We start from the raw sequence: 115,343 nt of genomic DNA, 5'->3' as shown, positions 1-115,343 counted from the left end.
GACGCCGACGTGCTGTTGCGCTGGGGCGATCCGCTGTTTGCTGATTCGCCGGAATTCGATCCGACAAAACAGTCGGCGCAGGCCCAGGAAAGACAGTTTGGCTACAATAACGACTATGTCGGCTATATCCCGATCGACGGCTCGGCCGAGCATGGCCTGCTGGTGGTCAACCACGAGTATACCAACCCGCATCTGATGTTCCCGGGCCTTGTCACTATCGTCGATGGCGAGGCCAAGCAGGCGCCGCTGAGCAAGGAACAGGTCGATATCGAGATGGCCGCGCATGGCGGCACCATCGTCGAAATCCGCAAGGTATCAGGCAAATGGCAGGTGGTGCGCGACGGCAAGCTCAATCGCCGCATCACCGCCAACACCGAGATGGCACTGTCCGGCCCCGTCGCCGGCCACGACCGGGTCAAGACCAGTGCCGATCCGACCGGCACGAAGGTCTTCGGCACCGTCAACAATTGTGCCGGGGGCGTCACGCCCTGGGGCACCTACGTCATGGCCGAGGAAAACATACACGGCTATTTCTCGGGCGAGTTGCCGGAAGGCCACAAGGAAGCCGCCAACTACAAGCGCCTGGGTATTCCCGAAGGCGCCTATGAATGGGCGGCGCACTACGACCGCTTCGACATCGGCAAGGAGCCGAACGAGCCGAATCGCTTCGGCTGGATCGTCGAGGTCGACGTCAGCGATCCGACCTCGGTGCCAAGGAAGCGCACTGCCATGGGCCGCTTCAAGCATGAGGGCGCTGAATCGATCGTCGCCAAGGATGGCCGTGTCGTCTTCTATCTCGGCGACGACGAGCGTTTCGACTATGTCTATAAATTCGTCACGGCCGGTAAGTTCAACGCCGAGCACCGCACCGCCAACATGGATCTTCTCGACGACGGCACGCTCTATGTCGCCAAATTCGCCGAGGACGGTTCGATCGAATGGCTTCCCATCGTCTTCGGCCAGGGCCCGCTGACGGCGGAGAACGGCTTTGCCAGCCAAGCCGACGTGCTCATCGAGACGCGCCGTGCCGCCGATCTGCTTGGCGCCACCAAGATGGACCGCCCCGAGGATATCCAGCCCAATCCGACGACAGGCAAAGTCTACGTCATGTTGACCAACAATTCTAAACGCAAGACGGACCAGGTCGATGCCGCCAACCCGCGCGCCGAAAACGCCTTCGGCCACATCATCGAGATCGTCGTGGACGGTGGTGATTTCACTGCCACCAAGGGCAAGTGGGAAGTGCTGCTGAAATGCGGTGATCCCGCTGTGGCCGAAGTCGGCGCCACCTTCTCGACCGCGACCACCGCCAATGGCTGGTTCGGCATGCCGGACAATTGCGCCATCGATGCGGCCGGCCGGCTTTGGGTCTCGACCGACGGCCAGGGCCCGAAGGCCACCGGTCGCACCGATGGCCTGTGGGCGGTCGACACCGAAGGCGAGGCACGGGCGACATCAAAGCTGTTCTTCCGCGTGCCGATCGGCGCTGAACTGTGCGGCCCGCTATTCACGCCCGACGACCAGACCGCCTTCGTCGCGGTTCAGCATCCGGCCGACGGCGGCGAAGACTGGGAGGCTTTTGGCCGTCCCTCTTACTATGAGGACCCGTCGACCCGCTGGCCCGACTTCAAGCCCGATATGCCGGTGCGGCCGTCGGTCGTCGCCATCACCAAACAGGGCGGTGGCAAGATCGCGGTCTAGAGATCATCGCGCTCCCAGGTCCACGCTGGTAAATCGTGAAAGAGGGGTTTTGGCTCGACCGAAGTCCCTCCTTTTTTATGCCCAATTGCCAATTTATGCCCAATTGCCAGGGGCTTCCGTTCAATTCTCGCTGCCACCAATGATTCGAAGCCCGCGGGCTTGCGGGCATCCCAATTCCGAAGCGCTGCACGCGGAATCTCGACCACGCCCTCCTTGCGCAATCATTTCGACCGCCTGATCGAGGGCGCCGCGCCCAAGGTCATCCGGCAGGAGCGGGCCCATGTCGAGCGCCTGGCTGGTCCGCCGGCATGGCGATTTCTCGCTCGCCTATTCGACCGCCGTCCAGGGGAATCTTTCAGGGGATGCCGGCCTAGCCCACGGCTCAGCGTGCTGTAAGCCGGTCAGTTCCGCAGCCGGTAGCCGGTCCTGAATATCCACGCGACGATCGCTATGCAGATAAGCAGGAAAACGACGGTCATGCCGAGGCTGATGCCGATCGAGACGTCGGACTTGCCGTAGAAACTCCAGCGAAAGCCGCTGACCAGATAGAGGACAGGGTTGAACAGCGTCACCGTGCGCCAGATGCCGGGCAGCATGTCGATCGAATAGAAGCTGCCGCCAAGGAAGGTCAGCGGCGTGATGATCAGCAGCGGCACCAGCTGCAGCTGCTCGAAGCTTCTCGCCCAGATGCCGATGATGAACCCGAACAGGCTGAAGGTCACCGCCGTCAGCACCAGGAAGGAGAGCATCCAGAACGGATGCTCGATAGTTAGCGGCACGAACAGCGACGCGGTCGCCAGGATGATCAGGCCGAGTATGATCGACTTGGTCGCCGCACCGCCGACATAGGCAATGATGATCTCCAGATAGGACACCGGCGCCGACAGTAATTCGTAGATCGAGCCGACGAATTTCGGGAAATAGATGGCGAAGGAGGCGTTGGAGATCGACTGTGTCAGCAGCGACAGCATGATCAGCCCCGGCACGATGAAGGCGCCGTAGCTGATGCCGTCGATCTCGGTGATGCGCGAGCCGATGGCCGAGCCGAAGACGACGAAATAGAGCGATGTCGAGATGACTGGCGAGACGATGCTCTGCAGCACGGTCCGAAAGGCGCGCGCCATCTCCATCTTGTAGATCGCCCAGACTGCTCGCAGGTTCATGCGTCCTTCCTCACCAGGTTGACGAAGATCTCCTCGAGCGAGCTGTTTTGCGTGTCGATATCGCGGAACTGGATGCCGGCCGTCTCGAGGTCGCGGAGCAGCGAGGCGACGCCCGGCCGTTCGCTCTGGTTGTCATAGGTGTACGTCAGTTGATTGCCGTCCGGCGAAAGCTCCAGCGCGTAGCGCGAAAACGTCTCGGGTATGGTGGCGAGCGGACTGCGCAGTTCCAGCAACAGCCTTTTGCGGCCGAGCGTGCGCATCAGTTGCACCTTGTCCTCAACCAGCACGATCTCACCGCGATTGATGACGCCGACGCGGTCGGCCATCGCCTCGGCCTCCTCGATATAGTGCGTGGTCAGGATGATGGTAACGCCATCCTCGCGCAACCGGCGCACCATAGCCCACATATCCTGACGCAGCTCGACGTCAACGCCGGCTGTCGGCTCGTCGAGGAACAGCACCCTCGGTTCGTGCGACAGCGCCTTGGCGATCATCAGCCGCCGCTTCATGCCGCCGGACAAGGTGATCGCCTTGGCGTCCTTCTTGTCCCACAACGACAGGTCGCGCAGCACTTTCTCGACGAAGGCGTGGTTGGCCGGCTTGCCGAACAGGCCGCGGCTGTAGTTGACCGTCGCCCACACGCTCTCGAACGCGTCGATGGTCAGTTCCTGCGGCACCAGCCCGATGAGGCTGCGTGCGGCGCGATAATCCCGGCTGATGTCGTGGCCGTCCACCGTGACCGTGCCCGACGAGCGGTTGACGATACCGCAGACGATCGAGATCAGCGTCGTCTTGCCGGCGCCGTTCGGCCCGAGCAGCGCAAAAATCTCGCCGCGTTCGATATCGAGATTGATCTCCTTCAGCGCCTTGAAACCGGTGGCGTAGGTCTTTGTGACCCCGGCAATGGAAATGATGGATGGCATGGCTGAAAAACGGCTGCTTGAAAGGAGAACTGTTAATTTTAGTCCGCTGAATGTCGGTGCGCGCAGCCGGAAGTCAATGGCACTCCTGACAGTTCTGGACATCGGCATGCGAAAGATGCATCCACCGCTGCCGCAGTCCTGCGGCGTTCCGCCTCGCGTGACGCCACGCCGCTTTGACCGCTTGGCGCATCCGGCCTATCTTCCCTGACATAGCAGCAGCCGGAGCCCACCATGGACCCGCTCATCCTTTCGCGCATCCAATTCGGCGCGAACATCTCGTTCCATATCTTGTTTCCGGCTATCACCATCGCGCTTGGCTGGGTGCTGCTGTTCTTCAAGCTTCGCTACAACGCCACAGGCGATTCCGCCTGGATGCGCGCCTATTTCACCTGGGTGAAGGTGTTCGCGCTGTCCTTTGCCATGGGCGTGGTTTCGGGCGTCACGATGAGCTTCCAGTTTGGCACCAACTGGCCGGGTTACATGGAGACCGTCGGCAACATCGCCGGCCCGCTGCTCGCCTATGAGATCCTCACCGCCTTCTTCCTTGAGGCGGCGTTCCTCGGCATCATGCTGTTCGGCTTCCGCCGCGTCTCCAATCGCATCCACACGCTGGCAACCGTGCTGGTGGCCGGCGGCACCACCCTGTCGGCCTTCTGGATCATCGCGCTCAATTCCTGGATGCAGACGCCGGTCGGCTTTGAGATGCGCAACGGCGTAGCGCACGCTACCGACTGGTGGGCGATCGTCTTCAACCCGTCGATGCCCTACCGGCTCGTCCACATGCTGCTTGCCTCCGGCCTGACGGTTTCGTTCCTGATCGCCGGCCTGTCGGCGCTGCGCTACCTCTATGGCGACCGCTCGGAATCGATGTGGAAGGCATTGCGCACCGGTGTTTTCACCGCGGCGATCCTGATCCCCATTCAGATCTTCGCAGGCGACCAGCATGGCCTCAACACGCTCGAGCATCAGCCGCAGAAGATCGCCGCCATGGAGGCCAACTGGAACACCGGCCCCAATGTCCCGCTCGTCCTTTTCGCGCTTCCCGACGAAGCGGCAAGGGAGAACAAATTCGAAGTCGCCATCCCCGACGGCGCCAGCCTCATCCTCAGGCACAGCGCCAGCGGCGTCGTGCCGGGGCTGAACGACTATGCCGGCAACCACCCGCCGGTCTTCCCGGTGTTCTGGGCTTTTCGCATCATGGTCGGCACCGGCGCCCTGATGCTCGTCGTCTCCTGGTCGGCCGCCTTTTTCCTCAAGCGACGCCACAGCCTGCCGAGACCGCTGGCGCTGGTGATGGTGCCGATGGCGCTGTCCGGCTGGCTGGCGACGCTGGCCGGCTGGTACACCACCGAGATCGGCCGCCAGCCCTGGCTGGTCACCGGCGTGCTCAAGACCGTCGATGCCGTCGGCCCGGTCGCCGGCGGCCAGGTCGCGCTGTCGCTTGCGGTCTATCTCATCCTCTACGCGCTGCTTCTGATCGCCTATCTCGGCGTGCTGGTCTATCTGGCGCTGAAGGCGGCGAAGGACGGCGATACCTCGCCGTTGCCGGGCGTTCTCGATGCGCCGCTGTCGCAACCGGCGGCGAAATAGGAGGATGGTGATGACCCTCGACTGGCCGACATTGCTCCCCCTCATCTTCGCCGGCCTGATGGGCCTTGCCATCCTGATCTACGTCATCCTCGACGGCTTCGATCTCGGCATCGGCATCCTGTTCGCGGCGGCCGAGGACGCCGAGCAGGACACGATGATCGCAGCAATAGGCCCGTTCTGGGACGCCAACGAGACCTGGCTGGTGCTGGCCGTCGGCCTGCTGCTGGTCGCCTTCCCGCTGGCGCACGGCACCATCCTCACCGCGCTCTACATTCCGGTCTTCCTGCTCCTTGTCGGCCTGATCCTGCGCGGCGTTGCCTTCGATTTCCGTGCCAAGGTGCCGGCCGGCCGGAAGCATCGCTGGAACCGCATCTTCTTCCTGGGCTCGGTCATCGCCTCGCTGGCGCAGGGCTACATGCTGGGAATCTATGTGCTGGGCCTGGATGTCGGCCTCGGCGGCATGGCCTTCGGCGCGCTGGTGGCGCTCTGCCTTGCCGCCGCCTATGCGGCGATGGGCGCGGCCTGGGTCATCTACAAGACGGAAGGTGAATTGCAGAAGAAGGCGGTGCTCTGGCTGCGCCGGGCGCTGGTGCTGACCGCGCTCGGCATGGTCGCCGTCTCGCTGGCCACGCCGCTCGCCAGTCCGCGCATCTTCGACAAATGGTTCGTCTGGCCCGCCATGCTCTATTTGTCGCCGCTGCCGATCCTGTCGGCGGTGCTGTTCGCCTGGCTGTGGCGGCAGACCTTCCATTTGCCTAAGGCGGACGACCGCCATGCGCTGACGCCATTCTTGACGCTGGCCGCCATCTTCACGCTGGGCTTTGCCGGGCTCGCCTGGTCGTTCTATCCCTTCGTCGTGCCTGACAGGCTGACCATCTGGCAGGCGGCGTCCGCGCCTGAAAGCCTCGCCATCATCCTGGCCGGCACGGTGGTCGTGCTGCCGATCATCATTTTCTATTCGTTTTATGCCTACCGCGTCTTCGGCGGCAAGGCGACGGATCTGACCTACGACTGACAGCAAATCTCCGCACTGCACAATATTTAGGCAGCCTGCTGGTCGGGCGGCATTGGGTCGTGAAGAATGCCGTCCCTATCCTATGAGAAAGCCCCATTCGCGCCGATTTCGATGGTTGGCATGTCTGTTGCTTTGCCCCGGCGACCAATCGGTTTTGTTCAGTCAAAGGGAAAAATAATGAACCGTCGCAATGTGTGCATGCTGGCCTTCGCCGCCGTGGCTGGAATCGCCATGGCTCCGTTTCCGCAGGCGCGGGCTGACGCCTTGAGCGACATCGGGGCGCGGGGCACCATCCGCATCGCCGTGCCACAGGATTTCCCGCCCTTCGGCAGTGTCGGCGCCGACATGACGCCGCAAGGCTACGACATCGATATCGCCAATCTGATTGGCGAAAAACTCGGCGCCAAGGTCGAGATCGTCCCGGTCACCAGCGCCAACCGCATTCCCTATCTTCAGACCAACAAGGTCGATCTGGTCATCTCCAGCCTCGGCAAGAATCCCGATCGCGAGAAGGTCATCGACTTCTCCGAAGCCTACGCCCCCTTCTACAATGGCGTGTTCGCCCCGGCGGATGTCGCGGTCGCAAAGGCGGAAGACCTCGCCGGCAAGACCATTGGCGTCACCCGCGGCGCGATCGAAGACCTCGAACTGACCAAAGTCGTGCCCGCGAGCGTCGAGATCAAGCGCTACGAGGACAACAACGGCACTATTTCCGCTTTCCTTTCGGGCCAGGTCGAGGTGATCGCGACCGGGAATGTCGTCGCCGCCGCCATCCTTGAAAAGAACCCGCCCAAGCGGCCGGAGCTCAAGTTCCTGATCAAGAACTCGCCTTGCTACATCGGCATGAGAAAGGAGGAGCCGGCGTTGATGGCCAAGGTCAACGGGATCATCGCCGCCGCCAGGTCCGACGGCGCCCTCAACGCGATTTCGCAAAAATGGCTGAAGGTGGACCTGCCGGCTGACTTGTGATCGCCGCCCGCCGCGTGTGGTTTAGGTAGCAAGCCATGACCTATCAGTTCGATTTTGGCTGGCTGATCGGTTCTCTGCCGGTGCTGCTCAAGGGCATCCGGATCACCGTGCAGCTCATCCTGATCGGCGCGGTGTTCGGTGTCGCATTAGGCATTGCCTGCGCCTGGGTGCGGGCGCTGGGGCCGAAATGGCTAAGACCCGTCGTCGCGACCTATGTCGAGCTGATCCGCAACACGCCCTTTCTCATCCAGCTGTTCTTCATCTTCTTCGGCCTGCCGTCGCTTGGCATCAGGATGTCGGAACTGAGCGCGGCCAACCTCGCCATGATCGTCAACCTCGGCGCCTACAGCTGCGAAATCATCCGCGCCGGCATCCAGGCCACGCCACGTGGCCAGTTCGAAGCCGGCGCGAGCCTCGCCATGACGCCGTTCCAGAGCTTCTGGTATGTGGTTCTGGTCCCGGCGCTGCAGCGCATCTGGCCTGCGCTGTCGTCCCAGATCGTCATCGTCATGCTGGGTTCGGCCGTCGTTTCGCAGATTGCCGCCGAGGACCTGACCTTCGCCGCCAACTTTATCCAGTCGCGCAATTTCAGGGCCTTCGAAACCTACATCGTCTCCACTTTGATCTACCTGGCCCTCGCCATCCTGCTGCGCCAGCTGCTGGCTGGCCTGGGCTGGATGCTGTTCCCGAGGAAGGCGTCGCGATGAGACAGGCGCCATGACCGAGTTCAGCTTCTGGGACATCCTGCGTAACCTGCTTCTGGCTGCCCGCTGGACCGTTGTCCTCTCGCTGGTTTCCTTCATAGGTGGCGGCATCGTCGGTGCGGCCCTGCTTTTCCTGCGCATCGGCGGCCGGCAGGGGCTGCGGCTTCTGTCACGCGGCTACATCCAGCTGTTCCAGGGCACGCCGCTCCTGATGCAGCTCTTTCTCGCTTTCTTCGGGCTTGGCCTGTTCGGCATCGACGTTCCCGCCTGGCTTGCCGCTTGTGTCGCGCTCATCCTATGGACCGCCGCGTTCCTCGCCGAGATCTGGCGCGGCTGCGTCGAGAGCATCGCCAAAGGCCAATGGGAGGCGTCCGCCAGCCTCGGCATGGGTTGTCTCCAGCAGATGCGCTACGTCATCCTGCCGCAGGCGCTGAAAGTGGCGGTGCCGCCGACCGTCGGCTTCTCGGTGCAGGTGGTGAAAGGCACCGCGCTCACCTCCATCATCGGCTTCGTCGAATTGTCGAAGGCCGGTTCGATCGTCACCAACGCGACGTTCCAGCCGTTTACCGTCTATGGCCTGGTCGCGCTCATCTACTTTGCTTTGTGCTGGCCGCTGTCGAAATCCAGCCAGCTCTTGGAAAGGAAGCTCAATGTCGCTCATCGCAATCACTGAGGTGAAGAAGCGCTTCGGCGACAACGAGGTGCTGAAGGGGATTTCCATCGACATTGCGCCGGGCGAGGTCGTCGCCATCATCGGCAAAAGCGGTTCGGGCAAGTCGACGCTGCTGCGTTGCATCAACGGGCTGGAGACCATCGATGAAGGCTCGATCGTCGTCGCCGGCGCCCAGTTCCTGCCCGACGAGGTTCATCTCAAGGCGCTGCGCCTGAAGGTCGGCATGATTTTTCAGCAGTTCAACCTGTTTCCGCATCTCACGACCGGCGGCAATGTCATGCTGTCGCAAATGGTGGTGAAGAAGACGCCGAAAAAGGACGCCGAGGCGGTCGCGCGAAAAATGCTCGAACGCGTCGGTCTCACCCACAAGTTCGACGCCTTGCCGGACGAATTGTCCGGCGGCCAGCAGCAGCGCGTGGCCATCGCCCGGGCGCTCGCCATGCAGCCGATCGCGCTGCTGTGCGACGAGATTACTTCGGCGCTCGACCCCGAACTCGTCGCCGAGGTGCTGGCCGTGGTCAGGGAATTGGCCGCGGAAGGGATGACGCTGGTGATGGTTACCCACGAGATGCGCTTCGCCCGCGACGTCTGCTCGCGCGTCGTCTTCATGCATCAGGGCCGCGTCCACGAGATCGGCGCCCCCGAGGACGTCTTCACCAACCCCAGGACGCCGGAGCTCAGGCAGTTTCTGGGCGTACAATAATCCATGTCGCCCAAAAGTGCGCAGCGGTTTTGGGATAACGACATGGATAAAACAAAAAACGCGTCGCATGAATCCCATCACGCGCGACGCGCTTTAAGCGGGGCATTGCTGCCCGCTCGCTGCCCTAAACGCGTCGCAAAAGATCAGCTCTTGTTGGCGGCCAGCACCAGCACCGGCTTGTCGCTGTAAAGATTGGGGAATAGCGTCTTCAAATTCTCGACCTTGGGCAGGTCGTTGTAGACGATGTAGGGGTAGGTCGGGTTCAGCGTCAAAAAGTCCTGGTGATAGTCTTCGGCCGGGTAGAACGTCTTTCCGGTCTCCAGCGTGGTCACGATCGGCTCTGGAAACACCTTGGCCTTGTCGAGCTGGGCGATGTAGTTCTCGGCGATCTTCTTCTGGGCGTCGTTTTCGGCAAAGATCGTCGAACGGTATTGCGGGCCGCGGTCCGGGCCCTGATAGTTCAGCTGCGTCGGGTTGTGTGCGACCGAGAAATACACCTGTAGCAACTGGCCGTAAGTGACTTTGGATGGCTCGTAGGTGATCTCGACGGCTTCGGCATGCCCGGTCCGTCCGGTGCCGACCGTCTCGTAGTCGGCGGTGTCCTCGGTCCCGCCGGCATAGCCGGAGACGGCGCTGGTCACGCCCTTGACGTGCTGGAACACGCCTTGCACGCCCCAGAAGCAGCCGCCGGCGAAGACCGCCTTGGCGGTGCCGGCGGCGGGTTTCTCGTCCACCGCCGGCGGCGGGATCACCACCGCCGCCTCGGCCGAGATCGCCGGCGTCTGCCACAAGGCGGCGCCGGCCGCCGCGAGCATCAGCGCCGCAAGCGCGCCCCTGGCGAAGTTCATCGACCACCTCGAAACGGGTTTTCGAATACCGGTCATGTCTGATCTCCCTTGATGGTGTTTTTACAATAGAACATATAGATCCGCCGGCGTTTCACATTGCCGTGCGTAGGCGCCGACCGCATCGGCATCGTCGCCGAAAACAGCGCCGCCGCGCCTGCGCGCGTCGCGCCCCTGCTGCGTTTGGCTTTTTGATCCAGTCATCGGCTGTCCTCCGCTGCGACGGACGTGGAGCGCCGGTCATGTCCACACTTCGCCGCCGCGGTGCGGTTCGTTACAGCCATCACCGCTTCGTGATCGTTCACCTAGTCACGTTGGCCTGCAGCAAAACGGTGGCTGACTGCGCTCAGCCCTGGCGCCACGTTTCCATGTAATGCCATAGGCCGGCCGCGGCGGCACCGACCACAATGCAAACGGCAATCCAGATCCCGGTGTTGCCGCCCAAATTGCCGAACGCGGCGCCTAGCACCACCCCACCGAGAATGCCCCAAACCAGCTTGCTCGCCATTGGTTTGTCCCTTCGTGAGTTTGGAAGGATTCGAGCCTTGCATAGCTGTGTGGTCATTTATCGACAGCGGACCGAGATCAGAAAATGGCCGGCCATGCACTGCCGATCAGCAAGCGATCTCGCACCGCAGTCTGACCGCTGTCGGATCAACCAGCACAAATAGCAACGCCGCCCTTCGGCGGCGCTGGGATGCATTCCTTCGTCGCAGATCGGCCCTTGCCGAGGCGCCCGCCGCAGCTGGCCAGCCTATTGCGTAAGCACTGTTTGCGAAGGCCGCTGATTGAAGTCGCACTTGCCGGTCACGGTGTAGAAAAAGTCGGCGTTGGACACCGGGGCCGGTACAGTCGTTCCGCCATCCTCCCAGGCCTGCTTGCTGGGTTGGCCGCACGGCACGGCGGTGAAGATGTCCACCAGTTTGCCGTTCGCGACTTCAACGCCGTCGATATACAACCGGTTCGATGTGTTCGCGTCGTTTGACTTGAGCTTGGGTGTTTGGGCCGACGGCACATCCATCTGCAGATACAGCACATCCATCAGGCTGACGTCGATCACCGCGCCGGCGCCGTTCGCGGGGGTCATGGTGTTGGTGCAGGTGGTCAGATATTTCTTGTTGCCGCTCGTCTGGGTAATCGCCCCGGTAGGCAGGCCGTTAAAGTTCTGCACCGTCTTGGTCGTGCATTTTTGCTCCTGGACCTTCGTGCTCGTCGCTCCATTGACCGTATACACTGTCGACGTGCCGTAGCCTTTCGGATCACCAAAGTTGTTGTAGACATAGGTGATCTTCATCAACGGATTGATCGCCGTCTCGCCGAATTTCGTGCCATAGAGCGTCATCGTCTTGTTCCAATGGCCCGAAACCAGGTCGACCTTGAACGTGGTCTGCACCAGCGCCGGCCGCTTGCGCACCGCCGACGCGACGCCGATCTGCACCGTGTCGACATGGGCGATCTGCATGAAGTTCGTCGGCATGGCAAACTTGGCCGAAGCATTGATGCTGGCGGTGCCGTCGGCGGCGACGACGAAGCTGTCGAGCTTGGCGGTGCCTTGCCCGCTATTGGCCGTAAACGACTCCTGCAGTTTCACCTGACGGTCCGCCAGTGACGTGCTGGTCGGCAGCGTCGTGATCGACAGCGTCGCGGCATCGAGCGCATTCTGCATCGATCCCTTGGTCGCAACGGCTGAGTTGTAGTCGATTGAAAAGCCCAGAGCGGCACACATCGGGATTAGCATGATGGCGAGTATCGGCGCGAGGGAGCCGCTCTCGGAATTGAGAAAATGACGTCCATATTGTAGCATTGCTTGGCCCCCCAAACGGTGACAGGTCGTGGGCCTGTCACGCAGGGCGCGGACTATGCCCTAATCTAATGGATCAAAGTTTAACGGCTTTGCGCCCGCCGGCGGCTTATGCGCCGCGCCCGCCGCCGCTTGCCCGGGCAAGCTGCCCCTGCTAAAGCGCGCGACATGACCACGCCGATCAAGAACATCCGCAATTTCTCCATCGTCGCCCATATCGACCATGGCAAATCCACGCTTGCCGACCGGCTGATCCAGTCCACCGGCGGGCTGGAGCTGCGCGACATGAAGGAGCAGGTGCTGGACTCGATGGACATCGAGCGCGAGCGCGGCATCACCATCAAGGCGCAGACCGTGCGGCTGAAATACCGCGCCAACAATGGCGAGGACTATATCCTCAACCTGATCGACACGCCCGGCCATGTCGACTTCGCCTACGAGGTGTCGCGGTCGCTGGCCGCCTGCGAGGGCTCGCTGCTGGTCGTCGATGCCAGCCAGGGCGTCGAGGCGCAGACGCTGGCCAATGTCTACCAGGCCATCGACAACAACCACGAGATCGTCGTGGTGCTGAACAAGGTCGACCTGCCTGCCGCCGAGCCAGAGCGCATCCGCGAGCAGGTCGAGGAGGTGATCGGCATTGATGCCTCCAACGCCGTGCTGATCTCGGCCAAGACCGGGCTCGGCATTCCCGACGTGCTGGAAGCGATCGTCAACGACTTGCCGCCGCCGCGCGAGGGCGACATCGCAGCCCCGCTGAAGGCGATGCTGGTCGACAGCTGGTACGACGCCTATCTCGGCGTCATCGTGCTGGTCCGCATCATCGACGGCGTGCTGAAGAAGGGCCAGACCATCCGCATGATGGGCACCGGCGCCAAATACCTCGTCGAGCGCACCGGCGTCTTCACGCCGGCCCGCATCAATGTCGACGAGCTTGGCCCCGGCGAGTTCGGCTTCTTCACCGGCTCGATCAAGGAAGTGGCCGACACCCGCGTCGGCGACACCATCACCGAGGACAAGCGCCAGACGGCAAAAGCCCTGCCCGGCTTCAAGCCGGCGCAGCCGGTGGTGTTCTGCGGGCTGTTCCCGGTCGACGCGGCCGATTTCGAGGATCTGCGCGCCGCGGTCGGCAAATTGCGCCTCAACGACGCTTCCTTCTCATACGAAATGGAAACCAGCGCCGCACTCGGCTTCGGCTATCGCTGCGGCTTCCTTGGCCTTTTGCATCTGGAAATCATCCAGGAGCGGCTGGAGCGCGAGTTCAACCTCGACCTCATCGCCACGGCGCCCTCGGTCGTCTATCGCTTGGCTCTGAACGACGGCACGACGAAGGAACTGCACAACCCGGCCGACATGCCCGACGTGGTCAAGATCCAGGCCATCGAGGAGCCGTGGATCCGGGCCACCATCCTGACGCCGGACGAATATCTCGGCGGCATCCTGAAACTCTGCCAGGATCGGCGCGGCATTCAGGCCGATCTGTCCTATGTCGGCAAGCGTGCCATGCTGACCTATGATCTGCCGCTCAACGAGGTCGTCTTCGATTTTTATGACCGGCTGAAGTCGATCTCCAAGGGCTACGCCTCCTTCGACTATCACCTGACCGACTATCGCGAGGGCGACCTGGTGAAGATGTCGATCCTGGTCAATGAGGAGCCGGTCGACGCGCTGTCGATGCTGGTCCACCGCACGGCGGCGGAAAAGCGCGGCCGCCAGATGTGCGAGAAGCTGAAGGAGCTGATCCCGCACCATCTGTTCAAGATCCCGATCCAGGCCGCGATCGGCGGCAAGGTCATCGCCCGCGAAACCATCTCGGCCTTGCGCAAGGACGTCACCGCCAAATGCTATGGCGGCGACGTCTCGCGCAAGCGCAAGCTGCTCGACAAGCAGAAAGAGGGCAAGAAGCGGATGCGGCAGTTCGGCAAAGTGGACATCCCGCAGGAGGCGTTTATCCAGGCGCTGAAGATGGGGGATTGAGAAGCCGTTTGGCGCGCGCAGCGTGCCAAGTCATCGATCCGGTTGATCGATGGCAGGCTTCTTCGAAAGCGGGGGAGCTGCCGGAGGCGGCAGGCCCCCGCCAGCGCGGCGCTGAAGCTGCACGGTGGAGATTATTGTCCGAGAGGTGATGCAGAAGATTCTTTGAGCGGCATATTGAACGCAAACGTCGTCGGAAAAGTGAGTCCGCTCAACGGGTTATGTAAAATGTCACTAAACGTTTGATTTGGCTTGATTTTTTAACATTTTGGCCTGATATTTATTTCGGCGGGGTACGCCGGAGTACCCTCGGGCGGTATCATAGATGCCGCAGTCGGACGGACGGTCGCCCACTGGATGGTGGCCTACAAGCCCCCGATGGCAACGAGGCCGGGACCCGCCGCTTTCATATGAAATAGCCGTAAAATCGAAACACTTTCTTTTGGGCGTCTGTGAGATTCAGTGTCCAGTTTCGCCATGGCAGAAGTGTCACGCCAAAGTTTGAGTAGCCGAATTTGTTAGAGGCAATTCGGGGCTTCAGGGCCTCGGCATATTCCGTGTTCCAACGTTTGTTACCAGCATTTGCTGCCTGAAAGAAAGAACTGGCCACCACGTCCGCGATTTGACAACCAGCGCTTTTGTTATGGTCTATCACTTCAATAAGCCGGTGATCGAGAACGCGGAAATCTGGCACCCTTGCAGTCTGATAAATGCGTCCTTGTGCAGACTGCTTCGCCAACAAATCAGTATAGGTGTCGACATGACGATATGAACGTCCGCCGCGACGGGAGAACACCAATTTGACGTGCTTCGGTTCCCCGGTCTCTAAGATGGATCTCGCAGCACACCACTCGCTCACACGCTCAAGCGCCACGCGAATGCAGTAGTTGTAGAACCAATTGTTCGGGTGCAGCGATACCGCCTCCGCCTGAGGGTTGCGGTATTTTCGCATGTTCTTTTTGTTTGAGACGACGACAAACAATCGAAGCTCCGAATCCGCTAGAGCCTCGCAGACGGTCTTCTTCTTGTGCTCAACGATGTTACGAAAATGAAGGTCAGGACTTTGCGTAGAATAGATTGAAGTCTTGATCGATCTGATGAGATCGACCAAGTTTGGCTCATTCGTTGCTCGAACCACTGCGCAGCCCACGGAAAACCATTCACTGGCCCCGCCCGGGTCGATAGGCGCAACTGTCTTTATGCCTGGATCCCCAGCCTCATCGAAATATGCAATAAAGTAGGGCTCCGTAGAACGTCCCCCGAAGTCATAGAACAATGCAATCTGCCAAAGCTGAAAAGAGTCAACGCTAAAATTTGAAGAGGCCGCCCGCGAACTAGAAATCGACCAGCCAGAGGGGGGGCGCTGTCCCGCCGGCATATCGATCAACGGCGCTGCGACCTTCGGTAATTATCGGTTGATCGACCCTGACACGTTGGCGATCCTTCACGCCCCCTCTGTCCTGCCGGACATCTCCCCCACGAGGGGGGAGATCGCTACTTGACGCCCTTCGCGCAGCAGCCTTAGCCTGCCTGCAACCCAGGAGACCTCACCCATGGCAAGCACGGTGGAAGGCGAGAAAATCGATGTCGGCTTTTCCAGCCGGCGCTGCATCCATTCGCGCAACTGCGTGCTTGGCGATCCACGTGTCTTCGTGCCCAACGCGCCCGGCCAGTGGATCCATCCCGAGGCGGCCAGCGTCGAGAAGATCGTGGCGATCGCCGAAAGCTGCCCGTCGGGCGCCATCACCTATGTCAGGAACCATGGCGGCCCGCAGGAACAGCCGCCAGTGGTCAACACCGTGCGCATTCGGGAAAACGGCCCGCTGGCGCTGCATGCCGAGATCGTGCTGGGCGACGAGACGTTTTTTCGCGCCACGTTGTGCCGCTGCGGCGCTTCGGAAAACAAGCCGTTCTGCGACGGCAGCCACAGCAAGTCAGGCTTCGCCGCCACGGGCGAGCCGGCGCTGAAGGACACGCCGGCGCTGGACGCGCGGAATGGCCTGCTGACGGTGACGCCGACCACCAACGGCCCGCTCAAGCTCGAGGGCAATCTCGAAATCGTCACCGGCACCGGCCACACGGTCGACCGCACGCAACGCACCTTCCTCTGCCGCTGCGGCCATTCCGCCAACAAGCCGTTCTGTGATGGGACGCATAAGAAGGTGGGGTTTGTGGGTTAGCTGGCGCTGGAATCTCCCCCCTTGAGGGGGAGATGGCCGCAGGCCAGAGGGGGTCGTCTCGCATCAAGCGCCGACTTCTTCTTTCGCCCTATAAGAGCTTGGCGCTCCACGCAAGGCGACCCCCTCTGTCGCCTTCGGCGACATCTCCCCCTCGAGGGTGGAGATTAGGCGCCGTGGCCCAGCGCTCGCGGCTTTATCGGCCGGCCGGTATCGGCTAAGGGCGGGGAAGCAAAACTCCGGACCCGCCAATGACCGCCAAGACCAAATCCCTGTTCCTCGGCATCGACACCGGCGGCACCTATACCGACGCAGTGCTGTGGTCCGAAGCCGGCGGGCCAAGCGGCAAAGTGCACGCCAAGGCCAAGGCGCTGACGACGCGCCACGATCTGGCGGTCGGCATATCGGGCGCGGTCGATGCGGTGCTGCAGAAAGCCGGCACCGACCCTGCAGCGATAAAACTGGTGTCGATGTCGACGACGCTCGCCACCAATGCACTGGTCGAAGGGCAGGGTGGCCGCGTCGCGTTGGTGATGATCGGCTTTTCCGAAGGCGACCTCGCCCGCGACGGGCTGAAGGCGGCGCTCGGCAGCGACCCTGTGGTGTTCTGCCCCGGCGGCCATGACGTCCACGGCAATGCGGCAAAACTCGACCTGTCCGGGCTGGAGGCCGCGCTGCCGGAACTCGGCGCCTCGGTGTCGGGCTTTGCCGTCTGCGCCTATTTCGCCACCCGCAACCCGGCGCATGAGCTCGCCGCCCGCGACCTGATCCGCGAAAAGACCGGCCTGCCGGTCACCGCCAGTCACGAGCTCTCGGCCAAACTCGGCGGTCCGCGCCGGGCGCTGACGACGCTGCTCAACGCCAGGCTGATCTCGATGATCGACCGGCTGGTGGCGGCGACCGAAGGGTTTTTGGCCGCCCGCAAGATTGCCGCCCCGTTGATGGTGGTGCGCGGCGACGGCGCGCTGGTCTCGGCGGCGTTCGCCCGCCAGCGGCCGATCGAGACGATTCTTTCAGGCCCGGCCGCCAGCCTGGTTGGCGCCCGCCACATGACCGGCCTCGACAACGCTGTCGTCTCCGACATCGGCGGCACCACCACCGACGTTGCCGTGCTCGACGGGGGCCGTCCCAGGCTCGATCCGGAAGGCGCCACCGTCGGCGGCTTCCGTACCATGGTCGAGGCGGTGGCCATGCGCACTTTTGGGCTCGGCGGCGATTCTGAAGTGACGCTGGAGGACGGCGCGCTCAACCCAAAGATTCTGCTCGGACCGCGCCGCCTGGTGCCGCTGGCGCTGGCGGGCATGGTGCATGGCGAGGCCGTGACTGTCGAACTGGAACGCCAGCTGCGGGCGCCTAACCCCGGCCGCATGGATGGCCGCCTGGCGGTCAGGACCGGCGTGCCGGAGCGGCTGGCGGCCGGCCTCACTGCTCCGGAAGCGAGGCTATATGAGGCGATTGGCAGCGTGCCGCTCGCCCTCGACAGGCTGCTCACCTCGAACGCCCAGAACGCCACCTTGAACCGGCTGGTGTCGCGCGGCCTGGTGCATATTTCGGGTTTTACGCCCTCGGATGCCGCCCATGTTCTGGGCAAGCAGGCCAATTGGGATGCGGCAACGGCAAGGCTCGGCGCCGAGTTGTTCACGCGCAAGCGCGACGGCCGCGGCCAGTTCATCGCCGCCTCGCCGGAAGCGCTCTCGGAGCGGGTGCTGCTGACGCTGACGCGCTGGTCGGCGGAAGTCATCCTCGAAACCGCCTTTGCCGAGGACGGGTTGGATGGCGCGGCGACCGTGGCGCACGCGCTGGTGCAGCGCGCCGTCGATTCCCATCCGGGCATCGCCCGGCTCAGCGTCGCGCTCGACCGTCCGGTCATCGGCCTCGGCGCCTCGGCGCCGCTGCATTATGCCGGCTTGCCTCCGCTCATCGGCAACGACTGCGTTGTACCGGAGGATACCGATGTCGCCAACGCGCTCGGCGCCGTCGTCGGCCAGGTCAGGGTCTCGGCGGAGGCGCGCGTCAGCCAGCCCCAGGAAGGGCTGTTTCGCGTCGCTTCAGGCGAAAGCGTGCGCGATTTCAAAGACGAGGCGGCGGCGATCGCCGCGGCGGAAACCGATGTCCGCGCCATTGCCGCCGGACGGGCCAGGGAAGCCGGCACCGACAGCGCCGAGATCGAGGTCGCCACCGAATTCCGCGTCTCGACCGTCGAAGCCCAGCGCATGTTCATCGAGGCGCATGTCGTGGCGGTGGCGTCGGGCAGGCCAAGGATTGCGGTGTAATTCCCTGCGCCTTCGTCATCCTAGGGAGGAGCGAACGCGAAGCGGAGCGCAGACCCTAGGATCCATGCCGTTACCTCAGCCGAAGAATGCAGCGGCTCGGAACGGCGCTGGTATCCGCAACAGAGCTGGGGACACTGCGCTGCCCGCCGGTGCGAAGAAGCACTCGATTCTGGTCCCCCGGAGCACTGCCGCCAGAATAACGGCATGGATCCCAGGGTCTCCACGACGTCGCTTCGCTCCTGCTCCGCCCTGGGATGACGAAGGGAAATGCCCTACGTTCACCTTAAGCGGAATTGACCCTGCAACCATGGCATGTCAAACGCCCCGGGCCGGCAACCCAGCCAAAGCCTTGGAGAAGCCCTGATGACCGATCGCGTCGAAATCGCCGGATTGCGGATTGCCCGCGAGCTTTATGATTTCGTCGTGAACGAGGCGCTGCGGGGCACCGGCGTTGCAGCCAACGCGTTCTGGACCGGCTTTGCGGCCATCGTGCACGATCTTTCGCCGAAGAACCGGGCGCTGCTCGCAAAGCGCGACGCGCTGCAGGACCAGATCGACCGCTGGTACCGCGACAACGGCGCGCCCAGCGACATGGAAGCCTACAAGGGGTTCCTCGAGGAGATCGGCTATCTCGTGCCGGATGGGCCGGCCTTTTCGGTGACGACCGAAAATGTTGACCCGGAGATTTCCGTGGTCGCCGGGCCTCAGCTGGTGGTGCCGGTGATGAACGCGCGCTATGCGCTGAATGCCGCCAACGCGCGCTGGGGCTCGCTCTATGACGCGCTCTACGGCACCGACGCCATTCCAGAGACAGACAGCGCCGAGAAGGGCGAGAGGTTCAATCCCGTGCGCGGCGCCAAGGTGATTGCCTGGGCGAAGGATTTTCTCGACGAGTCGGTGCCGGTCACGACGGGCAAATGGGCAGGGGTGAACGGGCTTTCGGTTGCCAACGGCATGTTGCGGCTGGGCGAGGGCGCCGGCGCTACCACGCTTGCCGACCCAAAACAGTTTGCCGGCTATCGTGGTGATGCCACCAACCCCGAGGCCGTCCTGCTCACCAGGAATGGTCTGCACATCGAGATCGTCATCGACCGCAGCAACCAGATCGGCAAGACCGATCCGGCCGGCATCGCCGACGTCGTGCTGGAATCGGCGCTGACCACCATCCAGGACTGCGAGGATTCGGTCGCGGCGGTCGATGCGCAGGATAAGGTCGTGGTCTACCGCAACTGGCTCGGCCTGATGAAGGGCGACCTTGCCGAGGAGATCACCAAGGGCGGCAAGACGTTTACGCGGAAACTCAATCCCGACCGCGCCTACACCGCGCCTGATGGCGGCGCGCTGACGCTGCCCGGCCGCTCGCTGATGCTGGTCAGGAATGTCGGCCACCTGATGACCAATCCGGCGATAACGGACCGCGACGGCAACGAGGTGCCCGAAGGCATCTTGGATGCCGCGATGACGGCGCTGATCGCGCTGCACGATGTCGGGCCGAACGGGCGACGCGCCAATTCCCGGGCCGGCTCGATGTATATCGTAAAGCCCAAGATGCACGGGCCGGAAGAGGTCGCCTTCGCCGTCGAGATCTTCGACCGCGTCGAAGCGTTGCTCGGTATGGCGAAAAACACCATCAAGATGGGCATCATGGACGAGGAGCGGCGCACCACCGTCAACCTCAAGGAGGCGATCCGCGCCGCCAAAGACCGCGTCGTCTTCATAAACACCGGCTTCCTCGACCGCACCGGCGACGAGATCCACACCTCGATGGAAGCCGGCCCGATGATCCGCAAGGGCGACATGAAGCAGGCTGTCTGGATTGCCGCCTACGAAGCCTGGAACGTCGACACCGGGCTGGAATGCGGGCTGGCCGGCCGCGCCCAGATCGGCAAGGGCATGTGGGCAATGCCCGATCTGATGGCGGCGATGCTGGCCGAAAAGATCGCCCACCCCAAGGCCGGCGCCAACACCGCCTGGGTGCCGTCGCCGACGGCGGCGACGCTGCACGCCACCCATTATCACAAGGTCGACGTCCATGCCGTCCAGGCGGCGCTGAAGAGCCGGCCGAAGGCCAAGCTCGACGACATCTTGTCGGTGCCGGTAGCGGTGCGGCCGAACTGGTCTCAAGAGGAAATCCAGAAGGAGCTCGACAACAATGCGCAAGGCATGCTCGGCTATGTCGTGCGCTGGATCGATCAGGGCGTCGGCTGCTCGAAAGTGCCCGACATCAACGATGTCGGCCTGATGGAGGACCGCGCCACGCTGCGTATCTCCTCGCAGCACATCGCTAACTGGCTGCATCATGGCGTCTGCACCTCAGACCAGGTGATGGAGACGATGAAGCGCATGGCCGGCGTCGTCGACCGCCAGAACGCAGGCGATCCGCTCTACCGGCCGATGGCGCCCGACTTCGACAAGTCGATCGCCTTCCTCGCTGCTTGCGATTTGGTCTTCAAAGGCCGCGTTCAGCCCAACGGCTACACCGAGCCGGTGCTGCACGCGCGGCGGCTGGAGCTCAAGGCGAAGGAAAGCGCTGGATAGCAGGCCGCCGTTGCCAAGGCGCAGTCTCACCATACGACGCGGCGAAATAGAGAATAGTCCGATGCCGCATGTTTGAGATGCCCGGTGTGAATCACCCGACGGATATTAGCCATCGCTAAACAGCATTGTCCCGGTGCATGCCATCTGCTAGAATTTTGACCACCGACAAACGGCTCTGGGAGGCCGTGCGTCCGACATCATGCACAAGATCAACTCAAAAAAACCGGAGAACGGCCATGAAACGGCTTCTGACGGTCGCTGCCCTTTCGGCGGCGGGCAGTTTGTCTGCAATGCAAGGTGCAGCCGCCGACGACGCTGCGATGATCAAGAGCGCTGAATCCGCCGCACCCCCGGCTGTAGCAAGCGGCGCCACGATCCACGCCATGGATGAGAAGGGATCGATGCGCACGCTGCGCGAGGGCACAAACGGCTTCTGGTGCATGCCGGACAATCCGGCCACGCCTGGCCCGGATCCAATGTGTGGCGATGCCAACTCGATGGAATGGGCGGTGGCGTGGATGGGAAAAAAGGAACCGCCCAAGGGCAAGGTCGGCTTCATGTATATGCTGGCCGGCGGCACCGACGGCAGCAACACCGATCCTTATGCGACGAAGCCCGAGGAAGGCAACAATTGGGTGGAGACCGGACCGCACGTGATGATCGTCAACGCAATGGATATGATGCACGGCTATCCGGCAGACCCTAAGCCGGACACGTCCAGGCCATATGTGATGTGGGCGGGCACGCCCTACGCGCATCTGATGATCCCGGTTAAGTAGCTGCCGCGGAATGATTGGCATAGTGATCGGGGCTGCGTAGCATCAGACTGTCGAGTTCCTGCGGGCCGGACCGCTTCCGGCCCGCAGGCTGACCGGACGCCAATCTGCGCGCATTGTGGGTCAACCGGTTCCAGGCCCGCTTCGAACGGCACCGCGCAACCGATGGCGACATGCGCCACGCAATCGTCAGGCTGGCTGCCGACGGCATCTGGTTGGCCGAGTTGGCGACGATGGCTCTTCCCGACAGGCAGCAACTGCGCGCCGAGCTCATCGAGATGACCCGGCGGCCCAGCTGAACCGGTGCAAAGGCTTGGCGACTGGCTCGGCGGTCAAGCCTTCCGGCGCCCGAACGTTACACTCTACGCCGCTTGCGCCATCCGCTCCGAGCTCATGCGGTAGGAAATCGCCTCGGCCAGATGGATACGGCCGACTGTCTCGCTGGCCTCGAGATCGGCCAGCGTTCGCGCCACTTTCAAAACGCGGTGGTAGGCCCTCGCGGAAAAGCCGAGTTTCTCGCTGGCATCCCTGAGCAGCGACAGGCCTGATGCATCCGGCATGGCGATCTCCTCGATGACCGAAGGCGAGCAATGCGCGTTGGTGGTGGCGGAGGTTGCGCCGAGCCGTTCGAAACGCTCGCGCTGGATCGTCCGCGCGCGGGCCACGCGCAGCGCCACCGCGGCACTCTTCTCCGCCCGGTCCGGCCGGATCAGATCGCTGGCCGAGACCGCCGGCACCTCGATCCTGAGATCGATGCGGTCGAGCAGCGGGCCAGAAATGCGCGCCTGGTAATCGGTGCGGCAACGGTCGCCGCGCAGGCAGCGATAGCCCGGCTCGCCAGCCATGCCGCAGCGGCACGGGTTCATCGCCGCGACCAGCTGGATGCGCGCCGGATAGGTGACGCGATGATTGGCGCGGGCGATCATGCAATCGCCGGTTTCCAGCGGCTGGCGCAGCGCATCGAGCGCCTGCGGCGAGAATTCGGGAAACTCGTCGAGGAACAGCACGCCGTGATGGGCAAGCGACGCCTCGCCCGGTCGCACGCGCAGGCCACCGCCGACCATCGCCGCCATCGAAGCCGAATGGTGCGGTGCGCGAAACGGCCGCCGGTCGGTCAGTTTTCCTTCGCCGAGTTCGCCGGCCACCGACGCTATCATCGAGACTTCGAGCAATTCCCTGGGCGCCAGCGGCGGCAGGATCGACGGCAACCGCTGCGCCAGCATTGATTTTCCCGACCCCGGGGGTCCGATCATCAGGAGATTGTGCCCGCTGCCGCCACCACCAGCTCCCGCTTGCCGCTTTCCTGGCCCTTGATGTCGGCAAGGTCGGGCAGGTCGCGCGCCGCGAGCTGGACGCCGGCCTCGGGCCTGGACAGCACCTGGGTGCCACGTAAATGGTTGGCGATCGCGATCAGGCTGCGCGGCGCCAGAATGTCGAAATCCTTGCCGGCCCATGCCGACCTTGCCTGAAGGAGCTTTTGATTAAATCTCCAAGGCCGAAGCGTATGTCGGCCGGATTTATTTGAGGCTTTGAGCTGGCTAGCACTGGACGCCGCCAACCTCCTGCAGTTATTGTTCAACTTTGAGGGGGACTCTTTTCTATCAGGGATCAATGGAGACGACACACTATGTCGATACTCAAGCGTGACCCATACAAGAGCATCTCAACAACAATCGTCACATCGCTTTTTACGGGAGCGCTGATGGCCATGGGTACAATCGCGCCCCATGCTTATGCAATGAGCGTTGACGATGCCCTAAAGCTATGCAATGCCGGGGTTAGTTCAGAGGTTTCAGCAAGCGTTTCCGCCGACGTAGCAAATATACTGAAGGGAACCGGAGCCCTTACCGCTGAGGCCAAGAAGAAAATTGAAGGTATATTTCTCAATGGCGACAAAGTAAATCCGGAAAACGCGCAACAAATTTATACAGTATACATAACATGCCTCGAAAAATTCGCCCCTAGTAATTAGGCGGACAAATGAAAGCGTTTAGCAAGCGTCTTGCGGTGCTTGTTGCAATGGCGCCATTCCTGGCGCTAAACACACTGGCGATACCGGCCGTCTCACAAGCCCTTGCCACGGAAATAAGCGAGGCGATGTCAGTCTGCAATGCGGGAATGAGCGACATTAGCTCACAAAGTCTTTCGGATGTCGAAGATGCCCTTTCAGGGGCGAAGACATTAACTTCTGAGGCGAGAAACGAGATACGTGGCCTGTTTCTGAATGGGGCGAAAGTTAGTGAGTCTCAAGCGTTGGAACTGTATCGTGAATATGTGAGGTGTCTAAGTAAGTATGTCCCAACTACCGAGCAATGCCTTTCCCGTTGTGAAGGTCGTTTCGTCGCTGGCGGCGCCGCCATAGATAGAAGAATGAAAGCATGCATGGCGGATGCGCGTCGCCATTGCATGGATGAATGTATCGATAGATGGAACCACGACCCGACCCAATGCGTGCGGTCTTATTGCCACCCCAAAAATCCAGTTAACGCTGCGCTGTGGGTCCCAAAATGCAATGATCGATTAGAAGGAACACGGGCTAGGCTTGAAGATCAAAATGCCTCATGTTTAAGGTCGTGCGAATAGCCTAATAGCATAGGTCATTGGTAACCGCTGCCTTCTCGCCCGTTGGAGTAGCCCGTCTTTGCATCACCAAGATTGACTAAGAAGGCGTTGGACAAGAGAATTTGTGGGATTTGGATTGGAGGGGCGTATGTTTCCGGTAGACGGCAATTTCATTCTGCGCGTCGCGCCACAGTTTACTGGAAAGAAGTTGGAGGCACAATCTGCTATTGTGGGGGCTATTTCGCCGTTTTTCGCAGCGATATTAGATTCCTACGAAATAAACACTCGGCTGCGGATCGCTCATTTCATGGGCCAAGTCGCACACGAATGCGCGGGTTTCCGCACTACAGAAGAATTCGCATCCGGAGCAGCCTATGAGAACCGTTCAGACCTCGGCAACAACAAGCCAGGAGATGGGAGACGCTATAAGGGCCGTGGCCTGCTGCAACTTACCGGCCGCGACAACTATCGGAGAATGGGTGAAAGCCTGCATCTCGAACTTGAGGATAACCCCAAGCTAGCAGCCGACCCGGTGGTGTCATTGAAAATTGCTTGCGAGTATTGGAAAGTCCGCATGATCAACGCGCCTGCGGACAACGACAATTTGGTCAAGGTTACAATGCTCGTGAATGGCGGTCTTAATGGACTAAAAGATCGCGGCAATTATCTGCGCAAGGCGAAAACGCTGCTCGCTGAAATGCAGGGAATCCTTCGGTCAGCTGCGGAAGGGGGTTCCACCATCGTGTTGCGCCGGGGCAACAACAACAACGCGGTTGGCGAACTCCAAGAACTTTTGCGAAAAATGGGGTTCCTTGTCGCGGTAGATAATGATTTCGGACCCGCCACCGAGACGGCAGTTCTGAGTTTCCAAGCTCGCGCCAAAATTGAAACCGACGGCATTGTAGGTGCCAAGACCTGGGAGGCTTTACGGGCCTAAATAGCAACAATGGGACGCCCAGGGTTGGTCCGACACCTTTCGTCATTGGGGTCGGCCTTCCGATACGTCATAAGGTAATCATCTCCCACATCGCGGCAGATCGTCCCCACGATGCTTGTAGGCATCGGAATCGCCCTTAGGGGCTCCCGGATTCGCGCCGCTGTGCATCCCACGTCGCCGGGCCCTTCCGACGCTCCGTTTAATTAGCCACAATGTTAGCAGATTGTGGCCGCCGGCCGCCACTTCGAGCGCCCGCTTGGCGGTCTCCTGGCCCTTGATGTCGGCCAGATCAGGCAGGTCGCGCGCCGAGGCATGGATGCCGGCTTCCGGCCGCGACAGAACCTGCGTGCCGCGAAAATGATTGGCGATGGCGATCAGGCTGCGCGGTGCCAGGATGTCGAAATCCTTGCCGGCCCACGCCGCTTCCGGGCCGCAGGCGAAAGGGCAGATCAGGCCCTTGCCTTCGGCATTGGCGCCGATCGCCGCCGGCAGCGCGCCGGCCACCGCTGCGATGGTGCCGTCGAGCGACAGCTCGCCAAGCACGACATAGCCGGCCAGCATGTCGCCCGGAATGGCCCCCAATGCCGCCATCAGGCCGAGCGCGATCGGCAAATCGTAGTGGCTGCCTTCCTTGGGCAGGTCGGCGGGCGCCAGATTTACCGTGACCTTCTTCGACGGCATCGACAGGCCCGACGCATGCAGGGCCGCCTGCACCCGCTCACGGCTTTCGGCCACCGCCTTGTCGCCGAGGCCGACGATGTGCATGTTGACCTTGCCGGGCGCGATCATCACCTGCACGTCGACCGGCACGGCCTCGATGCCCTGGAAAGCGACCGTGCGGACCCGCGCAACCATTTTTTCTGCCCCCAGATACGGGCTCGCCCGAAGCCCATGCGATCATACCGCGAACGGCTTCACCGGAGACAACCACAGATTTCGGGCGAAGGCAAGAACATTACGGGAACAATTGGACGTTGCGCTCTGATCGCGTTGCGTCGCCAAACGGATCGGAAAAACGCTGTTCCGCCAAGTAAGGGCGCTACTTGCGTTTGTCCTCGACCGCGTCCCAGAACAGGCTGGCGATGTCGGCGCCGCCGAAGCGCTGCACCTCGCGCACGCCGGTCGGCGACGTCACGTTGATCTCGGTCATGTAGTCGCCGATCACGTCGATGCCGACGAGGATAAAACCGCGCTCTTTCAGCGACGGGCCGATTCGGGCGCAGATCTCGCGTTCGCGCTCCGTCAATTCGGTTTTTTCGGCGCGGCCGCCGACATGCATGTTGGAGCGCGAATCATGCTCGGCCGGCACCCGGTTGATGGCCCCGACCGGCTCGCCGTCGATCAGGATGATGCGCTTGTCGCCGGCGCGCACCTCCTTCAGATAGCGCTGCACGATGTAAGGCTCGCGGAACAATTGGCCGAACATTTCGAGCAGCGAGGCAAGGTTGCGATCGGCCTCGTGCAGGTGGAAGATGCCGGCGCCGCCATTGCCGTAGAGAGGTTTGACGATGATGTCGCCGAACTCCTTGCGGAAGGCGGCAACCTCCAGCGGGTCTTTGGTGATCAGCGTTTCCGGCATCAGGTCGGGAAATTCGGTGACGAAGATCTTTTCCGGGCTGTTGCGCACACAGGCCGGGTCGTTGATCACCAGCGTCTTCGGATGGATACGCTCGAGGACATGCGTGGAGGTGATGTAGTTCATGTCGAAGGGCGGATCCTGCCTGAGCAGGATGACGTCCATCTCCGACAGGTCGGTGCGGACTTCTTCGCCGAGCGAATAGTGATTGCCCTTTTCGTCGCGGACCTGCATTTCCTCGATGCGGGCAAACACCTTGCCGCCGCGCAGCGACAGCCGGTCGGGCGTATAATGGAACAGCTGGTGGCCGCGCCACTGCGCTTCCAGCGACAGCGCGAAAGACGTGTCGCCGACAATCGAGACGGTGGAGATGTGGTCCATCTGGACGGCGATTTTCAGAGGCATGGCGGATCTCCGGCGGATCGGATGGGCAGCTGTGCTTGCCTGTACAACCTCGCCGGTCATCTGCCAATCGCGACATTTTGAGGATTGCCTGCTGCAAGCGGTGCGTCTGTCGGTCAGCTGGAGACCAAGCGAGGCTGTGCGTGCGTTCGATGCTTCGTGGGGTTGGTCGCTGCGAGGACGCGTAGTGGGGCGTGATCGTCTTTTTGTCTGACATAAGCCTCGGGAATCGGTTTTTCTCCCTTGCTCCCCCGACCGGGCTGGCTAGGATGCGCGCCGACTGAGCCTACAGCGCCGCGCGTCCTTTTGGACGCGCAAAGGACGCTGTAGCATTTTGATTTTGCGCATGATCCTTTCCGAAAATCGAAACCGATTTTCGGGATCGTGCGCAGGGAGAAAAAAATGATGCCATCGGCGCGCTTTGCCGACCTTGAAGGTGCCTCGGTGCTGATCACCGGGGGCGGCTCCGGCATCGGCGCGGCGCTGACTGAGGGCTTTGCCCGCCAGGGAGCGAAGGTCGCCTTCATCGACATCGCCGATGGCCCGAGCCTGGCGCTGGCCGACCGCATCGAGAAGGATCTCGGCCGGCGACCCCTCTATCTCAAGACAGACATACGCGACATCGATGCGCTGCGGGCTTCAGCCGCCAAGGCGGCCGAAGCGCATGGCGACGTGACCGTGCTGGTCAATAATGCCGCGCAGGACGATCGCCACGCGGTGGAAGACGTCACGGTGGAATTCTGGGACAACAACCAAGCCATCAATCTGCGTCCGCATTTCTTCTCCGCCCAGGCGGTGGCGCCGGGCATGAAGAGGGCCGGCGGCGGCTCGGTCATTAACTTCACGTCGACGTCGTTTCTCATCAATCACCCCGACATGCCGGCCTATACCGCCGCCAAGGCCGGCATCCTCGGCCTGACCAAGGGCCTTGCCGGCAAGCTTGGCGTCGACGGCATTCGCGTCAATGCGATCGCACCCGGCTGGGTGATCACCCAGCGGCAGAAGGAGCTCTGGGTCACCGAACAGGCGCTCGCCGCCCACATTGCCAAGCAATGCATCAAGCGGGTGATGCAGCCGGAAGACATTGTCGGCACGGTGCTGTTCCTGGCGTCGGACGCTTCACGGATGCTGACCGCACAGATGCTGATCGTCGATGGGGGCTTCCTGTGAGCCTAGGATTTCCGAGCAAGGCGCCTTCCGTTGCCGCCGTCGACTGGGGCACCACCCGTCTCAGGATCTGGCTGATCGATGAGGCCGGAAACGTCCTTGCCGAGCGCCGCGGCGATGACGGGCTGATCACCGCGCAAGCCGCCGGGTTTTCGACCATTCTCGAAGGACATCTGGCGGCGATGGGCGCGCCGGAAGCGATGCCCGTCATCATCTGCGGCATGGCCGGCTCGCGCCAGGGCTGGCTCGAAGCGCCCTATGTCACCGTGCCGGCGCCCATAGGCGCCATCCTTGCCGGTGCTGCGCGCATCCCCGGCCAGCGCCGCGACATCCGCATCGTGCCGGGCCTTGCCCAGCGCCAGGCCGACGCGCCCGACGTCATGCGCGGCGAGGAAACGCAGCTTGCCGGCGCTGGTTTGCCGGCAAAGGGCCGTCATCTCGTCTGCATGCCCGGCACCCATTCGAAATGGGTTTTGGTCGAGGACGGCGCCGTTGCCGGTTTCGGCACGTGGCCGACCGGCGAGCTGTTTTCGGTGCTGGCGGCGCATTCGATCCTTCGCCATTCGCTGGGCGAGCAGCCCCAGCCGGTTGCACCAGGCAATCCGTTTTTCCGGCGCTGGTGCGAGACCGCGCTGGCCGAGGGCGGCGATGTCACGCCGAGACTGTTCTCGATCCGCGCCGCGGGCCTGCTGCACGATCTTAAACCCGACGATGCCGCTGCTTGCCTGTCAGGCCTGCTGATCGGCGGCGAGATCGCCTCGGCCAGCCGCCGCTATGGGAATGGCCCAGCGTCCGTCGTGCTGATTGCTTCCGGCGCGCTCGGCGCGCTCTACACTGAGGCGCTCGGCCTTGCTGAACTTGCGGTTCGGACTGTCAACGCCGACGAGGCGGTGCGTGCCGGCCTGATCGAGGCGGCGCGCGAAAATGGCATGATCGCCGGAAGCGGAGTTGTAGCATGACCGAGACCGCACCATTTCCGAAGCTCGAGCGCGGCCTTGTCGCCATCCTGCGCGGCCTCAAGCCGAACGAGGCGGTGGCCATTGGCCGGGCGATCTTCGAGGCCGGCATCGACGCGATCGAAGTGCCGCTCAATTCGCCGGACCCTTTTGCCTCGATCGCAAGGATCGTGGAGGCGCTTCCGGCGACGGCACTGGTCGGCGCCGGCACTGTGCTGACCGCGGCCGATGTCGACGGATTGCACAAGGCCGGCGGGCGGCTGCTCGTCAGCCCTAACATCGACGCCGAGGTCATGGGCCGCGCCATGAATTACGGCATGGTGACGATGCCCGGCGTGTTCACGCCGACCGAGGCATTTCAGGCCATCCGGCTCGGCGCCTCGGCGTTGAAATTCTTCCCGGCAAGCGTGCTCGGCGCGGCCGGCATCGCGGCGATGCGCGCGGTTTTGCCGGCCGAGACGCTGGTCGGCGCGGTCGGTGGTGTGTCGGAAAAGGACTTTGCCGGCTACAAGGCGGCCGGCGTCAGCGTCTTCGGTCTCGGCTCCAGCCTGTTCAAGCCTGGTATGAGAGCCGATGAGGTGGCGACGCGCGCGCAGGCCGCAGTCGCGGCCTGGGACGAGGCGTTTGGAGCAGTGCGATGAACGAAGCCATCGTTTCTGTTTTTTCCGACCATGTCTGCCAGCTCGGCGAAGGCCCGAGCTATGACCCCGCCACTGATACGCTCTACTGGTTCGACATCATCAACGGCCAGCTTCTGGAAAAGCGCTTTTCCGGCGGCGCGGTCAAAATCCACGAGCTTGGCCAGATGGCCAGCGCCATCGCCGTCATCGATGACAAAAGACAGCTGATCGCCACCGAAACCGGCCTGCATGTCCGCGACGTGGCGACCGGCAAGATGACGCTGCACACGGCGATCGAGGCCGACAATCCGGTCACACGATCGAACGATTCGCGCGTCCACCCCTGCGGCGCCTTTTGGATCGGCACGATGGGCAAGGGTGAGGAAAAGGCCGCAGGCTCGATCTACTGGTTCTCTAGGGGAGAGTTGCGCCGGCTTTATTCCGACATCACGGTGTCGAACTCGATCTGCTTTTCCGAAGATGGAACGGTCGCCTATTACACCGATACCAGCACCGGTCTGTTGATGCGGGTAGGCTGCGATCCGGCGACTGGCCTGCCGTCCGGCGAGCCGAAGATCTTCGTCGATCACCGCAAGGCCAAGGGCTATATCGACGGTTCTGTGCTCGATCGCGACGGTGTCCTGTGGAACGCCTGCTGGGGCGGCGGCGTCGTTGAGGCTTATGGGCCTGACGGCAAGCTCGTCCGTTCGGTCGCGATGCCGGTGACGCAACCCTCCTGCCCGGCCTTTGTCGGCAGGAATGCCGACCGGCTGGCGGTGACCTCCGCCTGGTCGGGCAAGGATGAGAAACAGCGCCTGCTGGACCCGCAAGCCGGGATGACGTTTCTGCTCGACATTCCGGTCAACGGCCGCCTCGAGCCGCGCGTGCTGATCGCCTAGACCATGGGTCCCGAACACTGGTTCGGAAAAGATCATGGTCAAACGCGAAGATAGCGCCAGCACTGTCGTGCAGGCGTCCGGCTGACGTCGATTCCGCGAAAGCCGAATACATTTGTCGTGCGATGGTAGGCAATCGCGCTGCCAGGACCCCATCCATCCCCGGGAATCGTTCATCTCATGTCGGGCCGCAAGCCGAAGCTGATCCTAGTCTACGAGCCGGAAGAGGCCTGCTTCGACCGGCTCGTCGCCGATGGTCACGTGCCGGCGCGCGCCACCGAAATCGCCTCCTATCTGGCGCAATCGACCGACATCGCCTCTGAGTTCGACGCGCTGGCCGCGGCATGCCTGACGCGCGGCCTGTCCTTCGCGCCGGTGGCGCTCGACGAAGCCGCAAACGTGTTCACCGGCGAGGACCCGGACACGACGCTGGTCTGGACGTCGACCGACGGCATCGCCTATTTCCGCGGTGGTGCGGCACCGGCTCTGGCAAGGCTGAACGGCCTGAAGACGATCGGCGCCGACGACGCGCTGTTTGCGCTCTGCCAGGACAAATTCCGCTCCGGCGCCGTGCTCGGCGCACTCGGCCTGCCGGTGCCGCAATCCGGTTTGGCCCGCGACGGTCACTGGCTGGTCGAGCCACCGGCTTCGCCAACCGGCTGGTTCGTCAAACCGAACCGGCTCGGCGCCAAAATCGGCATCTGGCCGGATTCGCGCAGCAGCGATCTCGGCCACGCGCTGGAGCTTAGCCGGCGCGTGTTCGCCGCCTATCGCGACGACGTCGTCGTGCAGCCCTATGTCGCCGGGCGCAACGCGCGCGCCAGTTTTCTGGGTCTGAAGCCGGACACCGGCGTCGAGGCGCTCGGCATCGCCTTTGTCGATTCGGGCGGTGATTTCCAGACCATGGCGGACAGCCTGGCGCTTTACGGCGACACCGGCGAGGCCGCCAGGGCGGCGGGGACATACATCGAGCCGGTGTTGCTGCCGGTCGGTGCGAGCCAGCCGCGAGCCGATTCAACCATCCGCCAAATCGCGCAAAGGCTGATGGTCGGGCTCGGCCTGCGGGACGTGTTTTCCATCGACTTCCGGGTCGAAGCTGACGACAGCATCCATCTCATCGAATTCGAGGTCTGCCCCGGCCTGCCCTGCTTCGATTTCCGCGCCTATTGCCGTACGCAATGGGAGATGGGTCTCGCCGATGCAATGGCCGAGATCGCCGCGAACCGTTTTTTTGCCTCGCCAAAGAGGTGAGCAGCGCCCGCGTACGCAGCTGCGCCGACGCCCCTGGGCCGTCCCCTCGACAAATGGCTTGCGTTCCGACATTCCACTTAATAAGGTGTTAAGTGAAGGAGGCACTCGGTGAAAGTCGACCCTGCGACACACCCGGAGATGACCGCGCTGGCGGCGACGGAAGCGGGCAAGGCAAAGCATGTCGGTGGGCGGATCAAGGCCATTCGCACGGCCCGGCGCATTTCGCTTCGCCAACTGGCCGACATGGTCGGAACGACGGCGAGCTTCATCAGCCAGCTCGAGCGCAATCTGAGCGGCGCCAGCGCCAGCACCCTGATGCGGATCGCGGCTGCGTTGGATCTCGGCATCAACGACCTGTTCGAGCAAACTGAGGGCGGGTTCCACAAGGTGCTCACCAGAGCCGAACGCCCCCTGCTGCCGATCAGCCACGGTTGTCGAAAGACGTTGCTGTCGCGGCGGCCGATCCATGAATTCGAGGTCTATTCGGGGGATTTCGACGTCGGCGGCTCGACCGGCAACGACGCTTACACACATGGCGGCAAGCACGAGATGTTCGTCGTCCTGAAGGGGACGGTCGAGCTGACGCTGGCAGGCGAGCGTTTCGTCATGAACGAGGGCGACAGCATCGAATACGCAACCTCGACGCCGCATCGCACGGCAAACATCGGCGAGACGCCGGCGCAGGTGCTCTGGATCATCGCGCCCCCGACCAGCGGCGCGGCGGAACTCAATCGATACACGCCCGGACAAGGCCCGCAGCCGGGCGAACCGAACTAATGCGGGTGCACATAAATGGGAGATAAAACTATGAAGACCAAGATCGGACAGGTGGCCGCACTCGGGCTGCTGATGATCACGACCGCAGCGCTTGCGCAGAGCAAGCCCGTGGCAGGCGAGGTGGCCGAAGGCTCGCTGAAGGGCAAGACGCTTACCTTCGTCTCGTATGGAGGCATTTACCAGGATGGTCAGATCGCCGCGCTAAAAGAGTTCGTCGACAAATCAGGCGTGACGCTGCTCAGCGACGGGCCAACTGAAATCTCGAAACTGAAGGCGCAGGTCGAGTCCGGCAATGTCACCTGGGACGTTGTCGATACCGGCGATTTCCCGCCCTACGTCTATTGCGGCAAGCTGTTCCAGAAGCTGGATTTCTCGAAGATCGACACGTCCAACATTCCGGAGGGCCAGATCAGCGAATGCAGTGTGCCGGCCATGAACTATGGCGTGGTGCTGATGTACAACACCGAAAAATACAAGGATAACCCGCCCAAGAGCTGGAGGGATTTCTTCGACATCGAGAAGTTCCCAGGCTCGCGCGCACTGGAGGGCAGCGGCGATCTGTCCGGCGGAATGATCGAGCAGGCGCTGCTCGCAGCCGGTGGGTCGGTCGAAAACATGACGGTTGCCGATATCGACAAGGCTATCGAGAAGGTGAAGTCGCTCGGTCCGGACACGATCTTCTGGAAGACCGGCGCCGATTCCCAGCAGCTCGCCGAATCCGGCGAAGCCGACATGATCGCGATGTGGACCGGACGTGCCATGACTGCGGTGAAGAACGGCGCGAAGTACACGCCGGCGTGGCAGGACTGGCTGGTCGTCATGGACCAGATGACCATTCCGATGGGCGTCAAAGACCCCGACGCGGCGCATGCGCTGATCAACGCCTATGTCGGGAAGAGCGCGCAGGAGACGCTTGCAAAAACCACCTCGTATACCCCGATCCACAAGGACGCGAAACCCGAAGTGGACGAGGTCACTGCGGCGTTCATGACCAACACGCCGGACAAGCTGAAGCTTGGCTACCAGCAGAACATCAAGTTCTGGGTGGAGAACTTCGAGGTGGCGAACGAAAAGTGGAACGCGTTGATGGCGGGCAACTAGGTCCGCCACCGTGGCAACGAGAGCAATCGACAGCCGGGACACTGTTCCGGCTGTCGCGGCAGATGACCGGCGGCGCTGGTTTCGTGGACAGGCTTTCTGGCTCGTCGCGCCGGCGCTGCTGCTGCTCGTCATCTGCCTGGGCCTGCCGCTCGCCATCGTGACCTTGCGCAGCTTTTCCGAGCCGCAATGGGGATGGCAGAACTATGCCTGGTTCTTCGGCACACCGGTCAACTTGACCGTACTTCAGCGGACCTTCGCGATCTCAGCCTGGGTGACGTTGGTATGTCTCATCGCCGGCTATCCCTATGCCTATGTGATGACCGCCGTCGGACCCAAGATACGGCTCATCCTCATCCTGTGCGTGCTGGTGCCGTTCTGGGTAAGCGGCGTGGTGCGCACGCTGGCATGGGTCATCCTGTTGCAGGATTCGGGCGTGATAAACTCCGTCATCCGGGCAGTCGGCTTGAGTCCGGTCAAGCTGATCCGCACGCAGACAGGCGTGGTGATCGGCATGGCGCAGGTGCTGTTGCCGTTCATGATCCTGCCGCTCTATTCGGTGATGAAGACGATCGACCTGCGGCTCATGCAGGCGGCACGGAGCCTCGGCGCGAGCCCGGCGCGTGCATTTGCCCAGGTCTATCTGCCGCTCTCGCTTCCCGGCGTCTACGCAGGCGCCATCATCGTGTTCATTCTTGCGCTCGGGTTCTACATCACGCCCGCGCTGCTCGGCGGTCCGCGTTCGACCATGCTCTCGACCCTGATCCAGAACCAGGTGCTCAGCCTGCTCAACTGGGGCCGCGGCGGCGCGATGGGTGTGGTGCTGTTGATTGCGACCTTCGTCTTGCTCGCGCTTGCAGCACCGCTGTCGCGCCAACCGTACAAGACGGGCTCGAGACGCTGATGAAACAGCCCGGTCGAATCCTGCTCGGTCTGTACTGCCTGCTCGTCGCGGTCTGGCTGGTCGCACCGACAATCGTCGTGGTGCCGATGTCCTTCAACGAAAAGAAGTCGCTGGCCTTTCCGCCATCCGGCTTTTCCTGGCAGTGGTACCAGAACTTTTTCACCAGCCCCGAATGGTCTGCGAGCCTGATCGGTTCGCTCAAGGTTGCCGTCGTCACAGCGGTGTTCGCCACCGTCATCGGCACGCTGGCGGCGTTCGGCCTCGATCGCATGAAAAGCCGCGTCAGCGGCGTGCTGCGTGCACTGCTGATCACGCCGATGGTCGTGCCGGGAGTGGTGCTCGCCGTCGGAATCTACGCGGTCTATCTCGATACGCGGCTGGTCGGCACCATGACCGGCTTCGTGTTGGCCCACACGATGCTCGCCGTCCCTTTCGTCATCATCGCCGTCTCCGCCAGTCTGGAAGTCTTCGACAAACGGCTGGAGACGGCTGCGGCCAGCCTTGGCGCGACCCGGCTGACGGCGTTCAGGACGGTGACGTTGCCGCTGATCGCGCCGGGCATCCTGTCGGGGCTGCTGTTTGCGTTCGTAACCTCGTTCGACGAGATCATCGTCGCGCTGTTCATCACCAGCCCTTACCTCAAAACACTGCCGGTCCAGATCTTCTCCAGCATTACCCGGGACGCCGACCCCACCGTTGCGGCGGTGGGCACGCTGCTCTTCATCACGACGTCGCTGGTGATCGGGGCGGGGCTGCTGATCGGTTCGAGACAGGGAAAACGTTGACATGGCTTCATCATCGACCCGCGGCGCAGCCATCGATCTCAGATCTGTCAGCAAACACTATGGCAGTTTCATCGCTCTCGATAAGGTCTCGCTGCACATCGAGCCAGGGGAGTTCATGACGCTGCTCGGGCCCAGCGGTTCGGGCAAGACCACCACGCTCAACGTCATCGCCGGCTTCACCGAAGTCAGCTCGGGTTCGCTTGATGTCGGCGGCAAGAGCGTCATCGGCGTACCGGCGCACAAACGCAACATCGGCGTGGTGTTTCAGCACTACGCGCTGTTTCCGCACATGACGGTGAGCAGGAACGTCGCATACCCGCTGACCTTGCGCGGCATCGCCAATCCCGATCGCGCGGCACGGATGCGCAAGGCGCTGGACATGGTGAAGATGGCGGATTTCGGCCACCGCTTCCCCAGCGAGCTCTCCGGCGGGCAGCAGCAGCGCGTCGCGCTGGCGCGCGCCATCGTGTTCGACCCGCCACTGCTCCTGATGGACGAGCCGCTCGGCGCGCTTGACAAGAAGTTGCGTGAATGGCTGCAGCTCGAGATCAAACGGATCCACCGGGAACTGGGCACTACCTTCGTTTACGTCACGCACGACCAGGAGGAGGCTCTGGTCCTCTCGGACCGCATCGCCGTGTTCAACCAGGGACGCATCGAGCAGATCGGCACCGGTCGCCAGCTCTACGACGAGCCCGAGACCTTGTTCGTCGGAAAATTCGTCGGCGACTCGACGATACTGCGTGGCGCAGCCTCCACCTCCGGGAACGAGACCGCCCTCGAGATAGAAGGACGGAAAGTGGCTGCCGCCAAACGCCTTCCCAATGGCGCCAAACCCGTGATGCTGCTGCGGCCGGAGAAGCTGAGCCTCGCCAGGCGGGGGAAGGGCGGACAGGATCGAAACACCCTGCCTGGGCGTATCGGCGAGGCCATCTATCTCGGATCGGGCTCCAAATACGAAGTCGTGCTGGCCGACACCTCCAAGGCGATCGTGCGCTCGACGCTGGACGCCGAGACCTTCGCCATCGGCGACGAGGTCGACCTCGTATTCGCGGGCAGCGACGTGAAGCTGTTGGCGGATGACGAAAACGCCGATTTCACGCTGACCTGAATCCTATCTGGGAAAATCTCGACAATGGACGTGAAGAAGAACGGCGACGTTTCATTCTGGTATGCCGACATCGGCGGCGTGCCCGACTATCGGCCGCCACTGCGGGGCGATATCGTGGCCGACGTCTGCATCGTCGGGGCTGGCTACACCGGCCTTTGGACCGCCTATTATCTGAAGCAGGCAGCGCCCCACCTCAACATTGTCATCGTCGAGAAGGAGTTCGCCGGCTTCGGTGCTTCGGGACGCAATGGCGGCTGGCTGTCCGGCGGGTTCTCGTGGTCGCGGGAAAAATATGAGAAGGCAACCTCGCGCGCTGGAGTCATCGCCATGCAGGCGGCAATGACGGGTACGGTGAACGAGATCATATCGGTTGCGGAAACCGAAGGCATCGACGCCGACATTCGCCGTACCGACGAACTGCTGGTCGCAACCAACGAGGCGCAGGAGCAGCGCGCCAAGGCGATGTATGCCGATGCCAGGTCCTGGGAGCTGACCGACGAACGCGTCGGGTATATCGATGCCGCGGAGATGCGCCGGCGCATAGCGGTGCACAACGCGCGCGGCGCCTTCGTCATCAAGAAAGTTGCGCGGGTTCAGCCCGCAAAGCTGGTGCAGGGGCTCGCCAAGGCAGTGGAGCGCCTCGGTGTCCCGATCTACGAACAGACCACCGCGCTGTCGATCGAAAAAGGCAAGGTCGTAACCAACCGGGGCGTGCTGCGCGCCGAAAAGATCGTGCGGGCGACCGAGGGTTTTACTGCGGGAATTGCCGGCCACGAGCGGCTGTGGTTGGCGCTCAACAGTGCCATCGTGGTCACCGAGCCGTTGTCCGAAAAGCTGTGGAGCGAAATTGGCTGGGATGGCTACGAGGTGCTCGGCGACGCCGCACATACATACTGCTACGCCCAGCGCACGAGGGAAGGCCGCATTGCCATGGGCGGGCGCGGGGTGCCATATCGGTTCGGCTCGAAGACCGACATTCGAGGCGTCACCCAGCAGGCGACGATCGATAAGCTGCACAAGATCCTGACGACGCTTCTGCCGCAGACCAAGGGACTAAAGCTCGACCATGCGTGGTGTGGTACGCTGGGCGTGCCGCGCGACTGGTGCACGACGGTGGGCTTTGACAGGCAGACCGGAATAGGATGGGCAGGCGGCTATGTAGGCCTCGGCGTGTCCACCTCGAACCTCTCGGGACGCACTCTGAGGGATCTTCTGCTGGACAACGACACCGAGCTGACGCGGCTTCCCTGGGTCAATCGGACCGTGCGCAAATGGGAGCCAGAGCCGCTGCGCTGGCTCGGCGTCCATTCGATGTATCAGCTCTATCGAATTGCCGACGAGCGGGAAGCAAAGGGGCTGCCGCGCACATCGCGGCTGGCGGCCCTGGCCGATCGCATTACCGGCCACTGAACCGCATTATCTCGAGGATTTAGGAATGATCGATTTCAAGACTTTCGCCCACCTTGCGCATATCAACCTCGGTGAGCCCCAGACGAAACCGACCTCGGTGGAGGGCGATCAGATGGAAGCAGCCAACACGCTCTGGACTTCGGATGATGGCAAGATCGAGGTCGGTGTATGGGAATGTTCGCAGGGCCGGTTCACCGCGCGCCGAGACACGAATTCCGAGATTTGCCACATCGTCTCCGGCCGCGTGACGCTGCACGGTCCTGGTGGCGCAGCCAAAGATGTCGGACCCGGCGAATTGCTTGTCCTGCCGCTTGGCTGGGAGGGCGAATGGACCATCCACGAGAAAACGCGCAAGCTTTACATCCTGCATTCGGTCTGACCGACGCAGCGGTTGCCGCTGAACTAAAGCCCTTCGACCAGCACGATCTCGCCGTCGGCTACTTTCTGGCGGATCGCGACCGCCCGCTGATACTCCGGCGAGTGATAGCAGTCATGCGCCGCAGCCAACGACGGAAATTCGATGATGACATTGCGGTCACGACCGGGCCCCTCGGCTTTTTCATGTGTGCCGCCGCGTGCCAGGAATTTTACATCGAAACGGTCGAAGGCAAGCTTGGCGGCGGCGACATAGTCCTTGTAGCCTTCCGCATCGCGCACATCGACGCGGGCAATCCAATATCCCTTGGGCATGCTTTTTCTCCGAAGTTGTTCCTGGGCAGCTATGCCGAGCGCATTTCATCAAGGATAGCTTCCGCGACCGCCCGCCTGTCTGCGGCGCTGACGATGGGCCGGCCGACGACGAGATGGCTGGAGCCGTTGCGGATCGCCTGCGCCGGCGTGACCACGCGTTTCTGGTCGCCATGGTCGCTGCCCTTGGGGCGTATTCCCGGCGTGACGACGGCCATGTTGGGGCCGACGATCCGGCGCACCGCTTCCGCTTCCTCGGCCGAGCAGACGATGCCGCCCATGCCGGCATGCAGCGCCTGTTCGGAGCGCCTCAGCACCAGCGTATGCGGGTCATACTCATAGCCGGCGTCGATCACGTCCTGTTCGTCCATCGAAGTCAGCACGGTGACCCCAAGCAGGCAGAGATTGCTGCCCCTGGCGGCCTCGACCGCTGCCTCCATCGTCTTCGGATAAGCGTGCAGCGTCAGCATGGTCATGCCCATCCTGGCAATGGCCTCGACACCCTTGGCCACCGTGTTGTCGATGTCGAGCAGCTTCATGTCGAGGAAGATCCTGGTGCCGCCGCTGGCGAGCTCGCGGGCGAAATCGAGGCCGCCGGCGAAGGCAAGCTGATAGCCGATCTTGTAGAAGGAGACGACCCCGTCGAGTTCGCGCACCGCCTTCTCGGCGTCCTTCAGCGTCGGCACGTCGAGGCCGACGATCAGCCTGTCTTGCATGGTTTCGGCGCGCTCCTGAATCACGCCTCGATCCGCGTCGACAGCATGCGCGAGGTTTCGATCAGCGTGCGGCATAGGTGCTCCATCGAACTGTGCAGTCTCTCGTCCCTGAAATTTCCGTCCTCGTCGAAGGCGATGCCGCCCTCCGGCACCGAGCATTCCGGCGTCACCACCTCCATCTTGCAGCGCACCAGCACGGCGCGCAGATGGTTGATGCAGCGTACCCCGGCAAAGTGTCCTTTGGAAGACGAACAAAGGCCGGCGGGCTTGCCGGCGAAGGGGCGGAACGACCGCCCCCCATCCGTGCGCACCCGGCTCACCCAGTCGATGGTGTTCTTGAGCAGCGGCGGGATGGAGCCATTATATTCGGGCGTCGCGATCAGCAGCCCATCATGGGCGGCGATCTGCCGGGCAAGCTTGATGGCGTTTTCGGGAATGCCTTTCTCCTTTTCCAGGTCCTCGTCGAGGATCGGCAGCGGATAGTCGGCAAGCGAGATGCGGGTCACCTCGGCGCCCTGCAGAGCAAGTTCCTTCTGCGCCACATCGGCGGTCCTGCCGCTAAAGGCGCCAGTGCGAATCGAGCCCGCGAAGACGAGAATTTTCGGGATCACTGCCATCGGCCACCTTTGTCAGCGGACAGATATAGGCCAGGCACGCCTCAAATCCCAAATACTGATCAATGCGCCCCGCGCCGGTAGATCCACAGCTGCGTTGGCGGGATGTTGCGGATGACGAAATGGAAATGCTCGACCGTGTAGTCGCCGCGGCCGGGCGGGATCGGCGACAGCGGGCCGTAGGTCAGCTGCACGATCGGGCGGCCTGTCGGGATGCGGTCGAGAAGGCTTTCGACATAGGCGATGCGCTGGGCGACTGGGAAATTGAGCAATGGCACGCCGGAGACGACCGAATCGAAGGTCAGGCCGCTCTTGTCGCCGAGTGTCGCATCGAGATTGAAGGCGTCGCCCTCAATGACGTTGACGCCGGGATAAAGCTGGCGGAGATGGCGCACGAAATCGGTGGAGTATTCGACCGCATAGAGGTTTTCAGGCTTTACGCCCTGGGCGAGGATGGCTCGGGTGATGACGCCGGTGCCGGGCCCGACTTCGAGCACCGGCAGGCCCGAGTTCGGGTTGACGACGGAGGCCATCTTGCGGGCTGTGGTGGAACTGGTCGGCACGATCGAACCGACCGCCTTCGGCTTGTCGATCCAGCCCTTGAAGAACTTCAGTTCGTCGTCGAACTTTTCCGCCAGCGCCTTTCGCAGTCCGGGACCATGTGCCATGCAAGTTCTCCTGAACGCTCCCCCGAGAGGCTACTTAGCAGCTGCGGGGTCCAAGGCAAGGCGGATGCCGGTATAAGATGTTGATGACGCTTGGGAACCTTCCGCTTAATTGCACTCTACACCCGATTGGCGAGAATAGGCATCAGCGCTCGCCGAAGGTTTCGAAAAAGTCCTTCATGCGGGCGAAAAAGCCGCTCGACTGCGGCGAATTATCCTTCGAGGAAAGCTGTTCGAACTCCTCCAGCAACTCGCGTTGGCGGCGGGAAAGGTTCTGCGGCGTCTCGACCGCGGTCTGGATATAGAGGTCGCCGACGTTGTGCTGGCGCAGCACCGGCATGCCCTTGCCCTTGAGGCGGAACTGGCGGCCGTTCTGGGTACCTTCCGGCACCTTCACTTTCGTCTGGGTGCCGTCCAGCGTCGCCACCTCGAAGGAGCCGCCAAGGGCAGCCGTCGTCATCGAGATCGGCACCTTGCAGTAGAGATCGGCGCCGTCGCGCTGGAAGAATTCGTGCGGCTTGACCGCAAGGAAAATATAGAGATCGCCCGACGGGCCGCCGCGCAGGCCGGCTTCGCCCTCATTGGCAAGGCGGATGCGGGTGCCGTCCTCGATGCCGGCCGGAATGTTGACCGACAGCGAGCGCTCCTCGGTGACGCGGCCCTGGCCGGCGCACTTCGGGCACGGCTCCTTGATGGTCTGGCCACGCCCCTGGCATTGCGGACAGGTGCGCTCGATCGAGAAGAACCCCTGCGTGGCGCGCACCTTGCCGTGGCCGTTGCACATCGAGCAGGTGACGGGCTGGGTGCCGGGCTTGGCGCCGCTGCCGGAGCATTCCGTGCAGGAGATCGACGCCGGCACGTGAATCTGCGCTGTCTTGCCGGTAAACGCCTCCTCCAGCGTGATTTCCATATTGTAGCGCAGGTCGGCGCCGCGCTCGCGCCCGCCTGAGGATCGGCGCTGGCGCCCGCCCATCATGTCGCCGAAAATATCCTCGAAGATGTCGGCGAAGCCGCCGGCGCCGAAGCCTTGTGCGCCGCCATTCATGCCGCCCTGTTCGAAGGCAGCGTGGCCGAAACGATCGTAGGCCGCGCGTTTCTGCGGGTCTTTCAGCGTCTCGTAGGCTTCGTTGATTTCCTTGAACTTGTGCTCGCAGGAATGGTCGCCGGGATTGCGATCGGGATGGAACTGCATGGCCAGCTTGCGGAAAGCGCTCTTGAGCTCCTTCTCGTCGGCCCCCTTTTGCACGCCCAGCGTTTCGTAGAAATCAGCTTTCATCTTTTCCCGCAGTCCGGATATTCAACGTCTTGAAGCATTTCGCGTCGTTCGCCGGCACGCTGTTCCGATTTAGGTGCGATGGCGCCGGGATGCCAGTGTCGATGCGGGCTTGCCTGCATTTTTTCGACCAGGCCCGCACTTTTTCGGCCAGAGTTGCAAAAAAGCCCGGCTTTGCGCGCCGGGCTTTTCCGCTTTTACCTGCCATCATGCGGTTCAGGCCGACTTCTTCTTGTCGTCGTCCTCGTTGATTTCCTCGAAGTCGGCATCGACCACGTCGCTGTCCTTGGCGGCGTCCGCCTTGGCGTCAGCTTCCGCGGCTTCCTTCTGCGAAGCCTCATACATGGCCTGGCCGAGCTTCATCGAGGTTTCGGCGAGCGCCTGGGTCTTGGCTTCGATCTCGGCCGCGTCGTCGCCTTCGGCAGCGGTCTTCAGCGCCGCGATCGCATCGGCGATCGCCGTGCGGTCGGCCTCGGAAACCTTCTCGCCATATTCCTTCAGCGACTTCTCCGAGGAATGCACCAGCGCCTCGGCCTGGTTGCGGGCCTCGACCAGCGCGCGCCGCTTCTTGTCGGCCTCGGCATTGGCTTCGGCGTCCTTCACCATCTTCTCGATGTCGGCGTCCGAAAGGCCGCCAGACGCCTGGATGCGGATCTGGTGCTCCTTGCCGGTGCCCTTGTCCTTGGCCGAGACATTGACGATGCCGTTGGCGTCGATGTCGAAAGTGACCTCGATCTGCGGCACGCCACGGGGCGCCGGCGGGATGCCGACCAGGTCGAACTGGCCGAGCGCCTTGTTGTCGGCGGCCATTTCACGCTCACCCTGGAAGACGCGGATGGTCACGGCCGACTGTGAATCCTCGGCCGTCGAGAACACCTGGCTCTTCTTGGTCGGGATCGTCGTGTTGCGCTCGATCAGCCGCGTGAACACACCACCCAGCGTCTCGATGCCAAGCGACAGCGGCGTCACGTCGAGCAGCAGCACGTCCTTGACGTCGCCCTGCAGCACGCCGGCCTGGATGGCGGCGCCCAATGCGACGACCTCATCCGGGTTGACGCCCTTGTGCGGCTCCTTGCCGAAGAATTGCTTCACGATCTCCTGGATCTTGGGCATGCGGGTCATGCCGCCGACCAGGACGACCTCGTCGATTTCGCCCGCCTTCAGGCCGGCATCCTTGAGCGCCGCCTTGCAGGGGTCGATCGTGCGCTGGACGAGATCCTCGACCAAGCTCTCGAACTTCGCCCGCGTCAGCTTCAGCGTCAGGTGCTTGGGACCGGTGGCATCGGCAGTGATGAAGGGCAGGTTGATCTCGGTCTGCGTGGTGGACGACAGCTCGATCTTGGCCTTTTCAGCCGCTTCCTTGAGGCGCTGAAGGGCGAGCTTGTCGCTCCGCAGGTCGATGCCCTGTTCCTTCTTGAACTCGGCCGCCAGATATTCGACCAGACGCATGTCGAAATCCTCGCCGCCGAGGAAGGTGTCGCCATTGGTCGACTTCACCTCGAAGACGCCGTCGCCGATCTCGAGCACCGAAATGTCGAAGGTGCCGCCGCCAAGGTCATAGACGGCAATGGTCTTGCCTTCCTTCTTATCGAGGCCATAGGCAAGCGCGGCCGCGGTCGGCTCGTTGATGATGCGCAGCACTTCGAGGCCGGCGATCTTGCCGGCATCCTTAGTCGCCTGGCGCTGGGCGTCGTTGAAATAGGCGGGAACGGTGATGACCGCCTTCTCGACCTTCTCGCCGAGATAGGCTTCGGCCGTTTCCTTCATCTTCTGCAGGATCATCGCCGAGATCTGGCTGGGTGACTGCTTCTTGCCGCCGGCCTCGACCCAGGCGTCGCCATTGTCGCCCTTGACGATCTTGTAGGGGACAAGCTTCTTGTCCTTTTCCGTAACCGGATCGTCATAGCGGCGGCCGATCAGGCGCTTGACCGCGAAGATAGTGTTTTCAGGATTCGTGACCGCCTGGCGCTTGGCCGGCTGTCCGACGAGGCGCTCGCCGTCGCTGCTGATGGCGACGATGGAAGGGGTCGTGCGCGCGCCTTCCGCATTCTCGATGACCTTCGATTCCTTGCCGTCCATGATGGCGACGCAAGAGTTGGTGGTCCCCAGATCGATACCGATTACTTTTGCCATTTTTCTAATCTCTCCGCTAAGCAAGCTCTCAGGACCCGTACAGGCGTTCCGACGAAAGCCCCTGTTCACAAGAAATTCCGCTTCGGCAACCGGCATTCCGGCGTCGAACGGCTTGGCGGGTATATAAGAACAGGCTGCGCGGCGCGCAAGCATTCTGCGCAAGGCTTCCAACATCCTTTTCTCGGGCGGCCGGGTCCTCCGGCCATGGCTCCCATGAACCTTTCCGCCTCGGTTCGCGACTGACACCCAGATGCGCCGCGTGGTGCGGCCCTGGAAAGGAAAGGCTATGACTGGAAATCCAGAGGCTCCGTGGTCTCCGGGAACTCAGCGCGACCACCGCTTTCGGGGTGGAGCCGATATGCCAGGCTTTCCGCTGATTCCGTTGACCATGCGTAAGCGCCGGCATATCGTGACTACGAGGAAAGCAGACAATTCGATCAGGGAAAAACGTGCCGGAACGCCGCGCCTTGCCCTGATTTGCGCGGAAACGCCGGATGTTTCTCCCGTCGCCCGCGGGGGGGCAACTCTATGTCTTGCGACCACGGCGCGTTCGTGCGCTCTCGTGCTGGCCGTTTGCGCGGTGCGATGCAACTAACCAGCGGCTTTCGGGCGCTGGCGCTCGCCACCACCCTGTGGCTTGGCGGTGCCGTCCAGGCGCAGGAAACGCAGATCATCTATCCTGCTCGATGGCGGTGACTGGATTTTCCGGCACCGCCATTCCCAATTTCGGACAGGATCCCAATTTCGACGAGGCCCCCAATTTCGAAGAAGGCCTGCCGCCCGGCGTCGACCCTGTCGACGAAACCTTCATCGACACGACGCGCGCAACCTTGCGCGTTTTCGATGTTCAAGGCTGGGCGGGCCGGCTTCCGGCCAACTCGTCTTCACGCCGCCGCCCTTCGAAGTGGCGGCCGGGCAGATCGGCCAGGTGTTCGCGATCACCTACGACGACGGCGTCCGCGACGGCGCTCCCTCAGGCATTCCGAACCTCTATGCCGGCGCCACCTCGCTGCACGGCATCCACATCGTCACGTCAGACGAAGATGCGGATGGTCGTCCCGAGCGGCAGCGTCGCGGTGCTGCCGGCGCCACCTTCATGGATGGCCAATTCGGCACCGAGAACGGTGGCGGACCGGGCACCATCTGGAAGATCGACGGGATCACCGGCGCCGTTTCGAAATTCGCCGATATCGACACCAACAGCGGTCCCGGCATCGGCGACGTGACCTTCGACAATAACCACCGTCAGATCTTCGCCAGCGACCTCGACACCGGTCTTATCCATCGCATCGATGTCAACGGCGCCTGGTCGACACGTTCGACCACGGCGCTGCCGGGCGTCCGGCGCGCGGGCTGGCCCCGCTTGCCGACAATGGCTCGGTGATGGACATCGAGAGCGCTGCCTTCGACAGCGAAGACCCCGACAGCTGGGGCTACGCTCAGGACGAGCGCCGCGTCTGGTCCGTCGCCTATCATGGCGGCCGGCTCTATTATTCGGTCGGTGAAAAAGCCGAGATCTGGTCGGTGGGCGTTGCCCGCGACGGCAGCTTTGCCGTCGACCCGCGCTGGGAACTTACGGTCAAGGCCGACAGGGACCACGCGGTCACCGACATCGCTTTCGATATCAGCGGCTTCATGTACCTGGCCCAGCGCGACCCGATGGAAAACCGCTACGACTACAGCCAGTTCGCCGATTCCGGCAAAGGCGAGGTCATCCGCTATTGGCGCGAAAACCCGGACGATCCGGCGACGGAATCAATCTGGGTGGAAATGCCGCAGGAATATGCGGTCGGTTTCCCCGGGGACAGCCGGCAGTCGGCCGGCGGCCTCGACCTGCAGTATGGTTATGATTCCGACGGCAATCTCGACACATCAGTCTGCACCGACACGCTGGTCAAGTCAGGCGACAAATTGCGTGATAACCCGGCGCTTGCCGAACAGCTTGCCGGCGGCGGGCCGCTGGCCGTGCACGGCGTGCAGATCACGCCGGCGGCGCTGGTCAAGCCGGCCAACGTGCCGCCTTTCGGCTCGTGGTTTGTCGACTTCGACGGCTATTTCGAAGACTCCGAGGTTGAAGGTCATGTCGGCGACGTCGAGGTCTGGCGCCCCTGCGAAGGCCGTGCCGGCTATTACGAGCAGATACCGGGCGGCGGTTACATGCCACCTTTCTATCCGCCTGATTTTCCGCCCCCGGCGGCGTGCCTTCTTGCCTCGACGTCGAGGATGTCAGGTACTTCTGCACGCCCTCCGGATTGGAAGCCGAGCTCTATCTCCGCGACCCTGCCGGCTTTGGCGGCGATTCGATTAAGGCTCTGTCCAGGACATCAGGCGTTGGGATGACTTCACCCCTCTCGCATGCTCCCGGCGCGCCCTACACGATCGGCATCACCGGCCACTATCCTGGCGACACGGTCGACGTCGGGCTCTGCCTCTACCGGCAGTCCGACCGCGACAAGGGCGGCTACTTCCCTTGCTGCAAGATGACCGTGCCGCTCAGAACCCCAGCCGTCAGCTGCGAACATTGAGGAGGGGAAGATGAGCATTTCAGCATTTTCCCCGCTTGCGACGATCATGAAGCCGCTGTCACTCGCCAGGCGCGGCGCGCGCTGGCTGGTGGCGGCCGGGATCGCGGTCGCCATGCTGGCCCCGGTGCAAGGCTTCGCCCAGGACCTTGTTCCGGCCCAGACCAGCCAGACCAGCCAGACCGATATCGACAAGCCTGCCGATCCCGGTCCGCTCGAAACCGCCGATCCGGATTTCGGGCTCGACCTCGACAACCCGCGCATCGTCAATCCGCGGCCGGGCCGGGTCGTGCCTTTCTTCACAAAGAAAGGCAGGCAACGAGGCTGCGACTATGTCGTATATTCCCTGAGCTTCGGCCTGCGCGGCAACCCGCAAGCCTTTGCTAGCCCAGGCCTCGCGACTGCGCTGGAAAAGACCAGGATCGACTTCAAGGACCAGCTTCCGCATGGTCTGCGGATCGTCGACGTGCATGTGTCCGGCGACGGCACGGATGCGTCCGGCGGATCGCTGCCCGGAGCCTCGATCAGCACGTCGGCAGACCCGAACGACACGGCTGATGTTTCCGACTTCCGGATTTCCGCCAGCGATCTCGACGGCATTCGGCGCTCCAAACGAACGCGTCATCACCTTCCAGATCACCGCCAAGATCGACCATGCGGCGTTTGCCTCGCCGGCGATCATCGACAATCAGGGCCTGATCGAGATAACCGTCGGGCCCGGCACCGGGACCATCATCCCGTCGCAGGACCCAGGCAAGCCGGACGACGGCAACATCCTCACCGGCGAAAAGACCTCGATCAAGATCGACCTGACCAAGTGCAACCCGCCGCCTCCACCTCCCGGCAAGGAATGCTTCAAAGTGGAACGCGGCACGGTCGATTGCGTGCCCGGCGGCGGCGCCTTCATCTACCATATGCCGGTCGGCCCCGAGATGGCCGGCAAGTGGGTGCAGCTCTCGACGACGACACCCGGCATCACCATCATCCCCGACACGCAATTGGTGCCGGCGGGCGGCGGTGTGCTCAACTGGAAGATCGTCGGTGCGTCACCCGGAGACGTCATCCACCTCGTCGTCACCGGCATCGAAACCTATGCCGGCCCGGAGGAGGGCTGGGGCTTGTGCTGCACGCAGACGATCGAAATCGTCATTCCGCGCGACCAGAGGTGTCGCCCAAGGACAGGGAACCGGATCTGAAAGTCGAAAAACGCGCCGACGTTCCGCGTTGTACGATGGGCGGCGGCTGCGACTTCACCATCAAGGTCACCGTCGGCGACGGGCCGTATCACGGCAAGATCGTTCTCGACGAAGTGACCTTGCCGGCCGGCTCCACCCTCGATTCAGGACCGAATGCGCCCTGGGCCTGTGCGCCGGCGGCCGGCCCGATGACATGCACCCATCCGGTGACCACGCTCAACCCGGGTGCCTCTGTCGACCTCAAGCTCGGCTTCAAGCCTGCCGGCGGCTGGCAAGGTCGCGTCTTGCGCAACTGCGCCGCGTATGGCGCCAGCGGCAAGCCGCTGTTCGGCAGCCAGCAAAACGACCGCGGCTGCGCCTCGATCCCAATCTGCCGGCGTGGCGACCGTGACCGCGACTGCCGGCCGCCGGTGGAACAGAAGGTCGATCTGATCCTGAAGAAGCGTGCCCGCACCCCGGTCTGCACGGCCGATCGCGTCTGCACCTTCGTGATCGATATCATCAACAACGGCAGCGTCCTCTACGACGGGCCGCTGACGGTCACCGACACCTATCCGGGCGGCGCGCCGGCATCGTCGACCTTCGGCCCGACCCCGCCATGGACATGCGGACCGAACGGTCCCGGCCAGTTCCGCTGCGATAATGCCGGCATCGTGCTCTCGCCGGGCGCCTCGGCGCCGATCTTCGTCAAGGCGGTGATGCCGGCCGGTTACCGGCCGGACGCCGTCGAGAACTGCGCCGAGGTGAAGGCCATCCCCGGTGAGAGCGACCTCACCAACAACCGGGCCTGCGCCAAGCAACGCATCCGTCATCCCGACGGCGGCAAGCCGGCCCTGCGCATCACCAAGCTGTGCAGCGGCTCGCTGGCCGGTGCTGCGGCCGTCACCTGCCGCATCACCGTCATCAGCACCGGCACCACTGCCCCAACTGGTCCGGTGTGGGTCAACGATGCCGCCACGCTGGTGGCCGGCGGCGCGCCCGTGCAAATCCAGACCGTCACCCCTGACGGCGCGGAATGGGCGTGCGGACCGGTCCCGGCCAATACGCTGTTGTGCCAGATTCCCGGCGCCGTCATGACACCCGGAACCAGCCGCCACTTCGATGTGACGGTTGGCGCGAATGGCGTGTTTGAGAACTGCGCACGAGGCTCCTACGGCCCCGCGCCCGGAGATGACATCGTCTATCCCATCGGCAGGGCCTGCGCCAAAGGCGGCGGCCGTGCCACAATCCGTGTCGAGAAGATCGGCGATGCCGAGTGCCGGATCAGTCAGCCCTGCTCGTTCGAGCTCACCATCGCGAACGACGGGCAAAACGCCTTCTCGGGTCCGGTTCGCATCGGTGATGCGATCGGCGTCGAAGGCCTTGGCCGGCTGGAAGGCGTTGCGATCACCTCGATCGCCCCGCCCTTCGGCTGCGAACCGGAACCGGCGACCTTGCCTCTATCCTGCATCGCCAACTTGACGCTCGGCGCCGGGGAAAGCCACGTTCACCGTGTAACCGTGATCATCCCCGACGACGGCCGCCTGGCCAATCTGCAGGGCACCGTCAGCGGCCAGAACTGCGTCGGCGTGCTGTCCCCCGACACGCCGGTGCGAGGTGCGGGCGAAGTGCTCTCCCGCGACCCGGCCAATGTGCAGGGCGATCGCGGCAAGGCCTATGCCTGCCATCCCTTCACCATCAAGCGTGACGTGAAGAAGGAGTGCTCGGCAGATCTCGTCATGAACGACGCCGGCCGGTGTGTCTGCCCGGAAGGCACCACTTTCCGCAACGGCGAGTGCTCGTCGGGTGGCGGCACGGTCATCATACCGAAGCCGAAGGAGCGCTGCCTGCTGCTCAGGGGCCAGATACGGACCTCCGCCGGGCGTTGTATTTGCCCGCGCGGATCCAAGCTGGAGAACCGCAGGTGCGTGTCGACCGACGAGCCGCCGGCACGCCTGTGCAAGCTGCTGCCCGGTCAGATACGCGTCCAAGAACGGCGACTGCGTCTGCCCGAGACGGACGGAACTGAGGGGCCGGGCCTGTGTGCCGATCATCAAGAAGCCGACTGTTGAACAGTGCACCATCCGCGGCCAGGTTCACAACAAGCGCGGCGCCTGTGTCTGCCCGCGCGGGACCGAGGTGATCAGAGGCGCATGCCGCCGGGCGCAGGTGGAGTGCGCGCCTGGCTCACGGCTGATCAACGGCCGGTGCCAGCCGATCATCAACCGGCGCTGCCCGGTCGGGACGGTCGGACAGTATCCGGAATGCACCCCGATCCGCAGGGCGCCGACGCTGCAGACCAATCCGAACCTGTTGCTGAACCCGAACATCCTGCAGCAGCCAAGGGCGTAGGCCGCGGGCTCTCCAGTAGGGGATCCGGCGCGCAACAGTCCGTAATCGTCGACCGCAACACCAAAACTCTGCCGGAGCATCCGGCGGGGTTTTTCGTTGGGTCGATGGAAAAAGAACGCGCCACGGTCATGCTCGCTCACGCCGGAACACGCCTGCTGATCTCTACAAGTCACCCTTAGGACAAACCGGCTTCCACTTTTCGGGATCATGGTCTACGCAGTCGATGAAGAAAGAGTGCCCGGAAGCATTCTTGAAGGCCGCATCATGAGCAAAAAGACCTTGATCGCGCCATCGGTGCTGGCGTCGGATTTTTCGAAGCTGGGCAACGAGGTCGAGGCGGTGGCGGCGGCCGGCGCCGACTGGATCCATCTCGACGTCATGGACGGGCACTTTGTGCCCAACATCACTTTCGGCCCGCCGGTGATCAAGGCGATCCGCAACCGCACCAAGGCCTTCTTCGACTGCCATCTGATGATCGCGCCGGCCGACCCCTATCTGGAGGCCTTCGCTGAAGCCGGCTGCGACGGCATGACGGTGCATGCCGAAGCCGGGCCGCATCTCGACCGTTCGCTGCAGACGATCAGGAATCTCGGCAAGAAGGCGGGCGTATCGCTCAACCCGGCAACGCCGGAAACGGCGATCGAATATGTGCTCGACCGGCTCGATCTGATCCTGATCATGACCGTCAATCCGGGTTTTGGCGGCCAGGCGTTCATCCCGGGGATCGTCGACAAGGTGAAGCGTGTCAAGGCGCTGATCGGCAGCCGGCCGATCCGGATCGAGATCGACGGCGGCATCTCGCCCGAAACCGCGCCCCTGGTCACCGCCGCCGGCGCCAGCGTGTTGGTCGCTGGTGCAGCCATCTTCAAGGGCGGCAGCATCGAAGCCTATCGGGCGAACATCGAGGCAATCAGGACAGCGGCCGACCGGGTGGCCGGCTGACGCTGCGGCTGCCGGCGCGCCGTCACCAGCACGCGCCGTCTCTTCAGCCGGTCAGGAATTCGTTGGCCGACGCCGGTGCGCTTGTGCTCGTGACATGCGGTCCCATATTCTCTGTCTCACCCTCATGCCTCTCCCGCAGGCTCCTCTTCGACGGTCGGATCGATGAACCGCAGCCCTTTCTTCGCTGACCTGCTGAACACCATCGCCGATCGCGGCAGGATGATGCTGAACCTCGTTCGCGGTGACGAGCCGGTCTCGGCCGACAGTCTGGCGCGTCTGTGCGCCCGCCTGCTCTCCAGCCAAGGCGAGGCATCGGGCGTCGCCTATGCAAGGGAAATCCTGGAGCGCTGGCGCACCCTCGGCGCCGACGGAAGGCTGGCTTTCCTACATGTGCTGCGCGATCGTTTCGGCACTGATCATGCCAGGCTTGCCGCCGCAGTGGATGCCTATCGCGCCGCGCCCGACGATCGCTCGGCACTTGCCCTGCACGACGCCGCCGAGCCGGCCAGGCAGGAGCTTCTGCGCCGCCTGAACCTGGCGCCCGGCGGCATCGAGACGCTGGTGCGCATGCGCCAGGATCTGCTTGCCCGGCTGAGCACATCGCCTGATCTCGCCATCGTCGATGCCGACTTCACGCACCTCTTGTCGTCATGGTTCAACCGCGGCTTCCTGGTGCTGCGGCGAATCGACTGGTCGACGCCGGCCAACATCCTGGAAAAGATTATCCGCTACGAGGCGGTGCACGCCATCCACACCTGGGACGATCTGCGCCGCCGGATCGAACCCGACGACCGGCTCTGCTATGCGTTCTTTCATCCGCAGCTCGGTGACGAGCCGCTGATCTTCGTCGAGGTCGCGCTCACCCGGGCGATGCCGACGACAATCGCCGAGCTGCTTGCCGACGAGCGGCCGCTGGTGCAGCCACGGCAGGCCACGACGGCAGTGTTCTATTCCATCTCCAACTGCCAGGAGGGGTTGCGCGGCATCTCGTTCGGCAACTTTCTGATCAAGCAGGTGGTCGAGGATCTGCGCCGCGACCTTCCCGGCCTGACCGATTTCGTCACGCTGTCCCCGGTGCCGGGCTTTGCCCGCTGGCTGGCCGAGCAGACCGGTCCCTCCGCCGCCGAAGTGCTGGACCTCGTCGCCAACCAGGGCTGGCATGCGGACGCTGCCGTGCGCGACCGCGCGGGCCAGGCCCTGCTTCCTCTTGCAGCACAGTATTTCCTCGAAGCCCGCACCGCCTCCGGCAAGGTGATCGACCCGGTCGCCCGGTTCCATCTCGGCAATGGCGCGCGGCTGGAGCGGATCGACCTTTTCGGCGATCTGTCGCCCCGCGCCTTGCGTCAGGCGCATGGCCTGATGGTCAATTATCGTTACAAGCTCGACGACATCGAGAAGAACCACGAGCTGTTCGCCGCCAGGAACGATGTGGCGACCGCGCCCGCCGTGCGCCGCCTGCTGCCGAAACCGGCGAGACCGGCCGCGCCGCGGCTTCCGGCGCCTGCCCATACTCAGAGGGATGCATGAGCAACCATATGTTCGACGCTTTTCGCGCCGGGATGCCGACGCCCGAGCGTCTGTTGATGGAGGCGGATGACGGGCGCTCGATCACCTATGGCGATATGCTGGCGCGGTCGGCGCAACTGGCCCACGCGCTTCTGCAATTGGGCGTCAAGGCTGGCGACCGTGTCGCCGTCCAGGTCGAGAAGAGCCCGGAGGTGGTCCTGCTCTATCTCGCCTGCCTGCGCGCCGGTGCGGTCTTCCTGCCGCTCAACACCGCTTACACGATGACCGAGCTCGAATACTTCTTCGGTGATGCCGAGCCGCGGCTGGTCGTCTGCGATCCGGCACGGGCAGCCGACATCGGGGCCTTGGTGGAAAGATCGGGCGCTATCGCAGTCACGCTCGGTGGCAATGGCGAAGGCTCGTTGATGGATCAGGCCTCGCGGCAGTCTTCGGATTTCAGCGATGTGGTGCGCGGACCGGACGATCTTGCGGCGATCCTCTACACGTCGGGGACCACCGGCCGCTCGAAGGGCGCTATGCTCAGCCATGAGAACCTTGCCTCGAATGCGCGGGTGCTGGTCGACCACTGGCGCTTCACTGACGCAGACGTCTTGATCCACGCGCTGCCGATCTTCCACACGCATGGCCTTTTCGTCGCCACCAATGTCGTCCTGATGGCCGGCGCCTCGATGCTGTTCGAAACCAAATTCGACCCGGCCCGCGTCGTCTCGCTGCTGCCGCGCGCCACCGCGCTGATGGGCGTGCCGACCTTCTATGTGCGCCTGCTGCAGCAGGATGGCTTGAACCGCCAAGCGGCAAGAAACATCCGCCTGTTCGTTTCCGGCTCGGCACCGCTGCTGGCCGAGACGCACAAGGCCTGGCGCGAGCGCACCGGCCACGCGATCATCGAGCGCTACGGCATGACCGAGACCAACATGAACACGTCGAACCCCTATGATGGCGAGCGGCGCGCCGGTACGGTCGGCTTGCCCTTGCCCGGTGTCGCCCTGCGCATCGCCGACCCCGAGAACGGCGCGACACTTGCTCAGGGCGAGGTCGGCATGATCGAGGTGAAGGGTCCGAATGTGTTTTCCGGCTATTGGCGCATGCCGGAAAAGACCAAAGCTGAATTCCGTGCCGACGGTTTCTTCATCACCGGCGACCTCGGCCTGATCGACGCTGACGGCTATGTCCATATCGTCGGGCGCGGCAAGGATCTGATCATTTCCGGCGGCTACAACATCTATCCGAAGGAGGTCGAGAGCGAGATCGACACGCTGCCCGGTGTCGCCGAAAGTGCTGTGATCGGCGTTTCCCATCCGGATTTCGGCGAAGGCGTCACGGCGATCGTGGTGCGTGCGCCTGCCTCAACCATCACCGGTGCCGAGATCGTCGGTGCCATCGCCGGGCGGCTGGCGAAATACAAGCACCCGAAGCGGGTGATCTTCGTCGACGAACTGCCGCGCAACACGATGGGCAAGGTGCAGAAAAACCTGCTGCGCGAGACTTACAAGGATCTCTATGCGCCGGCCAAAGCCGGCTGACGCCCGGGATTTGCATTCAGCTGGTGCCGAAAACTCTTTCCCCGCCGATCCAGACGCTCTTGACGTCCAATTCGTCCGACAACGAAACAATATCGGCGGCGGTGCCGTTGGCGAACCGCCCGAGCCGGTGTGATTGGCCGATCGCTTGCGCCGGATAGAGCGAAGCCATGCGCAGCGCCTCCGACAGGTCCAGTCCGACGACACGGTGGACGAAGCGCACGGCGGCGATCATGTCGAGGTCGGCGCCGGCCAGCGTCCCGTCGGCAAGCCGCAGGCTGCCGTCCCTGCGGTAGATGGTGCGGCCGTTCAGCGTAAACGACGTCATGTCGGTGCCGATCGTCGCCATCGCGTCGGTGACCAGGAAAATTTTTGCCGGACCCTGCTTGGCGCGCAAAGCGATGGCCATGGTGGCGGGATCGACATGGATGCCGTCGGCGATGATGCCGGCAAACAATGTGCCGGTATCGATGGCGGCACCCGCCAACCCCGGCTCGCGGTTGCCGATCTGGCTCATGGCGTTGAGCAGATGGGTGACCATTGTTGCGCCGGCATCGGCGAACGCGCGCGCCTTGGCATAGCCGGTGTCGGAATGGCCGAGGCTGACGATAATGCCAGCCTCGACGAGCGCCGAAATGCGCACGGTGTCGACGGACTCCGGCGCTATAGTGGTCAGCAGCACCGGCAGGGTTTTCCGCGCCGCAATCAGCATCGCCTGGTCGGCATCCAGCATCGGCCGGATCAGCGCTGGGTCATGCGCGCCCTTGCGGGCGATCGACAGATGCGGGCCTTCGAGATGCAGGCCCGAAAAGCCCGGCATCTTCTGCTGCGCGGCCTTTGCACCGGCGGCAACCGCCGCCGAGGTGATCTCAGGCGTGTCGGTGATCAGCGTCGGCAGCAGCGCCGTCGTGCCGAACGGTGCGTGCGCCCGGCAGATGGTTTCGATCGAGGCGACATCGGGATGGTCGTTGAGCATGACACCGCCGCCGCCATTGACCTGCAGGTCGACGAAGCCCGGAGCCAGCATGCCGCCGCCGGTTTCGATACGCTCGACACCAGAGGGAACGGCGCCGGCGGCAACGATGGCCTCGACGAGGCCCTCACGCACGACAAGGGCGGCGTTGTCATGCCAGTCGCCGCCATCGAATATCCGGGCGCCAGTCAGGGCAAAACGGTCGCTCATAGGGTTTCCGTCACCTTGCGCAGATTGGGCGGCGTGTCGGGATCGAGGCCGCGATGGCGGGCAAAGGCCTCGACGAAGCCATAGAAGGACACGATCAGTGCCAACGGGTCGGTCAGCGGATGGCCGGTGGCGACATGCGGCAGGCGCGCAGCGCTCTTTGCCCTGTCCGAGGTCACAAAGACGGCGGCGCCCTTGGCTGCCAGGCTGTCGGCCGCCCCGGCAACCGAGGGTTCGGAAGCATCGCGGGCGGCGAGCGCCAGCACCGGAAAATCAGGCCCGACCAGCGCCAGCGGGCCATGCATGACTTCGGCAGCACTATAGGCTTCGGCGTGCATGGCGCAGGTTTCCTTGAATTTCAGCGCCGCCTCATTGGCGATCGCCGCGGACGGACCACGACCGAGGATGAACAGCGATTTCTGCGTCTCAAGGGCGCTGGCCAGCGCCATCCAGTCGCAGGCGATCGCTTTGCGGAAATGCTCCGGCAAGCGGGCAAGTGCTGCCAGAAGCTTATCGTCGCCGGTAGAATGCGCCATCAAGGCGAGGCCAGCGACGGCCGAATTGACGAAGGTCTTCGTCGCCGCAACGCTGCGTTCCGGGCCGGCCAGGATGTCGATCGCATAATCGGAGGCGCGCGCCAGCGGCGAATCGGCGGTGTTGGTGATGGCGACGGTCAGGGCACCGCCGGCTCTCGCGGCTTGCGCCATCGCAACGATGTCCGGGCTCTTGCCCGACTGCGAGATCGCCAGGCAAGCCGAGCCGGCCAGCTTGAGCTTGGCGCCATAGATCGAAGCGATCGACGGACCGACCGAAGCGACGGCGAGGCCGGCGGTCAGCTCGACGGCATATTTCATGAAGGTGGCGGCATGGTCGGAGGAGCCGCGCGCCACGGTGACGATGAAATGCGGATCGCGCTCGCGAATGCCGCGCCCGGCCTCGGTCAGCACCGCTGCCGAACCGTCGAGCAGGCGGGCGGTGGCTTCCGGGATCTCCTCGATCTCGCGCCGCATATGGGTACCACCCTTTTGGCTACTCGTCGCGCTCATGGCCGGCCCTCTTCGCTCAGCCGGAGTTCGGCGACGAAATCATAGGCGTCGCCCCTGTAGATGGAGCGGGTGAATTCGATCACTTTGCCGCTCGCCAGATAGGAAATACGCTCGATGTGCAGGCCGGCAATGCCTGGCGGCACTTCGAGCAGGCGCGCGTCGTCGTCGCCGAGATTGGCGGCGGAAATGCGCTGCACCGCCCGCACCGGCCGATGGCCGGTCGTTTCCAGCGCGGCGTAGAGCGAGGACCCAATTCCTGCCGGCTCGGGCAGTACGCTGGCCGACAGTGCCGCGCGCTCGATCGCCAGCGGCGTGTCGTTGGCAATGCGCAGGCGCGCCACCCGCGCCACCAATTCGTTCGACGACAGGCCGAGCACCATCATCTCGTCCGGCGAGGGCGCATAGAGGCCGCGGTCGAGCCAGGCCGAACGCACAGCCATGCCGCGCCGCGCCATATCCTCGGTGAAGGACGTCAGCCGCGACAGCGACTGCTCGACACGCTCCATCCGCGGCGCGACGAAGGTCCCGGAGCCGTGGCGCTGGACGAGGATGCCGCCCTTCACCAGATCCTGCACCGCCTTGCGCACGGTGACGCGCGAAATGTCGGCCTTGCTGGCGATGTCGCGCTCGGACGGCAGCGCATCGCCCGGCCCGATCAGGCCGCGATTGACCGCGTCCTCGATGCTCTTCCTGAGCTGCAGATAGAGCGGCGCGCCGCTTTGCGCCGACTGTTTCAGCGTGGCGAAGATCTGGTCGGCGGCTTCGCTCATCGCGCTGCCTCCGCAGTGCTCGAGAAGACACGAAGCGCCATCTGCACCGCGCCGCCCAGCGCATCGTCGAGCGGCGGCTTCAGCAGCGCCCGGTAGCGCGCCGACAGGCGTGGTGCATAGAGCGGCGCCAGCCCGCCAAGCAGGCAGAGCGGATCGTCGCTGCCGAGATCGAGCACGCCAAGTGCGGCCTCGACGTCGGCGACCGCCTTGTCGAGGATCCAGTTTGCGACGACATCACCCTTTTCGGCATGGTCGAAGACCTTGGGCGCGAAGCCGCCGAAGTCGCCGGGCTTGGCGTTGGTGGTGAACTCGACCAAATCCTCGGGATTGTCGCGGAAGATGGCGAGCATGGCTTGCGTCAGCGGCGAACCTTCGCAGATGCCGTCAAAGGCGAGCAGCGTCTGCTCGAGCAGGTCGCGGCCGATGCGGGCGCCGCTGCCCTGGTCGCCGACCTGGAATCCCCAGCCGCCGATGGCGCGCGACTTGCCTCGTCTGCGCGCCATATAGGCGGTGCCGGTGCCGAGGATGGCCATGGCGCCGTCACCCGAGCCGACGGCGCCTTCCAGCGCGATCTCGGCATCGGTCTCGACACGGCTGACGCTGAACGGCAGGATCGCTTCGAGCTGCTGCCTGTAGGTGCCGACATTGGCGCCGGCGAGGCCGAGTATGGCCGGGGTCTGCGGGATCAGTTCGGGGTCCTGTCCGGCGGCGACAAAGGCCTGCCTTGCCGCCTCGACGATGTTGGCCCTGGCGCCGGTGAGATCGGTGCGGATGTTCGCCGCACCGCTCTTGGCGCGGCCGACGACCGTGCCGTCCACTGTTGCAAGGGCCGCCCTGCAGCTGGTGCCGCCGCCATCGATGCCAAGCACGAAATTCACACGATTTCTCCTCCGGCCAGATAATACCAATAAAATACCAATAGCCAAGGGATTAATTTCGTTTTCAAAAAGATTAAGGCGTATTTAATTGAAAAACCTGCGCATTTTGCCAGAACGGCGATTTCAGGGCAGGGAAGTTGCTAATGCGTGTGGACAAGTGGTATTTTTTTGGTATTGTTTTCTGGATTGGAGGGAAAGCGGATGGCCGAAACGCGCACCGAAGCGCTTCACCAGAATGCCGAGGGGCTGGACATCCAGGCTCCGGACGCCATCCTTTCCTCTTTGGCCAACGCGCAGATCGAGGCCGCCAAGGCGGTGCGCGGCGCCATTCCTGCCATCGCCAAAGCAGCCGAGATCATCGCCAGCCGGCTGAACAGCGGCGGCAAACTCGCTTACGCGGCAGCCGGCAGCTCCGGTCTGATGGCGCTGGCTGATGCGCTGGAACTGCCGGGCACCTTCGGCATTCAGCGCGACCGCATCGCCATCCTGATCGCCGGCGGCGACGATGCCTTCAAGACACTGGCCGGCGGGCCAGAGGACGACACCGCCGAAGCCTCGGCAGCGGTTGCCGCTGCCGGCATCGGCGAGGGCGACTGCCTGATCGCGGTCTCGGCCAGCGGCTCGACGCCCTATGCGGTCAGGGCGATCGAGGAAGCCAGGCGTCGGGGCGCGGCGACCATCGCCATCGCCAACAACAAGGATGCGCCGCTGCTTCGGCTGGCCGGCATCGCCATATTGCTCGAAACGCCGCCTGAGCTGATCGCCGGCTCGACGCGCATGGGCGCCGGCACCGCCCAGAAGATCGCGCTCAACATGCTGTCGACGCTGGCCGCCATCCATCTCGGCCATGTCCATGACGGCTACATGGTCAATCTCATGGCCGACAACATCAAGCTGCGCGACCGCGCGGCGCGCATCGTCGCCGCGATCAGTGGGCGCGACAGGGACGATGCGGCAAAGCTGCTTGAGAACAGCGGCGGCGTCGTCAAGACCGCCATTCTGCTCGCTGCCGGCGCCGCCAGCGCCGATGCGGCCGAGAAGATACTGGAAGGAACCGGCCAGAAGCTGCGCCCGGCCCTTTCCGCGATCGAGGGGAGCATGGGGCGGAAAGCCTCTGTTCTCAAAACCGAACCTGAAAAAGGTCAACAGGGAGACTGAGCATGACAACGAAACTACTGACGGCACTGCTTCTCGGCACCAGCATTCTCGGCTCGGCCGGAATGGCCTATGCCCAGGACGTAACGCTCAACATCGAAAGCTGGCGCGGCGACGACCTTGCCATCTGGAAGGACAAGCTGATCCCGGCTTTTGAGGCCAAGAACCCGGGCATCAAGGTGGTGTTCGCGCCGTCGGCGCCGACCGAATATGACGCAGCACTTGGCGCCAAGCTCGCCGCCGGCTCAGCCGGCGACCTGATCACCTGCCGCCCGTTCGACAAGTCGCTGGAACTGTTCAAGAAGGGCAATCTCGCTGATATCTCGACGCTGCCCGGCATGGAGAATTTTTCCGACGTCGCCAAGGCCGCCTGGCGGACCGACGACGGCAAGTCGAGCTTCTGCGTGCCGATGGCTTCGGTCATCCACGGCTTCATCTACAACAAGGACGCCTTCGACCAGCTCGGCATCAAGGTGCCAACCACCAATGAAGAATTCTACGCCGCGCTCGATAAGATCAAGACCGATGGCACCTACATCCCGATGGCGATGGGCACCAAGGATCTCTGGGAAGCCGCGACCATGGGCTACCAGAACATCGGCCCGAACTACTGGAAGGGCGAAGAAGGCCGTTTGGCGCTGATCAAGGGCGAGCAGAAGCTGACTTACCCGCAGTGGGTCGAGCCTTTCAAGGAACTGGCGAAATGGAAGCCGTATCTCGGCGACGGCTTCGAGGCGCAGACCTATCCCGACAGCCAGAACCTGTTCACGCTCGGCCGCGCCGCCATCTACCCGGCCGGCTCGTGGGAAATCGGCCTGTTCAACACGCAGGCGCAGTTCAAGATGGGCGCGTTCCCGCCGCCGGTGCCGAAAGCCGGCGACACCTGCTACATCTCCGACCACACCGACATCGGCATGGGCCTCAATGCGGCGTCGAAGAATGCGGATGCGGCCAAGACCTTCCTGAGCTGGGTCGCCTCGCCGGATTTTGCCACCATCTACGCCAACGCGCTGCCGGGCTTCTTCAGCCTGAACAACACTCCGGTGAAGATGGAAGACCCGCTGGCCCAGGAATTCGTCTCCTGGCGCGACAAGTGCAAGTCGACGATCCGCTCGACCTATCAGATCCTGTCGCGCGGCACGCCGAACCTCGAGAACGAGACGTGGGTTGAATCGGCCAACGTCATAAACGGCACCGTCACGCCGGAAGCTGCCGCCAAGAAGCTGCAGGACGGCCTCGACAGCTGGTACAAGCCGGCGAAGTAAAAGCCTGGCGGAGCGCGTCTATCTCCCCCCTCGAGGGGGAGATGTCGCCGAAGGCGACAGAGGGGGTTGGTGGAGGCAGGCTGCGGCTTGATCGTTGCTGGAAAGCGCGGTCGAAACCACGATGGCGCACTGCCTCGGCCGACCCCACCCGCCTCGCTTCGCGAGGCACCCTCCCCTCGAGGGGGAGGGAGGCGCCGCGCCTTTTTGGCGGCAATCGCAACAACCTGATCGGCGGGAACCGAACGCATGGCCGCAGCACCGAAACGACCGTTCCGCTGGCACATCGTCGTCTTCCTGGCGCCGGCGGTGCTGGTCTATACGGCGATCATGATCCTGCCGCTGGCCGGCACGTTGCAGCTCTCGCTGTTCCGCAACATCGAGCAGGCTCAGGTCTTCGTCGGGTTCGAAAACTTCCGCAAGCTGTTCGGCGATCCCAACTGGTCGGTCAATTTCTGGAACGCGCTGCGGAACAACGTATGGTTCTTCATCATCCACATGGTCGTGCAGAATCCGATCGGCGTCCTGCTGGCCGCACTGCTGTCCAGCCCGCGGCTGAGATTCTCCGCCTTCTACCGTACGGCGATCTTCGTGCCGACCATCCTGTCCTTCGTCATCGTCGGCTTCGCCTGGAAGCTGATCCTGTCGCCGTTGTGGGGCGTGGCGCCGAATCTCATGGACCTCGTCGGCCTGAAAAGTCTGTTCACGCCGTGGCTGGGCAAGGAGCAATATGCGCTGACGACGCTCAGCCTGATCTCGGTGTGGCAGTTCGTCGGCATTCCGATGATGCTGATCTATGCGGCATTGCTGTCGATCCCTGAGGAGGTGATCGAAGCGGCCGAATGCGACGGCATCACCGGCATGTCGCAGTTCTGGAAGATCAAGCTGCCGCTGATCCTGCCGTCGATCGGCATCATCTCGATTCTGACCTTCGTCGGCAATTTCAACGCCTTCGACCTGATCTACACCGCGCAAGGCGCGCTGGCCGGGCCGAACTATTCGACCGATATTCTAGGCACCTTCCTCTACCGCGCCTTCTTCGGTTTTCAGCTGCAGGTCGGCGATCCCAACATGGGCGCGGCGATCGCCACGATGATGTTCCTGATCATCCTTGGCGGCGTCTGCGTCTACCTGTTCCTCGTCCAGACGCGCTTGCGTCGCTATCAGTTCTGAGGCGCCAGACATGAGCACGGCAACCAGCTCCCTGCCCCGCACCATCGGTGCCCATGCGGTGCTGTTGACCTACACGGCGATCGCACTGTTTCCGGTGATCATCGTCATCGTCAATTCGTTCAAGTCGCGCGCGGCGATCTTCGGCGCGCCGCTGGCGCCGCCGACGCCGAAAACCTTCGACCTGATCGGCTACACCACGGTGATCGGGCAGGGTGATTTCATCCACTATTTCCAGAACAGCCTTGTCGTCACCGTCGCCTCGCTGTTCTTCGTGCTGCTGTTCGGCGCGATGGCCGCCTTCGCGCTGTCGGAATACCGCTTCCGCGGCAATTCGCTGATGGGGCTTTACCTGGCGCTCGGCATCATGATCCCGATCCGCCTCGGCACCGTCGCCATCCTGCAGCTGATGGTGGCGAGCGGGCTGGTCAACACGCTGACGGCGCTGATCCTGGTTTACACGGCGCAAGGCCTGCCGCTCGCCGTCTTCATCCTGTCGGAATTCATGAAGCAGGTGTCCGACGACCTGAAGAATGCCGGGCGTATCGACGGTCTGTCCGAATACACCATCTTTTTCCGGCTGGTGCTGCCGCTGGTCAGGCCATCGATGGCGACGGTCGCCGTCTTCACCATGATCCCGATCTGGAACGATCTGTGGTTCCCGCTGATCCTGGCGCCGTCGGAAGAGACCAAGACGGTGACGCTGGGCGCGCAGCTGTTCCTCGGCCAGTTCGTCACCAACTGGAACGCGATCCTGGCGGCACTTTCGCTGGCGATCATGCCGGTGCTGATCCTCTACGTCATCTTCTCGCGGCAGCTGATCCGCGGCATCACCTCGGGAGCGGTCAAGTGAGCTCCGAAAAACCCTTTCGCGTCGTCGTCGCCGGTTTGGGCAATATGGGCCGCAGCCATGCGCTGGCCTATCACATTAATCCGGGGTTCGAGATAGCTGCACTGGTCAACCGTTCCAACGTGCCGCTGGCGGCCGGGCTTTCCGGCTATGGTATCAGGCGCTCCTTCGACGAGGCGCTGCACGATGAAAGGCCTGATGTCGCCTGCATCGCCACCTATTCCGACAGCCACGCCGACTATGCGGTCAAGGCGTTCGAGGCCGGCTGCCATGTCTTCGTCGAAAAGCCGCTGGCGACGACGGTGGCGGATGCCAAACGCGTGGTTGCGGCAGCCAAGGCCAACGGCAAAAAGCTGGTGATCGGCTACATCCTTCGCCATCACCCGTCCTGGATCCGGCTGATCGCCGAGGCGCGCAAGCTCGGCGGCCCTTACGTGTTTCGCATGAACCTTAACCAGCAATCCTCAGGCCATAGCTGGGAGACGCACAAGCAATTGATGCAGACGACGTCGCCGATCGTCGATTGCGGCGTGCACTATCTCGACGTGATGCTGCAGATCACCGACGCCAGGCCGGTCGAGGTGCGCGGCATGGGGCTGAGACTGACCGACGAGATTGCGCCCACGATGTACAATTACGGTCATCTTCAGGTGCTGTTCGACGACGGTTCGGTCGGCTGGTACGAGGCCGGCTGGGGGCCAATGATCTCGGAGACCGCTTTCTTCGTGAAGGACGTGATCTCGCCCAATGGCTTCGTTTCGATCGTCATGAAGGAGGGCGTCAAATCCGACGACATCGACACCCATACCAAGACCTCGACCATCCGCCTGCACAGTGCAGCGACCGGCGCGGACGGCAAGTTCGCCAAGGCGGATGAGATGTTGTCGATGGAGGGTGAGCCCGGCCATCAGGATCTCTGCGATCTCGAACAGGCTTTTCTGCTCAGAGCGGTCCGCGAGGATCTGGACCTCACCCGCCATATGGACGACGCGGTGAAATCGCTGGCCGTCTGCCTTGCCGCCGACGAGAGCGTTCGCAGCGGCGCCCCAATCAGACTCTAGACCAGTCAAACTCTAGAACAGGGACGAAGCCGTGGGTTCACTGAACATCGAGAATGTGAAGAAGGCCTTTGGGCCGGTCGAGGTGCTGAAGGGCATCAACCTCGAAGTGACCGATGGCGAATTCGTCGTCTTCGTCGGCCCCTCCGGCTGTGGCAAGTCGACTTTGCTCAGGGTCATCGCCGGGCTGGAGGATTCGACCTCGGGCCGCGTGGTCATCGACGGGGCGGACGTCTCCGCAACGCCACCGGCCAAACGCGGCATCGCCATGGTGTTCCAGACCTATGCGCTCTACCCGCATCTGACGGTGAAGAACAATATGGGCCTCGGCCTCAAGCAGGCGGGCACGCCGGCGGCCGAGATCGACCGCCGCATCGGCATCGCCTCCTCCATGCTGTCGCTGGAGCCCTATCTCGCAAGGCGGCCGGCCGAGCTTTCCGGCGGTCAGCGCCAGCGCGTCGCCATCGGCCGCGCCGTGGTGCGTGAGCCCAAGCTTTTCCTGTTCGACGAGCCGCTGTCCAACCTTGACGCCGCGCTGCGCGTCAACACCAGGCTGGAGATTGCGCAACTGCATCGCCGGCTGAAGGCGACGATGATCTATGTCACCCACGACCAGGTCGAGGCGATGACGCTGGCCGACAAGATCGTCGTGCTCAACGCCGGAAAGATCGAGCAGATCGGCGGGCCGATGGAGCTTTATAATTCGCCGGCGAATGAATTCGTTGCCGGCTTCATCGGCTCACCGAAGATGAATTTCGTTGACGGCGCCAGGCTTGGCGAAACGGCCAAGACCATCGGCGTCCGCCCAGAGCACCTGACCGTGGATGCGAAATCCGGCGCCTGGAAAGGCACGGTCGTCCATGCCGAGCATCTCGGCGCCGACACCAACCTCTATCTCGACTGCGAGAAGGCCGGCCTGATCACCGTGCGCATCTTCGGCGTCTACAATGCCGAACCTGGTGCTACGCTCTACGCGACGCCGGATCCGGCAAAGACGTACCGGTTTGGAGCCGATGGGAGGGTGCTGAAGTAGCGCCTCTCTCCCTTCTCCCCCTGTGGTAGAAGGTGGCCGAGCGAAGCTCGGTCGGATGAGGGGTGTTGGAAGGATCGCCACGCTGAAGGCGTAAAAGCTTCAATTCGTTTGATATTTCAAAGCAGCGTTCTTCCAGAACCCCTCATCCGGCTCGGCGCTGCGCGCCGATCCACCTTCTCCCACAAGGGGAGAAGGGGAGGATCTCTGCGCCTACAAATCCGCCTTGAACGTCTGCTTCTGCATGCCCAGCCCTTCGATGCCGAGCTCGACGACGTCGCCGGGTTTCAGGAACACCGGCGGCTTCATGCCGAGGCCGACGCCGGGCGGCGTGCCGGTCGAGATGATGTCGCCCGGATGCAGCGACATGAACTGGCTGAGATAGGAGACGAGGTAGGCGACGCCATAGACCATGGTCTTGGTCGAGCCGTTCTGCATCGTCTTGCCGTTGACCTTCAGCCACATCGGAATGTTCTGCGGGTCCTTGACCTCGTCCTTGGTCACCAGCCACGGGCCGATCGGCCCGAACGTGTCGCAGGACTTGCCCTTGGTCCACTGGCCCTGACGTTCGGCCTGGAAGGCGCGCTCGGAAACGTCATGAGCGACGCAGTAGCCGGCGACATAATCCAGCGCCTCGGCTTCGGTGACATATTTCGCGGTTTTGCCGATGACCACGCCAAGCTCGACTTCCCAGTCGGTCTTGACCGAGCCGCGCGGGATCAGCACGTCGTCATCAGGCCCGACGATGGCCGAGCTCGCCTTCATGAAGATGATCGGCTCCGGCGGCACGGTGGCGCCGGTCTCGGCGGCGTGGTCGGAATAGTTGAGGCCGATGCAGATGAATTTGCCGGTGCCGGCGACGCAGGCGCCGATGCGCGGCTTACCGGAAACCGCCGGCAGCGATTTCGGATCGAGCTTCGACAATGTCTCAAGCGATGCCGGGTCGAGCGCCTTGCCGGCAATGTCGGCGACATGAGCGGAGAGATCACGGATCGTCCCATCCGCATCGAGCATGCCGGGGCGCTCGCTCCCCACTTCGCCATAGCGCAGCAGTTTCATGCAATTTTTCTCCCAGTTGCGACCAGAGGCCGTTTGCAAACTCGCTCCTAGATCGACCAGCCACCGTCGATATTATAAGCCTGCCCCGACGTATAGGTGGCGCCGGCCAGATAGACGGCGAGATCGGCGATTTCCTCGGGCGTGCCGAGGCGGCCCATTGGCTGGCGGGCGATGAAGGCGGCGCGGGCCGCCTCGTAGTCGCCCTGCGCATGCATGCGGTCCTCCAGCGACGGGCTTTCGACCGTGCCCGGGCAGATGGCGTTGCAGCGTATGCCCTTGCCGACATAGTCGGCGGCAACCGATTTGGTCAGGCCGATGACGGCCGCCTTGGTCAGCCCGTAGACGAAGCGGTTGGGCACGCCCTTGGTCGAGCCCGCCAGCGACGCCATGTTGATGATCGAGCCGTCGCCGCGCTCCAGCATGCCGGGCAGCACGGCGCGGATGGTGCGGATCATCGAGCGAACGTTGAGATCCAAAGCAAAGTCGAGATCGGCGTCCTTCATCTCGAGGATCGAGCCCGAATGGACGAAGCCGGCGCAGTTGAACAGCACATCGACGGCGCCGATCTCGGCAAAGGCGGTTAAAACCGCCTCGTCGTTCAGCACGTCGAGCTTGCGCGTCCTGATATCTGCCGTCTTGCCTAAGTCGGCGAGCAGCACCTCATTGATGTCGGTGGCATGCACGACAGCGCCCGCCTTGGCGAAAGCCAGCGCGCTCGCCCGGCCGATGCCTTGTGCCGCCGCTGTGACGACAACGATCTTGCCTGCCAGATCCGCCATGCTTTTCTCCTCTGTGGCCGCCCGGTTTTTACGGGCACGCGGCCAAGGCGCAATGTGCCAGATAGGCACTATCATGCCGCCTGTATCGCTGTTCGCTTAAGGGAAAATGTTTTTTCTCGGTAAAGAACATCTTTTCTGCCGTCAAGCCCGAACGCTTCTCGTCCGATATCGCGCGAAAGGGCGACCGTTCAATCGCCGTAGGGCACCCAGACGTTCTTAACCTCGACGGCACGGCGCAGGAAGGCATCGCCGGCGGCCTCGACCGACGCCCAGTCGAGGCTGCGGCCGTTGCCGGTCCAGACGCGCTTGAGATTGCCGACAGAGTCGGCTTCCGCCCTGGCGCAGGTCTCGGCATCGGCGAAAACCCAGAGCCCGTCGACATCGTCATGCTTGGCCAGCACGCCGGCGAGTTCGGCGGTGCGGCCGGTGACGATGTTGATGGCGCCGGCCGGAACGTCGGAATATTCGATGACCTGATAGAGATCGGTGGCGAGTAGCGGATATTTTTCCGAAGGCACCGCGACCACTGTGTTGCCCATCGCGAGCGCCGGCGCCACCAGCGAGATCAGGCCGAGCAGGGGCGCATTGTCTGGCGCCACGATGCCGACGACGCCGACCGGCTCGTGCAGTGCCAGCGTGACGGCGCGGGCCGGCGGCTGGTGGACGCGGCCCTCGAACTTGTCGGCCAGGCCGGCATAGAGGAACAGCCGCTCGATCGACAGCTCCACCTCTTCGCGCGCCGCCTTTCCGGTGGCGCCGGTAAGCTGGGTGAGACGCGCCGCAAATTCATCGGCACGGCCGGACAGGTTTTCGGCCAGATAGTAAAGCACCTGGCTGCGGTTATAGGCGGTCGCTTCCGGCCAGGCTTTGCAGGCACGTGCAGCAGCGACAGCGTCGCGGATATCCTTGCGGCTGCCCAGACCGACCTCGCCGGCAAGCTTGCCCTTGGGGGTGGCGACGGCAATCGAATAATTGCCGTCCGGCCTGACCTGCTTGCCGCCGATGAACAACTTTGCCGTGCGATCGATGGCGTCGCCTTCCGCGTGCTCGACAGGCTGGGCCGTAGCCGTTTCCGGCTTGATGGCCGGGCCGAGCGGCAGTTTTGCCGAGAGATATTCGAACATGCCCTCGCGCCCGCCTTCGCGGCCAAAGCCGCTCTCGCGATAGCCGCCGAAGCCGCAGGCGGCGTCGAACATATTGGTGCCGTTGACCCAGACGACGCCGGCCTTCAATTGCGGCGCGACGTGCAGGGCGAGGTTGACGTTCTCGCTCCACACCGAGGCGGCCAAGCCGTAGCGCGTGTTGTTGGCGAGCTCGATCGCCTCCTCGGTGTTGCGGAAGGTCATGGTGGCGAGCACCGGCCCGAACACCTCCTCCTGCGCCAGGATGTTGGCAGGCGAAACGCCCGTTGCTAGCGTCGGCAGATGGTAATAGCCGGAGGACGGCAGCGCCACGTCCGGCTGCCAGCAGACGGCGCCCTGCTTGGCGCCTTCGGCGACCAGGCCCTTGACGCGATCGAGCTGGGTCAGGTCGACCAGCGGTCCGATATCGGTGTTCTTGTCGAGGGGGCTGCCGACGCGCAGCCGGCTCATCCGCGTCTTGACCTTGGCGATGAACGCTTCGGCGATGCCTTCCTGCACCAAAAGGCGGGAGCCGGCGCAGCAGACCTGGCCCTGGTTGAACCAAATGCCGTCGACCAGACCTTCGACGGCGCTGTCGAGATCGGCGTCCTCGAAGACGACGAAGGCCGATTTGCCGCCAAGTTCCAGCGATATTTTTTTCCCTGATCCGGCAGTGGCCTTCCTGATGATCTTGCCGACCTCGGACGAGCCGGTGAAGGCAATCTTCTGGATTCCGGGATGGTTGACGATGGACGCGCCCGCTTCGGGTCCGCCCTGGACGATGTTGACGACGCCCTTAGGCACGCCGGATCGTTCGCATATCTCGGCGAACAGGATGGCGGTAAGCGGCGTGAACTCGGCCGGCTTGAGCACTATCGCGCAGCCGGCGGCGAGCGCCGGCGCGATCTTCCAGGCCAGCATCAAAAGCGGGAAGTTCCACGGGATGATCTGGCCGACGACGCCGACACCCTTATGGCCGGCGAAATCCCTGTCCAGCGCCTGCGCCCAGCCGGCATGATGGATGAAATGGCGGATGGCCAGCGGCACGTCGATGTCGCGGCTTTCGCGGATCGGCTTGCCGTTATCGATTGATTCAAGCACCGCGAACAGCCGCTGGTGGCGCTGCATGGCGCGGCCGATGGCATAGAGCACTTTGGCTCGGCTGTAGCCGGAGCTGGCGCTCCATTTCGGCAGCGCCTTGGCGGCCGCCGAAACCGCCGCGTCGATATCGGCAGCACCGGCATCCGAGACCTTGGCCAGCAGTTTTCCCGAAGACGGGTCGCAGGTGTCGAAGGTCTTGCCGCCGCTGGCTGCCTTCCAGTCACCGCCGATGAACAGGGCTTTGGAAAAATCGCGCGCGGCAAGCCAGGCATCGGCCTCGTTGCGGGCTTCCGGCGCCGGACCGTATTCCATGGCGTGATAGCGTTCGAGAATGTTCATCAGGCGCTCCGAAATCACGCCATCGCGTGGCGATGATTGGCCGAATAATGCCCGGTCAGATGGTGTTCGAGCTGGCGCTCGATGTCGGTCAAAAGGCTCGACGCACCGAAGCGGAACAGGTCTGGCTCCAGCCACCGCCGGCCAAGCTCTTCCTTCATCAGCACCAGCCAATCGAGCGAAGCCTTTGCCGTGGAAATGCCGCCGGCCGGCTTGAAGCCGATGAGGTAGCCGGTTTCCTCGAAATAGGCGCGGATGGCGCGCACCATGGCAAGGCCGACCGGCAATGTCGCGTTGACGCTTTCCTTGCCGGTTGAGGTCTTGATGAAATCGGCGCCCGCCATCATCGCCACCATCGAGGCGAGCATGACGTTGCGCAGCGTGGCGAGGTCGCCGGTGCCGAGGATCACCTTGAGATGCGCCTCGCCGCAGGCGGCGCGCATCGAGACGATTTCGTTATAGAGTTCCTGCCACTTCGCCCCGAATACCAGGCCGCGCGGAATGACGACGTCGATCTCGTCGGCGCCGTCGCTCACCGAGGCTTCGACCTCCTGCAGGCGCGTCGACAGCGGGGTGAGGCCGTGCGGGAACGCGGTGGATACGGCGGCGACATGGATGCCGGTGCCGCGCAGCGCATCGACGGCGGTGGCGACGAAGGGATGATAGACGCAGACCGCCGCCGGGCGGATCTTTTCACCCGTAATGCCGAGGCCTTCGACGATGTCGCGGCGGAACGGATTGACCGCCTTGGCGCAGAGCCGGCGCACACGCTCTTCGGTGTCGTTCGAGTTAAGCGTCGTCAGGTCCATGCAGGCAACGGCGCGCAGCAGCCAGGCTGCCTGGTTGTCGGCCTTGATCGAGCGCCGTTTGGTCAGGCTGGCGACACGCCGTTCTAGCGCCGAGCGGTTGACGCTGCGCATTGATTCCATGAAGCCGAGATCGAGCCTCATGCCGGGATTGCGAGCAATGCCGTGCGCTTGCAACGCCGGCGCATTGGCGGCGGTGCGCGCCGGCAGCGGCGTGATCTTGGAAGGTCCCAATCTGTCGGCACCAAGATCGGCTCCGCGGATTGTGCTGCTCATCTCCTGCCCTTTCATTCGACGACTTATGCCGAAGATAGCCCGTGAAGCAGCGCTTCACGAGTCCTTCAGGCGGTCATAACGGAAAAAGCCTGCTGTGGCATCAGCCGAACAGCGCGGCGACGTAGAATGAAAGCAGTAGCGATCCTTCGCGCCCCCGGGGCATCAAAAAGGCTGCAACATTTGCGATTAGCCATAAGCCCCCGCGCCTTCGTCATCCTAGGGTCTGCGCCGCGTCGCTTCGCTCCTTGCTCCGCCCTAGGATGACGAAGTGGAGGGATGGTTCGGCTAAATTTCCATGGCCTACGATTCGTCTCAGCCGACGAAGGCGCGCTCGACGACGAAGCTTGCCGGATGATGCAGCGAACCTTCCTGGAAGCCGAGGCCTTCTGCCAGCTCCTTGACGTCCCTGAGCATATGTATCGAGCCGCAGATCATGATGCGGTCGGTCTCAGGGTCGAGCTTGTCGATGTCGAGATCGGTATAGAATTTTCCGGAGCCGATCAGCGCTGTGATGCGGCCCATGCGCGCGGAGGTTTCGCGCGTCGTCGAATTGTAGAGCGTGACGCGGCCGCCGGTCAGCTCGCCGATCAGCGGGTCGTTTTCCAGCTCTGCAACCAACTCCTGGCCGTAGGTGAGTTCGGCATTGTCGCGGCAGGTGTGGGTCAGGACGACCTGCTCGAATTTCTCAAAAGTGTCGGGGTCGCGCAGCAGGCTGGCGAAGGGCGCGATGCCGGTGCCGGTCGAGATCATGAACAGGCGCTTGGCCGGGGTCAACGCGTCGACCACCAGCGTGCCGGTCGACTTCTGCCGCATGATGACGGTGTCGCCGATCTCGATTTTCTGCAGCTGCGAGGTCAGCGGGCCGTCCGGCACCTTGATCGAGAAGAATTCCAGCTCGTCGTCCCAGGCAGGGCTGGCGATCGAATAGGCGCGGAACACCGGCTTCTCGGCGTTGGGCAGGCCGATCATGACGAACTCGCCGGAGCGGAAGCGCAGCGATTGCGGCCGGGTGATGCGAAACGAAAACAGCCGGTCGGTATAGTGCTTCACCGAGACGACGGTTTCGGCATAGACATTGGCCGGAATTGGGAACTGCAGCGGCCGGGCGCCGGCGGTGTTGAGCGTTGATATGGTGTTCATCAAACCTAACCTTCTGGCCAACCCGAGGGCGCTGACGCCAAACCTTCTGCTGCGCGCCCGAACCGATCAGGTTCCGGCGTGCCGTTTGCACACTGCGAAGCGGTAAGCTCTTGTGTCCCGAATTTATTAGTATACAAATGATATTTGCGTCAAGACGCCAGCGTGAAACACCTTTCCAAACTGAGACATATCAGTAGTCCGGGCATTTCGGGTTTCGACAATGAAAGAGAATTTTTCGGCGCAGACGCTGGATTCCCTGGGCAGTGTCGTCGCCGGCATCGACGTCGGCGGAACTTTTACCGACCTGCTTCTGATCGACGGCCGTGACGGTGGCCGGGTGCATATCGCCAAGACCCCGACCACCATCGACAACCAAGCCTTCGGCGTCGTCTCGGCGCTCGGCGCCACTGGCTTCCCGGTCGATGGGATCGATCTCATCGTACACGGCACGACCACCACCACCAACGCCGTTCTGGAGCGCCGGCTGGCCAAGACCGGCATGATCACCACGCGCGGCTTTCGCGACGTCATCGAGCTTGGCCGGCGGACACGGCCACAGGCCTATGGCATGACCGGCACCTTCGTTCCGATCATTCCGCGCAATCTGCGGCTTGAAGTGTCGGAGCGCGTCGAAGCCTCGGGCGCGGTGCGCATTCCGCTCGACGAAGCCGAGATGCGGGCAGCGATTTCACAACTGATCGAGGCCGGCTGCGAATCCCTCGTCATCCATTTCCTGCATTCCTACGCCAATCCGGCGCATGAGCGGCGCGCCGCCGAGATCGCCGCCGAGCTTTGGCCGAACGGCTATATCACGTCAGGCCATGAGCTGCTGTCGGAAGCGCGCGAATTCGAGCGCGGCGTGACTGCTTCGGTCAACGCCTCGGTGCAGCCGATCCTCGAGCGCTATGTCGAGCGGCTGCGCAAGGAACTGGCAGCAAAAGGCTACGCCCGCGACTTCCTGATCATGAACGGCAATGGCGGCATGATCTCGGCCCGCTTTGTCACACGTGAATCGGCCAAGACCGTCATGTCGGGTCCGGCCTCCGGCGTCATCGCCGCCGCCTATACCGGAAAACGCGCCGGCTTCGAAAACCTCGTCACCTACGACATGGGCGGCACCTCGACCGACGTGGCGCTGATCCGCAATGCCGAACCGGCGGTGTCGAACGAGATCGAGATCGAATACGCGATGCCGATCCATGTGCCGATGGTGGCGGTGCACACGGTCGGCGCCGGCGGCGGCTCGATCGCCCGCGTCGATGCGGCCGGCCTGATCCAGATCGGTCCGGAAAGCGCCGGCGCCAATCCCGGCCCGATCTGCTACGGGCGCGGCGGCAGCGAGCCGACCATCACCGATGCCAATCTGGTGCTCGGCCGGCTGGCGCCGAAGAAGCTGCTTGCGGTCGAGAACCCCGTCACCGTCGAACACGTCACCGGCATATTCGAGGACAGGATCGGCCGCCCCACCGGCCTGTCAGGCGTCGAGGCGGCGGGCGCGGTGCTGCGGCTCGGCAACATGAAGATGGCCGGCGCCATCCGCATGGTCTCGGTGTCGCGCGGCCACGACCCGCGCGATTTTGCGCTGTTCGCCTTCGGCGGCGCCGGGCCGCTGCATGCGACGGCACTGGCGCGCGAGCTCGGCCTGCCCAAAGTGCTGGTGCCGGCGCGGCCGGGCATCACCAATGCGCTCGGCTGCGTCGTCGCCGATCTCAGGCACGATTTCGTCAACACCGTCAACCAGCCGGTGGCCGGTCTCGATGAAATCCAGCTTCACGCACTGTTGGAACGGCACCGAAACGAAGGCGAAGAGCTGATCGGCAAGGAAGCGGTAAAGCCGGAGACGATCCGCGTCACCCATTCCGCCGACATGCAGTTCGTCGGCCAGACCCACATCATCAACGTGCCGCTGCCGTCGTTTTTGGTGACGCGTGAAACATTGCGGCAGCTGTTCGAAAAGGCCTATTTCGCCCGCTTCAAGGTCGAACTGCCGGAAATCCGCGCCAATCTGGTCAACCTCAATACGTCGGTGACCGGCGTGCGGCCGGCGATCGATCTGTCCCGGCTGATCGACCCGGCAGGGCGCACCAAAACGCTCGACGAAGCGCGCCGCGAAATCCGGCCGGTCTGGTATGGCGGGCGCTGGCACGACACGCCGGTCTACGTCAGGGAAAAGCTGCCGCTCGACGCCGTCATCGAGGGGCCGGCGATCCTCGAGCAAATGGACGCGACCACCGTGCTCGAGCCCGGCGACCGGGCGCGCACGGACGCCGACGGCAACATCATCATAGAGGTGGGGCAGTTATGATAAGGCTTTCATCGAAGAGGACCCCCACCCCTAACCCCTCCCCACAAGGGGGAGGGGGATTTGGTCGAGCCACCAGTTCCTGGCATCGACACGCAGCGATTTGCTGCTTTCAGCGCCAACGAGAATCCCCCTCCCCCTTGTGGGGAGGGGTTAGGGGTGGGGGTCCCTCTTCGTCAGAATCCGTATGCCAGCTCTCGGCGTGCAAAATTGACGCCCGCCTCGTCCAATTTGAGGCGCGCGGATGATCACTCTCGACGCCATCACGCTCTCGGTTATCCAGGCGGCGCTGCAGCAGGTCTGCGACGAGATGGACCTGACGTTTTCGCGCGCTGCCTTCTCGCCGGTCATTGCCGAGGCCAATGATCGCTCAGACGGCATCTATTCGGCCGTCGATGGATCGCTGATCGCACAGGGCAGCCAGGGCCTGCCGGTGTTCGTCGGCGTTATGCAGTATTCGACCAGGACGGTGATCGAAATGATCGCCGACGGACGCTGCCTGCCGCCCGAGCCAGGCGACATCTACATCGTCAACGACCCCTATCTCGGCGGCACCCATCTGATGGATGTGCGCTTCGCCATGCCGGTCTACAGGGACGGAAAAATCTTCTGCTGGCTGTCGAATACCGGCCACTGGCCCGATATCGGCGGCTCGGTGCCGGGCGGCTTTTCTGCCTCGGCAACGGCGGTCGAGCAGGAAGGCTTGCGGCTGCCGCCGGTAAAATTGTTCAAGCAGGGCGTGCTCGATCGCGAGATCTACGCCATCATCTGTTCCAACATCAGGGTTGCCGACCAGCGCATCGGCGACATCCGCGCGCAGGCGGCCGCACTGCTGATCGGCCAGGACCGGCTCAACGGAATCCTGGATCGTTACGGAAATGAAACGGTCGTCGAGGCGATTGCCGAACTGCGCCGCCGCGCCGCCGAGCAGATGCGCGCCAACATTTCGGCCATTCCCGACGGCATCTATTGCTCGCAGGCTTTTGTCGATTCCGACGGGGTGGTGAACGCGCCGCTGACCATTGCCCTTGCGGTGGAGAAACAAGGCGACACGCTCAGCTTCGATTTTTCAGGCTCGTCAAAACCTTGCGCTGGGCCGATGAACAGCGTGCTGGCGACGACCTTGTCCTCGGTCTACCTCGCCATGCGTCACATTTTCCCCGACGTGCCGATCAGCGCCGGTGCCTTCGAGCCGCTGATCGTCAAGCGGCCGGAAGGCACTTTCCTCGACGCAAAATATCCGCGCCCGGTATCGGGCTGCGCCGCCGAGGTTTCGCAGCGCATCGCCGAGGCGGTGTTCGCGGCGATGGTGCAGGCGCTGCCGGACAAGGTGACGGCGGCTCCCGCCGGTTCCAGCGGCAATTTCGCGCTCGGCGGCAACGATCCGGCCCGCGGCCGCGACTACGTCATGTATCAGATCTCCGGCGGCGGTTATGGCGGCAATGCCGATCATGACGGCCTGACCAATGGCTGCTCGACCATCGGCATTTCCAAATCGCCGCCGGTCGAGATCATGGAACAGGCGTTTCCGGTGCTCTATCGCCACTATGCCTTGCGCGAGGGCTCGGGCGGCGCCGGCAAGCATCGCGGTGGTTTTGGGCTCGCTTACGAGGTCGAGATCCTGCGCGGCGACGCCCGCGCCTCCTTCGTCATGGACCATGGCCGCTTCGGCCCGCAGGGCGCGCTCGGCGGCAAGGACGGCGCGGTCAACACGGTGACCGTGTTCCGCGACGGCAAGGAACATGTGCCGCCGCACCTCTCCAAGGAGCAGGACATCGCGCTGAAGGCTGGCGACCGCGTGCGCGTCGGCACGCCGGGCGGCGGCGGCTATGGCGATCCCCTGGCGCGCGATCCGGAACTGGTCGCTCGGGATGTCAGGCTGGGATACTATACAGCCGAACAAGCCAAGGACATGTTCGGGACCGGATGAATCCAGAAGACAAATTCAAATGTCGTGTCTGCGGCCTCGATCGATATGCCGTGGGGCGAGAACGGCCGAGAGCCCAGCCACGACATATGTTCTTGTTGTAGCGTGGAGTTCGGCTACGAAGACGACGGCCTCGAAAACTGTTTGTCAATTCGCCGGAATTGGGTGGAAGTTCGGCGATGCAAATGGTTCTCACCGAAGGACCGGCCACTCGATTGGGATATGCCCGCCCAGATCAGGGGCATTCCGCTCGCCTATAAAGGCGCAGAGGACGAGCAACTTATCCAACGATAATCTGCAAGCTGGAGAGCCGCCACAAGGCCTAGCTGCCCTGAGCACGGTGGAGAAGCCGGACCGATAACAGTGCCTCACGGGCGTGCTGGTCTTCTTCGTTCCGCCGTGATCGCCGCAGCGCATGTCGTTTCCGTCTCCGCCGCGCACACAAAGCCCCGTAGACTTGCCCTTATCAACGGAGATCTGGATCATGCGTCTTTTCGGTCGCTTCGTGCTTGCCGCTTCCGTCGCCTTGACTGTCACCACGGGTGCCGCCTCCGCCCAGGACAAGAAACTCAGGCTCGGCACCGAGGGCGCCTATCCGCCCTTCAATTATGCCAATGCCGACGGCACGCTGGGCGGCTTCGACATCGATCTCGGCAAGGCGCTGTGCGCCGAGATGAAGACCGAATGCGAGTTCGTCGTGCAGGATTTCGACGGCTCGATCCCGGCACTGCAGGCGGGCAAGTTCGATGCCATCATCAACATCACCATCACGCCGGAGCGGGCCGAGAAGGTCGACTTCACCCACAAATACTACCAGACGCCGCCGGCCCTCGCGGTGCCGAAGGGTTCGACCATCACCGGCACTTCGCCCGAGGACCTCAAAGGCAAGGCGCTTGGCGTGCAGAGCGCCACGATCCACCAGAATTTCGCCGAGCAGAAATACGCAGGCTCGACCATAAAACCCTATCCGACCGGCGACGACGCCCGCACCGACATGGTCAACGGCCGTCTCGACGCGGTGATGGACGGCTCGATCCTGCTGACCGAATGGCTGAAGGAGCCCGACGGCGCCTGCTGCAAATTGCTCGGCACCCTGGCCCCCGACCCGGCCATCCACGGCCCAGGCGTCGGCATCGCGCTGCAGAAGGGCAACAAGGAACTGGCCGACCAGCTCGATGCGGCGATCGACGCGCTGCGCGCCAACGGCAAATACAAGGAAATCAACGACAAGTATTTTGCCTTCGACGTCTACGGCGAGTAGGCGGAGGCGCTCCGAGCGGAGTGCCTTGGCTTTGTTCAAACGCCCGGGCAATCGCTTCAGGTTTGTGCTGCCCCTCATCGCCCTGCCGGGCACTTCTCCCCCTATAGTGACGGGGAGAAGGAGGCCTTCGCAAAGGGTTTCGCCAATATCAAGAGTTGCAGAAAAAGGTGTCGAGGCTGCGGCCAGCCGTTCTCCCCGTCACTATACGGGGAGAAGGTGCCGGCAGGCGGATGAGGGGCAGCGCCGACATCGACAATTGGTGAAGAGATATCATGCCTGAACGGCGATCCCCTTTTTATAGCAGCATCGTCGGGCTCGGCGCGACGATCGGCCGGGTCGGCTGCCTTCCTCTACTTCGTCATCCCACGGCGAAGCGACGCGGCGCAGACTCCAGGATGACGAAGCGATAGGCGTTTCCGCCAATCGCCAAGGTATACAACGCAAGCACATGTGACCGTCAAACCCCCTGCGCAGTGCTACTAACTGGCTCATCACCCCCTGTGATCCAGCCTGGCCACCAGCCGGTCGCCGGCCCACTGGATGCCACAGACCAGGATGATCAGGACGATGACCACGGCGACCATGACTGACGTCTCGAAGCGCTGGTAGCCATAGCGGATGGCGAGGTCGCCGAGCCCGCCCGCGCCGATGGCGCCGGCCATCGCCGAGGCGCCGATCAGCGTCACCAGCGTGACGGTGAAGCCAGCGACGATGCCGGGCAGGGCTTCCGGCACCAGCACCTCGCGGATGATCGTCCAGCGGTTGCCGCCCATGGCGCGCGCCGCCTCGATCAGCCCGTGGTCGACCTCGCGCAGCGACACTTCGGCGATGCGGGCATAATAGGGCGTGGCCGCGATCGACAGCGGCACGATGGCAGCCCAGGTGCCGATCGAGGTGCCGACGATCAGCCGTGTCACCGGGATCAGCGCGACCAGCAGGATGATGAACGGCACCGAGCGGAAGCCGTTGTTGACAGCGCCGAGAACGCGGTTCACCCACAGGCTTTCGGCGATGCCGCCGCGGTCGCTGGCGACCAGCGCCAGGCCGAGCGGCAGGCCGAAAACCAGCGAAATGAATCCGGATGCGGCCGTCATCAGCATCGTCTCCCAGATCGAACGAAGCAGGAGCTCAAACAGAATTGGCGACATGGCCAAGCACCTCCACCCGCGCCTCGCGGGCCCTCAAAAACGCGGTCACTTGTTCCAGATGATCTGCATCGGCACCCGGCACCGCCAGGAACAGCGTGCCGACAGGCTGCCGCTGGACATGGTCGATGCCGCCATGAACGAGGCGAAACCCGCCCGGCAGGGCGGCGGCGAGGTCGGACAGCAGCGGGCCGCGCGCCGCCTCGCCCGCCACCTCGATTTTCAGGATCGCCTCCGTGCCGGCGCCTCGCGTTAGTCGGCTTGCGATCTCCGCCGTCAATTGCGGCCGGATGCCGCTAAGCAGGCTTTGGGTGATCGCCGACTTCGGATTGGCAAACACCGACCACACCGGCCCTTCCTCGACGATGCGGCCGGCGTCGATCACCGCGACGCGGTCGGCGATCGAGCGGATCACCTCCATCTCGTGGGTGATCAGCAGAATGGTCAGGCCGAGCTGCCGGTTGATGTCTTTCAAAAGCGCAAGGATGGAGCGGGTCGTCTCCGGGTCCAGCGCCGAGGTGGCTTCGTCCGAGAGCAGCAGCGCGGGACGGGCGGCAAGCGCCCTGGCAATGCCGACGCGCTGCTTCTGGCCGCCCGACAGCGATGCCGGATAGGCTTTCGCCTTCTCCGACAGACCGACGAGCTCGAGCAGCTCGGCCGGGCGCGCCAGGCGCTCGGCCCTGGGACGGCCTTCGATCTTGAGCGGCAGCGCGACATTGTCTTCGACGGTCTTGGCCGAAAGCAGGTTGAAGTGCTGGAAGATCATGCCGATGCGCCGCCTGAGCGGCTGCAATTCGCGCTCGCCAAGGCGGCTGATCTCGCGGCCTTCGATGAAGACCTGCCCTGAATCCGGCCGCTCCAGACCGTTGAGGCAGCGGATCAGCGTCGACTTGCCGGCGCCGCTGCGGCCGATGATGCCGAGGACCTCGCCCTTCTGCACAGCGAGCGATACGCCATCGAGCGCCGCGGTCTGGCCGAAGCGCCGCTTCAACTCGACGAGACGCACGACATCGTCCGGCACCTCCAAGGCGCCGATAGAAACCGCGGCGTCGGCGGTCGCGGACAGATGTTGGTTCATGTCAGTTCCTGTTCGGCGATCCACAAATCCGATCGCGGTGCGCGGTAGATAGCGGACCGCTTTTCTGCCGCCTGAGGATCAGCAGTTCATCAATAGGCGCTGAGGCCGGTGCCCTTGTAGACCTTGTCGAATTCGGCCTTCACTGTCTCGTTCTGATAAGAGGCAACGAGCGTCTTTACCCAGGGCTCGTTCTCATTGCCGGCCTTCACTGCGATGAAGTTGCGATACGGATTGTCGGCGATCTGCTCCTGCGCGATGCGGTTTTCGGGGGTCAGGCCGCTTTTCAGCGCCCAATCCGTGTTCACCACCGCCGCGTCGAGATCGTCCACCGAACGCCCGACAATGCCGGCGTCTAACTCCTTGATGACCAGTTTCTTTGGGTTGTCGGCGATGTCGGCCGTTGTCGCCAGGATACCAGTGCCGTCCTTCAGCTTGAGGAGGTCCTCGTTCTGCAGGACGCGCAGCGCGCGGCCTTCATTGGACGGATCGTTCGGCACGCCGATGACGGCGCCCTCGGGCAGGTCGGCGACACCAGTGTATTTCTTGGAATAGAGGCCGATCGGCCAGACCCCGGTATAGCCGACGGGGACGATGTGATAGCCCTGCGTCTTGATCTGGTTGTCGAGATAGGGCTTGTGCTGGAAAGCGTTGGCGTCGATTTCGCCACGCTCAAGCGCCTCGTTGGGCTGGGTGTAATCGTTGAACACCACGGTCTCGATCGTCAGCCCTTTTTCGGCCGCCTGCGCGGTGACGACGCGCCATACGTCTTCATCCTCGCCGCTGATGATGCCGACCTTGATCGCCTTCTTGTCCTCAGCGAAGGCCGAACCGGGCGCAGCCAAACCGGCAATTGCGACAGCCGAAGCGAAAAGTAATGCAAGACCTGTGCGTCGGGTTATATTTGCTGAAAAGGGCGACCGCAAAGTGTTGGTGTTCTTGATCATGATGAATCCCATCCGTTGTTAGATCATGGTGGCCAAGCAAAGCGCGAAGCCTTGTGCACAGCATCGGGTATGCTGGCCGCCGGATCAAAGAACCGCGTTTCTCGCCAAATACGCTGCCGGGAATATTCTCTCAAAGATTCTGCCATTGCGAGCACAGGGGCGCTTACCGCGGGTATCGTGTAGGCGGGGCACGCCATTTTTCCGCGGGACCCCTTCGCGCAGCCAGACGCAACGCCGTCGCTTTCCCCGCTCTCACTTTTCCCGCTTGACTGACCCGCCGTACCGAATACGCTAATGGGGAAAATACCGGCTCCGACCGCCGGGCGGCAAAAATGCCTCGTATGCCTCGCCTTCCGCGGCGGCGGCTGCGGGGCATTGTTATTTTTGGGGATTTGCTTGGGACGGCGTATCGAAATCGGCATCCTTTACTCGCGGTCGGGCAACTACCGCCTGCTGTCCGAATCCTGCCGTTCCGGTGCGATGACGGCCATCGCCGACATCAATGCCGATCCCGCCATCCCGATCGAATTCGTTCCGGTGGAGCGCGACCCGCAAGGCAACATCGATGGCTACGCGACGGGCTGCGCCGATATTCTCGCCAACAGCAGCGCGCGCCACATCATTGGCTGCATCACGTCGTGGAGCCGTAAGGAGGTCATTCCGATCCTCGAGCGCGCCGGCGGCACGCTCTGGTACGCCTGCCCCTATGAGGGCTTCGAAGCAAACGAGCATGTCGTCTACATGCACGCTTGCCCGAACCAGCACCTCGTCCCGCTGCTGGCCCATGTCGTGCCGCGCTTCGGCGCCAACGGCTTCCTGCTCGGCTCGAACTATATCTGGGGCTGGGAAACCAACCGTGTCGCCCGCGACCTTATCGCCGACGCCGGCGGCAAGGTTTTGGGCGAACGCTATCTGCCGCTCGGCGAGGTCGATGTCTCCAGGCTGATCGCCGAGATCCAGGCGACCCGGCCGGAGTTCGTCCTGAACAACCTGATCGGCTCCTCGTCCTATGCCTTCATCGCGGCCTATGCCGAACTTGCCGAACGCGACCCGCATTTCAGGCCGGAGCGCTGCCCGATCCTGTCCTGCAATCTGACCGAAAGCGAGTTGCCGGCGCTCAACGAGGCGGGTAATGGCCACCTTTCCGTCGGGCCGTACTTTCACGACATCTCGGCAGCGGATCGCCAGGGCGATTCGGCGCCCTCCGTCGTGCCTGCCTCGTCCTTCGAGGCGGCCGCCTATGCCTCGGTGCGGACGCTTGCCGAGATCCTCGCCCGCAATCCCGGCGCACAATGGCCGGACCTTCCCCAGGCCTTTGCCGGAACCTCGTTTCGAACCCCGCTCGGCGACATATCCATCGATCCGCAAACCCAGCACGCCACCTTGCCGGTGCAGATCGGGCGCATAGAGGGGACCGCATTCAAGACCGTCACGCTGACCAAGAGTGTCGCGCCCGATCCCTATCTGTCCCGCTATGACCGAACCGAGACGTTCGGCCGGCCTCGCCTGAGGGTGGTGTCGTGAGCAAGGTCCCGCGCATCCCGAATCTCGGCGGCGCCAGGGCCTTTGTCCTGCATCGTCCGCATCCGACGGTGCAGGCGATTACGCGGCAACTGTCGGCCATCGGCCTCGAGACGGTCGGCTGCTGGCCGGAGCTGCCGGCCGAGGCGCTGGCGGCGGACTTCGTCTTCTTCGATGCCGATCTCGGCTTCGACGAACAATTCCCGTGGACGCCGGGCGAGGCGCCGATGCCGCTGGTGGCGCTGATCGGCTCCGAAGCGCCAGGCCGCATCGAGTGGGCGCTGTCGCACAAGGCCGACGCCCAATTGCTGAAGCCGGTCGGCAATGCCGGCGTCTATAGCGCCCTTTTGATCGCGCGGCAGAGTTTCGAGGCGCGCAAGCTTTTGGCAAGCGAGATATCGTCGCTTCGCCTGCGCGTCGCGGAGCGCCAGACCATCGTGCGCGCAGTGGAGGCCTTGTCGAAAGGCGCCGAGGACGGCCGCGCCTATGCGCAGCTGCGGTCGCTGGCGATGAGCTGGCAGATCAGCGTCGAAGAGGCCGCGCGCAGGATCGTGGCAATGACGGAAGAAGAAGGTGGCGATGACCAGTCCCATCGCGCCTGACCTTCCGGCAACCGGGCGCATGCCGGCCGGGCCGCGCGCCGGCGTCTGGCGGCGCCTGGTCAAGCGTCCTTTGGCATTGATCGGCCTGGTGATCGTAGCCGTCGTCTTGGCTGGCGCCATCCTGGCGCCGTGGCTGACGGGCTACGATCCAAACGAGCAGATGTTCGACGGGCTGACGCTTGAAGGCGCGCCCTTGCCGCCGAACGCCAGCTTCTGGCTGGGCACGGATCTGCTCGGCCGCGATCTGCTGACCCGCATCCTTTTCGGCGCACGCACCTCGCTGATCATCGGCATCGTCGCCAACGGCGTGGCGCTTTTGATCGGCACGCTGGTCGGCGTCACCGCGGGCTATTTCCGCGGCTGGATCGGCGGCGCGCTGATGCGATTCACCGATCTGATGATGGCCTTCCCGGCGCTGCTGCTCGCCATCTGCCTGGCGGCGGTGCTCCAGCCGAGCCTGTGGATCGTTGCCATGGTGATCGCACTGGTGAACTGGGTGCAGACCGCGCGGGTCATCTACACCGAGACCAGCTCGCTCGCCGAGCGCGAGTTCATCGACGCCGAGCGTACGATCGGTGCCAGCGCGCCACGCATCCTGTTTCGCCATATCCTGCCGCATCTGCTGCCGACGATCATCGTCTGGGGCACGCTCGGCATCTCGACCACGGTGCTGCTCGAAGCAACGCTCAGCTATCTCGGCATTGGCGTGCAGCCGCCGACCGCCTCCTGGGGCAACATCATTTTCGAGAACCAGACCTATTTCCAGGCAGCGCCCTGGCTGGTCTTCTTTCCAGGTGCGGCGATCCTGGCGCTGGCGCTGGCCTTCAACCTCATCGGCGATGCGCTGCGCGACGTCCTCGATCCGACGCAAAGGGGCCGAGCATGATCGCCTATCTCGGCCGCCGTATCATTCAATCGCTGCTCATCCTGCTGGGCGTCTCGCTGATCACCTTTGCGCTGCTCTACCTGCTGCCCGCCGACCCCGTCCGCCAGATCGCCGGCCGCAGCGCCACGCCCGAAACGGTCGAGAACATCCGCCGGCAGCTCGGCCTCGATCAGCCCTTCTTCATCCAGTACTGGCACTATCTGACCAGCCTGCTCAGCGGCGATCTCGGTCGCTCCTACATCCAGCGTTCCGAGGTCACGGAGCTCATCGTCTCGCGGCTGCCGGCGAGCCTGCTGCTGATGATCGGCGCCATCCTTTGCGAGCTGGTGATCGGCCTGACGATGGGTCTGCTTGCCGCCGTCAGGCGCGGCACCGCCACCGACCAGACGCTGATGGTCGCGTCCTTTGTCGGCGTCTCAGCACCGCAATTCGTCGTCGGCCTGCTGCTCCTTTATGTATTCGCCGTGCGGCTCGGCTGGTTTCCGATCGGCGGCTACGGCACCTGGCGCCATCTGGTGCTGCCCTCGCTGACCATGGGCATACTCGGCGCCGGCTGGTACGCCCGCATGATGCGCTCGTCGATGATCGACGTGCTGCGGCAGGACTATATGCGGACCGCGCGCGCCAAGGGCCTTGCGCGCGGCGCCATCATCTTCCGCCACGCACTTCCCAACGCCATCCTGCCGGTCATCGCCATGATCGGCATCGACATCGGCATCTTCATGGGCGGCATCGTGGTGGTCGAAAGCGTGTTCGGCTGGCCCGGCATCGGCCAGCTTGCCTGGCAGGCCATCCAGCGCGTCGACATTCCGATCATCATGGGCGTCACCCTGGTTTCGGCCTTCGCCATCGTGCTCGGCAATCTCCTGGCCGACACCGTCGCTCCATTTATCGATCCGCGGATCAAGCTCAGATGAAACCAAAAAAAGACCGGTAACAACCAGAGAAAGGGAACATGAGATGAAGAAATTCTTGACCTCCACCGTTGCGGTATCGGCGCTCGCGCTGATGCTCGGCATGGCAAGCGCCCGCGCCGAAGACGCCGTCGATCCGAACGCCAAGCCGGGCGGCGCGATCACCATCACCTACAAGGACGACGTCGCCACGCTCGATCCGGCCATCGGCTATGACTGGCAGAACTGGTCGATGATCAAGAGCCTGTTCGACGGGCTGATGGACTACGAGCCGGGCACCACCAACCTGCGGCCCGACCTCGCCGAGAGCTACGAGATCGCGCCCGACGGCAAGACCTTCACCTTCAAGCTGCGCCAAGGGGTGAAGTTCCACAATGGCCGCGAGATGACTGCTGACGACGTGAAATATTCGCTTGATCGCGTCACCAATCCGAAGACGCAGAGCCCGGGCGCCGGCTTCTTCGGGTCGATCAAGGGCCATGAGGATGTCGCTGCCGGCAAGGCGGAAAGCCTGGCGGGCGTCACCGTCGTCGACCCCTACACGATCAAGTTCGAACTGACCCGGCCCGATGCCACCTTCCTGCACGTCATGGCCATCAACTTCTCGCATGTCGTGCCGAAGGAGGAGGTCGAGAAATACGGCGCGGACTTCGGCAAGCATCCGGTCGGCACAGGGGCTTTCAAGTTCGCCGAATGGACGCTCGGCCAGCGCGTCGTCTTCGAGCGCAACCCGGATTACTGGCACAAGGGCCTGCCGCATCTCGACAAGATCACCTTCGAGATCGGGCAGGAGCCGATCGTGGCGCTGCTGCGGCTGCAGAAGGGCGAGATCGACATTCCCGGCGACGGCATTCCGCCGGCCAAGTTCCAGGAGGTGATGGCCGATCCCGAGCAGAAGGCCCGCGTCGTCGAGGGCGGCCAGTTGCACACCGGCTACATCACCATGAACACCACCATGGCGCCCTTCGACAATGTGAAGGTGCGGCAAGCGGTCAACATGGCGATCAACAAGGACCGTATCGTTCAGCTGATCAACAACCGTGCGGTGCCGGCCAACCAGCCGCTGCCGCCATCGATGCCCGGCTACGACAAGGAATTCAAGGGCTATCCCTATGACGTGGCCAAGGCCAAGGCTTTGCTTGCCGAGGCCGGTCATCCCGATGGTTTCGACACGCAGCTGTTCGCCATGAACACCGATCCCAACCCGCGCATCGCCCAGGCGATCCAGCAGGATCTGGCGGCCGTCGGCATCAAGGCCAGCATCCAGTCGCTCGCGCAGGCCAACGTCATCGCAGCCGGCGGCGACAAGGCCGGCGCGCCGATGATCTGGTCCGGCGGCATGGCCTGGATCGCCGATTTCCCCCGATCCGTCGAACTTCTACGGGCCGATCCTCGGCTGCGCCGGCGCGGTTCCGGGCGGCTGGAACTGGTCGTGGTACTGCAACAAGGATCTCGACGCCAAGGCGGCGGAGGCCGACTCGGTCGTCGACCCGGCCAAATCAGGCGAACGTGCCAAGATGTGGAGCGCGATCTACGGCAAGATCATGGAAGACGCGCCCTGGGCGCCGGTCTTCAACGAGCAGCGCTTCACCATGAAATCCCCCCGGATGGGCGGCGCCGACAATCTCTATGTCGACCCCGTCCATATCCCGATCAACTATGACAATGTGTATGTGACCGATGTGCAATAACTGCGACTACACCATCCACGGGCGCCATCATCATTTCGGCTGGGACAATTCCTTTGTCCCGGCTGAGCGGGTGGCGCCCGGTTCGACGATCGAGTTCCAGTGCCTTGATTCGTCGGGTGGCCAGCTTCAGGCCGACAGCACCGTTGCCGATGTCGCCAAGCTCGACTTTGAGAGGATCAACCCGGTGACCGGGCCGATCTTCGTCGACGGTGCTGAGCCGGGCGATGCGCTGAAGGTGACGATCGAGATGTTCAAGCCGTCCGGCTTCGGCTGGACGGGGAACATTCCGGGGTTCGGCCTGCTCGCCGACGACTTCCCGGAACCGGCGCTGAACATCTGGACATACGACGCCGTCTCGCTCGAGCCGGCGCTGTTCGGCAGGCAAGCCCGCGTGCCGCTGAAACCCTTTGCCGGCACCATCGGCAACGCGCTGGCTGAAATGGGCCTTCACTCGGTGGTGCCGCCAAGGCGCGTCGGCGGCAATCTCGACATTCGCGATCTCGCGGCCGGCACCACGCTCTATCTGCCGGTGGAGGTGGCCGGTGCGCTGTTTTCGGTTGGCGACACGCATGCCGCGCAGGGCGACGGCGAAGTATGCGGCACGGCGATCGAAAGCCCGATGGATGTCGTGCTCAAGCTCGACCTGGTTAAGGATGCGCGGCTGAAGACACCGCGCTTCACCACGCCTGGCCCGGTGACGCGCCATCTCGACGCCAAGGGCTATGAGGTGACGACCGGCATCGGACCGGACCTGATGACGGGCGCCAGGGAAGCGGTCTCCCAGATGATCGACCTGCTTGCCGGCCGCTACGGAATGGACCCGGTCGAGGCCTACATGCTGGTTTCGGTCTGCGGCGATCTCCGGATCAGCGAGATCGTCGATATGCCGAACTGGGTGGTGTCGTTCTACTTCCCGCGATGCGTCTTCGAATGAGCAAAGGCGCAGGCAATAAGCGGATCGGGGTTTTTGCCCCGACCGTTTCGACTACGGCTGGTTCGGTGCTGGAAATCTCCGGCCTCTCCGTCAGCGTGCGTGGCGAAGATGGCGAGCGGCCTGTTGTATCAGACCTATCGCTCACGCTTGCGCGCGGCGAGACGCTTTGCATTGCTGGTGAATCTGGTTCCGGCAAATCGATGACCGCGCTGGCGGTCATGCAGTTGCTGCCGCAGCCCGCCGCCCGGATAGAATCCGGCACGATCCGGCTTCGCGATATCGATCGGAGCGACATCGATCTGGCGGGGCTCGATGAGCGTCGGATGCGCCGCATTCGCGGCGACCGCATCGCGATGATCTTCCAGGAGCCGATGACCTCGCTCAATCCGGTGCTGTCGATCGGCCGGCAGCTGGTCGAGTCCATCGAGGCCCATACCGGCCTGTCCCGCGCCGAGGCGCGCCGGCGCGCCATCGAGGCGCTGAAGGCTGTCCGCATCCCGGAAGCCGAAAGCCGGCTAAAACAGTTTCCGCACGAACTGTCCGGCGGCATGCGCCAGCGCGTGATGATCGCCATGGCGCTGGCACTGAAGCCGGATGTGCTGATCGCCGACGAGCCGACGACGGCACTCGATGTCACCGTGCAAGGCGAGGTGCTGGAACTGCTGCGCGATCTGCAGCGCGAACACGGCACCAGCGTCATCCTCATCACCCACGACATGGGCGTGGTTGCCGAAATGGCCGATCGCGTCGTTATCATGCGGCACGGCCGCATGGTCGAGCAGGGAACAGCCGCCGATATCTTTGCCCGCCCGCAAGCCGACTACACGCGCGAGCTGCTCGCTGCCGTGCCGCGCATTGGTACCGGCGTCGGCCGCCAAAAATCCGCCGAACAAAAATCCGTCGAAGCGGAAATGCCCGCAAGCGTGGCGGTGGTCAACGATCTGCATGTCCATTTCGACCTGCGCGGTGGCTTCTTCGGCCAAGTGAACCGCCGTGTCCACGCCGTCGAAGGCATCAGCTTTTCGATCGCGCCGCACGAGACGCTGGCGCTGGTCGGCGAATCCGGCTGCGGCAAGTCGACCACCGCCAAGGCGCTGGCCGGGCTTGTGCCCTACCACGGCGATATCGTGATCGGCGGGCGCAATCTGGCGGGCCTTGGCCGTGACCAGCGCAAGGCGGTTCGCCGCGACGTGCAGATGATTTTCCAGGATCCCTATGCCTCGCTCGACCCGCGCATGCGCGTCGGCGACCTCGTTGCCGAGCCGCTGTTGATCCATGGCATCGCCTCGAAGGAAGAGCGCAGCCAGCTTGTGGCGACGCTGTTCGAACGCGTCGGCCTGTCGGCCGACCAGATGGAGCTTTATCCGCACGAATTCTCGGGCGGCCAGCGCCAGCGTATCTGCATCGCCCGCGCTCTGGCGCTCAGGCCCAAGCTCATCATCGCCGACGAAAGCGTTTCGGCGCTCGACGTGTCGGTGCAGGCCCGCGTGCTCGACCTGCTGAAGGAACTGCAGCGCGAATTCGGCATCGCCTATCTGTTCATCTCGCACGACATGGCGGTGGTCGAGAACATTTCCGATCGTGTCGCCGTCATGTATCTCGGCCAGATCGTCGAAATGGGCACCCGCGACCAAGTCTTTTCGAACCCGCGCCATCCCTACACGAAGCGCTTGATCGAGGCCGTGCCGGTGCCCGATCCGGCAAAGCGCCGGCCGCGTTTCGCGCGTCTCGATCAGGAGATCCCGAGCCCGACTCGAAAAATCGGCGAGGACCCGCCGAAACTGGCCCTGAAGGATCTTGGCAGCGGTCATCTCGTTGCTGTTTCCTGAGGCTCGCAACACCACGGCTTTCCTGCGACGCTCAGAGCCACCGCCGCACGGTTTGCCTGTAGTCGCGATAGGCATCGCCGAAACGCCGCTCGAGGTAGGCCTCCTCGCGGGCGACGACGCCGTAGCGGATCAGGATCGCCAGCGGCAGCGTGAGGACAAGGATCCAGATATTCTGCGCGGCCACGCCGATGCCGCCATAGATGAGGAACATGCCGAGGTAGATCGGATTGCGCGTCCATCCGTGGATGCCGGTCGTCACCAGCACGCGCGTCGGCTCATTCGTCGGCACCGGCGTCGTCGCGCGGGTGAAGTTGCGAATGCCCGCGGCGAAAAGCACAAAACCGATCACGATCAGCGAGCCGCCGATGATCCAGGTGACCAGGTCATTCCTGGGAATCGGGAACGGCAAGCGCAGCAGGCGATCAAGGACGAAGCCGATCAGCAGAGCAGCAAGAAAGAGCAGCGGCGGTCTCGCGATGACACCTGCGGTTCCGCTGTCGGTTTGCCCAGCCGGGTCCATTGCCATGTCTGCTCCCGCAAATGCTGGAGGGCTACGAAGCTCACAGCTACCTATAATGACAACTAAGGTGTCACTCTAGAAGTTGACAACAAGGGTGTCAATCGCAGAAATTCGCAAGACAAAAGGAAGGAAGCGATGGCGTCGGCAAGACACGACCAGAGGACCGGGGCGGACCCCGTCGCTGACGGCAAGGCCGAGGCGATCACCGAGCTGATGCTCGAAGTGGCCCAGTGCTTCTTCAGGATACGGGCTCTCGGCCAGAAGACCGGCCTCATCACCAGTTGGGGCGGCGGTGCGTTCGGCTTCATGCGAAGCCTCGCGCTGCTTGGTCCGCTCACCGTGCCGCAGGTCGCCCAGATGCGGCCCACCAGCCGTCAGCGCATGCAGCGGCTGGCGGATGAGCTCGCGGCTGAGGGGCTCGTCGAATTCATCGACAATCCAAAACACCGGCGCTCGAAGCTTGTGCAGCTGACGCGCAAAGGCGCCGCGCGCTACGACGAGCTGAACGCCCAGTTGATAGCGATCGCCTCGACCATGGGCGTCGCACTCGGCGAAGCGGATATCCGCAAGACCGTCGAGATCGTGCGGCAGCTGAGCGACGATGTGAAACTGCGCTCGGAGCGGCTGGGCTGACGCAAAGGCTGCGGCGGCGCCATTGAAGCGATCCCCGATGCTTGAGCGATGAGCTCGCCGGCCGTTTGCCGCTTCCGTCCGCCCGCCGGCGGACGTTGCCAACCGGAACCTCTGTGAGGCTGAGGCGTTCGAAGCGCAAAAGCTGAGAGCTGCGCCACCGCAAAAGAGTACTGCAATGGCTCAGAAGATAACCACAGGCACGAACGACCGGCCACGCAACGAAACCATATCCGGCGAACCCGATGACAGCAGCCCGCCGCTTGCAGTCGACGAGACCGCCGCCCGGCTAGGAAAGCAGATGCAAGGCAAACCCTGGCAATTTGGCGAAGCCAATCCCGACGCGCCAGGCATTCCAGGCGCCGGCGTGATTATTTGTCGCCGCTGCGCCGGGACAGGCATGATCGACGGCCGCACCTGCCCCGAATGCGGCGGAACCGGAAAGGTGACGACGCCGATAGGCGGCTGAGGCGGTCAAGACAGCGATCGCGTTTCGCGGCAACCTCGATCACCGAAGCGCCAAGAGGCCGATGCAAATTGCGCGGATCAGATCGCTGGCACCCACTTCCAGAACACGCCCTCCATCCGTTCCGGATAGTGCTTGAACTCGCATTCAAAGCGCCATCCGTAAGCCTTGGCGGCCGCCAGTGCTGCCGGGCTGACCGGGTTCATGCCCGTTCCCGGCGCGAACCAGTCCTCCAGCAAGTCGTCGGGAACGTAGGCGCCGATCCTCAAGGGCAGCTTTTCGAGGACGACATCCATTTCGTCAGGTGCGGACAATGGGTCTCTCCTTCAGGTCCAACTACGAACAAGTCATTCGCAGCCGATTGGGTTCCATACTAGCGCTGAGATCGAGGGTGAGCTTGATGGGCGGGCAAGAGTGGATTCGGCGGCCGGCTTTATGGAAATAGGAGGATCGCAGATCGTGCCGCCCCGAGAGATGGCTGATGTGTCCGGAATGGACCCCGCAAGTTTCGGCGCGCCGGACGAGATGAAACTGCGCACTCCTATGTTATTGTTTGTGCAAGACAATTCTAAAACATATTTCTACGCTGGAGCCCTAGCCTCTCCACCGGTCGCGTTTTGCAGATGGAGCCGAACGGCGGCAAGAATCGCGCTTACCCGCGTTCCCAGGATAACCTTTTCCTTGGCATGACCCTCGATAAACAACGCGGCAAGTTTGGGCCCAAAGGGCGCGCTGAGGGCATCAGGTGATATTTTGCCAAGGTCAACGATCGCGCCTCCACTGCAGCCGTGCATATCAGTTGCGCTCACCTTCTTGCCGTGCTCGTCCCTGACGTACTTGGCATTGTAATCCACTAAGATATGAAACTCGTCCTTAGCGATTTTAGGCAGTTGGGCGGCAGGCTTTCCCGTGCTTGTGTAGGGTAGCAGCATGGGGGTTACCTTGGGCCCCTTGTGCGGCTTCACTCTGTTTTTCGAATTGGGATAACCAAGGCAGGTGTAGGTTCGGCCTTCGGTGGAAACGCCCGACCGGCTGATGTCCGCTTCCGTTACGAATTTTGCGGCCGACAGCTTTGCCAACAGATCGGCATCGAGACGAGCAATCGCAAAGTCCGCGTGGTCGCTCCCGCGATTGCCATCGGGCGAGGTGGTTACAAGTGCCTCGAACTGCAAGAGCGCGAACTTATCTGCCCCCAGGTAGAGGGACGTGCCCTGGTTGTGGTCGACGACATGGGCAGCGGTCAGCAAAAAGTGGCCTTCCGGTAGCTCAAGAAGCAATGCTGTACCGATGTGATCGGGAGCGCCCTTGTCGGTCACGCCATAGATTGGCCTTACCGCGTCCCGGAATTTGGCGAGCGCGGCCTTCGCCGCATCGTCAAGGTACTCGCGTGTAATCTCGTTGATCGTTTTGATGGCCATGCCATTTGTGCTTTCGCGTAAGCGTTCTGCCTGCTTCGTCTGGAGTCGTCCGTCGCCTCACCCGACGAGGGCGACGGCGATACAGACGAGAAGCCTGCTTTGGTGGTGTGTTCCAGAGCCTCTTCTTGCGCAAGGGACCGTCACCCGCCGCCCCGAGACGCTGGGCGGCTCGGGGCATCGCCTAGAGCCCGGCCCGTCAGGTGCGCATATCTAGCTAGCGTAATCGTCGATCGAATCTGCGCCACGCCCCCGAGGTTCACGAGATCGATCTTGCGTAGAGATTGTCAGTCTCTCTCAAGAATTGCACATGACCTTCTCCGGCACTTTCAAGGGGTAGGAGGCGGAGGATGCTTCTGTCATCTCCGTTAGCCCCCATCGGGACATCGCCGCCATTGAGGAACAGGGCTTGATCGCCGGAACTGAGCTCCGCCCAGAAGCCGTCTGTGGCTATCACCAACTCCCTACTAACCTTCACCTCTATCGCGTCGGGTGGCATGAACTCCCTCGCGCGGAAACTGCGCGTCAATCGCTGGCGGGCCGGAACATCCACGATGTCCGGTATCGATATATTGCCGGCGACATTGGCGAGCGTATGCGGCTGGCTCACCCAGTCTATTCCGGTCTTATCGTCATATCGTCCCAAGAGGCAGTCACCAGCGTGCAGCACCAGAACCTCGCGCGGGCTTCGAAAATGCGCGATCATATAGCTAGCTGAATCGCGTGGATGTTCTTTGGACAGGGCGCCGTGTATTTCCCGGATGCGCCCAGTGATCACTTCGCTCGTTATCTCGCCCTCGGAGCTGACATACCAGTCTACCACCGCACGGCTGATCTGGCGTGCAAGGTCTCCGCTGTGAGGTCCGCTGGTAGAACCATCCAGAACGACACAAAGCACCCCGTCCTTGCGAATGCCGACCCCGGCACAGTCCCGGTTGTCTTTGGTCTTCGTACCGGTTTGGCTGATCCATCTGACGGCCACCGCCATATCAGCCACCGCCGCGGCTTATGGCGACAAAGCGGTCCCGAACAATGTCCGAGCGGCCTGCCGGTCCGCGGACATTGCCTTCGAGGAAATACTCGAAATCGGCATCTTCAAGCAGCGCCGTGAACTGCCCTGAGATGAATTCACAGATTTCGGCGTCGGCGCCGAGGATTTCGTCGACGATTTCCGGTCGGCCATCAATGATGAGGAGAATGTCCTCCATATCACGGCTCGTGAAGAGATCGCCTTGGCCGCGGCCAAGGTAGGCTTCAAGCTTTGTCGCAACAAATAATTCCGGCGCCAGGCGCCTGATATTCAGCTCGTCCGTCAGGGCATGTTCAACAGAAGTTTCGATCCCTCTTGCATACCAGCGGTTGCTGAAGCCGAGAATATCCTCATCGTCAGGCATAAAATCGACTTTGAGATCGCCAAGCCGCATCCGGCAGATGACAGTCTCATCCTGTGACTCCGCAAATCCCTTTTGTCTCAGCTGTTCCTGCAGTTGCGCCCATGCTGGATATCCAGCCAGGTCGACAATGAGGTCGACATCGTCCGTCGCTCTAACATCCTCCAGCGTGATTTCATCTGTAATGAAAAGAGCGGTCGTGCATCCCCCCACAAATACCAGGCGGTCACGAAGTTCGCCTCCCAGCGCCGTGGCAACGGTCTGTAACATCTGCAGCAACTGGCCTCTGACGGTCGTCATTTCTTCAGAAGCCTTTCGGAGAGGCGTTCTCCGGCAAGGCCCGCCTCTCTCTGGTTTCCGAGGCGGATCGCATCCACGAGGGCAAGATATTCATACAGCCGCTCATCTTTCTGAACGGCTTCGGGCACGCTCTTGAACAGAGGTTGAACCGATTGCCCCATGTCATGCCCTTCGGCATACGGCCACACATAGATGTACTCGCCCCCGCTAACCAGCAGGCTCTTCAGCAAAGGCGCGGCGAAAGCCGTCGGAACGCCGCGTGTCATTGCACCGGGCTTTGCGGGAAAGGCAAATTTCAGGCCGTGGACGATGAAATTATGGAGATTGCGACGATTGGGATTTGCCCGACCCGTTTCTCGATCTTTGATGGCAAGTCCAGATGAGAGGCTTCGCTTGATCGACGCGTTGATCTCCGTCTTGCTGATCCCCAGATACGATTCCAAGCTGCGAACCGAGTATGAGGCCTCACCCTGAAAGCCCAATTGAGGCTGTCCGGGCCGTACCTGTCCTTCTTGCTCCTGAAGGCTCACGAGCTTCAGAAGAACGACGATATCCTGACTTTTCATCCCAATCATGCGCCCGTCCTCTGTCCTAGGACTAAGGACATTGCATCACAATGGGAGGGCTCGTGTCAATGAAAGGTTGAACCGATGGCATAGCTCAGCACTTATCTTCCAGTGCAAGCGTACAGAATTATGGAAATATATGCCCAATGGTTTCTGTGCCAACCTATTGAAAATTAATATTTTCTAGCGTCCCTACAGGAACAGGTAAAGCGGCACGACGTACCTTGGCAATCCCGGCAGCGATAGAATCTGGGAACGAGTGCATCCTACGCACGGAAAATGTCGACTTTTGTCTCAAGACACTTGCGGAGACTCAGGTCGTGAGAACCTACCTCGAACCAGCCCGCCGGCTTTTGATAGAAATCGAGACCACGGCCGATTTTAATGGTCCATCCGTTGTCGATACGAATTTCACGGTCATGCATTTTCGAGTTGAGGACTATGTCCAAGACAACGTCCACCTCAAGGAGACTTTGTTTGAGTTCCTCCAGCTTCTCCGAGATGTCAGCAAATTGGGTCTTGTCATCGTAACCTGTGATGAGCGTGATGCGCTTGGCAACACTGAATCTTAGAACCGTTTCACAAAAACGAACGAAGTTGTGAATCTGATGGGGCATTCGAATATACGGGTCTTCGATGACGACCGCCTTGGCGCCGCGTAGATAGTCGCCCATGATCGACTCGTAACTATGTCCAGTATCCCCGTACAAAATCGTAAAATGCTGCTCCTTGAGAGCGGCAGGCTCGGCTGCAATGGGCGTTGGCGAACTCGCGACCGGTTCGTCAACAGGCGACGGATCCGCTTCCGAAACGGGCTGCACTTGAGGCTCCCCGCTTTCGCTCGGCGCGACTTCGCCTTCATTTCGGCGAAGGCGACGCCTGGCGGGCTGTTGAGTGGCTATCGCGTCCTTGGACTCAGGGCAGAACACAACAACATCATCGCCAGTGAAATTGATGAATGACAGGTCGATGCGCGCGAACTCGTCGTCCGGTTTGCGCTTGTTCATTTGCTCCTTCACTCGTCGGCGACACTCGATCGCATAGGTGACGTACTCATCAAACTCCTGGTCGCTGGGCGGACCGTTAGGATGCAGCACCTTTAAAAACGCGCAGACTGTTTTTTTAATGCCCTTTTCGTCTCGTCCCTCGACGGCCTTTCCGAGGCGCACACGACGGCTCACCTCCTCGTATCTGTTGGTGTGCTTAAATTGGTAGTGAAATGCTTCGGCAAGAAAATCTGTGATGAACCCATAGCGGTTCGTCAGAAACGCACTGCTGTTTTTCGGCATCTCCCAACCGGGAATGTACGCGGCAAACCGGTCCATAACCGCTAGGTCGAGTTCGGGCGGAAGAGGCTGGAATAGGTCGTAATCCGTTGAGTTGACAACCTGCTGCACGGACAAGTCGATATTGCCAACAAAGCTCAAACTTGCGTCGGCGATAACCTCGGCTCCCCGAGAAAAGCGACCGTTGGCCATGAAGTCCTTCATGATCTGGATCGTGTCAGGATCACGGACTTTAATGCCACCAACCTCGTCAAATGCCACCGTGTCCCAATATCCGACCAGCCCAACCTTGCGGCGAGCGTTATTGTAGAAAAGGGTCGCCTTGGTGGCTTGGCCTCCAGAGATCAGCGTCGCATACGGCGAAAATTCACTGAAGAAGTAGGACTTGCCGGTGCCGCGTGGTCCGAGTTCGATATAGTTGTAGTTCGGCTCAACGAGGGGCGCTAAACGCGCCACGTAGTGCAGCTTGGTGCGGTGAGAAAGTTTCGACGGTTCTAAACCGACCGAGCGCATGATCGCATCTAGCCACTCGTCCCGTGTAAATTCTCCGCGACCAGCGGTATAGCGGCTGAAATCAAAGCGCGACAATTGGATGGGACGCAACTCCTCGATATAGAAGGCGTAGTTGTCTTCTTCGATATCATTGTGGGTGAGAGTGACCTCCGCCCAGATGCCGCCTTCAAGGAGGCGGTCATTGTCACGGTAGAATTTCTCGCCGATGGCGATACGCTGTGAATTGAAATTTTCGAGCGCTGCCCAGTGCCGCTTTTCCTTTTCAACATAGCGAACATGGACCTTGTCGATGAAGCGATGGCTGCCTTTGGTCGCCACTTTTGACTGTGCGGCGTTTGCCTCGTCTGGCCGAACATAGTTGTCTTGCAGGGTAGCCAGTACCGCTTCCATGCCGGCATCGATCTCAGCTTGATTGTCACTCGCGCAAAAGCGGGCCAACAAAAACTCAAGCACGAAGGTGGGAACATTGGTGCCCTTCTTGATACGATGCAGGAGATCCTTGCGAACAACCCTTCCATCGAAGGCCGCAATCAGCTTCGTGTCCAGGTGATCCAATTCACTCATACTGCGTAGTCCGTTTCTAAGGTCAGGGTGCTGTAGCTCGCTAGCGTGGTCGGGTTCAGTGCCTTGACCGTAAACTTGCCCTCAAATTCACGGTCCATGCCCATGGCAATTTGCTTGCGCTGTCCAGGCAGCAGGGTGATGGTCCGGGTAGCTGGATTGACCTCTGCGCTTGGCCGAGGCTCGCCGACAACCTGCCCCTTGGAGTTTTGCGCCTCCAACAAAATCTCTACGCTCACACCTTGAGAGAACATGTCATCGCAAATGAGCGAGACTTCGACTACCGGAACGCGCGTCGTTATGCGTGTCGCTCCGTTTCGATAGCTGATCTCTACCGTCGCCTTCGCGTGAGCAGGCTGTCCGGCGACATCCAGTCGAGCAACGATAACCGGCACGATCGCTTCTGCGAGCGAGGCTCCTCCATGAAAATAGAGGTGTCCTGCACGGTATGGCGCCATACTGCGCGGCAATGCAATTTGGGCCGCATCGGTGCGAATTCCCAGCTTATCTGCGCCAAGAACAAGACTGTGTCCGTCACTATTGCCCGTGCCAAGCAGCATTCGGTCGTGCGCGTTGACTGACCACTTTCCTTGGGGCTTAACGCACACGTCACCGGCATCCGCTTGCGCATTTAGGAAGAATCCGTGATCGGTCACGATCACCGCTTCCTTGAAGCCCAGCCCTCTCAACTTGTGCAATGCGACCCGCACGAGTTTGAGCGTTGCCGGAATAAGCCCGAGCGTGGTTTCCGGGTTATTTTCCAGCTGGCTGTCGATCTCCGTGGAGCGCAGCACCAACAGATCGACGGTTGGAGGGATTTTAGGTTTGCCGCGAACGAAATCGCTAAGGAGCATTTCGTCAAAGCGATCACCCAAGCGCTTGCGAAGCACATCCATCCGGTGGCCAACATTCGTGACCGGTACGCCGCCGAGCTTGGGAACGAGGGAGTCGTTCTCGATCGCTAGCGTCAACTGCCCTCTTGCGCCTGGCAGCAGACTTGCCATGCCGACTGGTGTGATGGTTGGCAGCTGCGCATAGGCAGCCTGCAGTTCAACCGGCCCATCTTCAGCCAGCATCTTTTCAAGGGCGACACCCAGTTCGTAGCGCAGCGCGTCAACCAGGATGTATGCCACGCGGCGGCCCGTATCTTTGAGCCTATCACCCACAACACGATCGAAAGCATCCGCATTCGCCAATCGACCGGCCGGAGGCCATCCGGCTGTTTCCAAGTGCTTTACGAATATCGTTTGGATTTTCTCGGCCATGCGGCGGTAGCGCAAGCGCGCCTGCTGAGTGACCTCATGCATCATGCCGTGGGGGTCGATGAACTCTCCGACGGCTTGCTCAAACTCGCGTTGCAAGCGGTCCACTTCGCGCAGTGTTGCCACGTAGAAATCAATGAGCTCCGATTGGCTTCGGGAGTGCTCGGGAAGCTGCCGCTCATAATCGTCGCACGCCTCGATCAGATTGAGGCCCGAACGAACAAGCTCCCATTGCGCTTGGCTTTCTCCCTTGCCGAGCCACACCGAGTTCTTGTGACGCGCAAGCACCCGTCGTGTGGCATCGGTATTTCCAGAGGTGATGCCTTTGATCGCGATCTTCAGATAGGTGCGCTCTTCAAACGGAAAGGTATCGCGTTCTCCCAAGTCCTCGATCGCGGCACAAAGTTTGGGAAGGTCGAGCTCGGCCTCGATGGCCTCGGCGCGCTCGATATAGATGGAACGCCATCGCGGGTCGTGGCGCAGGCGCTCGCATACGTCATCGATTACGGGTTGAGCCTCCACAGGCGCATGAGGCACACCCTTGACTGAATCCGGCAGCGCAACGGGCAAATCAAATACGAACTCGCTAAAGAGAACGAACCGCCAAAGCTCGTCTGCGACGGCGCTCCAGGTTTTACCGCGGGTCTTAACGGTCATGGACAATGTCGCGCGCAGGAACTCGCGCGCTTCATCCGACCAGCCCTCCTCTGTTTTGAGAGCCGCAGCCTGCCGGTCACTGGGAGCCAGAAGCGCTACAAGAATTTCTCGACCGGAATCGACGCCAAGCGCCGCCCGCAAGTGCGGCCAACTTGCTCCGCCGCCAATGGCGTCGATCACCGCAAAGGCCGGTCCTGCAAGGGAAGAAGCAAAGGCCTTACGGATTTCGGTGGCGTGATCGGGCCGCGCCCTCAGGCAAAGGCTCAGATACTCATCGCCGTCATCCTGCGGGAAGACAGCCCCGCACTTTCCATAGATTGAAAAAGGATCGACCTGCATCTGCTCGTCCGTCTCAGGCTTCTTGGCGGGCACATAAATCAATACGCCTTGAAGTGCGGCATCGGGCTGCCCCACTTGCCGAAGCGCCTGCAGAGCCGCCTCACGCGACTCGATCCCACTCTCAGAAGCATTAACGACGTGCAATCGCTCATCCGCTAAGCTCAAGCATTGGTCGCGATAGCGCTGGTCATGGTCATACACTACCATGCAGCCTGCCTGCCGAAGGCGTGGCAGCAAAACTTGTTCTTTTATGAAGTTCGCAATGCCCATATTCAGTACATAACAAATTTTATATGAATAATAGCAGACCGGTTTTCACATCTAAGCACCAAATAATGCTTAGAGATTCCGGGTATTGCAAGATCAAGTTGGCAATTTTCCATCATGCAGCTGCCTCTTTTTTCTTGCCGATGTTCCGCTCGCTTGGCTCGACATACAGCTCGTCAAGTCCATGCGCGATGGCGAGCGACTTGTCCGTCTTGCACTTCTGCCGCACGCGATCAGGCCAGTAACCCATAGCCAAATGAGCCCAGTCGTAGTCGCCCTTTTCAAGCTTCGCCCAGATGTCCTTCAACACCTTTTGCCAGGGCTTGTGACGAAACAGCGGCCAGAGCGGCGCAGCGGTAATCTGAACGCCATCGTCGTGGCTTGGGCGATAGATCGGAGCGATCTGCAACAGAGTGTCGCGCAGCTCTATCAGTTCACCTTCAAGAGTCTGAAGAGCTTCAAACCTCTTATCCTCCTCGCGGCTTCTGCTGCTGAATTTGGTGCGCAGCCCGCTGACCTCTTGTTCCACCTGCTTCAGCTTCGGCTCTACGAATTCGTTGACCGCCGTATAGAGCGTCTGGTTGGTCAAGGCGGGGTAGTAGACCCAGAGCGTATAACTACACGACACAGTCGAGAGCGGCCAGTAAATTGGCGCCTGCCGACGGCTTTTAGAATACCGAGAAAAATGATATTGAAAGAATCCAGCTTGGCTTCTAATATAATCCCGCACGCTCTGCATCCTAAGCAGCTGGCATATCTCGCGCTCGATGGAATCAAAACGATCTGGCCATATCAATTTCATTACTTTACTGATATTTTGCTCAACGTCCCAGGAGTGACCTGGGTCATCTACAAGTATTCCACTCTTTGGAATCTCGATCGGATATGAGTGGTGCGCTCCAGCTTGAAGCGCTTCGCCTTCATTTTGACGGCAAAGCGAACCAGGGCAAGGCGTCGGCAGGGGCGCAAAAGGTACGGGTGGCGCTGGGCGCGGTCGTTCACCTGTAGCGAACCTGAGGTCCCAACGCCCAAAAACGAAACCGACTAATTGGCTTAGAAGGTCATCCACCAAGAACTGGCTTGCCTTCTCCCCCAGAAAACTAACCCTCTCTGAGGGAAAATTTGGATCCTGATCGCGGTATAAACCATTGATCTTTCCAAGATGGCCTCCAACCTTTGTTTCGGCACCCGTAAGACTATCTTGTATTTTCCGCACCACCGTGGCGATGTCGGAAGACGCATCGATTCTTGGCGGGCAAAAAAATGGGTCAGTTTCAAAGTTTGAAAAGCCGTGCGAGGTCTCAACGAACGCCTCTTTAGCAAGCTCCGCAATGCCCGAGGCGTTGTTCAACTCCACAGGCAACCCAGATATGGCTCCTTTTTCATAAGAGCCAAACGTCGCGAAGCATCGGGCTAGTCGTGAGAGCCTTTCGGTGTTGAGGATACCCAGAAGCTCTAGGTCCGTTTCCTCGTTCCCTGTCGTAACGATGGCACTCTTACCGCTCATAGCACAATCAGCAGGAAGGGCGCGGAAAGAGACCCCTTTCTGCGAGCGAAGTGACCAAACAACTCCTGGCTTTCCCATATGGGCAGATGACCAACTCTTCGGCCCCCATAGGTAGCCATTCCTTGGTCTTGCGTCATACATGTATTCACCCAGATAATTGCCATCGTCCCGCCAATCGACGACTAAGTGTATGGAGGTGTAAAAAAGCGAATATTCGCCGCCTTTACTTATCCACCGCCAGCGCCTGGACGTCCCTTGAACTATTCGTTCAGGGTCTACTTCCCAGAAACAACGGATGAACCGCTCATCGTCGCTTGTAGCATTTCCGCCAAGTACGGAAGCGAAGGAGCCGATTGAGGGTAGATCTTGAAAGTCCTGTCGTAGTGTGCGGTCCAGAAAATAAGCCATCGTGGCATTCGGCAAGCTCAGAAAATCTCCAGGAAATAAGGAAATAAAATTGCCGTCCTTCACGGCATCTGCAAGCCGCGAGGACTTTTCGCTTATTCGATCTAAATCAACGAAGTGCATCTGCTGCGGGGATTTAGATTTAATGATCGTATATGCAGCCGTCTCGACCATGGCGTCATCTAGCACACCGACTCCCAAGTCGGCGCATTGTTCGATTTGTGAGCCGCCGCCAAGCAGGCTTCTTCTCCTCCAGGCAGTGAACGACGACAGGGTAAGAGCTGTGCGACTAGTTATGGCGCCAACCCGGCCACCTTCTGCAACCCGTTCAACAGCCCTATCTAAGAAAGCAGTGTAAAGATCGATGTATCCCAACGGATACGCGCGACGAAGATACGACCTGGCATGTGGCGAAGGTTCTCCAAAGGGGGGATTCATCACGACCACGTCGAAAATCTCTCGGCAGAGGTCAATGATCCGAAGACCCTGCAGTGCGTCGTCGGCGAAAAGGCGCCCCTGGTAGGTCGACCGCGCCGCCTGAGCGAACTCGCTCAGTGCATCTTGCAGACGCGCCTCGGCCTGCTGCCACTGCGCCTTGTCCTCGGCTTTGAATAGGTCGCCGTGCTCACCAAAGACCGACCTGATCAGGCTGGGCAGCTCCTTCTCCACTTGCAAAAGCATGCCGAGCTCTGGCAGCCCTTTGAGCAGGAACAGCGTCTTCTCGAACAGCATCGCATCCAAGTGATCGAGCTCTTCCATGAAGCGCTTGCGCAACTCGACCTCGGCCGGGGGCGCGATAGCCGCCATTACATGCCCGCGCCCGACCTGCGGCCGGTTCTTAGCCTTCATACCCGCATCATGCCAAGCCCGCTGCGCTCGAAGCCAAAGCGCCAGAGATGCGATCTGCGCCGCGCGCGGGTCGATATCGACGCCGTAGATGTTGTGTTCGATGATCAGCCGCGGCACGTCGTGCAGAAACGCTGCCTTGTCCGGATAGGTCTGACACAGCGACTTCAGATCGGGACTGCCCCCCGTTTCGGTATCCAGGCAGCCGGGGCCATGAACCTGCTCCCATTCCCAGGCCTCGCGGTAAATTTCGAGGAACAGGTCAAAGGCGTAGAGGCCGAAATGCATCGACCCGCAGGCCGGATCGAGCAGTTTGATCGTGCGCGGATCGCGGAGTCGTTCGGGCGCGGCGGACTTTCCATCCTGCTTTGCCAACAGATACTGGCAGCGGTCGCCCAACCCGGTCTGACCCCCCGTCCAATCGAACCAGAGTCGGCCGAGGGTGTTGTCGACCAGGAACTCCACCACATAGCGCGGGGTGAAGAACTGGTTGCGGACCGCAAGCTCCCGGCTATTGCGCGGCGCCTGGCTGGCATCGCGCATCGATCTGCGCTCTTCCTTCGAGTTGAAGTACTGATAGATCCAGCCGATCGTCTCATCCTCGGCCCAGAGCGGCTCGATCTCGCCCTGATTGATAAGATTGAGAAGCTGGAGCAAGGCTGGCTCGCGCGGGAACAGCCGCCCCTGCGGCGCAAAGCGGCTAAACAAGCTGGGCAAATCCTGAGCGAGTTCGTCGAACACGCTATGAAGATAGACGACATAGGATTCGGCCGTCTCGCCAAGACCGGCACCGGCCAATCGCGCATAGAGCTGAAACCCCTTCGCCTGGTATCCATTGCCCACAGACTCTATGAGCAGCCCGCGTGCCTCTGCCATGCGCAGCGCCGCCAAGCGGTTGAGGATCGTGAATGCCTGCTCCCGAACGATGCGTTCGAGGCCTTGTAGTGCCGTGGTGTCGTGCCCAGCGCAATAATGATCTAGCGTGTCCCGCAGTATGCGCGCGGTCTCTCGCTGTGCGTCAGTGAGATGCCGCAGATTTTCTATCGGCCCGATTGTGCCCGACCGCGGATCAAGCCCGTAGTCCAACTGAAGTTGCCGGGTGAACTCCTCTTCCAGAGTCTTGCGAGCGTCGTTGACGAAGCGCTGCAGCCGACTGCGTATGGTCTGATCGAAGGCCATCCCTACTTACCTCGATCGATGACGAACGAGACTTCGACATCCTGATAGCGGCGGAATTGGTTCCGCAACTCGTTAAGACGCAGGATGAGGGCGTCCAGTTCCGCAAGCGAGGACAGTTTGATTGGCAAAGGCACTTCTTCCAACACTTTCTGGTGGCCTTCTTCGGCCATGCCTTTTTGCGCTTCTGCGCGTTGCCGAAACCGCTCTTGTCCCTGCCGCTGGATCGAACGCCTCAATTCATCAATTGTGCTGCTAATATCGTAGTCGCGGGTAAGCAGTTTCCGGAGCCCAACCAGGTCATGGGTGACCGTCAGCTCCAGAGCGTCTAACCGCCCGGCCGTATTGCTCTTCTCTTCCTGCGTGAGCTCGCTCCATTCGGGGATACGCTGCAAATCCTCTAGGCCGTCTTTCAGCCTTTGCTTTTGCTGTTCGGAAAGGGTGCTCACGGCGAAACGCACGCGTCCTTTGGTCTCGGTCAATTGAGAACCAAAATCAGCGGCGTGCCTGTAGAATTCCTCTGTCGCCATGCGATCCGCGATAAACTGGAGCGCGTCGGCAGACTCGCGCCGCAGTTCACCAGGAACGCCCGTGTCGGGCAGCGAACTTATTTCTCGCCTATGGTCTTGCAACTCCTGCAAAACAGCATCAAGTCCATTATCCAAAGCTCTCTTTACGTCGAGCGCCCATTTGAGGTTGTTGTAAATCGAGGAATCCTCAGCGCCGAGACGTTGCGGGGCGTCTGATGCGTCGGTGAATAGGACATCGGCAATGTCCTGATTCATCGCGCGGGCCCGATCACTTCCGGCACCGCCAAGACGGCTCAGCCGTTCCGCCAGGTTTCCATATTCAAGTTGAAACCGCGTAAAGTGCTTCGCTGTCGCTTTGCTGATTTCCTGCTCAAGCGGAATAACCGACTCGCCGATCACATCCGTCAGACGTTGCGCCGCCCGACTCAAGACTTCGTTCGAGGGTCGCTCCGTACGCAGCGAGACGCCGACCTGCCTGAACGAGTTATTCGTCTTCAGCGCCTCGATGGCTTGCGGCCCCGCCGTGGTGACTTCGCGGCCCGATACCGTGAGCTTGATTTCCCCTGCCATAAGCATTGCCGCCAAGATGTAGCGGGTTGTGTCAGGCGACCAACCGAACGGATCGTTGCTGAAATCGTCAAGGAGACGCTTCCCGTTCGCGATGCCATGGCGGTCGATGTAGTCGCGGATGCTCGTCATGGCGCGGTGATCGGTACGGAACGTCGCTCGTCCGGCAACGGTCTGCACTAAGCCGAGGGGATCGAGGTTGCTGCCGAGAGCAGCAGGGTTTGCCACCTTCAAAAATTTCTCGGCGTTATCGGTCGGCACGCGGACAGGAGCCTCTGCATATCGGTCGAAAACTTCCCCGGCGACGGTGCTAAGCAGCTTCTTGGCCGCATCCAACAGATCGGGGTCAAGGGCGGAAACAGCCGTAACCTGGCCGCGGAAAATGAATGAGCCTGCCTGCAACGTCTGTTTGATCTTGCTTTGCAGCTGCGTCGCCAACTTGGCGGCCCGTTCGATCTGCCCGGCGCAATAATCTCTTGTTTCCTGCTCCGGCTCGTTGCGATGAAGCTCCGCAATTCGCTGACAGCGATAAATTTCTCCCGTCAGTTCGTCGATATCAGGGTTCGTGCGTCCCAACAATCCGATGACATTTCGGTTTTGCCGGCTGCGCGAGTCATCCAACATGCGCACGCGCGCCGTCTCGGCGTCACCTGGTGGTACTAGATCGACGATGGTCTGGATCGCGTTCTGATCGCCCGCCACGCTCGTAACTGCACTTCCGGATTGGATTTTTAGACCCGTAGCGACTGCCATCGTCCCCTGCAGATTGTGGCGCGGGAGGGGATCGAACACTTCCCGGAGGTTGGATGTGAAAATGTTCTTCACATCGACTGACCGCAGCGCAATGGCGCCGCGTTCTTCCTCGATGTCGCGCAGCCGCTCGCTTAGGAAGACGAGATTGTCGTCTTTCTCGCCGAGCGGGACACGCACGTTGGCAAGCATCTCGTCCACGGCTTTTTGGATATCATCGACACACGATGACGCGGTAATACCCGCATGCATTAAGCTCGTGATGTTCTGGACAGTAACCGGCAAGTTGCCCAGGATCTGCAAAATGGCCACCGTCTTTGCCACCTGCTGGTGCACATCAGAGTCTGGATACTGAATGATGACCTTACCTACTGCTTGGTAGACGGACGGGAATGCGCGGCGAATGTCCTTTTCTAGGTCGTCAAAAAGCGTCACCGTCGTGGCGAGCCAGCCTACAGGCTGATCGGCCATGGGTTTTGACCCGCCTTCGCCTTTCAGAACATCCTGGATCACTTTGATGGCAGAGCGCAGCCCGATGCCGCCTGTCGACTTTGCGAGCGCACCCAACAAGTGGAGCAATATGTCGAAATGGGCCGGCAGGAACGGATAGAGGTTGATGAAGCTCTCACGGCTAAAGTCCGCGTCATAATATTTTGCGTCCTGGAGCTTCGTGTTGTGCCGTAACGCTTGGCCGTGCGCGTCGAATAACTTTCCCAGTTCGGCTTCACCCGCCGGCGATTTACCGAGCAGTCGGCGGTAGCAGATTTCCTTGATGTCGCTCGATTCAAGATCGATCTGTATCGGAAAACGGTCTTTGAGTTTGAAGAGCTGCGCCGAGTTTAACGCGGCACGCGGGTCATCCTCGGTCAGCGTCTGCTGCGCCGTTGAGATAATCCAAACTTTACCGTCGCCCAAGCGTTTGAGGTTCTTCGCAAGGCCGTCGAGATTCAGGATCAGATTGTCACGGGAGGCAACATACTGCCCCACTTCGTCTACGATGAAGATGATATTCTCTTTGCCGCTTTTCTGGCGAACGACGTCGATCATCTCCTGAATTTGCTGATCTTGGGACTTCAACCATCCCTTCGTTTCCGCATTGAAAGACCGCTCGTCTGGGAAAAGCTCAGGCAAAAACTCATGCGCAATTTTTGGCATGAGAGCCGAAAGAACCAGCGGGCTGTTGTGAACGTCCGACCAGCTTTTTCCTGGGAATTGTCCGGAAATTCGTTTGTCCAGTTCCTGCCGGCGTCCATCCTTCTCAACGCGGCGCTCGAAGTCAGCAATGACCAGATTGTCGGAATAACCAGCCCATTTCAGCACTTTGAAATAGAGGACCGTTGTGACGTCCTCCATGGTGGCGCCGGCGAGCATCTCGCTCGCGAGGTCGAGCATGACCACGGCTGCAGGAAAGCGTTTCGCAACGGTTGTGAGCAGCGCTTTCGTTTGCGCCTTGTTCAGGCGGTTTTGAAGGAAGTTGATGAAGGGCGTGCCGTCGATAGTACGCGTGTCATCGAAGGCGAGACCGAGATATTTCGTGAATGAGCTTTTGCCCGACCCGTAGAATCCTGAGACCCAGACTCCCACTTCATTCTCGCCGCCGGCCTCCATAGCTAGCTGCATGCGGTCAAGAAGCTTGCGGAACTGCTCCTCAATGCTCTCAGTGACAACGTACTCGGAGATTTCGGCCTTGAGGCGATTCTCCTGCGACGCGCCATAGGAGATGACCTTTTCGATCGTCCGTTGAATATCTTTGCTGGGGTCGAAGAGCGCGCGGATCGTCATATCGTTCTCACTAACTTCATTGTTTCTCATCCACCGACATGGACGGAGCGGTAATTGCCGTCCTCGGGGTAGAAGCCCAGGAATCGCAGGCGGGTCTTCCCGGTCCTGACGCCAGGGTACAAAAAGACGGTGGGCACATGAAATTTGCCCTGAAGCTGACTTTCGATGGCGCCAATGCGAAGGAAAGGATGCAACGCTTCAAGATCAGTGACGAGAACGAGCGCATTCGATTGCCCTTCGAGCGCAGCTATCATCTCTTCCAATTTTCCGAGCAGGCCATTTCCCGTTGAAATGATATCGGCCAAAGCCTTGTTTGATCGCTTCCAATCAAGCGGATCGGATTTGTCTTGGGTAACGCAGATCGTCCAAAACGGGTCGCCTTTCAGCAATGCCCATAAATGTTCGGCGATCGAAAAGACATGCACGTCCCAATGATCCTGATGAAGTTTTGAAAGCCACGCCGGGGTCTGACGTTTGACGTCCAATATCTGCTCGGGAGAAAAAACGAGATAGAAAATCGGCTCAAAGCTTGCGTGACCGAGTTCGCGGCCATGCTTGATTCTTTCGCGAAGCTCATCGAAGTTAGCCCTTAGAGAGGACATCGCAGAGCGCCTCCATGCTTGGATGTTTCCAGCCAATGCGGACAACGTCACCCGCAGCCTGGATGATTACGTGTCCCTTGAGCGAAAGGCGCTTCAGTTCTTCGAGCACATCTTCACGGCTCAGTCCGAAGAGTTTCCAATCGTCATGGCTTAGGAGTGCATTGTCGCCGATCCCTGAGAAATGCAGGTCATAGGAAAGATATGCCGCGACTGGAGATGTCACTCGAAATGGCAAAATTTTGCGGCTAGACCGCAAGCCTTTCTCCAGCAGACCATAGTCGGCGCAGCAGCCCGTCAAGTACGCTGAAACTCTGCGAACGGTTGTTGCGGACCAACGCTTGGAGGTCTGCCCGTCATCGATGCCGCGCTCAACAAAGGCGCGAGCGTCTTCGTTGCTTATCGCCTGATAGCCACCGGCATAACGAGGCCAATAAATCTGCCGTACAAAATCTCCCAAGATGGAGTTGGCGCGGCAGGTAAAAATCAGCATCAGCTGCACAAGCTCCGCAGTCGGCAGAGATTTTGACAGAAGCTTCATATGAGCGGCGGGGGCAGCTCCTGCCGCTAAATAGCGCGGGGCAAAGCACTCAGTGACGATATTGCGCAAACGTCGGTCGGTGATTGTTGGAAAGCGCCCAGACCTGCGCGCGGCCTCTTGCAGCTGATTGGCCGTCATGCCCGGCGTCCACAGGTCAAGAAGAGCCTTGGTCTCCGTCACGAGTCCCAACCCGGCCTGTAGCTGCGTCGTGTAGGGCGCACCCACCACAGCTATTGTCTCGCCAAGTAAGGATAGCACCTGATACCGCGCTCGAAAGCGGTGCCGTAGAGAGAGGCCATCTGTCCAACGATTTTGGAGGAACGCACGTCAGCACTGGTTCCTATCGCGGTCGGACCTTCTGTTGGCTGAGCCTTTGCGCCGCCGAGCGAATGGAGAAGGTCCAATGCGCTTCTTTTGTCTTGAGGAAGTTTGTCATGGAGCGTTTTTCCGGCATCGCTATCAGTCAGAGCGTGCAGATCCTGCTCAAGCTCTTCCGGCAACCGGAACAAGTGATATGAACCCGCACTGAGGCTTTCGTCATGTATGCGGCGGGCTGCTTCATTGACGCCGTGATACCGCGCGAGGTGGCTTGTGCGCGGGAAGATAGGCTCCAAGAAATGCTGGCTCGCAGGCTGATAGAAGTTGGTTCGCCACCACGCAAATTGGTCGCTCTCGCCGAGATATCCGACGAGCAAGCGAGCCTGGAGCAGGTTGGCCAGGGTATCGTATTTCAATAGAGCTTCCCCCATAACTAACCGGGTCCCTTCTCCTTGGCTGGTGGGACCCTATCTTCGCGCCCCACGAGGCGCTCAAACTCTTCCACGCTCATCACAACCACGACCGCCCGCCCGTGCTTTTCGACCGTCACCGGTTCTGCACGCGCAGTATCAAGCAAGAGCCCGAATGCGTTCTTCGCATCCTTGGCCGACATCGTTTTCATCGGGATTGGTCCCCTCCCAGATCGGCCATAATGGCTATTTCAGCCATAAGTGGCAAGCTTCAAACCTGACCCCACAAAGGTATTTTCATAATGCATTTGACGATGCAGCCTGCTTCGTCTGGAGCCGTCCGTTGTCTCACAGGAGGCAGGCGACGGCGCGGCAGCGATCGGGCTGCCGGCCCGCTTTGGTGTTGTGTCCAGAGCTTCTTCTTGCGCGAAGGATCGTCCCCCGCCGAGAGCCTGCGACGATGATCCGATGAGTGGCATGGTGCGGCAGGTGTTTGCGGTATTCGACGAAGTCAGAAGTGGCGCACCCGACAGGATTCGAACCTGTGACCTCTGCCTTCGGAGAGATGCACTGTGCATTTCCGAATAGTAGCGATAGAGATAATTGCAGAGACAAATCATATATTTACGCAATACCACCTTACGAGATACAATCCAATAGTTTCCTCTGAGTGCCCCTTGGCTGCTTCCGTAGTGCTTCCGCGGGGCTCGAGTTGGTTGGAGCATTCTATGGCGAAATTGTCCAAACGTACGGTCGATGCGGCGGAGATAAGAAACAAAGAATACATCATCTGGGATGATGGCTTTCCAGGCTTTGGCCTTCGTATCTTCCCCTCCGGAAAAAAGTCGTATCTGTTCCAGTATCGGCATCATGGACGAACCCGTCGGATCGCTATTGGATCGTATGGGGCATGGACTCCTGACAAAGCCCTGAAGCGAGCAGTGAAGCTGCGCAACGACGTAAATGACGGTCGCGATCCATCTTCCGAGCGTCACGCTATTGCCAAAGACATATCCGTATCCGCGCTCTGCGACATCTATCTGGGGACAGGGTGTGCGCACAAGAAACGATCAACCGTCGAAACGGATCGTGGTCGCATTTCACGCCATATCAAACCAGTTCTCGGCCATCTGCTCGTAAGAGCCGTTTCGTCGGCAGATGTCGAGGCATTCGTGAAAGCCATCGTTGCGGGCAAGACGGCGGGCGACCACAAGACAGGAAAACGAGGCCTCGCTAGAGTCAGGGGCGGTAGGGGGACGGCCACTCGCACCGTCGGGCTGCTCGGTGGTATTTTCACCTTTGCCCAGAAATCCAAGCTCCGAACAGACAACCCAGTAAGGAATGTAACGACGCCCAAATACAGAAAGCGCGAGCGGTTCTTGACGATCGAAGAACTTGGTCGGCTTGGGAAAGCGCTCAGTCATCCGGCCTCAATGGCAATGAATGCCAACGTCGTGCCTGTAATCAAGCTGCTCATCCTGACGGGCTGCAGGAAAAGCGAAATTATGAAGCTTCAGTGGTCTGAAGTGGACTTCGAGAACGGCTATCTCGATCTCGCCGATACCAAGACTGGAGCACGGAAAATTCCCTTAAACGATCAAGCGCTTTCGATACTTCGCAGCCGGCCCATCGTGGCGGGAAATCCGTACGTGTTTCCCGCAGCGTCGGGCTCGGGTCATTTCACCGCATTACAGGATGGTTGGCAGAGAGTTCGGGCTGCCGCTGACTTCCCCGATGTACGGATCCACGATCTGCGACATTCGTTCGCAACGATCCTTGCAAAGGACGGCAATAGCCTGCTGATGATCGGAAAGCTCCTTGGGCACCGAGACCTGCGAACCACGCAGGTTTATGCTCATTTAGTAGATGAATCCCAGCGTGACGCATCGCAGCGCGCCGGGCGGACCATTGCAGCAAGTTGGATTGGGGAAAGCGACCAGGGAAATGACCAAAAGTCCTGAATTTCCTCAAGCCTTTCAGGCTCTATCACAGCCGATATTTCGTCCCCATGAGCGACTGGCCGCTTTTCGCGAGTTTTACAACGCGGGGGTGATGCGAGCGCTCCAAGACGCGCTGACCTTTTGTGATGAACTCGCAGACGAGGAAGGCGGCGCAACTGTCCCAAGGTGGATTTTAGCGGCTGCACGCGATCTTGTCATCGAACGCATAGAGAAGGGAAAAACCATAGGAAAAGGAAAGCATGGAAATGACTCGGCAGTATACTTCGACCATCAAAAACACCTTTTGCGATACCTGCGCGTTCGAGCGTTGATGAACACGGGTGTCACACTGGAAGAGGCCTATCAACCAGCCTCTGAGGGCCTAAAGGGGACATCCGCCGAGGGCGGGGAGGATACAATTCGCACATCGTATAAGAAGGTACAAAAGGCGCTAAAGGACCCCAAGGAGGCGATGAGGCTATACCCCTACCGTGGCTTCGTCGTTGACTAAGCTAGGCCAACTTATCGCCGGATTAGTTAGTCTCGAAATCACTGGTCGTTTGAGGAATCATCCTGACACTCGATACCGAGAAAGGACCTCAAATGCCCCAAGATGTGTTTATTCGTCCTGACAAGGCCGCTCATATTTTGCACTTGTCAGTCTCCAGTCTCGCCAAAATGAGGGTGCGCGGGGATGGGCCCCCATACGCAAAGTCGGGGCATAAACTCGTCCTCTATCGTGAGTCCGACCTGTATGTGTGGCTGTCTGCGCGCGTGCGTTCGTCAACATCGGAGCGTGTGACGCCGAGATCCGGGTCATGAGAATTGCTGAACTCGCGAAACGTCTTGGCGGTGACGTGAACGGCCGATGGATCAATATCCCCGGGCCTGGCCACAGCAGGAGAGATCGCTCTCTCGGCATATTGCTAGATCGAAAGGAGTCTAACGCCTTACGCATTCACAGCCTCGCTGGCGATGATCTTGTCGATTGCCGCGACCACGTGCGGGCACGACTTCAGGCAATCTCGAAAGACGGATCATTCCGTGTCGAAGGAGACACTGGAGTCGATGACAACGCAGCACCGTGGCGTGGGCGGATATTTTCCGCGCTGAAAATATGGGAGCAATCTTTCCCGCCACATGGAACGATAGTTGAAACCTATCTCGCCACCCGTGGCTGCTTGCTCTCACCCTCCATCACCGCGGCTGAGACGCTTCGCTTTCACCCATGCTGTCCGTTTGGGCCTGGAAATGAGCTTCCGGCGATGATTGCTTTGATGCGCGATGTGATAACCGGTGAGCCAAGAGGCATCCACCGGACCGCGTTGAAAGAGGACGGCACGGGCAAGCGGGCCATGCCTCGGGGCTCAAGTCCTAAGATGATGCTGGGCATTGCATCGGACGCGGCGATTCGCCTTCAACCCGCTTCCTCATTGCTTGGAATCGCCGAAGGTATCGAGACTGCGTTCAGCGCCTCTCAAATCTTCGGCGTCCCTGTCTGGGCAGTCATGTCAGCAGGCGGCGTCAGCTCCTTACCTGTGCTGAAAGGGTTAAGGCGGCTGATCATCTTCGCCGACCATGACGCAGCGGGTCTGCAGGCCGCTCGGCGGTGCGCCTGGCGACATGCGAAGGCGGGCACCGACGTGGAAGTTCGATACCCGCCCACCCTGAATTCCGATTGGAACACCTATCAGCTGGTCGAGAGCGCGTGAGATGCCGCTGAAAATAACCAAGAAAAGCTCAGCGGCACCTGCTGAAGCTGGAGGCTCCCATGACGTCGGGCCGTCCGATGGGAAACCTGGCATCGTTCTCAGCTTTCCCGCCGGCGCGTCAAAGGACATATCCGAGCTGACCGAAGACTGGGTTGCCGATGACTTCGCGACCCGTCATAGCGACAACCTTCGCTACGACCACACTCTCGGCAAGTGGTTCATCTGGTCGAACACACATTGGAGAGAAGACGGCACCAAACTCGCATTCCATTACGCGCGCGAGCTGTGTCGGCTGCATCGAGGGGGCCAAACCCGGATGGCGTCCAAGAAAGCCGCTGAAGGGGTGGAGCATATGGCACGCGCCGATCCGCAGCTGTCCGTAACCGCCGAGAAATGGGACCGGAATCACTTATTGCTAGGTACGCCCGGTGGGACCGTGGATCTAAAGACTGGAAAGCTAAACGAGGCCAAGCGCGACGATTACATCACCAAACTCACAAGTGTAGCGCCCGCGACAGATGGCACACCGTGCCCCACGTTCAGCAAATTCTTGTCGGAGGCCACGGGGGGCGACCAAGCGCTTGAAAGGTTTCTGCAGCAGTACGCGGGCTACTGCCTCACCGGGGTCACCACCGAGCAGGCCTTGGTTTTCATCTATGGCGCCGGTGGAAATGGTAAGAGCGTGCTGCAAACCGTGATCTCAGAGATAGCGGGTGAATATGCTAAGACTGCAGCTATGGAGACGTTTGCCGCGACACGAAACACACGGCATCTGACTGAACTCGCAATGCTACATGGCGCACGAATTGTCGGCGTTTCTGAGACTGAGAAGGGGCAAGCGTGGGCAGAGAGTCGTATCAATCAGCTAACTGGCGGAGATCCCGTAACAGCGAACTTCATGAGGCGTGATCATTTTACGTTTACTCCAGTCTTCAAGTTCATCATCGTTGGCAACTATAAGCCGCAACTAGGAAGCGTAAACGACGCCGCCCGCCGACGCTTCAACATCGTTCCATTTCTTCATAAACCGACAAAACCTGACCGAGCTCTGGTGACCAAGCTCAGGACCGAGTACGCAGGAATTCTGCGCTGGATGATCGCTGGCTGTCTCGATTGGCAAGCTAACGGGCTAATCAGACCAGACGCGGTCCTACAGGCGACCGAAGATTATTTCGACGAGCAAGATTTGGTTGGCCAGTGGATTGCGTCCGAGTGTGAAGTTGGAGCTGACAAGAAGGCTTCCGCGTCCACGCTCTTCAACTCCTGGAAGGCATTCGCGCTGGATCACGGCGAACAACCCGGCTCTTCGAAAACATTCGGTTCGGCTTTAACCCAACGTGGCTACTCGAAGACAAAGAGCTGCGTAACGATGTACCTCGGTATTCAACCGAAATCGACGCCGAACTCTAACGCTCTCGGCTCCGAAGGAAAAGGATGATGGGCGGATTGGGAGGATCGGGAGGATCGGCTATAAGGCCTTCCACCGAGCAATGGTCAGTGTTTCTGAGAACCGTGGCTATGGCAGTGCGCAGTGAGACGATGCTCCCAATCCTCCCAACGGTGGGACATAGAATTAATTCGAAATCCCCGGGCGAGCGTACTGGGAAGGGCGACGGTTAGATTGCCACCCGGATCGCAGTGCTGGCTAACCACGAATGGCGTGAAGAACGCGGAGTTAGCTGAGAAGAACCAGTAGTCAGCCGCGTGGTGTAATTAATTACATTTGGGCGACATCCGGGTGGAACGTAACCATTCGGCCAAGGCCGCGGTGGTGCTATGATTTCGGGCGAGGGTTTTCTGCGGTAGGTTTGGGCGGTGCGTGGCCCGCAGCCCTGCGCTCGTCGACGATCTGCCGAAGGTTGTCGATGCCGTCTTCGGTGAAGACGACGATAGGTCTGCTTAATTCGGATGCGGGATAGTCGTCGTAGGCGCTCAAGCCACCGTCTTCCGAGAACATCTCGATCGAGCAATCGTGCAAAAAGTCTTCGTCCTCTTCGAGCATCTCGGCCACATATTTGAGGGTGTAAAGAGCGGAGTTGCGATATCCCATCTGACGGCCTCAACGATCCGGTTTGCAAGTGAACTCAATAATGGAAGGCCCAGATCAGGCAGCTTTAGCTGCTGCGATCGTCAAAAGGCTCCAATTCCACGGGAGCAAGTCCTCAAGCCGTGTGACCGGCGTGTCGGCGATGCGAGAGAGAACATCGGCCAGCCAGGCCTGCGGATCGACATCGTTGAGCTTTGCGGTGGTGATCAGGGTTGCCATGAAGGCGGCCCGATCAGCGCCGCGATCGGAGCCTGCAAACAACCAAGCTTTCCTGCCGAGAGCAAACCCACGCAGCGCCCGTTCGGCGGCGTTGTTGGTGAGACAAATCCGGCCGTCGCCGAGGAAGGACGTGAAGCCGTCCCAGCGCTTCAGCATGTAGTCGATAGGCTCGGCAACCTCAGAACTGCGCGACAGTTTGGCCCGCTCGGTTCGCAGCCAGGCCTCAAGTTCGGTGGCGAGAAGACGGCTTTCCTGCCGGCGTCGTTGCAGCCGTTCGTCGGCGGCAATCCCGTTGATCCCGCGCTCGATGTCAAACAGCGCGTCGATGCGCTTGACGGCCTCGAGCGCGATCGGTGAGATCGGCGCGGCGTTCTTGCCGCGTTTGGCATTGGCGGCGATGTCGGCAAGCACGAAGAATTTGCGGCGCGCATGCGCCCAACACAGCGCCTGGGTCAGCGGACCGGGGTCACGGTCTGCCTTGAACAGCGGGTTGTAGCCGCCGTAGGCGTCGGCCTGCAGAATGCCGCTGAAGCTCTTCAGATGACGCTCGGGATGTTCCTGACGCCGATGGCGCGAGGCATAATAGAGCGCCGCCGGCGGCGACTGTCCACCGAAGGGCCGATCATCCCTGACGTAGGTCCAGATGCGCCCCGTGTCGGTTTTGCCCTTCGCCAGAATCGGCACGGTGGTGTCGTCTCCATGAAGCCGCTCGGCGGCAAGCACATGCGCCTCGATCAGCGCGTGCACCGGCTTCAGCGCCGCGGCACAGGCTCCGACCTGGTCGGCCAGTGTCGAGAGGCTGAGGTCGATGCCCTCGCGGGCATAGCGCTCACTTTGCCGGTTCAGCGGTTGATGCTGACCGAACTTCTCGAACAGGATCATGGCGAGGAGATTTGGCCCGGCGAAGCCGCGCGGCGTCACATGGAAGGGCGCCGGCGGCTGCGCGATCTTCTCGCATTCACGGCAAGAGAACTTCTCGCGCACGGTCTGGATCACCTTCCACTGCCGCGGAATCACCTCCAGCGTCTCGGTGATGTCTTCGCCAAGCTTTGCCAGCTTGGCCGAGCCGCAGCACGGGCAGTTCGCCGGCGCTGCAACGACGACACGCTCACGCGGCAGATGCTCGGGAAACGGCTTACGGGAGGGGCGCTTGCGCTCGAAGGCCCTGACCGTCGACGACCGTGCCGCCAGTTCCGCCGCGAGCTCGTCTTCACCGGCGTCGGCTTCCAGTTCCTCGAGCTGCAACTCCATCTGTTCGAGAAGCCGGGCTTTCCGCTCCGAGCGACTGCCATGGATCTCGCGCTTCAGCTTCTCGATCTCCAGTCGGAGCCGCGCGATCAGCGCATCCGAGTGCGAGTTCACCGCTTGCG

General features: G+C 61.8%; 100 protein-coding genes and 4 pseudogenes (1 of these 104 running past the window's edge). 59 read left to right on the top strand and 45 right to left on the bottom strand.

The annotated features are described in order from the left end of the window. Positions 1-1,701 carry the 3' portion of a PhoX family protein gene (locus NKH36_RS18740; protein WP_352960278.1) on the top strand. It extends 306 nt beyond the left edge of the window, so the window shows 1,701 of its 2,007 coding nt (coding positions 307-2,007); the start codon falls outside the window, past its left edge; its stop codon occupies positions 1,699-1,701. A gap of 401 nt (positions 1,702-2,102) precedes the next feature. On the opposite strand, the gene NKH36_RS18735 is transcribed toward NKH36_RS18740, so the two are convergent. Beyond that, a complete protein-coding gene (locus tag NKH36_RS18735; RefSeq protein ID WP_352960280.1) occupies positions 2,103-2,864 on the bottom strand; it encodes an ABC transporter permease in 762 nt (253 codons plus the stop codon). Further along, entirely contained in the window at positions 2,861-3,787 is a 927-nt protein-coding gene (locus NKH36_RS18730) for an ABC transporter ATP-binding protein (protein WP_352960282.1), read from the bottom strand. The genes NKH36_RS18735 and NKH36_RS18730 overlap by 4 nt, the downstream gene beginning before the upstream one ends. Here NKH36_RS18730 and NKH36_RS18725 point away from each other — a divergent pair. The 7 genes from NKH36_RS18725 to NKH36_RS18695 all read left to right on the top strand — a co-directional run bounded on the left by NKH36_RS18725 (position 3,786) and on the right by NKH36_RS18695 (position 9,441). Beyond that, the gene (locus NKH36_RS18725) at positions 3,786-3,995 is read left to right on the top strand and encodes a hypothetical protein (RefSeq protein ID WP_352960284.1); all 210 of its coding nucleotides are present in this window, start codon (positions 3,786-3,788) and stop codon (positions 3,993-3,995) included. The two genes, NKH36_RS18730 and NKH36_RS18725, sit on opposite strands and share 2 nt — an antisense overlap. Positions 3,996-4,018: 23 nt before the next feature. After that, the gene (locus NKH36_RS18720) at positions 4,019-5,377 is read left to right on the top strand and encodes a cytochrome ubiquinol oxidase subunit I (protein ID WP_352960286.1); all 1,359 of its coding nucleotides are present in this window, start codon (positions 4,019-4,021) and stop codon (positions 5,375-5,377) included. A 10-nt stretch (positions 5,378-5,387) separates the two neighbouring features. After that, positions 5,388-6,392: a cytochrome d ubiquinol oxidase subunit II gene (locus tag NKH36_RS18715; protein WP_287099114.1), complete on the top strand. Its 1,005-nt coding sequence runs from the start codon at positions 5,388-5,390 to the stop codon at positions 6,390-6,392. A 198-nt stretch (positions 6,393-6,590) separates the two neighbouring features. Further along, positions 6,591-7,361: a transporter substrate-binding domain-containing protein gene (locus tag NKH36_RS18710; protein WP_352960385.1), complete on the top strand. Its 771-nt coding sequence runs from the start codon at positions 6,591-6,593 to the stop codon at positions 7,359-7,361. Between the two features lie 35 nt (positions 7,362-7,396). Further along, positions 7,397-8,068, top strand: a complete 672-nt coding sequence (locus NKH36_RS18705) for an amino acid ABC transporter permease (protein WP_352960288.1) — start codon at positions 7,397-7,399, stop codon at positions 8,066-8,068. 10 nt (positions 8,069-8,078) lie between these two features. Then, positions 8,079-8,738, top strand: coding sequence for an amino acid ABC transporter permease (locus NKH36_RS18700; RefSeq protein ID WP_352960290.1), 660 nt, complete (start codon positions 8,079-8,081; stop codon positions 8,736-8,738). Next, positions 8,716-9,441, top strand: a complete 726-nt coding sequence (locus NKH36_RS18695) for an amino acid ABC transporter ATP-binding protein (RefSeq protein ID WP_352960292.1) — start codon at positions 8,716-8,718, stop codon at positions 9,439-9,441. The genes NKH36_RS18700 and NKH36_RS18695 overlap by 23 nt, the downstream gene beginning before the upstream one ends. A gap of 143 nt (positions 9,442-9,584) precedes the next feature. On the opposite strand, the gene msrA is transcribed toward NKH36_RS18695, so the two are convergent. From msrA to NKH36_RS18675, 4 genes are all read right to left on the bottom strand, one after another. Next, on the bottom strand, positions 9,585-10,325 hold the full coding sequence (gene msrA, locus NKH36_RS18690; protein ID WP_352960294.1) for a peptide-methionine (S)-S-oxide reductase MsrA: 741 nt from the start codon (positions 10,323-10,325) through the stop codon (positions 9,585-9,587). 24 nt (positions 10,326-10,349) lie between these two features. Continuing rightward, complete coding sequence (locus NKH36_RS18685; protein WP_352963850.1) at positions 10,350-10,490, bottom strand: hypothetical protein; 141 nt, start codon at positions 10,488-10,490, stop codon at positions 10,350-10,352. Positions 10,491-10,632: 142 nt separating this feature from the next. After that, positions 10,633-10,794 carry a hypothetical protein gene (locus tag NKH36_RS18680; protein ID WP_352960296.1) on the bottom strand — a complete coding sequence of 54 codons (162 nt, stop codon included), beginning with the start codon at positions 10,792-10,794 and terminating at the stop codon, positions 10,633-10,635. Positions 10,795-11,040: 246 nt separating this feature from the next. Beyond that, complete coding sequence (locus tag NKH36_RS18675) at positions 11,041-12,090, bottom strand: TadE/TadG family type IV pilus assembly protein (RefSeq protein ID WP_352960298.1); 1,050 nt, start codon at positions 12,088-12,090, stop codon at positions 11,041-11,043. A 165-nt stretch (positions 12,091-12,255) separates the two neighbouring features. On the opposite strand from NKH36_RS18675, the gene lepA reads away from it, so the two are divergent. Further along, a complete protein-coding gene (gene lepA / locus NKH36_RS18670; protein WP_352960300.1) occupies positions 12,256-14,061 on the top strand; it encodes a translation elongation factor 4 in 1,806 nt (601 codons plus the stop codon). Positions 14,062-14,464: 403 nt separating this feature from the next. Here lepA and NKH36_RS18665 read toward each other — a convergent pair whose 3' ends face one another. Then, on the bottom strand, positions 14,465-15,436 hold the full coding sequence (locus NKH36_RS18665; protein ID WP_352960387.1) for a DUF3800 domain-containing protein: 972 nt from the start codon (positions 15,434-15,436) through the stop codon (positions 14,465-14,467). Positions 15,437-15,611: 175 nt separating this feature from the next. Here NKH36_RS18665 and NKH36_RS18660 point away from each other — a divergent pair, with 175 nt between their 5' ends. From NKH36_RS18660 to NKH36_RS18640, 5 genes are all read left to right on the top strand, one after another. After that, positions 15,612-16,238 carry a CDGSH iron-sulfur domain-containing protein gene (locus NKH36_RS18660; RefSeq protein ID WP_352960301.1) on the top strand — a complete coding sequence of 209 codons (627 nt, stop codon included), beginning with the start codon at positions 15,612-15,614 and terminating at the stop codon, positions 16,236-16,238. Between the two features lie 248 nt (positions 16,239-16,486). Then, a complete protein-coding gene (locus NKH36_RS18655) occupies positions 16,487-18,508 on the top strand; it encodes a hydantoinase/oxoprolinase N-terminal domain-containing protein (RefSeq protein WP_352960303.1) in 2,022 nt (673 codons plus the stop codon). A 363-nt stretch (positions 18,509-18,871) separates the two neighbouring features. Next, complete coding sequence (locus NKH36_RS18650) at positions 18,872-21,046, top strand: malate synthase G (RefSeq protein ID WP_352960305.1); 2,175 nt, start codon at positions 18,872-18,874, stop codon at positions 21,044-21,046. Positions 21,047-21,282: 236 nt separating this feature from the next. Continuing rightward, positions 21,283-21,825 carry a hypothetical protein gene (locus NKH36_RS18645; RefSeq protein WP_352960307.1) on the top strand — a complete coding sequence of 181 codons (543 nt, stop codon included), beginning with the start codon at positions 21,283-21,285 and terminating at the stop codon, positions 21,823-21,825. Positions 21,826-21,929: 104 nt separating this feature from the next. After that, positions 21,930-22,121: a hypothetical protein gene (locus tag NKH36_RS18640; protein ID WP_352960389.1), complete on the top strand. Its 192-nt coding sequence runs from the start codon at positions 21,930-21,932 to the stop codon at positions 22,119-22,121. A gap of 63 nt (positions 22,122-22,184) precedes the next feature. On the opposite strand, the pseudogene NKH36_RS18635 reads toward NKH36_RS18640, so the two are convergent. Continuing rightward, positions 22,185-23,281, bottom strand: a pseudogene (locus NKH36_RS18635) (YifB family Mg chelatase-like AAA ATPase); the annotation flags it as partial. Between the two features lie 168 nt (positions 23,282-23,449). Between NKH36_RS18635 and NKH36_RS18630 the strand changes: the two are divergent. The 3 genes from NKH36_RS18630 to NKH36_RS18620 all read left to right on the top strand — a co-directional run bounded on the left by NKH36_RS18630 (position 23,450) and on the right by NKH36_RS18620 (position 25,321). After that, positions 23,450-23,794 (top strand): hypothetical protein, encoded by a 345-nt coding sequence (locus NKH36_RS18630; RefSeq protein WP_352960309.1) that lies wholly within the window; start codon positions 23,450-23,452, stop codon positions 23,792-23,794. 8 nt (positions 23,795-23,802) lie between these two features. After that, the gene (locus NKH36_RS18625) at positions 23,803-24,405 is read left to right on the top strand and encodes a hypothetical protein (RefSeq protein ID WP_352960311.1); all 603 of its coding nucleotides are present in this window, start codon (positions 23,803-23,805) and stop codon (positions 24,403-24,405) included. Between the two features lie 127 nt (positions 24,406-24,532). Further along, positions 24,533-25,321: a peptidoglycan-binding protein gene (locus tag NKH36_RS18620; RefSeq protein WP_352960313.1), complete on the top strand. Its 789-nt coding sequence runs from the start codon at positions 24,533-24,535 to the stop codon at positions 25,319-25,321. A 216-nt stretch (positions 25,322-25,537) separates the two neighbouring features. Here the strand turns inward: NKH36_RS18620 and NKH36_RS18615 are convergent. Both NKH36_RS18615 and gshB read right to left on the bottom strand, forming a co-directional pair. Then, positions 25,538-26,176 (bottom strand): annotated as a pseudogene (locus NKH36_RS18615) (magnesium chelatase domain-containing protein); the annotation flags it as partial. Between the two features lie 184 nt (positions 26,177-26,360). After that, the gene (gene gshB / locus NKH36_RS18610) at positions 26,361-27,302 is read right to left on the bottom strand and encodes a glutathione synthase (protein WP_352960315.1); all 942 of its coding nucleotides are present in this window, start codon (positions 27,300-27,302) and stop codon (positions 26,361-26,363) included. 399 nt (positions 27,303-27,701) lie between these two features. On the opposite strand from gshB, the gene NKH36_RS18605 reads away from it, so the two are divergent. The 12 genes from NKH36_RS18605 to NKH36_RS18550 all read left to right on the top strand — a co-directional run bounded on the left by NKH36_RS18605 (position 27,702) and on the right by NKH36_RS18550 (position 38,653). Beyond that, positions 27,702-28,469: an SDR family NAD(P)-dependent oxidoreductase gene (locus tag NKH36_RS18605; RefSeq protein ID WP_352960317.1), complete on the top strand. Its 768-nt coding sequence runs from the start codon at positions 27,702-27,704 to the stop codon at positions 28,467-28,469. Then, positions 28,466-29,425 (top strand): 2-dehydro-3-deoxygalactonokinase, encoded by a 960-nt coding sequence (locus NKH36_RS18600; RefSeq protein WP_352960319.1) that lies wholly within the window; start codon positions 28,466-28,468, stop codon positions 29,423-29,425. The genes NKH36_RS18605 and NKH36_RS18600 overlap by 4 nt, the downstream gene beginning before the upstream one ends. After that, complete coding sequence (locus NKH36_RS18595) at positions 29,422-30,063, top strand: 2-dehydro-3-deoxy-6-phosphogalactonate aldolase (RefSeq protein ID WP_352960321.1); 642 nt, start codon at positions 29,422-29,424, stop codon at positions 30,061-30,063. Before NKH36_RS18600 ends, NKH36_RS18595 begins: the two co-directional genes overlap by 4 nt. Next, positions 30,060-30,941, top strand: coding sequence for an SMP-30/gluconolactonase/LRE family protein (locus NKH36_RS18590; protein ID WP_352960323.1), 882 nt, complete (start codon positions 30,060-30,062; stop codon positions 30,939-30,941). Before NKH36_RS18595 ends, NKH36_RS18590 begins: the two co-directional genes overlap by 4 nt. Positions 30,942-31,118: 177 nt before the next feature. Beyond that, entirely contained in the window at positions 31,119-32,189 is a 1,071-nt protein-coding gene (locus NKH36_RS18585; RefSeq protein WP_352963841.1) for a D-alanine--D-alanine ligase family protein, read from the top strand. A gap of 108 nt (positions 32,190-32,297) precedes the next feature. After that, positions 32,298-32,966, top strand: coding sequence for a helix-turn-helix domain-containing protein (locus NKH36_RS18580; RefSeq protein ID WP_352960327.1), 669 nt, complete (start codon positions 32,298-32,300; stop codon positions 32,964-32,966). Positions 32,967-32,996: 30 nt separating this feature from the next. Continuing rightward, a complete protein-coding gene (locus NKH36_RS18575; RefSeq protein WP_352960329.1) occupies positions 32,997-34,067 on the top strand; it encodes an extracellular solute-binding protein in 1,071 nt (356 codons plus the stop codon). Between the two features lie 10 nt (positions 34,068-34,077). Next, positions 34,078-34,968, top strand: coding sequence for an ABC transporter permease (locus tag NKH36_RS18570; protein WP_352960331.1), 891 nt, complete (start codon positions 34,078-34,080; stop codon positions 34,966-34,968). Further along, positions 34,968-35,753 carry an ABC transporter permease gene (locus NKH36_RS18565; protein WP_352960333.1) on the top strand — a complete coding sequence of 262 codons (786 nt, stop codon included), beginning with the start codon at positions 34,968-34,970 and terminating at the stop codon, positions 35,751-35,753. Before NKH36_RS18570 ends, NKH36_RS18565 begins: the two co-directional genes overlap by 1 nt. A gap of 1 nt (position 35,754) precedes the next feature. Further along, positions 35,755-36,864, top strand: coding sequence for an ABC transporter ATP-binding protein (locus tag NKH36_RS18560; protein ID WP_352960335.1), 1,110 nt, complete (start codon positions 35,755-35,757; stop codon positions 36,862-36,864). A 24-nt stretch (positions 36,865-36,888) separates the two neighbouring features. Then, positions 36,889-38,274: an NAD(P)/FAD-dependent oxidoreductase gene (locus tag NKH36_RS18555; protein ID WP_352960337.1), complete on the top strand. Its 1,386-nt coding sequence runs from the start codon at positions 36,889-36,891 to the stop codon at positions 38,272-38,274. Between the two features lie 25 nt (positions 38,275-38,299). Further along, positions 38,300-38,653, top strand: coding sequence for a cupin domain-containing protein (locus tag NKH36_RS18550; protein WP_352960339.1), 354 nt, complete (start codon positions 38,300-38,302; stop codon positions 38,651-38,653). 23 nt (positions 38,654-38,676) lie between these two features. On the opposite strand, the gene NKH36_RS18545 is transcribed toward NKH36_RS18550, so the two are convergent. From NKH36_RS18545 to dnaK, 7 genes are all read right to left on the bottom strand, one after another. Continuing rightward, a complete protein-coding gene (locus NKH36_RS18545) occupies positions 38,677-38,964 on the bottom strand; it encodes a DUF1330 domain-containing protein (RefSeq protein WP_352960341.1) in 288 nt (95 codons plus the stop codon). Positions 38,965-38,993: 29 nt separating this feature from the next. Then, positions 38,994-39,677: an orotidine-5'-phosphate decarboxylase gene (gene pyrF / locus NKH36_RS18540; RefSeq protein WP_352960391.1), complete on the bottom strand. Its 684-nt coding sequence runs from the start codon at positions 39,675-39,677 to the stop codon at positions 38,994-38,996. Between the two features lie 20 nt (positions 39,678-39,697). Beyond that, positions 39,698-40,294, bottom strand: coding sequence for an NADPH-dependent FMN reductase (locus NKH36_RS18535; RefSeq protein ID WP_352960343.1), 597 nt, complete (start codon positions 40,292-40,294; stop codon positions 39,698-39,700). A 59-nt stretch (positions 40,295-40,353) separates the two neighbouring features. After that, positions 40,354-40,959 (bottom strand): phospholipid N-methyltransferase PmtA, encoded by a 606-nt coding sequence (pmtA, locus tag NKH36_RS18530; protein ID WP_352960345.1) that lies wholly within the window; start codon positions 40,957-40,959, stop codon positions 40,354-40,356. Between the two features lie 142 nt (positions 40,960-41,101). Continuing rightward, entirely contained in the window at positions 41,102-42,232 is a 1,131-nt protein-coding gene (dnaJ, locus tag NKH36_RS18525; protein ID WP_135933963.1) for a molecular chaperone DnaJ, read from the bottom strand. Further along, positions 42,222-42,440, bottom strand: coding sequence for a hypothetical protein (locus tag NKH36_RS18520; protein ID WP_352960347.1), 219 nt, complete (start codon positions 42,438-42,440; stop codon positions 42,222-42,224). Before NKH36_RS18520 ends, dnaJ begins: the two co-directional genes overlap by 11 nt. Before the next feature lie 5 nt (positions 42,441-42,445). Continuing rightward, on the bottom strand, positions 42,446-44,362 hold the full coding sequence (dnaK, locus tag NKH36_RS18515) for a molecular chaperone DnaK (protein WP_352960349.1): 1,917 nt from the start codon (positions 44,360-44,362) through the stop codon (positions 42,446-42,448). Positions 44,363-45,290: 928 nt separating this feature from the next. Between dnaK and NKH36_RS18510 the strand changes: the two genes are divergently transcribed. The 8 genes and pseudogenes from NKH36_RS18510 to NKH36_RS18465 all read left to right on the top strand — a co-directional run bounded on the left by NKH36_RS18510 (position 45,291) and on the right by NKH36_RS18465 (position 54,403). Next, the gene (locus NKH36_RS18510) at positions 45,291-45,746 is read left to right on the top strand and encodes a hypothetical protein (RefSeq protein WP_352960351.1); all 456 of its coding nucleotides are present in this window, start codon (positions 45,291-45,293) and stop codon (positions 45,744-45,746) included. Further along, on the top strand, positions 45,746-46,702 hold the full coding sequence (locus NKH36_RS18505) for a hypothetical protein (protein WP_352960353.1): 957 nt from the start codon (positions 45,746-45,748) through the stop codon (positions 46,700-46,702). Before NKH36_RS18510 ends, NKH36_RS18505 begins: the two co-directional genes overlap by 1 nt. Beyond that, positions 46,699-46,887 carry a hypothetical protein gene (locus tag NKH36_RS18500; RefSeq protein ID WP_352960355.1) on the top strand — a complete coding sequence of 63 codons (189 nt, stop codon included), beginning with the start codon at positions 46,699-46,701 and terminating at the stop codon, positions 46,885-46,887. The genes NKH36_RS18505 and NKH36_RS18500 overlap by 4 nt, the downstream gene beginning before the upstream one ends. A gap of 10 nt (positions 46,888-46,897) precedes the next feature. Next, positions 46,898-49,991 (top strand): annotated as a pseudogene (locus NKH36_RS34860) (DUF7929 domain-containing protein); the annotation flags it as partial. A 111-nt stretch (positions 49,992-50,102) separates the two neighbouring features. Then, the gene (locus tag NKH36_RS18480) at positions 50,103-50,411 is read left to right on the top strand and encodes a hypothetical protein (RefSeq protein WP_352960363.1); all 309 of its coding nucleotides are present in this window, start codon (positions 50,103-50,105) and stop codon (positions 50,409-50,411) included. Between the two features lie 264 nt (positions 50,412-50,675). Then, positions 50,676-51,353 carry a ribulose-phosphate 3-epimerase gene (gene rpe, locus NKH36_RS18475; RefSeq protein ID WP_352960365.1) on the top strand — a complete coding sequence of 226 codons (678 nt, stop codon included), beginning with the start codon at positions 50,676-50,678 and terminating at the stop codon, positions 51,351-51,353. A gap of 162 nt (positions 51,354-51,515) precedes the next feature. Then, a complete protein-coding gene (locus NKH36_RS18470) occupies positions 51,516-52,880 on the top strand; it encodes a malonyl-CoA decarboxylase (RefSeq protein ID WP_352960367.1) in 1,365 nt (454 codons plus the stop codon). Continuing rightward, on the top strand, positions 52,877-54,403 hold the full coding sequence (locus tag NKH36_RS18465; protein ID WP_352960369.1) for a malonate--CoA ligase: 1,527 nt from the start codon (positions 52,877-52,879) through the stop codon (positions 54,401-54,403). Before NKH36_RS18470 ends, NKH36_RS18465 begins: the two co-directional genes overlap by 4 nt. 16 nt (positions 54,404-54,419) lie before the next feature. Here the strand turns inward: NKH36_RS18465 and nagA are convergent, their stop codons facing one another. From nagA to NKH36_RS18445, 4 genes are read right to left on the bottom strand one after another with little or no spacing between them, the layout of a single operon-like run. After that, positions 54,420-55,583: an N-acetylglucosamine-6-phosphate deacetylase gene (gene nagA, locus NKH36_RS18460; RefSeq protein WP_352960371.1), complete on the bottom strand. Its 1,164-nt coding sequence runs from the start codon at positions 55,581-55,583 to the stop codon at positions 54,420-54,422. Then, complete coding sequence (locus NKH36_RS18455) at positions 55,580-56,590, bottom strand: SIS domain-containing protein (RefSeq protein WP_502912067.1); 1,011 nt, start codon at positions 56,588-56,590, stop codon at positions 55,580-55,582. Before NKH36_RS18455 ends, nagA begins: the two co-directional genes overlap by 4 nt. A 32-nt stretch (positions 56,591-56,622) precedes the next feature. Beyond that, the gene (locus NKH36_RS18450; RefSeq protein ID WP_352960375.1) at positions 56,623-57,396 is read right to left on the bottom strand and encodes a GntR family transcriptional regulator; all 774 of its coding nucleotides are present in this window, start codon (positions 57,394-57,396) and stop codon (positions 56,623-56,625) included. After that, entirely contained in the window at positions 57,393-58,274 is an 882-nt protein-coding gene (locus NKH36_RS18445; protein ID WP_352960377.1) for a glucosamine kinase nucleotide-binding domain-containing protein, read from the bottom strand. Before NKH36_RS18445 ends, NKH36_RS18450 begins: the two co-directional genes overlap by 4 nt. Before the next feature lie 201 nt (positions 58,275-58,475). Here NKH36_RS18445 and NKH36_RS18440 point away from each other — a divergent pair, with 201 nt between their 5' ends. The 6 genes from NKH36_RS18440 (at position 58,476) to NKH36_RS18415 (ending at position 64,802) form a co-directional block, all read left to right on the top strand. Beyond that, on the top strand, positions 58,476-59,432 hold the full coding sequence (locus tag NKH36_RS18440) for an N-acetylmuramic acid 6-phosphate etherase (protein ID WP_352960379.1): 957 nt from the start codon (positions 58,476-58,478) through the stop codon (positions 59,430-59,432). Positions 59,433-59,434: 2 nt separating this feature from the next. Beyond that, a complete protein-coding gene (locus NKH36_RS18435) occupies positions 59,435-60,694 on the top strand; it encodes an ABC transporter substrate-binding protein (protein WP_352960381.1) in 1,260 nt (419 codons plus the stop codon). A 246-nt stretch (positions 60,695-60,940) separates the two neighbouring features. Beyond that, positions 60,941-61,864 (top strand): carbohydrate ABC transporter permease, encoded by a 924-nt coding sequence (locus NKH36_RS18430; RefSeq protein ID WP_352963827.1) that lies wholly within the window; start codon positions 60,941-60,943, stop codon positions 61,862-61,864. A gap of 10 nt (positions 61,865-61,874) precedes the next feature. Continuing rightward, positions 61,875-62,714 carry a carbohydrate ABC transporter permease gene (locus NKH36_RS18425; RefSeq protein ID WP_352963824.1) on the top strand — a complete coding sequence of 280 codons (840 nt, stop codon included), beginning with the start codon at positions 61,875-61,877 and terminating at the stop codon, positions 62,712-62,714. Further along, positions 62,711-63,772, top strand: coding sequence for a Gfo/Idh/MocA family protein (locus NKH36_RS18420; RefSeq protein ID WP_352963821.1), 1,062 nt, complete (start codon positions 62,711-62,713; stop codon positions 63,770-63,772). The genes NKH36_RS18425 and NKH36_RS18420 overlap by 4 nt, the downstream gene beginning before the upstream one ends. Before the next feature lie 31 nt (positions 63,773-63,803). Then, a complete protein-coding gene (locus NKH36_RS18415) occupies positions 63,804-64,802 on the top strand; it encodes an ABC transporter ATP-binding protein (protein WP_352963815.1) in 999 nt (332 codons plus the stop codon). A gap of 210 nt (positions 64,803-65,012) precedes the next feature. On the opposite strand, the gene NKH36_RS18410 is transcribed toward NKH36_RS18415, so the two are convergent. From NKH36_RS18410 to NKH36_RS18390, 5 genes are all read right to left on the bottom strand, one after another. Then, entirely contained in the window at positions 65,013-65,858 is an 846-nt protein-coding gene (locus NKH36_RS18410; protein WP_352963812.1) for a fumarylacetoacetate hydrolase family protein, read from the bottom strand. A 47-nt stretch (positions 65,859-65,905) separates the two neighbouring features. Beyond that, positions 65,906-66,637, bottom strand: coding sequence for an SDR family oxidoreductase (locus NKH36_RS18405; protein ID WP_352963809.1), 732 nt, complete (start codon positions 66,635-66,637; stop codon positions 65,906-65,908). A 188-nt stretch (positions 66,638-66,825) separates the two neighbouring features. Further along, entirely contained in the window at positions 66,826-69,198 is a 2,373-nt protein-coding gene (locus NKH36_RS18400) for an aldehyde dehydrogenase family protein (RefSeq protein ID WP_352963806.1), read from the bottom strand. A gap of 14 nt (positions 69,199-69,212) precedes the next feature. After that, positions 69,213-70,277 carry a deoxyribose-phosphate aldolase gene (gene deoC / locus NKH36_RS18395; protein ID WP_352963803.1) on the bottom strand — a complete coding sequence of 355 codons (1,065 nt, stop codon included), beginning with the start codon at positions 70,275-70,277 and terminating at the stop codon, positions 69,213-69,215. Positions 70,278-70,589: 312 nt separating this feature from the next. Next, complete coding sequence (locus tag NKH36_RS18390) at positions 70,590-71,417, bottom strand: ferredoxin--NADP reductase (protein WP_352963800.1); 828 nt, start codon at positions 71,415-71,417, stop codon at positions 70,590-70,592. Between the two features lie 220 nt (positions 71,418-71,637). On the opposite strand from NKH36_RS18390, the gene NKH36_RS18385 reads away from it, so the two are divergent. From NKH36_RS18385 to NKH36_RS18375, 3 genes are all read left to right on the top strand, one after another. Continuing rightward, positions 71,638-73,722, top strand: coding sequence for a hydantoinase/oxoprolinase family protein (locus NKH36_RS18385; protein WP_352963797.1), 2,085 nt, complete (start codon positions 71,638-71,640; stop codon positions 73,720-73,722). 241 nt (positions 73,723-73,963) lie between these two features. Next, a complete protein-coding gene (locus NKH36_RS18380; RefSeq protein WP_352963794.1) occupies positions 73,964-75,649 on the top strand; it encodes a hydantoinase B/oxoprolinase family protein in 1,686 nt (561 codons plus the stop codon). A gap of 481 nt (positions 75,650-76,130) precedes the next feature. Then, positions 76,131-76,907: an ABC transporter substrate-binding protein gene (locus tag NKH36_RS18375; RefSeq protein ID WP_352963791.1), complete on the top strand. Its 777-nt coding sequence runs from the start codon at positions 76,131-76,133 to the stop codon at positions 76,905-76,907. Between the two features lie 491 nt (positions 76,908-77,398). Here the strand turns inward: NKH36_RS18375 and NKH36_RS18370 are convergent, their stop codons facing one another. The 3 genes from NKH36_RS18370 to NKH36_RS18360 all read right to left on the bottom strand — a co-directional run bounded on the left by NKH36_RS18370 (position 77,399) and on the right by NKH36_RS18360 (position 80,074). Then, positions 77,399-78,055 (bottom strand): methionine ABC transporter permease, encoded by a 657-nt coding sequence (locus tag NKH36_RS18370; protein ID WP_352963788.1) that lies wholly within the window; start codon positions 78,053-78,055, stop codon positions 77,399-77,401. Continuing rightward, complete coding sequence (locus NKH36_RS18365; RefSeq protein WP_352963785.1) at positions 78,036-79,130, bottom strand: methionine ABC transporter ATP-binding protein; 1,095 nt, start codon at positions 79,128-79,130, stop codon at positions 78,036-78,038. The genes NKH36_RS18370 and NKH36_RS18365 overlap by 20 nt, the downstream gene beginning before the upstream one ends. 89 nt (positions 79,131-79,219) lie before the next feature. Beyond that, positions 79,220-80,074 carry a MetQ/NlpA family lipoprotein gene (locus NKH36_RS18360; RefSeq protein ID WP_352963782.1) on the bottom strand — a complete coding sequence of 285 codons (855 nt, stop codon included), beginning with the start codon at positions 80,072-80,074 and terminating at the stop codon, positions 79,220-79,222. A gap of 396 nt (positions 80,075-80,470) precedes the next feature. On the opposite strand from NKH36_RS18360, the gene NKH36_RS18355 reads away from it, so the two are divergent. The 7 genes and pseudogenes from NKH36_RS18355 (at position 80,471) to NKH36_RS18325 (ending at position 88,451) form a co-directional block, all read left to right on the top strand. Further along, on the top strand, positions 80,471-81,598 hold the full coding sequence (locus NKH36_RS18355; RefSeq protein ID WP_352963779.1) for a transporter substrate-binding protein: 1,128 nt from the start codon (positions 80,471-80,473) through the stop codon (positions 81,596-81,598). Further along, the gene (locus NKH36_RS18350; RefSeq protein WP_352963776.1) at positions 81,595-82,197 is read left to right on the top strand and encodes an ANTAR domain-containing response regulator; all 603 of its coding nucleotides are present in this window, start codon (positions 81,595-81,597) and stop codon (positions 82,195-82,197) included. Before NKH36_RS18355 ends, NKH36_RS18350 begins: the two co-directional genes overlap by 4 nt. Continuing rightward, on the top strand, positions 82,175-83,083 hold the full coding sequence (locus NKH36_RS18345) for an ABC transporter permease (protein WP_502912065.1): 909 nt from the start codon (positions 82,175-82,177) through the stop codon (positions 83,081-83,083). Before NKH36_RS18350 ends, NKH36_RS18345 begins: the two co-directional genes overlap by 23 nt. Then, positions 83,080-84,000 carry an ABC transporter permease gene (locus NKH36_RS18340; RefSeq protein ID WP_352963773.1) on the top strand — a complete coding sequence of 307 codons (921 nt, stop codon included), beginning with the start codon at positions 83,080-83,082 and terminating at the stop codon, positions 83,998-84,000. The genes NKH36_RS18345 and NKH36_RS18340 overlap by 4 nt, the downstream gene beginning before the upstream one ends. 91 nt (positions 84,001-84,091) lie before the next feature. Further along, positions 84,092-85,688: pseudogene (locus NKH36_RS18335) on the top strand (ABC transporter substrate-binding protein). Next, positions 85,678-86,622 carry an acetamidase/formamidase family protein gene (locus NKH36_RS18330; protein WP_352963770.1) on the top strand — a complete coding sequence of 315 codons (945 nt, stop codon included), beginning with the start codon at positions 85,678-85,680 and terminating at the stop codon, positions 86,620-86,622. The pseudogene NKH36_RS18335 and the gene NKH36_RS18330 overlap by 11 nt, the downstream one beginning before the upstream one ends. After that, complete coding sequence (locus NKH36_RS18325) at positions 86,619-88,451, top strand: ABC transporter ATP-binding protein (protein WP_352963767.1); 1,833 nt, start codon at positions 86,619-86,621, stop codon at positions 88,449-88,451. Before NKH36_RS18330 ends, NKH36_RS18325 begins: the two co-directional genes overlap by 4 nt. A gap of 31 nt (positions 88,452-88,482) precedes the next feature. Here the strand turns inward: NKH36_RS18325 and NKH36_RS18320 are convergent, their stop codons facing one another. Beyond that, positions 88,483-88,977, bottom strand: coding sequence for a methyltransferase family protein (locus NKH36_RS18320; protein WP_352963069.1), 495 nt, complete (start codon positions 88,975-88,977; stop codon positions 88,483-88,485). Between the two features lie 129 nt (positions 88,978-89,106). Between NKH36_RS18320 and NKH36_RS18315 the strand changes: the two genes are divergently transcribed. Continuing rightward, a complete protein-coding gene (locus tag NKH36_RS18315) occupies positions 89,107-89,604 on the top strand; it encodes a MarR family winged helix-turn-helix transcriptional regulator (protein ID WP_352963071.1) in 498 nt (165 codons plus the stop codon). 175 nt (positions 89,605-89,779) lie between these two features. Then, positions 89,780-90,070, top strand: coding sequence for a hypothetical protein (locus NKH36_RS18310; RefSeq protein WP_352963073.1), 291 nt, complete (start codon positions 89,780-89,782; stop codon positions 90,068-90,070). Positions 90,071-90,147: 77 nt separating this feature from the next. On the opposite strand, the gene NKH36_RS18305 is transcribed toward NKH36_RS18310, so the two are convergent. The 13 genes from NKH36_RS18305 to NKH36_RS18245 form a co-directional block, all read right to left on the bottom strand. After that, entirely contained in the window at positions 90,148-90,381 is a 234-nt protein-coding gene (locus NKH36_RS18305) for a hypothetical protein (RefSeq protein WP_287209031.1), read from the bottom strand. A gap of 267 nt (positions 90,382-90,648) precedes the next feature. Next, on the bottom strand, positions 90,649-91,485 hold the full coding sequence (locus NKH36_RS18300; protein WP_352963075.1) for a hypothetical protein: 837 nt from the start codon (positions 91,483-91,485) through the stop codon (positions 90,649-90,651). Positions 91,486-91,741: 256 nt separating this feature from the next. After that, positions 91,742-92,470 carry a protein phosphatase 2C domain-containing protein gene (locus NKH36_RS18295; RefSeq protein ID WP_352963078.1) on the bottom strand — a complete coding sequence of 243 codons (729 nt, stop codon included), beginning with the start codon at positions 92,468-92,470 and terminating at the stop codon, positions 91,742-91,744. Between the two features lies 1 nt (position 92,471). After that, entirely contained in the window at positions 92,472-93,173 is a 702-nt protein-coding gene (locus NKH36_RS18290; protein ID WP_352963081.1) for a hypothetical protein, read from the bottom strand. Beyond that, a complete protein-coding gene (locus tag NKH36_RS18285; RefSeq protein ID WP_352963133.1) occupies positions 93,170-93,739 on the bottom strand; it encodes a hypothetical protein in 570 nt (189 codons plus the stop codon). Before NKH36_RS18285 ends, NKH36_RS18290 begins: the two co-directional genes overlap by 4 nt. A 266-nt stretch (positions 93,740-94,005) precedes the next feature. Next, positions 94,006-96,102, bottom strand: a complete 2,097-nt coding sequence (gene brxL, locus NKH36_RS18280) for a BREX system Lon protease-like protein BrxL (protein ID WP_352963084.1) — start codon at positions 96,100-96,102, stop codon at positions 94,006-94,008. Further along, positions 96,099-98,564, bottom strand: a complete 2,466-nt coding sequence (locus tag NKH36_RS18275; protein WP_352963087.1) for a PglZ domain-containing protein — start codon at positions 98,562-98,564, stop codon at positions 96,099-96,101. The genes brxL and NKH36_RS18275 overlap by 4 nt, the downstream gene beginning before the upstream one ends. Positions 98,565-98,739: 175 nt before the next feature. After that, positions 98,740-102,561 (bottom strand): BREX-1 system adenine-specific DNA-methyltransferase PglX, encoded by a 3,822-nt coding sequence (gene pglX / locus NKH36_RS18270; RefSeq protein WP_352963090.1) that lies wholly within the window; start codon positions 102,559-102,561, stop codon positions 98,740-98,742. Positions 102,562-102,563: 2 nt separating this feature from the next. Next, on the bottom strand, positions 102,564-106,187 hold the full coding sequence (gene brxC / locus NKH36_RS18265) for a BREX system P-loop protein BrxC (RefSeq protein WP_352963093.1): 3,624 nt from the start codon (positions 106,185-106,187) through the stop codon (positions 102,564-102,566). Between the two features lie 26 nt (positions 106,188-106,213). Beyond that, the gene (locus tag NKH36_RS18260) at positions 106,214-106,789 is read right to left on the bottom strand and encodes a BREX protein BrxB domain-containing protein (RefSeq protein ID WP_352963096.1); all 576 of its coding nucleotides are present in this window, start codon (positions 106,787-106,789) and stop codon (positions 106,214-106,216) included. Next, complete coding sequence (locus NKH36_RS18255) at positions 106,770-107,552, bottom strand: BrxA family protein (protein WP_352963099.1); 783 nt, start codon at positions 107,550-107,552, stop codon at positions 106,770-106,772. The genes NKH36_RS18260 and NKH36_RS18255 overlap by 20 nt, the downstream gene beginning before the upstream one ends. Before the next feature lie 5 nt (positions 107,553-107,557). After that, positions 107,558-108,061 carry a BrxE family protein gene (locus tag NKH36_RS18250; RefSeq protein WP_352963102.1) on the bottom strand — a complete coding sequence of 168 codons (504 nt, stop codon included), beginning with the start codon at positions 108,059-108,061 and terminating at the stop codon, positions 107,558-107,560. A 17-nt stretch (positions 108,062-108,078) separates the two neighbouring features. After that, positions 108,079-108,267, bottom strand: coding sequence for a type II toxin-antitoxin system Phd/YefM family antitoxin (locus tag NKH36_RS18245; RefSeq protein WP_352963105.1), 189 nt, complete (start codon positions 108,265-108,267; stop codon positions 108,079-108,081). Between the two features lie 516 nt (positions 108,268-108,783). Between NKH36_RS18245 and NKH36_RS18240 the strand changes: the two genes are divergently transcribed. From NKH36_RS18240 to NKH36_RS18225, 4 genes are all read left to right on the top strand, one after another. Further along, positions 108,784-110,016: a tyrosine-type recombinase/integrase gene (locus NKH36_RS18240; RefSeq protein ID WP_352963108.1), complete on the top strand. Its 1,233-nt coding sequence runs from the start codon at positions 108,784-108,786 to the stop codon at positions 110,014-110,016. Continuing rightward, on the top strand, positions 110,000-110,506 hold the full coding sequence (locus tag NKH36_RS18235; RefSeq protein ID WP_352963111.1) for a hypothetical protein: 507 nt from the start codon (positions 110,000-110,002) through the stop codon (positions 110,504-110,506). The genes NKH36_RS18240 and NKH36_RS18235 overlap by 17 nt, the downstream gene beginning before the upstream one ends. Before the next feature lie 307 nt (positions 110,507-110,813). Next, positions 110,814-111,707 carry a DUF7146 domain-containing protein gene (locus tag NKH36_RS18230; protein ID WP_352963114.1) on the top strand — a complete coding sequence of 298 codons (894 nt, stop codon included), beginning with the start codon at positions 110,814-110,816 and terminating at the stop codon, positions 111,705-111,707. Position 111,708: 1 nt separating this feature from the next. After that, entirely contained in the window at positions 111,709-113,145 is a 1,437-nt protein-coding gene (locus tag NKH36_RS18225) for a phage/plasmid primase, P4 family (protein ID WP_352963116.1), read from the top strand. A 336-nt stretch (positions 113,146-113,481) separates the two neighbouring features. Here the strand turns inward: NKH36_RS18225 and NKH36_RS18220 are convergent, their stop codons facing one another. Both NKH36_RS18220 and tnpC read right to left on the bottom strand, forming a co-directional pair. Continuing rightward, positions 113,482-113,757, bottom strand: a complete 276-nt coding sequence (locus NKH36_RS18220) for a hypothetical protein (protein WP_352963756.1) — start codon at positions 113,755-113,757, stop codon at positions 113,482-113,484. Between the two features lie 54 nt (positions 113,758-113,811). Further along, positions 113,812-115,343: IS66 family transposase (gene tnpC / locus NKH36_RS18215; RefSeq protein WP_352963753.1), on the bottom strand; the 1,532-nt coding region annotated here is incomplete at its 5' end.

The sequence above is a fragment of the Mesorhizobium sp. M1312 genome, from assembly GCF_040318115.1.
Lineage (GTDB): Bacteria > Pseudomonadota > Alphaproteobacteria > Rhizobiales > Rhizobiaceae > Mesorhizobium.
The sequence above is the reverse complement of the archived record's forward strand: the minus strand, read 5'-3'. Positions and strand labels throughout refer to the sequence as shown.

Excerpts from the sequence above, each read along its gene's own strand:
- NKH36_RS18220 (WP_352963756.1), bottom strand. The coding sequence starts at position 113,757 with ATGGGATATCGCAACTCCGCTCTTTACACCCTCAAATATGTGGCCGAG.
- NKH36_RS18715 (WP_287099114.1), top strand. The coding sequence starts at position 5,388 with ATGACCCTCGACTGGCCGACATTGCTCCCCCTCATCTTCGCCGGCCTG.
- NKH36_RS18385 (WP_352963797.1), top strand. The coding sequence starts at position 71,638 with ATGAAAGAGAATTTTTCGGCGCAGACGCTGGATTCCCTGGGCAGTGTC.
- NKH36_RS18240 (WP_352963108.1), top strand. The coding sequence starts at position 108,784 with ATGGCGAAATTGTCCAAACGTACGGTCGATGCGGCGGAGATAAGAAAC.
- NKH36_RS18245 (WP_352963105.1), bottom strand. The coding sequence starts at position 108,267 with ATGAAAACGATGTCGGCCAAGGATGCGAAGAACGCATTCGGGCTCTTG.
- NKH36_RS18545 (WP_352960341.1), bottom strand. The coding sequence starts at position 38,964 with ATGCCCAAGGGATATTGGATTGCCCGCGTCGATGTGCGCGATGCGGAA.
- NKH36_RS18595 (WP_352960321.1), top strand. The coding sequence starts at position 29,422 with ATGACCGAGACCGCACCATTTCCGAAGCTCGAGCGCGGCCTTGTCGCC.
- dnaJ (WP_135933963.1), bottom strand. The coding sequence starts at position 42,232 with ATGAAAGCTGATTTCTACGAAACGCTGGGCGTGCAAAAGGGGGCCGAC.
- NKH36_RS18590 (WP_352960323.1), top strand. The coding sequence starts at position 30,060 with ATGAACGAAGCCATCGTTTCTGTTTTTTCCGACCATGTCTGCCAGCTC.
- NKH36_RS18330 (WP_352963770.1), top strand. The coding sequence starts at position 85,678 with ATGTGCAATAACTGCGACTACACCATCCACGGGCGCCATCATCATTTC.
- gshB (WP_352960315.1), bottom strand. The coding sequence starts at position 27,302 with ATGCCTCTGAAAATCGCCGTCCAGATGGACCACATCTCCACCGTCTCG.
- NKH36_RS18695 (WP_352960292.1), top strand. The coding sequence starts at position 8,716 with ATGTCGCTCATCGCAATCACTGAGGTGAAGAAGCGCTTCGGCGACAAC.
- NKH36_RS18465 (WP_352960369.1), top strand. The coding sequence starts at position 52,877 with ATGAGCAACCATATGTTCGACGCTTTTCGCGCCGGGATGCCGACGCCC.
- NKH36_RS18440 (WP_352960379.1), top strand. The coding sequence starts at position 58,476 with ATGGCCGAAACGCGCACCGAAGCGCTTCACCAGAATGCCGAGGGGCTG.
- NKH36_RS18550 (WP_352960339.1), top strand. The coding sequence starts at position 38,300 with ATGATCGATTTCAAGACTTTCGCCCACCTTGCGCATATCAACCTCGGT.
- msrA (WP_352960294.1), bottom strand. The coding sequence starts at position 10,325 with ATGACCGGTATTCGAAAACCCGTTTCGAGGTGGTCGATGAACTTCGCC.
- NKH36_RS18315 (WP_352963071.1), top strand. The coding sequence starts at position 89,107 with ATGGCGTCGGCAAGACACGACCAGAGGACCGGGGCGGACCCCGTCGCT.
- NKH36_RS18470 (WP_352960367.1), top strand. The coding sequence starts at position 51,516 with ATGAACCGCAGCCCTTTCTTCGCTGACCTGCTGAACACCATCGCCGAT.
- NKH36_RS18575 (WP_352960329.1), top strand. The coding sequence starts at position 32,997 with ATGAAGACCAAGATCGGACAGGTGGCCGCACTCGGGCTGCTGATGATC.
- NKH36_RS18405 (WP_352963809.1), bottom strand. The coding sequence starts at position 66,637 with ATGGCGGATCTGGCAGGCAAGATCGTTGTCGTCACAGCGGCGGCACAA.
- NKH36_RS18390 (WP_352963800.1), bottom strand. The coding sequence starts at position 71,417 with ATGAACACCATATCAACGCTCAACACCGCCGGCGCCCGGCCGCTGCAG.
- NKH36_RS18235 (WP_352963111.1), top strand. The coding sequence starts at position 110,000 with ATGACCAAAAGTCCTGAATTTCCTCAAGCCTTTCAGGCTCTATCACAG.
- NKH36_RS18325 (WP_352963767.1), top strand. The coding sequence starts at position 86,619 with ATGAGCAAAGGCGCAGGCAATAAGCGGATCGGGGTTTTTGCCCCGACC.
- lepA (WP_352960300.1), top strand. The coding sequence starts at position 12,256 with ATGACCACGCCGATCAAGAACATCCGCAATTTCTCCATCGTCGCCCAT.
- NKH36_RS18320 (WP_352963069.1), bottom strand. The coding sequence starts at position 88,977 with ATGGCAATGGACCCGGCTGGGCAAACCGACAGCGGAACCGCAGGTGTC.
- NKH36_RS18665 (WP_352960387.1), bottom strand. The coding sequence starts at position 15,436 with ATGCCGGCGGGACAGCGCCCCCCCTCTGGCTGGTCGATTTCTAGTTCG.
- NKH36_RS18500 (WP_352960355.1), top strand. The coding sequence starts at position 46,699 with ATGACTTCACCCCTCTCGCATGCTCCCGGCGCGCCCTACACGATCGGC.
- NKH36_RS18620 (WP_352960313.1), top strand. The coding sequence starts at position 24,533 with ATGTTTCCGGTAGACGGCAATTTCATTCTGCGCGTCGCGCCACAGTTT.
- NKH36_RS18625 (WP_352960311.1), top strand. The coding sequence starts at position 23,803 with ATGAAAGCGTTTAGCAAGCGTCTTGCGGTGCTTGTTGCAATGGCGCCA.
- NKH36_RS18310 (WP_352963073.1), top strand. The coding sequence starts at position 89,780 with ATGGCTCAGAAGATAACCACAGGCACGAACGACCGGCCACGCAACGAA.
- NKH36_RS18725 (WP_352960284.1), top strand. The coding sequence starts at position 3,786 with ATGGCTGAAAAACGGCTGCTTGAAAGGAGAACTGTTAATTTTAGTCCG.
- NKH36_RS18730 (WP_352960282.1), bottom strand. The coding sequence starts at position 3,787 with ATGCCATCCATCATTTCCATTGCCGGGGTCACAAAGACCTACGCCACC.
- NKH36_RS18225 (WP_352963116.1), top strand. The coding sequence starts at position 111,709 with ATGCCGCTGAAAATAACCAAGAAAAGCTCAGCGGCACCTGCTGAAGCT.
- NKH36_RS18370 (WP_352963788.1), bottom strand. The coding sequence starts at position 78,055 with ATGTCGCCAATTCTGTTTGAGCTCCTGCTTCGTTCGATCTGGGAGACG.
- pglX (WP_352963090.1), bottom strand. The coding sequence starts at position 102,561 with ATGGCCTTCGATCAGACCATACGCAGTCGGCTGCAGCGCTTCGTCAAC.
- NKH36_RS18300 (WP_352963075.1), bottom strand. The coding sequence starts at position 91,485 with ATGGCCATCAAAACGATCAACGAGATTACACGCGAGTACCTTGACGAT.
- NKH36_RS18655 (WP_352960303.1), top strand. The coding sequence starts at position 16,487 with ATGACCGCCAAGACCAAATCCCTGTTCCTCGGCATCGACACCGGCGGC.
- NKH36_RS18645 (WP_352960307.1), top strand. The coding sequence starts at position 21,283 with ATGAAACGGCTTCTGACGGTCGCTGCCCTTTCGGCGGCGGGCAGTTTG.
- NKH36_RS18455 (WP_502912067.1), bottom strand. The coding sequence starts at position 56,590 with ATGCGGCGCGAGATCGAGGAGATCCCGGAAGCCACCGCCCGCCTGCTC.
- NKH36_RS18585 (WP_352963841.1), top strand. The coding sequence starts at position 31,119 with ATGTCGGGCCGCAAGCCGAAGCTGATCCTAGTCTACGAGCCGGAAGAG.
- NKH36_RS18520 (WP_352960347.1), bottom strand. The coding sequence starts at position 42,440 with ATGATGGCAGGTAAAAGCGGAAAAGCCCGGCGCGCAAAGCCGGGCTTT.
- NKH36_RS18410 (WP_352963812.1), bottom strand. The coding sequence starts at position 65,858 with ATGAAACTGCTGCGCTATGGCGAAGTGGGGAGCGAGCGCCCCGGCATG.
- NKH36_RS18375 (WP_352963791.1), top strand. The coding sequence starts at position 76,131 with ATGCGTCTTTTCGGTCGCTTCGTGCTTGCCGCTTCCGTCGCCTTGACT.
- NKH36_RS18710 (WP_352960385.1), top strand. The coding sequence starts at position 6,591 with ATGCTGGCCTTCGCCGCCGTGGCTGGAATCGCCATGGCTCCGTTTCCG.
- NKH36_RS18700 (WP_352960290.1), top strand. The coding sequence starts at position 8,079 with ATGACCGAGTTCAGCTTCTGGGACATCCTGCGTAACCTGCTTCTGGCT.
- rpe (WP_352960365.1), top strand. The coding sequence starts at position 50,676 with ATGAGCAAAAAGACCTTGATCGCGCCATCGGTGCTGGCGTCGGATTTT.
- NKH36_RS18660 (WP_352960301.1), top strand. The coding sequence starts at position 15,612 with ATGGCAAGCACGGTGGAAGGCGAGAAAATCGATGTCGGCTTTTCCAGC.
- NKH36_RS18435 (WP_352960381.1), top strand. The coding sequence starts at position 59,435 with ATGACAACGAAACTACTGACGGCACTGCTTCTCGGCACCAGCATTCTC.
- NKH36_RS18650 (WP_352960305.1), top strand. The coding sequence starts at position 18,872 with ATGACCGATCGCGTCGAAATCGCCGGATTGCGGATTGCCCGCGAGCTT.
- NKH36_RS18450 (WP_352960375.1), bottom strand. The coding sequence starts at position 57,396 with ATGAGCGAAGCCGCCGACCAGATCTTCGCCACGCTGAAACAGTCGGCG.
- NKH36_RS18340 (WP_352963773.1), top strand. The coding sequence starts at position 83,080 with ATGATCGCCTATCTCGGCCGCCGTATCATTCAATCGCTGCTCATCCTG.
- dnaK (WP_352960349.1), bottom strand. The coding sequence starts at position 44,362 with ATGGCAAAAGTAATCGGTATCGATCTGGGGACCACCAACTCTTGCGTC.
- pyrF (WP_352960391.1), bottom strand. The coding sequence starts at position 39,677 with ATGCAAGACAGGCTGATCGTCGGCCTCGACGTGCCGACGCTGAAGGAC.
- NKH36_RS18630 (WP_352960309.1), top strand. The coding sequence starts at position 23,450 with ATGTCGATACTCAAGCGTGACCCATACAAGAGCATCTCAACAACAATC.
- NKH36_RS18560 (WP_352960335.1), top strand. The coding sequence starts at position 35,755 with ATGGCTTCATCATCGACCCGCGGCGCAGCCATCGATCTCAGATCTGTC.
- brxC (WP_352963093.1), bottom strand. The coding sequence starts at position 106,187 with ATGACGATCCGCGCGCTCTTCGACCCCAGCAAAGATATTCAACGGACG.
- NKH36_RS18675 (WP_352960298.1), bottom strand. The coding sequence starts at position 12,090 with ATGCTACAATATGGACGTCATTTTCTCAATTCCGAGAGCGGCTCCCTC.
- NKH36_RS18430 (WP_352963827.1), top strand. The coding sequence starts at position 60,941 with ATGGCCGCAGCACCGAAACGACCGTTCCGCTGGCACATCGTCGTCTTC.
- NKH36_RS18555 (WP_352960337.1), top strand. The coding sequence starts at position 36,889 with ATGGACGTGAAGAAGAACGGCGACGTTTCATTCTGGTATGCCGACATC.
- NKH36_RS18360 (WP_352963782.1), bottom strand. The coding sequence starts at position 80,074 with ATGATCAAGAACACCAACACTTTGCGGTCGCCCTTTTCAGCAAATATA.
- NKH36_RS18365 (WP_352963785.1), bottom strand. The coding sequence starts at position 79,130 with ATGAACCAACATCTGTCCGCGACCGCCGACGCCGCGGTTTCTATCGGC.
- NKH36_RS18290 (WP_352963081.1), bottom strand. The coding sequence starts at position 93,173 with ATGACGACCGTCAGAGGCCAGTTGCTGCAGATGTTACAGACCGTTGCC.
- pmtA (WP_352960345.1), bottom strand. The coding sequence starts at position 40,959 with ATGGCACATGGTCCCGGACTGCGAAAGGCGCTGGCGGAAAAGTTCGAC.
- NKH36_RS18735 (WP_352960280.1), bottom strand. The coding sequence starts at position 2,864 with ATGAACCTGCGAGCAGTCTGGGCGATCTACAAGATGGAGATGGCGCGC.
- NKH36_RS18565 (WP_352960333.1), top strand. The coding sequence starts at position 34,968 with ATGAAACAGCCCGGTCGAATCCTGCTCGGTCTGTACTGCCTGCTCGTC.
- NKH36_RS18285 (WP_352963133.1), bottom strand. The coding sequence starts at position 93,739 with ATGAAAAGTCAGGATATCGTCGTTCTTCTGAAGCTCGTGAGCCTTCAG.
- NKH36_RS18425 (WP_352963824.1), top strand. The coding sequence starts at position 61,875 with ATGAGCACGGCAACCAGCTCCCTGCCCCGCACCATCGGTGCCCATGCG.
- brxL (WP_352963084.1), bottom strand. The coding sequence starts at position 96,102 with ATGAGTGAATTGGATCACCTGGACACGAAGCTGATTGCGGCCTTCGAT.
- nagA (WP_352960371.1), bottom strand. The coding sequence starts at position 55,583 with ATGAGCGACCGTTTTGCCCTGACTGGCGCCCGGATATTCGATGGCGGC.
- NKH36_RS18505 (WP_352960353.1), top strand. The coding sequence starts at position 45,746 with ATGGACATCGAGAGCGCTGCCTTCGACAGCGAAGACCCCGACAGCTGG.
- NKH36_RS18230 (WP_352963114.1), top strand. The coding sequence starts at position 110,814 with ATGAGAATTGCTGAACTCGCGAAACGTCTTGGCGGTGACGTGAACGGC.
- NKH36_RS18400 (WP_352963806.1), bottom strand. The coding sequence starts at position 69,198 with ATGAACATTCTCGAACGCTATCACGCCATGGAATACGGTCCGGCGCCG.
- NKH36_RS18295 (WP_352963078.1), bottom strand. The coding sequence starts at position 92,470 with ATGGCGGTGGCCGTCAGATGGATCAGCCAAACCGGTACGAAGACCAAA.
- deoC (WP_352963803.1), bottom strand. The coding sequence starts at position 70,277 with ATGAGCAGCACAATCCGCGGAGCCGATCTTGGTGCCGACAGATTGGGA.
- NKH36_RS18345 (WP_502912065.1), top strand. The coding sequence starts at position 82,175 with ATGACCAGTCCCATCGCGCCTGACCTTCCGGCAACCGGGCGCATGCCG.
- NKH36_RS18535 (WP_352960343.1), bottom strand. The coding sequence starts at position 40,294 with ATGGCAGTGATCCCGAAAATTCTCGTCTTCGCGGGCTCGATTCGCACT.
- NKH36_RS18380 (WP_352963794.1), top strand. The coding sequence starts at position 73,964 with ATGATCACTCTCGACGCCATCACGCTCTCGGTTATCCAGGCGGCGCTG.
- NKH36_RS18260 (WP_352963096.1), bottom strand. The coding sequence starts at position 106,789 with ATGTCCTCTCTAAGGGCTAACTTCGATGAGCTTCGCGAAAGAATCAAG.
- NKH36_RS18680 (WP_352960296.1), bottom strand. The coding sequence starts at position 10,794 with ATGGCGAGCAAGCTGGTTTGGGGCATTCTCGGTGGGGTGGTGCTAGGC.
- NKH36_RS18720 (WP_352960286.1), top strand. The coding sequence starts at position 4,019 with ATGGACCCGCTCATCCTTTCGCGCATCCAATTCGGCGCGAACATCTCG.
- NKH36_RS18705 (WP_352960288.1), top strand. The coding sequence starts at position 7,397 with ATGACCTATCAGTTCGATTTTGGCTGGCTGATCGGTTCTCTGCCGGTG.
- NKH36_RS18275 (WP_352963087.1), bottom strand. The coding sequence starts at position 98,564 with ATGGTAGTGTATGACCATGACCAGCGCTATCGCGACCAATGCTTGAGC.
- NKH36_RS18685 (WP_352963850.1), bottom strand. The coding sequence starts at position 10,490 with ATGACTGGATCAAAAAGCCAAACGCAGCAGGGGCGCGACGCGCGCAGG.
- NKH36_RS18605 (WP_352960317.1), top strand. The coding sequence starts at position 27,702 with ATGATGCCATCGGCGCGCTTTGCCGACCTTGAAGGTGCCTCGGTGCTG.